A 115,343-nucleotide genomic window follows, 5' to 3' on the forward strand; every position below is an offset into this window, starting at 1 on the left:
ACGCTGTACGCGCCGCCGTGCTCAAGGTCTGTGGCGGGGGCTCAGGCGGTCGCGTTACGCGCCCGGTTGCGAGCGGCACGACGCTTCATGGCGCGGCGCTCGTCCTCGCTGAGGCCACCCCAGACACCCGAGTCCTGGCCGGACTCGAGCGCCCACTGCAGGCACTGCTCCATGACGGGGCAGCGACGGCAGACGGCCTTGGCTTCCTCGATCTGCAGCAGCGCAGGACCGGTGTTGCCGATGGGGAAGAAGAGCTCCGGGTCTTCCTCGCGGCAAACGGCGTTGTGACGCCAGTCCATGGCTGCTACCTCTCTTGGTGTTACGTGCGGAATGCTTGTGAATGTGAACGCTTTCACGAATCCCCCGACAAGGGAAGGGCCGACTCCCAGATGAACTGGTGTGGTCCTGGTTTGAGGAGGGGGTTCTGGCGCTCAGCGGAGGCCGGTGATGCGGGCCGTCCCGAGCGCCATGTAGAGATTCGCAAACCTCGGCTGCGGATACAACCCCTTCAGGAAAGTTTTTTTTGATTCCTCGGTGTCGACTCGGTCACAGCCGTACTTCCATGGGGTGGATGCCAGCCTAAACGTTCGAGTGAAAGGACTTTCCCCACTTCCACTCACACAATCACACGCAGTGCACGGCGTACGCCTGTGAACGTCACGCTAGTTCGCAGTCCCAGGTGGTCGCCGTCCATCTGGAAGGGCAGTGGGACCTTCGATTGCAAGGTGAAGTCGGTCAGGTCGTGCAGGGAAACCGCGTGCCTGCCGTGCGGACCCCGATCGGGGGTCGAATTGAGCAACTGCGTCGCATAACGAGCCACCGCGGGAGTCGACAGCTTGCTCAGTCCGAGCACGTCCAGAGCGGTGTCGAACGAGGCGCCCGGCGACGCGTACAGCGGACGATTGCCCAGGTAGGAGTAGGGAGCCGTGTTGCAGACTATGGACAGCACGAGGTCCGTGACCGGCTTCTCGCCGGGGCGCTCAAGGGTGATCATGCCGCGCCGGCGATGAGGCTCGTCGATGAACTGCCTTACCACCTGGCGCACATAGAGCGCGTGCGTCGATCGCTTACCGCGCTCCCGGTGTTGTTCGACTCGGCCGACCACTCCGGCGTCGAATCCCAGACCCGCGCAGAAAGTGAACCAGCGTGCGGGAACCGATTCGTCGTCCGTACCCGGAGTACCGGCCGCCAGTCCCAGACCGACAGTGCGTTCGCTCCGGTTACTCAGCGCGTCCAGAATGGCGCCGGTCGCCTCCACGGCGTCATTCGGCAGCCCGAGCGCACGCGCGAAGACATTCGTCGAACCGCCCGGCACGACAGCCAGCCGTGGCAGCCGGTCGGGGTCCGGACCGCCGTGCAGAAGGCCGTTGACGACCTCGTTGACCGTGCCGTCACCGCCGAGTGCGACGACCATCTCGATGTCCTCGGAGTCCGCCGCGCGCCGTCCCAGATCCCGGGCGTGCCCCCGGTACTCGGTCGTCACCGCCTCCAGCTTCATCTCGCTGGCCAGCGCGTGGATGAGTACGTCGCGTGTGCGGGCACTGGTGGTGGTTGCTGCCGGATTGACCACAAGGAGTGCGCGCATACGGAGGAGATTACCGGCCACGGACGCCTGCCCCCTCCCCGGGCGGGCCGTGCCCCCTCCGGGGGCCCGCCGGTCACCGGGGACCGGCCGCTACCCTGCTGGGGTGAGCAGCAGTGAGCGGAACACCACCGACCCGAGCCCGCGCCCAGGGCGACTGACCGCGGCGGCGGCCTGCGCGGGCCTCGAAGCCCTCGCGCTCGTCGTCGGTGGCGTGTACATGCTCGCGATGGGTCTCCTCGGGCGGCCCGACAGCCCGCAGCAGGCCGAGATGGGCGGCATCACCCTCATCGCCCTCGCCGTCATCCCGCTGCTCGCCGCCCGCGGACTGCTGCTGCGCCGCGCCTGGAGCCGCGGCCCCGCGCTCGTCACCCAGATCATGGCGCTGCCCGTCGCCTGGACGCTGCTGCGCTCCAGCGGCCCGCTGATCCCGGCCGGGATCGCGCTCGCGGTGGTGGCCGGGACGGCGCTGGTCCTGCTGGTCAACCCGACGACCACCGAAGCACTCGGCATCCGGGGCCGGGACAGCGCGTAGGCCGTGTCCGGAAAGTCCCGCCTGGCCGACGGCGCCTGGCACGGCACATCGCCGCGTTGTCGGAGTCGGCCGAGTACGGCCGGTAGCGACCGGTCCTCCGCCTTGCGATGCACCGAACCGGCCGCCGCGGGCCCCGCCCCGCGGGCGGACGGCGCCGCATTCCGGACTCCCCAGGCCGTGGCCGGGGGTGTCCTCAATCGTCGGACGGGGTCGAAATGAGCCCGTCCGGCGACTGAGGGCGAACCATCCACCGGGCGGGCGGTGAGACCGCCCCGGCCGCGGCCCGAGGGCCCGTCACTCCTCCACGAGCAGCTTCTCGCGCAGCTGCGCCAGCGTCCGTGCCAGCAGCCGCGAGACGTGCATCTGGGAGATGCCGACCTCCTGCGCGATCTGCGACTGCGTCATGTTGCCGAAGAAGCGCAGCAGCAGAATCCGCTTCTCCCGCGGCGGCAGATCCTCCAGCAGGGGCTTCAGCGACTCGCGGTACTCGACGCTCTCCAGCGCCTCGTCCTCCGAGCCGAGCGTGTCCGCCACCGCCGGGGACTCGTCGTCCGTGTCCGGGACGTCCAGCGACAGCGTGCTGTACGCGTTGGCCGACTCCAGCCCTTCGAGGACCTCTTCCTCGGAGATGCCGAGACGCTCCGCCAGCTCGTGCACCGTCGGCGAACGGCCGTGCTGCTGCGAGAGTTCGGCCGTAGCCGTCGTCAGCGACAGCCGCAACTCCTGGAGACGGCGCGGCACCCGCACCGCCCAGCCCTTGTCACGGAAGTGCCGCTTGATCTCGCCGACGACCGTGGGAGTGGCGTACGTCGAGAACTCGACACCTCGCTCCGGATCGAACCGGTCCACCGACTTGATCAGGCCGATCGTCGCGACCTGCGTCAGATCGTCCAGCGGCTCGCCGCGGTTGCGGAACCGGCGGGCCAGATGCTCCACGAGCGGCAGATGCATCCGCACCAGCTGATTGCGCAGCAGCGCCCGTTCGGGAGAGTCCTCCGGCAGCTTGCGCAGCTCGATGAACATCGCCCGCGCCCCGCTGCGGTCATGTGGGTCGTGTTGCCTGTGCTCGCTCATCGTGGCCGCCCGCTCTGCCTGCGCCTGCTCCGCCCCGGCCGTCCGGCCGTCAAGCCCGTCCACCGGATGGGGCCGGGCCTGTTGCTCCGGAATGCCCGACGGCATGAGCGCCGGATCCGCCGGAACCTCATGCCCTTCGCGCGGATCCTGTGGGACCCGCTCCTCGTCACGCACCGGACCGTCCCCGTTCCTCACGCCGGCCCGGGTCCCGCGCCGCGTTGTTTGTACAGGCTGATGGCGACCGTGCGGTCGTCGGCGACCGTCGCGTCGACCTTGCCCGCGAGCGCCGAGAGCACGGTCCACGCGAACGTGTCACGCTCCGGCGCGCGCCCGTCCGTCGTCGGCGCCGAGACGGTCACTTCGAGGGAGTCGTCGATGAGCCGGAACACACAGCTGAGGACGGAGCCCGGTACGGCCTGTTGGAGCAGGATCGCGCAGGCCTCGTCGACCGCGATGCGCAGGTCCTCGATCTCGTCGAGGGTGAAGTCCAAGCGTGCTGCCAGGCCGGCCGTAGCCGTACGGAGCACGGACAGGTAGGCACCCGCAGCGGGCAGCCGGACTTCCACGAAGTCCTGGGTCCCGGGCTCGCCTGCGATCTGGGACACCCTCACCTCCAAGGTGGCACAAGCTTCTCAAGGGCTCCGGGAAGGGAAACCCCGGAGCTCGCGTTACGTGGTCGGCACGGAGCCGGTCTGGACTGGCGACGCTATCGCGATCCATGGTCCCGTGTCGCAGGGACCCCCGGGCCGGCACCGACCGGTCGATTACTCATAGTAGGCATATGAGCACGGACAGTGGCTAGAGGTGTGCGGGAACCAATTACGAAGAACCGGCGGAGGGTTGACGTACCCAGGGCTCAGACGATCGAACCGTCGGGGAAGCACCAACGCCACGTCTCACCGGGCTCGAAGCTACGCATCACGGGGTGCCCCGTATCCCTGAAATGACGTGAGGCGTGCCGGTGCGGTGACGAGTCGCAGCACCCGACATGGCCGCAGACCAGACAGAGCCGAAGCTGTACGTGGTGGCTGCCCGAAGCCTCGCACTCCAGGCAGGTCCCGCTCAGCGGCTCGGGTTCGGGGCGTGGGAGGTCGGCAACGTGCTGGCACTCACTCATGATGGCCAGATTACGACGCTAGGGGAGGACGTGGGATGGACCCGTTGCAGCTGATCGCCCTGGTGGCGGGAAGCGCGGTGATCGCCGCAGCGGGCCGAAGGACGCCCGTTCCGGCCCCGCTGCTCCTTGTCACGGCTGGACTCGGCGCAGCGTACGTGCCGGGCGTGCCCAGCTACGTACTCGACCCGCACATCGTCCTTCCCCTGCTGCTGCCGCCCCTGCTGCACACGGCCGCCGTGGAGAGCTCCTATCTGGACCTGCGGGCCAATGTGCGGGCCGTCGGCCTGCTCTCCGTGGGATACGTCCTCTTCGCGACGCTCGTCGTCGGCTATCTCGCCTATCTGTTCATCCCCGAGATGTCGCTGACCGCCGCCCTGGTGCTCGGCGCCGTCATCGCGCCGCCGGATGCGGTCGCCGCCACCGCGATCGCCCGCAAACTGGGGCTGCCCAGCCGGATCACGACCATCCTCCAGGGTGAGTCGCTGGTGAACGACGCGACCGCGATCACCGCGTTCAAGGTGGCGCTCGCGGCGGCCGTCGGGGAAGGCGCGAGCTGGGCCGGCGGGATCGGCGAGTTCGCGCTGGCCTCCCTGGGAGGCATCGGAATGGGCCTCGTGCTGATGGTGCCGCTCCACTGGCTCCGCACGCATCTGCGGGAGGCGCTCCTCCTGAACACCCTCTCGCTGCTCATCCCGTTCGTCGCCTACGCGGCGGCCGAACAGGTGGGTGCCTCGGGGGTGCTGGCCGTCGTCGTGGTCGGGCTCTACCTCGGACACCGGTCCTGGCAGGTCGACTTCGCGACCCGGCTCCAGGAGCAGGCCGTGTGGAAGATGGTGTCCTTCCTCCTGGAGTCCGTGGTCTTCGCCCTGATCGGGCTCCAGCTCCCCTATGTACTGAAGGGGCTCGGCTCCTACGGGGGAATGGAGGTCGCCGGTTACGCCGTCGGGGTGTTCGTCACCGTCGTCGTGGTCCGCTACATCTGGGTCTTCCCGGCCACCTTCGTGCCGCGCCTGCTGTCGAAGCGGATCAGGGAGCGAGAACCGGACACGAACTGGAAGGCGCCGCTGGTCGTCGGCTGGGCCGGCATGCGCGGTGTGGTGTCGCTGGCCATCGCCTTCTCCATCCCGCTGACCACGCACGACGGCGACGCCTTCCCGACCCGCAATCTCGTCCTCTTCCTGACGTTCACCACCGTCATCGCCACCCTGGTCGTCCAGGGCCTCACGCTGCCGACGCTGATCCGGCTGCTGAAGCTGCCGGGGCGCGACAGCTACGCCGAGACGCTGGCCGAGGCGCAGGCGCAGAGCCGGGCGTCGGTGGCGGCGGAACAACGGCTCGACGAACTGCTCGCCGACGAACGCAACGCCCTGGCCGAACCGTTGGCGGACCGGCTCCGCAACGTCCTGGAGCGGCGGCGGAACTCGGTGTGGGAGCGGCTCGGCACGGTCAACGAACTGACCGGCGAATCCGCCGACCGCACCTATCAGCGGCTGTCCAGGGAGATGATCGGCGTCGAACGGGACGTTTTCGTGACGCTGCGCGACGAGCGGCGGATCGATGACGAGATGCTGCGGACGCTGCTGCGCAGGCTGGATCTGGAGGAGGCCGTGGCCTACCGCGAGGAGACCGGCTGACCGCAGTCGCCGCCGTCGCCTTCGGCCGGGTCCGGAGGGCGGCCGGTGACGACGGCGGCGACCGTGCTGCCGGGCGGGAAGGCGCCCTCCTCGGCGAGGGTGGTCAGCCCGTGGAGCATCTTCGCCACGTAGAGGCGCTCGACCGGGAGCCCGTGCCGGTCCTCGAAGTCGTCGGCGAAGTCGTCGGCGGCGGGTGTCGTACGGGCGTAGCCGCCGCCGTGGAAGCGCTCGTCCAGACTCCAGTCGCCCCGGGGGCCGCCGAAGGCGGCCAGCTGGAGGGCGCGGACCTCCCCGGCCAGGAAGCCGCCCTTCAGCACGGGGAAGCCGACGGCGCGCTGCCCCGGGGCGAGACCGGCGGCCAGGCCCGCGAGGGTGCCGCCGGTGCCGCAGGCGACACCCACCACGTCGGCCGCCCCGCGCAGCTCCCGCCCGAGGGCCGTACAGCCCCGCGCGGCAAGGGAGTTGCTGCCGCCCTCCGGGACGACGTAGACACGCTCGCGGGGCACCGCGAGCCCGTTGGCGGCCGTCTCCAGGATCTCCCTCAGTACGGAGGGCTCGGTCTTACGGCGATAGGTCGCCCGGTCGAGGAAGCGCAGCCGCATGCCGTCGGCGGCGCACGCGGCGAGTGACGGGTTCAGGGGGCGGGTGGCCAGCTCGTCGCCCCGTACGACGCCGACCGTCGCGAAGCCGAGCAGCCGGCCCGCGGCGGCGGTGGCGCGCAGATGGTTGGAGTACGCGCCTCCGAAGGTGAGCAGGGCGAGGTGACCGCCGCCGGAGGCGGCCCGCAGGTTGGGTTCGAGCTTCCGCCACTTGTTGCCCGGCAGGGCGGTGTGGATCAGGTCGTCCCGCTTGAGCAGCAGCCGTACGCCGCGGCGGGTGAAGCGCTCGTCCTCGACGGTCCGCAGGGGTGACGGCAGCCGTGGCCGCAGGGCGGCGAGGTCGAGCGCTTCCGGAGTCACCCGTCCATTGTCGCGCCGGTGAATGCCGGCCGGCCCGGCCGCTCTACTTCAGACGTTCGTCGATGCGCCGCCGCAGGCCCCCCATCGAGACGCCGCGCGGGTCGATCTTGCCCGGCTGCCACTCCAGGTGGCCGATGACCGAGGGACCGTTCCAGTTGTGGACGCGGCAGACGGCGGCGGCCGCGGCCTCCATGGCTTCCACCTGGACCGCCGGCCACGGGTCCTTGCCGTCGCCCAGGTTCTCGCACTCGAAGCCGTAGAAGTGTCTGTTGCCGTCGGTGTTGGCCTCGTTGTCCGGCGGCAGGGTCTTCTCGGCGATCACCGCGCGCAGGACGTCGTCGTCGCCGCTGCCCGCGTGGTTGGCCCGGCCGTAGCCGACGAGATGGACTCTGCCGTCCTTGGAGATGACGCCGTGGCACAGCGGCCCCGGCAGCCCCGCGTACCCGTCACGGCAGATGCGGACGGTGTTCGCGGTGCCCTTGGTGACCGTGTGGTGCATCATCACGCCGTGGACCGGGCCCCAGGGCCCCACGTGGTTGCGGTTGTGCGTACGCCAGTCGCCGACCTCGACGACCGTCAGACCCTCGTTCTTCAGCGCACGGATGAAGCTGCTCGCAGACATGGGTGTGGCCATGGCCGCCTCCTGACCGGTGGATGTGGAGCGTTGTGCATCGGTTCTCTTCGCTGGCCTCTTACCCGGACACGACGGAGTGGACCATCGATTCGCACGCCGTACGAGCCGATCCGGTCACTTTCGGCCGAGCGTGAGCCGTGGATGACAGAAGCCGTAAACGTGCCCCGACTGCGGAGATCCAGTCCCACTCATTTGTGTGATGGCGCGACAACTACACGTGATGCAAAGCTTTTCACGCAGGTCAGCCCATGATCGAGAGGGAGATTCATGTCGGTTGGTGACGAGGTCCGTACGGTGGAGCCCCCTTCCCAGCAGAGTCTGGGAACGGCCGCGGCGCGGAACCTGGCGACCACCACGAAGTCGGCGCCACAGATGCAGGAGATCACCTCGCGGTGGCTGCTGCGGATGCTGCCCTGGGTGCAGGTGCAGGGCGGTACGTACCGGGTCAACCGTCGGCTCAGCTATTCGGTCGGCGACGGGCGTGTGACGTTCGTGCAGACGGGCGACCGGGTGGAGGTCATTCCGGCGGAGCTGGGTGAGCTGCCGGCGTTCCGTGACTTCGAGGACGAGGAGGTGCTGGCCGAACTGGCGAACCGCTGCGAGCAGCAGGAGTTCGCCCCGGGCCAGACCGTGGCCGCGGCCGGTGGCCCGGCGGACCGGGTGTACCTGCTGGCGCACGGCAAGGTGGAGAAGGTCGGCGAGGGGCCCTACGGGGACGAGACGGTGCTCGAAGTCCTCGCCGACGGGGCGTACTTCGGGGATCAGGCGCTGGTGGACGAGGAGGCCACCTGGCAGTACACGGCACGCGCGGCCACGGCGTGCACCGTGCTGGTGCTGAGCCGGCAGGACGTGCTGAACCTCGCGGAGCGGGCGCAGTCGCTGCGGGGCCATCTGGACGCGCTGGCGTCCATTCCCGCGCAGCGGACCAACAAGTACGGCGAGGCGGCGATCGAGCTGTCCGCCGGCCATGTCGGCGAGGCGGTGGTGCCCCATACGTTCGTGGACTACGAGGGGGCGCCGCGGGAGTACGAGCTGAGCGTCGCGCAGACCGTACTGAAGGTCCACAGCAGGGTCGCCGACCTCTACAACCAGCCGATGAACCAGACCGAGCAGCAGTTGCGGCTCACGGTCGAGGCGCTGCGCGAGCGCCAGGAGCACGAGCTGGTGAACAACCGCGAGTTCGGCCTGCTGAACAACTGCGACTACGGCCAGCGGCTCCAGCCGCACGACGGCGCTCCGACCCCCGACGACATGGACGAGCTGCTGTCCCGCCGCCGCGGTTCGAAGATGTTCCTCGCGCACCCGCGGGCCATCGCCGCCTTCGGCCGTGAGTGCAACAAGCGGGGGCTCAATCCGGCCACGGTGGAGGTCGGGGGCCACCATGTGCCGGCCTGGCGCGGTGTGCCGATCTTCCCCTGCAACAAGATCCCGGTCTCGGACGCCCGGACGACCTCGATCATCTGTATGCGTACGGGCGAGAGCGAGCAGGGCGTCATCGGGCTCCAGCAGAGCGGCATCCCGGACGAGATCGAGCCCAGCATGTCGGTCCGGTTCATGGGCATCGACGAGCAGGCGATCATCTCGTACCTGGTCACCGCCTACTACTCGGCGGCGATTCTCGTGCCGGACGCCCTCGGCGTCCTGGAGAACGTGGAAGTGAGCCGCTGGCGGTGACGTGACCTGAGCGACGTCTCCGGGTGGGGGCCGTCCGTCCGTACGGCGGCCGGGCCCCACCCGGTACGCGCCTGTCGTCCACCGGTTCCCCAGCCCGCCGCAGAGGAAGTGACCGTGACCATGACCAGCACGGATGCCGCCACCGATGGCCATGAGGCCGTGGCGCTCCTGGAGCGCAGCCGTAGCGTCGTCCAACCCGAACTGCGCGCGGCCGTCGAGTCGTTGCCCCCGGCCGTACGCCGTGTCGCGAGATATCACTTCGGCTGGGAGCGGGCCGACGGCTCACCCGTGGCGGGCGGTGCGGGGAAGGCGATCAGGCCCGCCCTGGTACTCGCGGCAGCACAGGCACTCGGCGGAGAGCCGCACCGTGCCGTACCGGCGGCGGTCGCCGTGGAGCTGGCGCACAACTTCACCCTGCTGCACGACGACGTCATCGACGAGGACCCGACGCGAAGACACCGGCCCACGGCCTGGACGGTCTTCGGCACCACCGACGCGATCATCGCCGGCGACGCCCTCCAGGCGCTGGCGATGCGGCTGCTGGCCGAGGACCGCCATCCGGCCTCGTCCCCGGCGGCCGTGCGGCTCACCGACTGCGTCATCGAGCTGTGCGCCGGACAGCAGGCGGACTGCGCGCTGGAGCTGCGCGGGCCGAACGACGTCTCGCTGGACGAGTGTCTGACGATGGCGATGGCCAAGACCGGTGCGCTGCTGGGCACTTCGTGCGCCCTCGGCGCGCTGTACGCGGACTCCGGCGACGAGGAGGTCGCGGCGCTCGACGCCTTCGGGCGCGAGGCCGGGCTGGCCTTCCAGCTCATCGACGATCTGATCGGGATCTGGGGTGACCCCGACCGTACGGGCAAGCCGGCCGGTGCGGATCTGGTCGCCCACAAGAAGTCGCTGCCGGTTGTCGCCGCGCTGGTCTCGGGCCATCCGGCCGCCGAGGAGCTGGCGGATCTCTATCTGCGGCCGATGGACGAGGCGGCCGTGGCGCGCGCGGCTTCGGCGGTCGAGCGGGCCGGCGGACGTGACTGGGCGCAGGAGCAGGCGGCGGACCGGATGTCCCGGGCGGTCCAGCAACTGGCCGGAGCCGTCCCGGATCTGACAAGGGCGGGTGATCTTCTGGCCCTCGCCGAGTACGTCACGCGCCGCACGCGGTAGGCCGGCGCGCGGGCCGCGATCGGGGGCAGGCAAAAGACCTTGCGTAACCACTACAGGTGAAGCACTATGGATGGAGTGGTAAAGGCCGCGCACCCCGGATGTGCTCCGGGCGGCGGCCATTGGCATCTTCTGTCGCCCATCGCAAAAGAGGACAGGCTTGCGCAAGCTCAGCTATTTCGTCGCCGCGTCGATCGACGGTTTCATCGGCGACCCCAGTGGTGAGGCTGCTTTCTTCACCCGCTTCGTGGACGAGGAGTTCCTCGACTTCCTCAAGAGCGAGTATCCGGAGACCCTGCCGACGCACGGCCGCCGTCCGCTCGGTCTCGACCACCTGGAGAACAAGCAGTTCGACACCGTCATCCAGGGCCGGCGCAGCTACGACCTGGCGCTGAAGGACGGTGTCACCAGTCCGTACGCGCACATGCGCCAGCTCGTGGCGTCGCGGACCCTCGCGAGCCCCGACCCGGCCGTGGAGATCGTCTCCGGCGATCTCGACGCGAGAATAAGGGAGTTGAAGCGGGAGGACGGTCTCGGGATCTATCTCTGCGGCGGCGCGAATCTCGCCGCCCAGCTGATCGAGGAGGTGGACGAACTGGTTGTCAAGGCGTATCCGCTCATCCTCGGCTCCGGAATGCCCATGTTCGGCACGGAGTTCGCCCTCACCGAGTTCGAGCTGGAATCCCACCGCGCCTTCGGCAACGGAGTGGTCGTCAGGACGTACGGCCGCAAGCGGTGAAGACACCCGGCGGCGGGTGTGGGGAGCCGTGAAGCGGTGAAGCGGTGACCCACGCGGCGGCGGAGCGTCCCGTACCGCTACAGTCCGCGCATGACAGCGGAGTCGACGGAGTCATGGGCGGGCTGGTACCGGGACCGCCGTGGTGCGGAGCCCATCGCGATCAGCGCGGACGGGCGGCAAGTCCGCACCCATATAAGGGGAGTTGCTTACGAGGGGGCCGATTTCTCCGTGCTCGAACCCACGGAGGCGGGAGGGGTGTTGTCGTCGTGTGTGCTGGAGTGGGACATACCCATGCCCGTCAGTGCGGGCGGCACGGTTCAACAGGCCACGCTCAGTTGCCTGCTGACGCTCGGTGAGCGTCCGGCCGGCACGCCTTCGGGGCGCGCCGAGCTGAGCCTCACGCTGCGCTGCGGCGGAGCGGCCTACGAGTCGGGCATCGTCGGAGGAGGGTTCCGTGACGCCCTCGACCGGATCAAGCGACAGTTGCCCGACGACACGGAATTCGAGGGCAGGATCCTGGTGAACGCCTGACCTCCACGCCCGGCATCCTCGGAGGTCCGAACCGACCCGGCAGGCGCACGGCGCCTGCCACCGGCTGCCCGGCTCGGCGGACGGCGAACGCGGCACGGGCGTGCCGGTACTCGACCAGTGAGTACCGGCACGCCCGATTTTGGCGCCTGATCCGGTGGGGGGTTCGCGATCCGACGACCGGCTGTGGGACCGGCGGCTGATCGCGACGGATCAGCGACGGATCAAGATGCCTTGGCCAGCGCGGCCGTGAAGCCGTTCGCCCAGAGGCTGTTGACCTCGCTGCGCTCAGCCGCGTCCGGCTGCGAGTTGGTGCAGGACGGGCCGGGGCCGCCGCCCGACATCAGCTTGCTGCACGGGGCCGTGTAGTTGTCCGGCAGGCCGAGCACGTGCCCGGTCTCGTGGGCGGTCACGCGCAGGGAGTCGTACTGCTGGTTCTGCGCGTAGTCCAGGAAGATGTAGCCACGGCCGTGCCCGTCGGTGCTCGCGTACGAGCCACGCGGGTCGTTGCCCTCTTCGTAGGTGAAGTCGGCGTTGCTGCCCTGCTGGAGCTGCACGTTGGAGACCGCGCTGTTCCAGATCTGGGTGCTGCTGGCTATCTGCCCGGCGAACGACGGTGCGCCGGAGGCGTCGTAGACGACGGTGACCGCGAGCGCGCCGGGGTTGGCGGCACGCTTCTCGGCGACCGACTTCATGACGGCCTGGTAGAAGGCCTTGGTCGCGGCCGTGTCCGCCGCAGAGCCCTCGTACGCGGCGTACGAGGTGGTGGGCGCGTCGCTGGTGGGGGCAGCGGCGGCGACGGGGGCGGCGGTGAGAGCGGTCGCGAAGGCGAGCGAGATTCCGCAGATCGCGGAGACGGCCGTCTTGGGGTATCTCATGTGGGGGGCTCCTACTCGTCCGATGAACGGGTTCGGTAGGGATGAGTGTCGTGCCCCGCGGCGCCGTGGCGGATGATGCCGAAGGGCGATAGCACGGGAGTATCGCCCCGGCGGACGCTCACCCAATTTCCCGTGCATGACAGCCAATTAGCGCCCTTTGGGTCCCTGGCGTGGAGCAAACGGCAGGCCTACTCTTCGGTACATGGAGCTGGAGGTCAGGCATCTGCGCGCGCTGTGCGCCATAGCCGACGCGGGAAGTCTGCACAAAGCGGCCCGGCAGCTCGGTATGAGCCAGCCGTCCCTGACGACGCAGCTGCGACGGATCGAGAACTCGCTGGGCGCCGAGCTGTTCTCCCGTGAACGCACCGGCTGCCGGCCCACCCTGCTCGGTCACTCCGTGCTCAGCCGGGCGCGTCCGCTGATCGCGGGGATGGCCGTGCTCGTCAGCGAGGCACGGGCGGCGGCCGACCGGTCCGCCGGGCCCCGGTTGCGGATCGGCTCGACGGCGAGCCGCGCGCTCGCGGGCTGGCTGCGCAGGCTGCGCGAGCGGCTGCCGGGCACGGACATCTCGCTCCAGATGGACGTCTCGGCGAACGCGCTGCTGCGGGAGGTGGCCGGGGGCGGGCTGGACGTGGCGTTCGTGCACGAGGTCGAGGGCTGCCAGCTGCGCGTGCCGCCGGGGCTCGACCGGCGCGTACTGGTCGAACGGGAGCCGCAGTTCATCTCGCTGGCCCGGGACCATCCGGCGGCCGGCCGGCCGGTCGTCGAGCTGGCCGATCTGGCGAGCGACCGGTGGATGATCGACCCGACCGTGGACGGCGAATGGGACGGCCTGCGCCGCGTACTGAGCGATGCCGGGCTCAACCCGCCCGTTCTGCACGGGGATTACCTCACCGCCTCGTCGCTGATCGCCGTGGGCGAGGCCATAGCGCCCTGCCAGCCCACCTCGGTCCCGCGCGAGGACATGGTGGTGCGTCCGCTGCGCGACGACCCGCTGGGGGTGCGGCTGCTGCTGTTCTCGCGGCCGGGAGCGTACGAGGGCGCGGGCATCGCGAGTTCGGGTACGAGCCCGGACGCGGACCGCGCCGGTGACGGTGACGGTGACGGTCCCGGCGGCGCCGAGGTCTACGCGGACCTGGAGGCGGCCTACCGAGAGGCGGCGTTGCAGGCCGGCGTGTACCGCCAGTGGCTGACGCGCAACAAGAGCCCCCTGCTGCACGCGCCCGCTGCCTGAGGTTTCAGGACACCCCCCCGAGTGTGAGGTTAGTAATTCACGTAGGCACCTGCTAACTTTTCTTTGCATGTGCAGGAGGCCGCGATGAGCCCACCCGTGCCCACGGGCGACGAACTGGTGCGCGTACTGGCGACGTTGTCCAACCCCCACCGGCTGCGCGTCGTCGCGGCGCTCGCCGGGGGACGGAACTACGTGAGCCGGCTGGCCAGGGAGCTGGACATCAGCAGGGCGCTGCTCCAGGTCCATCTCAAGAAGCTCGAAGCCGCCGGTCTGGTGACCTCGCGGCTGGAGCTGTCGGAGGACGGGAAGGCCATGAAGTTCTACGAGGTGAACGCGTTCGCGGTCGTTCTGACGCCGCAGGACATCGTCACCGCCGTGCAGACGCTGAGCAGTCAGAGCAGTCAGAGCAGTCGGAGCAGTCGGAGCAGTCAGAAGGACGAGAGAGACGAGAAGGGGGCCACTTGATGGACGACGAGCAAGCGTGGCAGGAAGTCATCGGAGCGATAGGCCTGTTCGCGATCCTGCTGATCGTGGTGACGCTCACCCTGTGGCACTTCACCGTTGGCCGCCGGGCCAGGGAGGTCAGGGCCGACGAGAACGAGTACCGCCAGCTCGCCGCCCAGGCGGTGGAGGGTCAGCGGCGTACGGAGAAGCAGCTCGCCGACCTCGGCCGGCAGCTCACCGATCTCCAGAGCCGCACCGGATCGCTGGAACGGATCCTCAAGGACGTCGAGTAGCCCGGCAACCGGGCAGAACACAACCCCGGGCCGTCGAGCGGCAACTCGACGACCCGGGCACAGAAGGACGATCCACCTCGCCTCGCGGCGAGCTCCACGGATACGACCCTCCGGAAGAAGGAGAGCAGCTCATGCTGCGCCGAATCAAGTCAGAGCGCGCCGGACTCGTCGAGTCCGTCGCCGGCTGGTCCGCCAGAAACCGTACGGCGGCCATCGCCGCGTGGTTGCTCCTGGTCGTGATCGCCGTCATGTCCGGCTCCCTGTTCCCCGGTGAAGAGGCCAGGGCCACCGACCCCGGTGAGGCGGGCCGGGGCCAGCGGATGGTCTCCGCGCAGGACGCCGGTGACTCGATACGCGAGAACGTGATGATCCGGGCCGGCGCCGGCGCCGCCCCCGCGACCCGGCGCGCCGCCACGAAGGACCTGGTCGCGGCGCTGCGCGCGGTGCCCGACGCCGTACGGGACGTGGGGTCTCCGCTCGGCGCCCACGGCGGGCGCTGGGTGTCCGGGGACGGCATGGCCGACCTCGTGACCTTCGAGATCGCCGGTCCCGACGCCGAGTTCGGCGCCCACAGACAGGCCGCGGACGCCGCAGTGGAGAAGGTGACGCGGCAGCACCCCGGGGCGCGCGTCGACCAGGCCGGCGACTCCAGCCTCGCGTCGGCGGTCGATGACGTGATCAAGAGCGACATGAGGCGCGCCGAGACCACCTCGCTGCCCCTCACCGTCGTGATCCTGCTCGTCGTCTTCGGCTCACTGGCGGCCGCCGGGATCCCTCTGCTGCTGTCGGCGACCGCCGTCGCCGCCGCGTTCGGCCTGCTGGACACGCTCGGCCGGTGGGTGCCCTTCAACAGCGCCGCGTCCGCGATCGTGCTGCTCATCGGCATGGCCGTGGGCATCGACTACTCGCTGTTCCATCTGCGCCGGATCCGCGAGGAGCGCGCGGCGGGGCACCCCGTCCAGGAGGCGCTGCGGATCGCGTCGCGCACCTCCGGCCACGCCGTCCTGGTGTCCGGTCTGACGGTCATGGTGTGCATGACCGGCCTGCTGTTCACAGGCGTCGACGTGTTCAAGGGGCTGACGCTCGGGACCGTCCTGGTGGTCGCTCTGGCGGTGCTCGGATCGGTGACGGCGCTGCCCGCGCTGGTGGCCGCGCTGGGCGACCGCGTCGATTTGGGCAGGATCCCGTGGCTGGGACGGCGGCGTACGGCGGCGGGCCGCTCCCGCCTCTGGACGGCCGTGGCGGGCCACGTCGTACGCCGTCCACTGCTCACCGGCGGCGTCGCGGCGCTCCTCCTCGCGGTCATGGCCCTTCCGGCGTTCGGGATGCACCTCCAGGACGCCACCCAGATCCAGAGCCTGCCGCGCGGCGTCTCGGCCGCCGCGGACGCGGGCGCCCGGATGCAGCAGGTCTTCCCCGGCGTGACCACGCCCGCTCGCGTGGTGGTGTCGGCCGACGGCCCGGAGATACGGGCGGCGGCCGACCGGCTGCACGAGCAGGCCGCGCGGAGCGACGGGGCGCTGCGCGAGCCGATCACGATGGTGCCGGTCGGCGAGGTGCTGGTGATACGGGTGCCGTTGGCGGGGGCCGGTACGGACCCGCGGTCCGAACAGGCCCTGGAGTTCCTGCGGGAGAGGGCGCTGCCCGCGACCGTGGGGGCCGTGGAGGGCGTGGACCGGGTCGAGGTCGCGGTCGCGGGCCGGACCGCCATGCCGTACGACTTCACCCGGCAGGTGAACGCGCGGACGCCGCTGGTCTTCGCCTTCGTTCTCGTCCTGGCCTTCGTCCTGCTGGCCGTCGCCTTCCGCTCGCTCGCCCTGCCGCTGGTGTCGATCGCGCTGAACCTGCTGTCGATCGGCGCGGCGTACGGGGTGCTCGTCGCGGTCTTCCAGGGCGGCCGGCTGGAGTCACTGCTCGACTTCAACGCCTATGGGGGAGTGGTGAGTTGGCTGCCGCTTTTCATGTTCATCATTCTCTTCGGGCTGAGCATGGACTACCACATCTTCATCCTGAGCCGGATCCGCGAGCGGTGGACCGGTTCACCGGGGGGCCGCGACGCCTCGCACGAGGCGATCGTCGGCGGCATCGCCGCCAGCGCGGGTGTCGTGACCGGCGCGGCCGCCATCATGGTCGGCGTCTTCTCGGTCTTCACGACGCTGTCCTCGATCGAGTACAAGATGCTCGGCACGGGGATGGCGGTGGCGATCCTCATCGACGCCACCGTCGTGCGGGGCGTGCTGCTGCCCGCGTCGCTCACGTTGCTGGGGGACCGGGCCTGGACGATGCCGGGGCGGTGGGGCCGGGGCGGGTCGGGGAGCTCGGCCGGCCGTCATGAGTACGGCGCGAGCACGGAACGCGCCTGGTCGCGGGCGAATCCGACGGCGTCGGGGAAGATCCCGAGGCCGTGAGCGACGAGCGCGCCCTCGTGCAGGAGCATGAGCGTACGGGCGAGGCGGTCGGCCGCCTCGGACCCGATGGCCTCGCCCGGCGCCGTGACCTCCCGGGCGAGCGTGGTGAACAGCTCCAGCATCCACGCCTTCTGGCCGGTGATGACCGCGTACGCCGGATGCTCCGGATCGTCGATCTCCGCATGGGCGTTGACCATGCTGCACCCACGCGAGCCGTTCTCGGCCACCCAGTCCCGCGAGGCCGCGAAGACCGCGAGGACATGCTCGGCGGGTGACGGGGGAGCGGCGGCCAGCCGCTCGTCCAGGAAGGCGCGCCAGCGCTCGTCGCGGCCGGCCAGGTACTCGACGACGATCTGCTCCTTCGAGCCGAACCGGTCGTAGAGCGTCTTCTTGGTGACCCCCGCCTCGGCGGCGATGAGGTCGACGCCGACGGCGTGGATGCCGCGTTCGTAGAAGAGCCGCGACGCCGCGTCCAGGGCGCGGCGCGCGCCGGGGGTCAGGACGATCCGGTGGGGTGGTTGCGGCCTTCTCGTCCCGCGCGCCGGCGTCGGCTGCTCGGGGGTGCTGCTCGTGATCCGGCTCATGGTGAAAAGTATACCGCTCTGTATAGTGAAGGAGGTGAGTAAACAGATCGGTATACCTGTCTCCTCGCCCAAGGGCGGTGTCCTGCCATGAACCTCCTCCTCGCCGTCGCGTTCGTCCTCTGCTGGAGCTCCGGCTTCATCGGCGCGAAGCTCGGCGCCGGCAGCGCCGACGCCGTCACGGTCCTGATGTGGCGGTTCCTGCCCCTGGCGCTGGTCCTGGGGGCGGTCGCCGTCACCCGCGCCCGCGCCGCCTGGCGCGGGCTGACGGCGCGCGACGTGCTGCGCCAGTGCGTGATCGGCGCGCTGTCCCAGAGCGGCTACCTCCTCACCGTCTACTACGCGATCCAGCTCGGCGTCTCCAGCGGCACCACCGCCCTGATCGACGGGACGCAGCCGCTCGTCGCGGGCGCGCTGGCCGGACCCCTGCTGCGGAGTCACGTCTCCGGGCGCCAGTGGCTGGGCCTGTGCCTGGGGGTGACGGGCGTGCTCGTCGTGACGTCGGCGGACGCGGCGGCCGCGCAGGGCGTCGAGCCGTGGGCGTACGGGGTGCCGTTCCTCGGCATGCTGTCGCTGGTGGCCGCCACCTTCCTGGAGAGCCGCTCCCGCACGGTGGTCGCGCCCTCCGTGGCGATGACGATCCACTGCGGTACGAGCGCCGTCGTCTTCACCGCCCTCGCGGCGGCGGCGGGCGCCGCGGTGCCGCCCGCCGAGACGTCCTTCTGGGTGGCCGTCGGCTGGCTGGTGGTCCTGGCGACGTTCGGCGGATACGGCCTCTACTGGCTGGTCCTGCGCCGCTCCGGGGTGATGCGGGTGAACACCCTGATGTTCCTCATGGCGCCCGTCACGGCGGTCTGGGGAGCGATCATGTTCGGCGAACCCTTCGGCCCGAGCACGGCCGCCGGCCTCGCCGTCGCGCTGCTCGCGGTGGTGGTCGTTCGGGGCGGGGCGGCCCGTACGGCGCCCGGCGGAAACTCCGGTGACGTGCCGGCCCGTCGCGCCGACAATGGCACGTGGGTGTGACCGCGCGCCTTCTCCGCGCCGGTGCCCCGATGCCTCGCAGACCCACCAACAGGCAAAGGAGCGACCGCATGGTGCGGCGCAGAGTTGTCCCCGCCCTCTTCCCGCCGCCCGGCTACGCGCACGCGGCGGTCGTCGAGACCGACCGGCGCCTGGCGTTCCTGGCGGGCTCCGTACCGCTCGACAAGGACGGCACACTCGTCGGGCCGGGCGACTTCGCGGCCCAGACCGAACAGGTCCTGGCGAATCTCGAGACCGCGCTGCGCGCCGTCGGCAGCGATCTGGACCGGGTGGTGACCACCGACGTGTACGTGGTGTCGTCGGACCCGGCGGACCTGAGCCGGGTCTGGGACGTCGTCCACGCCTCGGGTCTCACCACCGGGCCGCACACGTCCACACTGCTCGGAGTCGGGTGCCTCGGCTACACCGGGCAACTGGTGGAGATCACGGCGGTGGCCGAGGTCGCCGAAGCCGAGGACCTCGCACTTCCGGCCGGTTGACGCCGGGACGCCGACGCCGCCGGTCCGGGGGCGCGGACGGCGGCGTCGACGCGGCTTGTGCGGTCCGCAGCGGTCCGGCGTGGTCCACAGCGGTCCGCAGCGGCTCGGGTGGCTCGGGTGGGCTCGGGTGGCTCGCTCAGCCGTCGGCGAGCATGCCGTCCCGGAGCTTGGCCAGGGTCCGGGCCAGGATTCTGGAGATCTGCATCTGCGAGACGCCGAAGCGCTCGCCGATCTGGGACTGGGTCAGTTCCTGCCCGTAGCGCAGCTCAAGGATCTGGCGCTCCCGCTCGTCCAGTGTGCTCAACAGCGGCGCCAGGCTGTGGAAGTCCTCGACCAGCTCCATGGCGGGGTCGCACGCGCCGACGAAGTCGGCGACGGACGCACCGCTCCTGCCGGGGGCGCCCGTGCCGGAATCGGCGGGCAGGTCGAGCGAGTCGGAGTTGTACCCGTTGGCGGCGATCAGCCCTTCGATGATCTCCTCCTCGCTCAGCTTCAGATGCTCGGCCAACTCCCTCACCGTCGGCTCCCGGTCGAGCCGCACGGCGAGCTGGTCCTTGGCCCGCGCGAGCTGTATCCGCAACTCCTGGAGCCGGCGCGGCACATGCACGGCCCAACTGGTGTCACGGAAGAAGCGCTTGATCTCACCGACGATGTACGGCACGGCGAACGAGGTGAACTCCACCTCGCGCGACAGCTCGAACCGGTCGATGGCCTTGATCAGACCGATCGTCCCGACCTGGACGATGTCCTCCAGCTGGTCGTCCCGGTTACGGAACCGCTGGGCGGCGAACCTGACCAGCGACAGGTTCATCTCGATCAGTGTGTTGCGCGCGTACTGGTACTCGTGCGTGCCCTCTTCGAGGACCTGCAACTGCTGGAAGAACACCTTCGACAACTCACGCGCGTCCCTGGGCGCGACCTGACCCGCGTCCTCGATCCACGGAAGCTCCCCGACCCGTGGCCCCGTCAGAGGTTCGGCGGTTCTCGTGAACTGGGTGGACATGGACATGATGTTGATTCCCTCCCGGATCGGCGAGCGGGGGGCTCGCCGACGCGACGTGTGCCCTGCCCTCCCCCGGCTATGCGCGCTCCGCACACATTTTCTCCCCGTCGTCGCCCCCGAAAAGAAGACCGCACCCGCTCCGGCATGGACGCCACTCTCGGCGTCCGCGGAACGGGTGCGGAACGGCAGGCATGATGACCGGCGAAAGTGCAGGTCAGGGGGCCCAGCCAGGGGTCAGGCCTTCTTGGTCTCCCAGAAGATCTTGTCGATCTGGGCGATGTAGTCCAGGGCCTTCTGGCCCGTCGCCGGGTCCGTCGAGCCCTTCGCGGCCGACAGCGCCTTCAGGGCGTCGTTGACCAGCTGGTGCAGCTCCGGGTACTTCTCGAAGTGCGGGGGCTTGAAGTAGTCGCTCCACAGCACCGAGACATGGTGCTTGGCGAGTTCGGCGCGCTGTTCCTTGATGACCGTGGCGCGGGCCTGGAAGTGCGCGTCGTCGTTGCCCGCCATCTTTTCCTGGACGGCCTTGACCGACTCGGCTTCGATGCGGGCCTGGGCGGGGTCGTACACGCCGCAGGGGAGGTCGCAGTGAGCGCTGACCTTCACCTTGGGTGCAAACAGGCGGGAAAGCATGGAGCTGTCCTTCCTCGTGATCGTCTTCTCAGGTGGGACATTACTCCGTGAGAGGCCGGATTTCGCGAGTGCCCCCTAGGGCTTAGGACAAAAGTCCGGGGTCGGATCGGGACCGGCGGCGGAACGTACCGTGGGACCGGGAGGTGCCGGATGACGGAGCACGGGCGCGAGCCGAGAGCGCTGTTGGGGATCGCGGAGGTGTCGGGACCGTCCATGTATCCCACCCTGAAACAAGGGGACCAACTGCTGGTGCACTACCACGCACCCGTGAGGGTCGGGGACATCGCCGTACTGAAACATCCGCTCCAGCAGGATCTGCTCATCGTGAAGCGGCTGGTCGAGCGACGCGACGGCGGATGGTGGGTGCTCGGGGACAATCCGGGCGCCGAGGGGGACAGCCGGGTGTTCGGGGCCGTCCCCGGCGAACTGCTGCTCGGCCGGGTGCGGGCCCGTTACCGGCCGCGCGCCGAGGATCAGCGGTCGGTGGCCGGCGCGTTCGCGTGGGCCTTCTCCGCGCTGCGGCCCGTGCTGTCCGACCGCTCCGTCTCCAGGCGTTTGCGGGCCCGGTAGGCGGCGACGTTGGCGCGTGTCGCGCAGCGGTCCGAACAGTAGCGGCGCGAGCGGTTGGTCGACGTGTCGAGGTAGGCGTTGCGGCAGGGCGCGGCCTGGCACAGGCCGAGCCGGTCCACCCCGTACTCCGTCAGATGGAACGCCAGGCCCATCGCGGCGATCGCCGCGAACCCGGAGGTCGCGTTCGACGAGTGCTCGGCCAGATGCATGTGCCAGCGAGGACGCCCCTCGTCGTCGAGGAAGTCGTGGCCCGAGATCTGCGGGCTGACGGGGAACTCCAGCAGCAGCGAATTGAGCAGGTCGACCGCGTGCGTGGCCTCGTCCCCGTCGGCCGCCGCGAAGATCGCGCGCAGCCGTCCCCGTACGGAACGGAAGCGGGTGACGTCCGCGTCGGTCGCGCGGCGCGACGCCTGGGTGGAGGCGCCGAAGAGGGCGCGGACCGCTTCGACCGAGGTCAGGGTGTCCGTACCGCGGGCCGGTTCCTCGGTGTTGACCAGGCGTACGGCGTAGTCCGAGTAAGAGGCCAGTTCCACTTGTAGTCCTTACGGCAGCGGTCTAGGGTCGGCGTAATAGCTGTTCTTGCCTACAGGGTATTACGGAGCGGAGGGTTTCGATGGTGGACACGGGGACGGACACGGGGACCGCTGTGAGGGGCGCGCCCACGCCGGAGCGGCTCCGCTGGCGGGCCTGGCAGGACAGCTGGGACCGCCAGCAGGAGTGGTACATGCCCGACCGCGAGGAGCGCTTCCGGGTGATGCTCGACATGGTCGAGGCCCTGGTGGGACCCGAACCGAGGGTGCTCGACCTCGCCTGCGGCACGGGCAGCATCACCGACCGGCTCTTCCACCGCTTCCCGGCGGCCACCAGCACCGGCGTCGACCTCGACCCCGCGCTGCTCGCCGTCGCGGGCGGCTACTTCGCCGACGACACGCGCCTGACCCTGGTGCGGGCCGACCTCAAGGACCCCGACTGGACGGCGAAGCTGCCGTACGAGTCGTACGACGCCGTCCTCACCGCCACCGCGCTGCACTGGCTGCACAGCGAACCGCTGGCCGTGCTGTACGGGCAGATCGCCGGCCTCGTCAGGCCCGGCGGCGTCTTCATGAACGCCGACCACATGACGGACGAGGGCACGCCCCGCATCAACGCCGCCGAACGCGCGCACCGGCACCGGGAGATGGACCGCGCCAAGGCGGAGGGCGCCGTCGACTGGGCCGACTGGTGGGACCTCGCCGCCAAGGACCCGGAGCTCGCGGGGCCGACCGCCGAGCGGTTCGCGATCTACGGCGAGCACGCGGACGGCGACACCCCCTCCGTCGCCTGGCACGCGAAGACCCTGATCGACGCGGGCTTCGGCGAGGCGCGCCCGGTCTGGTCCTCGCCGTCGGACTCGCTGATGCTCGCCCTGAAGTAGGCGGCACGGACGAGGGGTGCCACGGACCCGACGGCCCGTGGCACCCCTCGTCGCCGCGGCTACAGAACCTTCGACAGGAACGACTTCGTCCGCTCGTGCTGCGGATTCGTCAGGACCTCGCGCGGATGGCCCGACTCCACGACCATCCCGTCGTCCATGAACACCAGCGCGTCGCCGACCTCGCGCGCGAAGCCCATCTCGTGCGTCACGACGATCATCGTCATGCCGTCCTCGGCGAGACCGCGCATCACGTCCAGGACATCGCCCACCAGCTCCGGGTCGAGCGCCGACGTCGGCTCGTCGAAGAGCATCAGCTTCGGCTCCATCGCCAGCGCGCGGGCGATCGCCACCCGCTGCTGCTGTCCGCCGGAGAGCTGGGACGGATAGCCGTTGGCCTTGTCCGCGAGCCCCACCCGGTCCAGGAGCCCCATAGCCCGTTCCCTGGCGACGGCCTTCGGCTCACGGCGCACCTGCATCGGTGCCTCCATGATGTTCTCGACGGCCGTCATGTGCGGGAAGAGGTTGAAGCGCTGGAAGACCATGCCGATGTCCCGGCGCTTCAGGGCCACTTCGGAGTCCCGCAGCTCGTAGAGCTTGTCGCCCCTCTGGCGGTAGCCGACCAGCTCGCCGTCGACGTACAGCCGCCCGGCGTTGACCTGCTCCAGATGGTTGATGCACCGCAGGAAGGTCGACTTGCCGGACCCGGAGGGCCCGATCAGACAGAAGACCTCGCGCGGCGCGACCTCCAGGTCGATGCCCTTGAGTACGTGCGCGGCGCCGAACGACTTGTGTACGGCCTCGGCCTTCACCATCGCGTTCGCGCCGTTCGCACCGTCCGTCGTCTTCGCGATGGCGGTCATGCGGTGCCTCCGTTCGGGCGGCCCAGGGACAGCAGATTGGCCCTGATCTTCTGCAACGGGGTCTGCGGCAGGGTACGCAGCGAGCCACGCGCGTAGTGCCGCTCCAGGTAGTACTGACCGACGCTCAGGACGGAGGTCATGAGCAGATACCAGGCGGCGGCGAGGAACAGCATCTCGACGGGGGCGCCGGACGTCTGCCCGATGTCCTGCGCGTATCTCAGCAACTCGTAGAACTGCACGGTCGCCACCAGCGACGTCGTCTTCAGCATGTTGATGACTTCGTTGCCGGTGGGCGGCACGATCACCCGCATCGCCTGCGGGATCACGACGCGGCGCAGCGTCTTGGCGTGGCTCATGCCCAGCGCGTGCGACGCCTCCGTCTGCCCCTCGTCGACCGAGAGCAGACCGGCGCGGCAGATCTCCGCCATGTAGGCGGCCTCGTTGAGACCGAGGCCGAGCAGCGCCGTCAGGAACGGCGTCATGAAGCTGGCCCAGTAGTCCTTGTAGATCGGCCCGAGGTTGATGTACTCGAAGACCAGACCCAGGTTGAACCAGACCATGAGCTGGACGAGCACCGGCGTGCCGCGGAAGAACCAGATGTACGACCATGCGATGGACGACATCACCGGGTTCTTCGACAGCCGCATCACCGCGAGGACGATGCCGCCGACCACGCCGATGGCCATCGACAGGACGGTGAGGATCATCGTCTGGCCGACACCCTTGAGGATGCGGTCGTCGAAGAAGTAGTCCGGTACGGCGCCCCAGTTGATCTTGCCCTGGGAGAACGCGTAGATGATCGTCGCGAGCAGGGCGAGAGCGACGACCGCGCTCACGTACCGCCCGTAGTGCCGGACCGGGATGGCCCTGATGGCCTCCGGCCCGGCGGGTCCCGACGGTGGCGCGTCGGACGGGCCGTCCGACTTCGATATGTCAACAGACACGGATGCTGCCTTTCGGAGCCGGGCGCGGATCAGGTGCCGGCGTTGATCGTGGCTTCCTTGACCGCGCCGGCGTCGACGCCCCACTTCGCGATGATCTTGTCGTACTCGCCGTTCTCGATGATCGCGTCGAGCGCGGCCTGGAGCGCCTTGCTCAGCTCGTCGTTGCCCTTGGCGACCGCGATGCCGTACGGGGCGGCCTCGATCTGCTCACCGACGAGCTGGAAGTCGTTGCCGCCGCCCGAGGTCTTCACCGCGTACGCCGCGACCGGGAAGTCCGACGAACCGGCGTCGGCGCCACCGGCGCGCAGGCGGGTCTGGGCCTGCTGGTCGTTGTCGAACGGCTCGATCCCGATGGCCTTCTTGTCGCCGTCCGTGCACTTCGTCGACTCGGCCTTGGCCAGATCGTGCGAGACGGTGCTGCGCTGGACGACCATCTTCTTGCCGCACAGGTCCGACCAGCTGGCGATGCCGTTGTCGGCGCCCTTCTTGGTGTAGATCGAGACACCGGCGGTGAAGTAGTCGACGAAGTCGACACCCTCGCCGACCTTCTTGCCCGTCTCGGAGTCCACACCGTCCTGGCGGGACTTGGTGTCGGTCATGGCCGACATGGCTATGTCGTAGCGCTTGGAACGCAGACCCGTCAGCAGCGTGTCGAAGGTGCCGTTCTGGAACTCGAACTTCACACCGAGCTGCTTGCCGAGCGCGTCGGCGATGTCGGGGTCGATACCGATCGTCTTGCCCGCGTCGTCCTTGAACTCGACCGGCGGGTACGCGATGTCGGAGCCCACGCGGATGACGCCCTTGTCCGCGATCGCCTTCGGCAGCTGATCGGCCAGCGGGGCGCTCTTCGTCGTGGCGGGGGAGTCCTTCTTCCCGCTGTCGGTCTGGTCGCCGCAGGCGGTCAGCAGGAGTGACCCGGCGACCGCGATCGCGCCGACCGCGGCGATCCGGGACTTCCCGGCGGTGGTACGACTGGTGAAGCTGGCGGTCATGATGAGGATCCTCCGGCGGACGAGGGACTTACCACGCGGTTGGCACGCGCCATCGAGTGTCGCGACCGTGTGTGATTGATTAGGGCATCTTGCCATTCGGACTGGTCCGATCAGGGGCCCCGTCATGTCAAAATCGGATAACGGGTGACCCCCGTGTCCCAGCGGACCGGCACATCAAGACCGGACCATCTGCGGGAATGCCTTCTTCCGGCCGGACGATCTCCGTCCCGTCCTGCCCCTTCGGGTGGTTTCGTGTCGTGCGGCGTAAGTGTCCCGAAACTCCGCTATGAGTCATGTCACCGCTTGTAGAAGGAGACGTGGACGTCCGGCCCGTCCGGTATGAAGGACAGCTACACCCCTCATCCGGGGCTCAGGGCGCGTGTGCGGCGCGCCCGCGTGTACGCACATCCTCCTGTTCGGCGTCCCAACCGCCGATAACAGGTCTCGTACGCGGTGCCCGCCCACCCCTCCGTAACCCAGGAGTGGACACCCTCAACTGATGAAGAGACTTAAGGGGTCAAAAACATGGCAGCGGAGATCGTGAATCCTCGCAGTGAGAGCGACAGCGAAGGCGCGACCGACGAGCCCTTCGATCCGGCGTTCGCGCTCCACCGCGGCGGGAAGATGGCCATCCAGTCGACCGTGCCCGTCCGGGACAAGGACGACCTGTCACTCGCCTACACGCCCGGTGTCGCCAAGGTGTGCACGGCGATCGCCGAGAACCCGGAGCTGGTCCACGACTACACCTGGAAGTCGCAGGTCGTCGCCGTCGTGACGGACGGGACCGCGGTCCTGGGACTCGGGGACATCGGACCGGAGGCGTCACTCCCCGTGATGGAGGGCAAGGCGATCCTGTTCAAGCAGTTCGGCGGCGTCGACGCGGTGCCGCTGGCGCTGGCCACCACCGACACCGACGAGATCATCGACACCGTCGTGCGGCTCGCGCCGTCCTTCGGCGGGGTCAACCTGGAGGACATCTCGGCGCCCCGCTGCTTCGAGATCGAGCGCAGGCTCCGGGAGCGGCTCGACATCCCCGTCTTCCACGACGACCAGCACGGCACGGCCGTCGTCACGCTCGCCGCGCTGCGCAACGCGGCGAAGTTCACCGGGCGCACGCTCGGGGACCTGCGCGCCGTCATCTCCGGGGCGGGCGCGGCGGGCGTCGCCATCGCCAAGTTCCTGCTGGAGGCGGGGATCGGCGACGTCGCGGTCGCCGACCGCAAGGGCATCGTCAGCCCCGACCGCGACGACCTGACCGACGTCAAGCGCGAGCTGGCCGGACTGACGAACCGCGCGGGTCTCTCCGGCTCGCTGGAGGCGGCGCTCTCGGGCGCGGACGTCTTCATCGGCGTCTCGGGCGGTACGGTCCCGGAGCCGGCGATCGCGTCGATGGCGGCGGAGTCGTTCGTCTTCGCCATGGCCAACCCGAACCCGGAGGTCCACCCGGACATCGCGCACCAGTACGCGGCGGTGGTGGCGACGGGGCGCAGCGACTACCCGAACCAGATCAACAACGTGCTGGCGTTCCCGGGGATCTTCGCGGGCGCGCTCCAGGTGCGGGCGTCGCGGATCACGGAGGGCATGAAGATCGCGGCGGCGCTCGCGCTGGCGGACGTGGTCGGTGACGAGCTGTCGGCGGACTACGTGATCCCGTCGCCGTTCGACGAGCGGGTGGCCCCGGCGGTGACGTCGGCGGTCGCGGCGGCGGCGCGGGCGGAGGGGGTTGCGCGGCGCTAGCCGGTCTCGTCTGCGGGGTCGCCGTCCCCGGCGGGGGGCGGCCCTGCGGGCCGGGGCTTCGGTTGCCGGGTCCGCGCCGTGCGGGCCGTTTTGGCCTCAATCGCCGACCGGGCTCGGGGTGGTCGCGGTGGTGGCCGGGTGCCGCTCCGGGGTCATGCCCGGACGGCGTGATTTACGGCGCGTGCAAGGCTCGTTGGTGTATGGGGAACCGGGCTTCTCACGCGCCACAAATCAGCCTGAGTGTCCGGACACGACCCCTGCGCGTCCCCCTTCCAACCCGCGGACCGGTGGGGTGTGAACAGCGCCACGTGACAGCGCGAGGGGGGCGGGGTCGCAGGAGGGGTGTGTTCGGACACTCAGGCTGATTTGTGGCGCGTGAACAAGACGGGTCAGCGGATCCAACGAACGGGGCACGCGCCGTAAATCACGCCGTCCGGACATGCCCCTCCGGAGGCCCCGCACCCCGCCCACGACCGACAACCGCAACCAAAACCCCTGACCACCCCGCCGGATGGACCCGGCCGTGGCGACGAAACCGCAACCCCGACAACCCCCGCCATTCACCCCCGCCTGGTGAGATCCTCGCGCCAACCATCCTCAGACAGGGGGCGCTTGTGAATCTGCTTGTCAACGGTGACGCCGAGCAGGGGGCCGGAGGAACCGCCGAGCCCGTCGGGCAGGTCGTCGGCTGGGTCGTGCGCCAGGGGGCGCCCGCGATCATCGGGTACGACGTCGGCGACGGCTACCCCACACCCGCCGACCCCGGCCCCGGCGCGGCCGGCCGTCGGTTCTTCTCCGGTGGGAACAGCGGCGTGACCAGCCTGGTTCAGGAAGTGCCCGTACCCGCCGGCGGGCCGACAGGACACCGCGCCGTCGACTCCGGCCGCGTCCGGTACGTGCTGAGCGGCTGGCTCGGCGGGTACGCCGCGCAGGAGGACGGCGTCAGGCTGTCCGTCGAGTTCCGGGACCGCGCCGGGACCCCGCTCGCGCTCTCCGTCCTCGGCCCCGTCACCGCCGAGGAACGCGGCCGTGCCACCGCACTGCTGGAGCGCAGCGCCGAGGCCGCGGTGCCGCCGGGCGCCCGGTCCGCACGTGTACAGCTCTCCTTCACCCGTACCGGCGCCGGCACGTCGAACGACGGCTACGCCGACGAGATCTCACTCCGCCTGACGGCATCGGGAAGGCACTCGTGACCCTCAACAGACGTGATCTGCTCAAGGCCGCCGGCGCCGCGGGCGCGCTCAACGTGGTCTGGCCCCTGAGCTCGGGGCTCTCGCCCGCGCAGGCCCGAGAGGCGGCGGAGGCGCTCGGATCGGCGTACGACGAGGCTCCGTTCACGCTCGGCGTCGGATCCGGCGACCCGCAGCCCACCAGCGTCGTGCTCTGGACGCGGCTCGCGCCCGAGCCCTTCGCCGAGCCGGGCGAACAGCCGCTCGACGAGGTCGTCGACGTCCGATGGGTCGTCGCCGAGGACCGCGCCCTGCGCCGCGTCGTCGCGCGCGGCACCGTCCCCGCCTCCGCGACCCTCGCGCACAGCGTGCACGTGCCGGTCGGCGGTCTGCGTCCTGGCCGGACGTACTGGTACGCCTTCACCGCGCTCGGCAGGACCAGCCGCCTCGGCCGGACCCGTACCGCACCCACCGGCCGTGTGCGCTCCGCCCGCTTCGCCACCGCCAACTGCCAGAACTACCCGCAGGGCCACTACGCGGCGCTGCGCGGGATAGCCCGCGAGGACCTCGACTTCGTCATCCACCTGGGCGACTACATCTACGAGCACGGCCCCGAGGGCAGCGACATCCGTGACCACAACGGTCCGGCGATCCACACGCTGCACGACTACCGGATGCGCCACGCCCTCTACAAGGGCGACCCGTCGCTGCGCGCCGCGCACGCCGCGCACCCCTGGTTCCTGACCTGGGACGACCACGAGGTGGTCAACGACTACAGCGGTACGGGCGGCGGCGCCCCCTTCATGCGGCGCCGGGCCGCCGCGTACCAGGCGTGGTACGAACACCTGCCGCACCGCGGCGCCGGGGACTCCGTCCTGCCGGACATCGACATCCACCGGGTACGCCGCTGGGGCGACCTGCTGGAGCTGGCCGTGCTCGACCTGCGGCAGTACCGCTCCGCGCAGAACCTCCCCGACGGCACCATCCTCGGCTCCGGTCAGAAGGCCTGGCTGAAGAAGACCGTCGACCGCGCGCCCGACAGCTGGCACGTCTGGGCCAACTCGATCATGCTCAGCCAGCTCCGGGGCCGCCCCGGCGGCGGCTTCATGTTCACCGACCAGTGGGACGGCTTCCTCGGCGAGCGCAAGGAGGTGCTGGAGCATGTGCGTACCAGCGGGCTGGAAGACCTCGTGGTGCTCACCGGCGACTGGCACTCCGCGTTCGTCGACGACATCCGGCCGGACTACGACGACACCGAATCGCCCATCGTGGGAACGGAGTTCACCGCGCACTCGGTGAGCTCCAGCGCGTACGACGCGCAGTGGAACGCCACGAACGGTCCGCTGATGGGCGCGGCCAACCCGCACCTTCAGTACTTCGAGGGGAACCGGTACGGCTACGACGTGTACGAGGTCACGCCGGAACGATTCAGCACCCATATGCGGGTCATCGACGACCGCCGTGACCCGGCCTCCGCCGTCTCCACCCTGACCACGTTCCATGTGGACCGGGGCACGGCGGGCGCGTACGAGGACCCGGCGACGAGGTCTTCGCCCGCGCAGTACCGCAGGGACTGAGACCGAGTGGGGGCGGGACCCGCCTCACACACCCATGAGGTTCCCCGCGTCCCGCCTCCGCTCTAGGGTCGAGGTCATGTTCGCCGCCTACGCAGCCCGCATCGACAGTGACCAGCCCCTCAACGGCCTTGAGTTGGGCGAACGCCCGGCTCCCGAGCCGCGCCCCGGCTGGTCGACCGTGACCGTCAAGGCCGCCTCACTCAACCATCACGACCTCTGGACCCTGCGCGGGGTCGGCTTCAAGGAGGAGCAGCTGCCGATGATCCTCGGCTGCGACGCCGCCGGGATCGACGAGAGCGGCAACGAGGTCGTCATCCACTCCGTCATCGGCCAGAGCGGCCACGGCGTCGGGCCCCGCGAGCCCCGCTCGCTCCTCACCGAGAGGTACCAGGGCACCTTCGCCGAGCAGGTCTCCGTACCGACCTGGAACCTGCTGCCCAAGCCCGCCGGGCTGACCTTCGAGCAGGCCGCCTGTCTGCCGACGTCCTGGCTCACCGCGTACCGGATGCTGTTCACCAACGCCGGTGTACGGCCCGGGGATTCCGTCCTCGTCCAGGGTGCGGGCGGTGGTGTCGCCACCGCCGCGATCGTCCTCGGCAAGGCGGCCGGCCTCCGTGTGTACGCCACCAGCCGCGACGAGGCGAAGCGCAAGCGCGCGGTCGAACTGGGCGCCGCCGACGCGTTCGAGCCCGGCGCGCGGCTGCCGCACCGGGTGGACGCGGTCATCGAGACGGTCGGCGCCGCGACCTGGTCCCACTCCGTGAAGTCCCTGCGTCCCGGTGGCACGCTGGTGATCTCCGGCGCCACCAGCGGCGACCGCCCCGCGCACGCCGAACTCACCCGGATCTTCTTCCTGGAGCTGAAGGTCGTCGGCTCGACGATGGGCACGAAGGACGAGCTGGAGGATCTGCTCTCCTTCTGCACGACGACGGGCATCCGCCCGGTGATCGACGACGTCCTGCCCCTGGACCGGGCGCGCGAGGGGTTCGAACGGATGGCCGCGGGCGATCTGTTCGGCAAGATCGTGCTGACCCGCTGAGGGGGCTGTCGTGGACGCGCTGCTGCCGCCGCTGATGATCGTCGGCTGCCTCGCGGTGGTCATGGCCTTCTTCGGCCGGCTCGCCTCGCTCGTCAAGCGCCGGGGCGCGGCGGGGGCGGGTATCACCGCGGCCATGGCCGCGTACGACGAGGCGTTCCGGGTGACCGCGCACGACGCGCACTACGAGATCCAGGCGCGGGCCGAGCGGCAGATACCGCTGCCCGCGCCGGACGACCCGCAAGTGGCGGGCGGATCACTTCCGTACCGAGGCCGGCCCGCTCCACCGCGCCGGCGCCGCTCCGTACTGCGGCGCTGGGCGCGGCGGGTGCGGGGCTGACACCGCTTGTCAATTTTGGTTGACACGACAGGGGTGTCAACGTAGATTGACATCATGACCGATGCAACGGATCTCGCCGAACGGGCGGGCGACCGCGACCCACGGGTCGGGCTGAGGGCGGTCGCCGCGCTGCGGCGACTGCTCGAACAGCTCGAAGCCGTCCAGGTGCGCAGCGCGCGGAACCAGGGCTGGTCGTGGCAGGAGATCGCGGCCCAGCTCGGTGTCAGCAGGCAGGCGGTACACAAGAAGTACGGGAGGCAGTGATGTTCGAACGGTTCACGAAGGGGGCGCGCGCGGTGGTGACGGGCGCGGTCGCCCAGGCCGAACGCACGGCCTCACCCGAGATCACCGACGAGCACATGCTGCTCGCGCTGCTCGACTCGCAGGGGAGGCGATCGGCGTTCGCGTTCACCTCGCTCGGCATCCTGGACCGGCGTGACTCGGTGGAGGCGGGTCTGGCGGAGGCGCGCCGGCGGGGTGGCATGTCGCACGCCGACACGGCGGCGCTGGCCGAGATCGGGATCGACGTCGCGCAGATCGTCTCGAAGGTCGAGGGGGCGCACGGCGAGGGTGCGATGGGGGTGGGCGGGAAGCGTCCGAAGCGGGGCCGGGCGTCCCACAAGAAGTTCACGCCCGCCGCGAAGAAGACGCTGGAGCAGTCTCTGCGGGTCGCGGTGGGCCGCGGCGACAAGGAGATCACCGACGGCCACATCCTGCTGGCGCTGACGGCCCGGCCGGGCGTGGTGTCGGACGTGCTGGCGGATCACGGCGGGACGTACGGGGCGGTGGAGCGGGCGCTGTTCGGGGAGCGGGGATAGCGGTCGCGGGGTCCCTCCGGGGTGGGGCGGTTGCGGGGTGCGGGGCCCTTCCGGGGGTGGGGCGGTTGCGGTTGTCGGGTCCCGGTCGGGGTGCGGGGTCTCAGCGCCAGCCGCCCGTCACCCAGGTCACCAGGCGGGGGCGGGGCGTAGCGTCGCACGGCACGATCGAGGAGGTGTCGAAGACCTCGACGGTGGCGACCTGTCCGGCGGTCCTGGCCGTCGCACGAAGGTCGCCGACGACGTCCCCGGGCTCGTTGATCGTCTCGTCGCTCTCGATCGCTGTCAGCGGTTCGGGCGAGTAGCAGCCGACATCGACCAGCGGCTGTCCGAGGTGCCAGCCGCCCACGAAGACGGCGTACAGGACGGCGGTAGCGCCCAGACGGCGCGAGGTTATCCAGGTGGGCACGTCAGGAGTCTTCCACGGCCCGCGCGGGGAAGGGGGACGCGCAGGGGTCGTGGCCGGACACTCGGGCTGATTTGTGGCGCGTGAGAATGCGGGCTCCCAATACACCAACGAGCCTTGCACGCGCCGTAAATCACGCCGTCCGGGCATGGCCCCGGAGGGGCCCACGGCAACCGGTCCGCGCCACGGACCGGGCGCCCCGAGCGCCCGTCCCCGGCGCCGGGCGGGCGGATTTGAAGCCCGTCCGGCGATGGAGGACGGAGCCCGCCCGCAGGGGGCGGCCCCTACGGCTTCGGACCCCGAAGCAGCGCCCCGATGTGCGCCGCCGCCGTCGACAAGTGGCGGCGCGCCTCCGTCAGTTGGGTCTCCGTCACCCCGTGGTCCCGCGCCGCGTCGCGGACGTCGTCGCGGAAGCGGTCCAGCAGGCGGTCCAGGTCGCGGGCCGGGTCGCCGGTCGGCGGGGTGTCCTCGGCCCACGCGGGGTCGGCCGTGTCCGGCGCGTCCGGTTTGGCGTACGGGGGCCACGCCGTGCCCTTCGCCAGGCCGCCGAGTTGCGTCGACAGTTCGGACAGGCCCTCCCGTACCCCCGTCGGCCAGTCGCCCCGCGAGAAGTGACCCTGCACCTGGTCCTGGACCTGCTTGGCGATGCGCAGCATCTCCTCGCGCGCCGTCTCCTGCGCCTCCTTGGCCTGGCGGCGTGCCTGCTGCGCGTCCTCACGCGCCCGGCGTGACTCGTCCTTCGCCCGGCGCGCCTGCTCCTTCCACTCCTGCTTCGCGCGGCGCAGCTCCTCCTTCGCCGCACGCCAGGACTCGCCGTCCCCCGGCGTCTGCTCCCGGTCGGTGGTCCCGCCGGCCGGGGCGCCCGCCGACGCGGAGGCCGCCGCCGCGCGCATCTCGTTGCGGAGCCGGCCCGCCGCGCCCCGTACGTCGTCACGGATCTCCGCGGCGAGTTCGGAGACGGACTCGCGGATCTCCAGCTCCAGATCGGCCAGTTCACCGCTGCGGCCCGCCAATTCCTCGCGGCCCGCCTCGGTGATCGAGTAGACCTTGCGGCCCCCCTCGGTCGCGTGCGTGACCAGGCCCTCCGCCTCCAGCTTGGACAGCCGCGGGTAGACGGTTCCGGCGGACGGCGCGTACAGGCCCTGGAAGCGCTCCTCCAGCAGGCGGATCACCTCGTAGCCGTGGCGCGGCGCCTCGTCGAGCAGCTTGAGCAGGTAGAGGCGGAGGCGGCCGTGGGCGAAGACCGGGGGCATGTCAGAGCTCCTTCTTGTCGGCCGGCGTCGCGTCGTCGGCGACGACGTCCAGGGGGGCGGCGCCCGTGGGCGCGGTGCCGGCGCCCGCGGGCGCCGGGTGGCCCGCGCCGTACGGGTCCTCCGCCGGTGGCCGCCGCAGCAGGGCGATCGAGCCGGACACCGCCATCGCCTTGAGCTGCCCCGTACCCGCCCCGAGCGTGCCGGTGATCTTCTTCGCGCCCCACTGGCCGCCGACCCGCAGATCGTCGAAGGCGTTGGAGACCGATCCGCTCGCCGTGTTCGCCTCGACCTTCGCGTCCGCCGGGTGCGGCAGCCGGATCGCCACCTCGCCGGAGATCGTGTTGACCTTGATGTCGGTGGGTCTGCCCGCGGGCTCCAGGTCGATGACCATGTCACCGCTGACGGTGTCCGCCCGAACGGAGGATCCGCCGCAGTCCACGACGGTCAGGTCGCCCGAGACGGAGTTGAAGCGCAGGTCACCGGTGACGGCCTGGGCCTCCACGTTGCCGGCGACGGTCTCCGCGCTGACCCGGCCGGCCAGGCCGACGAGCGTGGTGTCGCCGTTCACGCCGCGTACCTCCGTACGCCCCTTGATCCCGGAGATCACGGCGCCCGCCCCGACGACGCCGACCTCGACGCTCGCCCCCGCCGGGACCGTGAGGGAGACGACGGCGCTGCGCCGGTGGCCCTTGCGGTCGAGCCACTTGAGGAAGTTCTGCCAGGGCAGGTCCTCGTAGGCGATGGTGAGCGTGGTGCCCGTGCGGGTCACGATCAGGGGCGGGCCCTGGATCTCGGAGATCTCCAGGCGTGCGCCGCCCTGTTCGGCCAGCACCCTCTCGTCGGTGCCGACGACGTTCACGGTGCCGTTCACGATACGTACGCTGAGCGCCGTCACCGGGTCGTCGAAAGTGAGCTTCTTCGGCTCGCTGACTTCCCACGTCGACTCTGCCATGGTGCTGACTCCCTGTGGCCGGCCACGACGCAATATATCGCGTCCCTGGATGGACACGATATATCGTGGATGGGGGAAGTCAAGACCTATCGCGATACCCGGTGGGTGCTCGTCATTCGTCGTCGTCCTCGTCGTCGAGGCGGGCCAGCCACGTGGCCAGGCGCTCCACCGGAACCTCGAAGTCCGGGTTGAGATCGACGAACGTACGCAGCTGCTCGGCCAGCCACTCGAAGGTGACCTCCTCCTCGCCGCGCCGCTTCTGCAGTTCCTCGATCCCGCGATCCGTGAAGTACATGCGAACAGCGTAACTACCTGGTACGGAGGGGAGGTATGGCGGAGCCGGGCGGTGGATCGCGGCCCGGCGCGCGGTGAGCGGCCGAGTGGGGGAGGGGTGGCGTTGGAAAACGACGTACAGGAGGTGGTCCTGCCCGGTGGACAGGTCATTCTCGCGAGAGTCAGTGTGCTGCGGCCGGACGAGTCGGCGTTCGTCGACGTCGGGGCCGCCGACCGGATCCGCTCGGGGGTCACCCGTGTCAACGAGGTGATCGCCGCCGTCGGCGCCACCGTGATGGACGCGGCGCGGGCGGCGGGGCCGAGCGAGGTCAGCGCGACGTTCGGCATCGAGCTGGCGATGAAGCCGGGCAAGGGGGTGGCCGCCGTCCTGGCCGACGGGGAGGCCAAGGCGTCCATCTCCGTCACCCTCACCTGGCAGCCCGGCCGCGAGCGGCCGGTGCCCTCCGAAGACCCGCCCGCCCCACCTGTCCCGCCCGACCCACCGGGGGCGCAGGGACCGCCGCCACAGGCCTCCCCGCCCCCCGCCTCGCCGGGACCGGAACCACTCCCCACTCCGGGATCATCCGGTTAGCCTCGTCCCACATGCCTCAACTTCGGGGGAACGGGGTGCGGATGAACGACGCTCAGGTCTGCGGATCACCCGGCGGAGGGACGCGCGCCGTTCCAACGCCTCCGTACTCCCCGTGTGTTGACGCATGAGCTCCTTCGAAGACCCCGTGAGCCGGGGAGTCGTCCGCATCGGCCCCGCCGCCGCCGGGTATGACGCAGGCAGTGCCGGATTCTGGGGCAGCGGATTCTTCGTCGCCCCCGAATGGGTCGTGACCTGCGCGCATGTCGTGGACAAGAGGGTGGGTGCGATGGAACGGGAGCCGGGAGGCGGTGTCACCGTCACCACCTGCGACGACGAGCGGCTGGAGGGCGAGATCGCCCATGTCGTCACCGGTCACGACCTCGCGCTCGTCCGGGTGCCCGGCGCGGACTTCGCCGACTGCCTCTGGCTCAGCGACCGTTCGGCGCCCACCCCGGCCGAGGTCGAGCTGTACGGCTGGGCGCAGACCTCGGGGGCGTACGGCCCCGAGGAGTTCCTCTCCACGAAGGCGATGGCCACCGGCGGGCGCCGCGGAAACGCGATGTGGCTCCAGAACGGCCTTGTTCTGCGCGGCTGTTCGGGCGGGCCCGTCGTCGACACCCGGTACGGATCGGTCATCGGCGTCGTCAGGAGCCAGGGTCAGGGCGACGCCACCGTCGGCCGCGCCGAATCCGTCACCGGGCTGCGCGCCCTGTGCGACCAGGGCGCCGAAGCCATGTGGGCGGAGGTCGTCGCCGCCCACGACCGGCACCATCTGCGGCGTTTCGAGGGCTCCGGCGACTGCTGGCCGCGCCTGCACACCCGGCTCGCGGTGCGGCAGGGCCGGCCGCACAGCTTCGACCCGCGCTCGCGCACCCAGCTGTACGGGCTGTTCGCCGAGGTCGAACCGCCTTCGGGACCCGGCCAGGTGCTGCACCTGGTCAACGGCACCAGCCGCCGCCTGCTGCGCAGCCCCCAGCGCATCGAGTCCAACGACCCGCGCAACTGGCGCGAGGGCTCCGGCCTCCTCTACGACCCGCGCGAGCGCACCGAAGCGGCCCTGGCGGGACGGGATCTCGAACAGGAAGCCGTCGTCCTGTACGCGGCGATGGTCTACGGCGCCCTGCGCGCGCCCCGCGACACCCCGGGCGCCAAGAAGCTCCGCGACTGGGTCGAGACGGCCGCCAACGCCCTGGAGACCGACGTGATCCGCGAGGAGAGCCTGGCGCTCCTCGCCGGCGGTGACCGCGAGGACGGCACCGGCGTCGCGCACACGGGCCCCGGCGACGCGGCCCACGACGACGTGCTCGTCGTCATCGAGCCCGAGGTCTACGGCACCCACCCCTGGCGCGTGCAACTGCTGGACTCCGACGGCGGCACGACCACCGTCCGGCACGACGAGGAGGGCGTCCCGCGCACCGGGCTGGAGGTCGCCGTACGCCAGGGACTGAGCGAGGCACTGGCCCGCGCCGACGCCGGGCAGTACCTCGCCGCCGTCGACTTCCTGCTGCCCCGCGCGCTCTTCGACGAGCCCGTCGACGAATGGCGCTCCCGGCTGCCGCGCGGCGACGAACCGCCCAGCGTGCACACCCTCCCGATCGGACGGCGCCGAGTCGTCGCCCTGCGCGACCAGTTGCGCCGGCGCGACGGCGTCACCCCGGAGTGGAACCGCGCCAGGCGCGCCACCGAGCACGGCCCCCTGGAAGCCGTACCGCTCTGTCTCGACGTACCGGACGCGGGACACACCGCCCCCGCGCCCGAGGGCGAGGAAGCGGCGTACGCACGGCTGTCGGTGAGCACCGCGCGCCTCGCGGGCGTTCCCCTGCCCGTGTACTGCGCCAGTACGGCCACGGGGCGCGGCTCACGCGTCCTCACCCGCGCCTTCCACGCCGGTCATGTCGCCGTGCTGTGCCGCCGCACCGGCGAGGACGGACACGACGACTGCGCCGAATTCCACCGCAGGGCCGCCCAGTTGGTGCGCGAGGCCCCCACCGGGAGCGAGCTGCGCGAGCGCGTACGGCTGCTGCGCAACATCAGCGCCGACCCCGACCGCGACGATCAGGACACAGCCTGGGCACGGCACATCGTCCTCATCTACGATCCACCCCACAGGCCGGCTCCCGATGAACCTCTGCACTTCCCGCCCCTATGACAGACACATGCCCCCAAGCCACCTGCTGCGGACGGGGTACGAACGTCCAGGCGGGGTACGGACGTCCAGGATGCCGGGCGCACGCCGGGCTGACAGCGATGAGGAGCCCACAGTGAGCGACTGGCGCATCTACCGGGGAGCGGGGCTGCCGCACGACGGTGCGCGGCAATTACCCGATCCGCCACCCTGGCGCGAATTCACCGCGCGGAGCCCCGACGGCGCCGACGGACCGCAGGACGGGCCGGCGGACACCGAAGAGGTGGACAACGCCCGCCGGCTGGGCGTCAAACGCCGCCTCGTGGAGTCGTTCCACCCACGCCCCGAAGAGGTCGAGGCCGTCAACGCCGCGCTCCAGCTGCGCCGTCCGCTCCTCGTCACCGGCACCCCCGGCACCGGCAAGTCGACCCTCGCCCACGCCGTCGCCCACGAACTGCGGCTCGGCCGGGTGCTGCGCTGGCCCATCGTCAGCCGGACCACCCTCCAGGACGGCCTCTACCACTACGACGCCATCGGCAGGCTCCAGGACGTACAGCTCGACCGGGCGGTGTCCGGCGACGCGGTGCGGCACACGCCGATCGGCTCGTACATCAGGCTCGGTCCGCTCGGTACGGCGCTGCTGCCCTCGCCCGACGGGCTTCCCCGGGTGCTGCTCATCGACGAGTTCGACAAGAGCGACATCGACCTGCCGAACGACCTCCTGAACGTCCTGGAGGAGGGCGAGTTCACCATCCGTGAGCTGGAGCGGCGCGCCGAGCGGGAGCCCGCCACCGACGTCCTCACCGACGACGGCACACCGGTGACCGTGGTGGGCGGCCGGGTGCGGTGCACCGCCTTCCCCTTCATCATCCTCACCTCCAACGGAGAACGGGACTTCCCCGCCGCCCTGTTGCGCCGCTGCATCCAGCTCGACCTCAAACCGCCCGGCGAGAAACAGCTCGCCGCGATGGTCGCCGCGCACCTGGGCGAGGAGGCCCTGGAGGAGGGCGCCGAACTGATCGAGCGCTTCCTCCAGCGCGAACCCGGCGAGGTCGTCGCCACCGACCAACTGCTGAACGCGCTCTACGTGACCCAGCGCGCCGCCAACGCCGAAGAGGTCACCCGCAACAGGCTCGCCGAGATGCTGCTCCGCCCTCTCGACCGTCCGAGGTGACGTGGTGACCACCCCCGACCCGCCCCCCGGCGACACTCCCCGCCCGCCGCCCGGCCGGTCCGACGGGCTCGCGGAGCTGGTCGGCCGGCTGCGCGCGGCGGGCCGCGAGGTGTCCGCCAGTGAGCTGGCCGACGCCGTGTGGCTGGCGCGTCTGACGGCTCCCCGGCTCCGGACGGGAGATCGTCCGGAGCACCATGAACCTCCCACCACCAGGCAGACCGCGCCCGACCCGGCCGTACAGCCGCCCGCCGAGGAGCCGGGCCCCCGGCCCGACCCCTCGTCCCGCAGCGCCGAACAGACCGCGCCCGTCTCGATCTACGCGCCGTCGACCGCGGAGGCCGTCCCCACCCGTTCGTTCCCGATACGGGCACCGGCCACCGGAGCCCTGTCCGGCCTGCTGGGCCTCCAGCGCGCGCTGCGACCGCTGCGCGGCTACCGCCCGCCCGTCCCCCCGGTCCTCGGCGCGGAGCTGGACGAGGAGGCGACCGCCGAACGCAGCGCCGTCGACGGCTTCCTGCGTCCCGTACGCCGCCCGGCGGTGCACCGGGAGGCCGAGATCCAGCTCCTGATGGACGCCTCACCGACCGCCTCCGTGTGGCAGCTGACCCTCGAAAGGCTCCGCCAGGCCTGCGAACGGCTCGGCGCGTTCCGCGACGTCCAGGTGCACTACCTGCACCAGGGACCGGACGGCTCCGCGATGGCCGGCACCGGACCCGACCCGAACCAGACCCGGCTGCGCCCCGCCGACCAGCACCGCGACGTCACCGGCCGCCGGCTCACCCTCGTCATCAGCGACTGCGTGGGACCGCTGTGGCAGTCCGGCGGCGCCCAACGCATGCTCTACCGGTGGGCCGAGAGCTCCCAGATCGCCGTCGTGCAGCCCCTGCCGCCCCGGCTGTGGGACCGCACCGCGCTGCCCGCCGACCCGGGACTGCTCGTGCACGAGCCCGGCGCCGGCCGAGGCATGCGGTTCGTCGCCGACGAGACCCACGGGCGCGCGGCGCCGCCCGCCGGGGCACGCCCGGTGCCCGTCCTGCTGCCGACCGACCGGGTCCTCGGCGGCTGGGCCAAACTGCTCGGCGGCACCGGCACCCGTACGATGCGCGGAGCGGCGGGCTGGGTGCTGCCGCGGCATCCGGCGCAGCCCGATTCGGGACCGTACGGAGGGGCGCGCACCCCGCAGGCACGGCTGCGCGACTTCCGCTCCGGCGCGTCGCCGGGCGCGCTCGAACTGGCCGTCCATCTGGCGGCCGTACCGCTCTACCTGCCCGTCATGCAGCTCGTGCAGGAAGCGCTGCTGCCCGACACCGGACCCATGCAACTGGCCGAAGTGCTCCTCGGGGGGCTGCTGGAGCGGCTGCCCGACACCGCGGACGTGCCGGGGCCGCGCTACGACTTCGCGCCCGGCGTACGCGAACTGCTGCTGGAGATGCTCGACCAGGGCGCCGCCGAGCTGGTCCTCAAATACCTGTCGGAGTACGTCACCCGGCGGTTCGGCAAGGGCATGCGCAACTTCCCGGCGCTGGCCGTCGCCCGCCTCCAGGGGCTGGAGACCGACGAGCCGGTGGTGCCGGAGGACCCCGACGGGGGGCCGCAGGCCGACGAGGAACTGTTCGCGCAGGTCCCCGCGCGCGTGGTGCGCTGGTACCGGCCCGTACGGCCGGTACCCGGCAGGCTGGACGAGGTGGAGCGGCTGCTGGGCCTGTGGCGCGACCGCCGCGACCTGCAGATGCTCGTCGACGCGCAGGCGCTCGCCGAGCAGGCGCTGGCCGCCGACGACGACGGACGCTCCCGGCATCTGCTGGGGCGGGTGCTGTTCGCCCGCGCCAACACGTCGGAGGCGCGGCGCGATCCCGGCGAGGCGCACGGGCTGCTGACCCGCGCCGAGCGGCTGCTCACCGGGCGCGAGCCGGCGACGGCCGTCGCGCGCGCGGATGTCCGGCACGAGCTGTGGCGCCAGGACCGCGACCCCGGATGGCTGCACGCGGCGGTCGCCGGGCTGGCCGAGATGTCCGACGGGGCCGACCTCGCCACCGAGACGGCACGCCGGCTGCGGATGGGCCGGGTCCTGCTCGACCTGGCCCGTACCGTCCCCGAACCGCAGGAGCCGGCCACCGCGGCCGTACGCGAACTGCGCACCGCGCTCGACCTGTTGGACCAGTTGGAGGCGCCCCCGCACCGCCGCGCGGGCGCGCTCCTCGACCTCGTGTCGGCCCTGCGACTGACACAGGAGCGCGACACCGCCGAACTCCTCGCACTGACCGGGGCGGCCGAGACGGCGGCCGAGAACAGCGCACCACTGCTGCTGCGCTCCCTGCGCGAGCGGGCGCGGATCCACCGCGAGGCCCGGGACTGGGAAGCGGCGGCGAGGGCGTACGGGCAGGCCGAGCGCAGCGCGCCGCGCGACACCGACGAACGGTGCGAACTCCTCGCCGAATGGGGCGAGATGCTGCTCACCGAGACCCGTCACATCAACCGCGCGGAGGGCATCCTGCGCGAGGCCCTCACCAACGTCACTCCCAGGATCCCGCTCCGCTGGCGCCTCCACCTGCTGCTCGGCACGGCCCTGCTGGACCGCTACCGCGGCGACAGCGCGGGCGGCGGCTTCCTGCCCGACGTCTACGAGGGCTGCCATCTGCTGGAGCTGTCGGCCCGCCGCGCCGCCGACCCGGCCACCCGAGCCCGCTCCTGGCTGCTGCTGGCGGGCGCGCGCCTGGAACTGCCGCAGCCGCAGACGCACTTCGCCTCGGCGGAGTCCGCCTACGGCAGGGCGCTGCGCGAGATCCCCGAACGGCACTCGGTCACGGCGGCCCGCGCACTGCACGGCCGCGCCGAACTGTACGAGCGGATGGCCCGCCCCTTCGCGGCCCTGACCGACTACCGGGCGGCGGACGGGCACTGGCGGGGCCTGGCGGAGCAGGGCATCGCGGTCCCGGCGGACGAGGCACGGGCGACCCGCGAGCGGGCGGCGGCGCTGGCCGGCGGCCCCGGGACGAGCAGGCGCGAGGGCCCCGCAGGCGGGTGAACGCGGGTGAACCGCGCCCATGGCGGCCGGGTGCGTGCGCGACCGGCACATGCATCGACGCGCCCGGCATGCGCTCCCCACGGTGTGTCCGCGAAGTTACGTCCCACGACCGGAACCCCAACTCCCCGCGTGGCGAACGGGTTTCCGAATCGTGGGCCTCGGGAAGGAGAAACTTCACGGCATCGCCTCCCACGGCGTGCCGTGAACCCGGCGCCGTCCGCCCCGCAGAGCGGTGCTCACGGCGTCTGGTGTGCGCGATCGCAAGGCGGGACTTTCACCACACGCCCTCGGGGGCATCGGGGAGGAGCAAGCGTGCTGGAGCAACGTGTGGCCGGATCCGCGGCGCAGGTCGGTGGGATTCCGGGCAGTCCGGTGCTCCCCGATCTCACCGGCGTCGACCTGCGCACCCTTCAGTGCCTGGACGACGCCGCGCTGACGGCAGCCGTCGAGGATGTGCTCCGCTGTCCCGGCTCGTTCACCGACATGTGGAAAGACTCGGAGTGAACCGGCGGACGCGGCGGCGGGATTCGGCCAGTCTCGCAGCGGAGCGGAGGTAATGGCTCCGGCACCGGGGGCCTTCACGGTCCCGCCCGAAACCCTCGTGCGGATCGCCACCACACGCCAGCGCTCGCGCGACCTGGACCTGCTGCACGCCGCACTGCACAGCCGCCGGCTGGTCCTCTTCAAAGCCCTCCTCGCCCGGGTCGGACGAGGCGAGTTACCGCCGGCCGCCCGTGCCGGGTTCGACCGGGACTGGAGCCTCCTGGAGCGGGCCGAGTCGCCCGCGCCGGCCGCCGCCCTACGGCTCCTCGACTACCCCGCCGTCGGCGGCTGGATCGTGGACGCCCTCAACGCACCCGGACCGGACGGCCTCGCCGCCGCCCTCCATCCCCTCGGCGGCATCGCCGTCGGGACGGCGCTGCGCACCGGAGCCCGGCTCGACACCGTGCTGCCCACGGACGGCGGGCGGCTCGTCCTGCCCGGCGTCGGCGCCCAGGACGCCCGCGCACCCCGCGTACGGATCCGCTCCGGCCCGCACGGCGCGCTGCTCACCCCCGTGGGGAACGCGGCCCGGTCCGTGCTCCTGCGGCCCGACGGCCGGGGAGCGGGGGCTGGCTGGACCTGCCTGGCCGCGCTGCCGGGCAGCGCCGGCCGGCTCGACGACCTCGGCACCGGACACACCCTCGTCCCGGACGCGGGGCCCCGTCCCGACCGCGCCGCCTGGCTCGCACGCTGGCGCGCCGCCGTCGCCCTCCTGGCCGCCGCCGACCCCTGGCGCGCCACCGAAGTCACCCGGCTCGTACGGTCCGTGGTCCCGATGGCGCCGGCCGACGACGGAGCCTCCAGTGGCACGCTCAGGGCGGCCCCCTGGGCCGTACACACCGCGCTGCCCGATACCGCACGGCGGTTCGCGGAGGTGCTCGTGCACGAACTCGCCCACAGCAAGCTCGCCGTTCTCGCCGACCTCGTCACGCTGCACCACGCCGACGGCTCGGCCGTCCACCACGTTCCCTGGCGCAAGGACCCGCGCCCACTCGACGGCGTACTCCAGGGGACCTACGCGCACCTCGCCCTCGCCGACCTCTGGTCACGTGTCGCCGAGCGCCCCGACGCGGCGCCGGCCGCCCGCCACGTGGCCCGCGCGCACCGCGAGGAGTACCGCGAACAGGTCGCCGACGCGCTCCCCGTCCTGCTGGACAGCCATCAACTGACCCGGGACGGACTGCGGTTCACCGAGTCGATGAGACAGCATCTGACCGCGCTGGGCAGAGGCCCGTACAGCCCGTACGCACTGTCCGATTCCCTGTCCGGTGACGGTGACGTTCGGTAACATTTCAGACGCGCCGTCAGGGAACGGCGCAGCTCGATGATTGAGGAGACGCGCGCATGGTCGCTCAGCGGCACCTGACGGGGGACGGCGGCCCGGATCAGGAGTCCCAGCATTTCGTGGTCGCCTTCCCGGGCCATCACCGGCCGTGGGCGACCTGGATCGCACGTCGGCTCGAAGCCCACGGTCATCGCGTCACGTCCCACCGCTGGGACCCCGATCGCGACCAGTCGCTGCAGGACGCGCTCGGCGACCTGCTGCTGGCCAGAGGCCGGGTCCTGCTGGTGCTCAGCGACTGGTTCTTCCAGCTCGGACCGCGCCGCGAGGGCGACTGGAACGACGTGCTGCGCGGCTTCGTCGCCGCCAACGCGGACCGGTTCGCCGCCGTCAACCTCACCAACCGCGCGCTGCTGCCCGCCACCGCCGTCCTCGAACCGGTCGACCTGTGGGGCATCGGCGAGCAGGAAGCCGAACGGCGCCTGCTCGTGCGCCTCTCCCTCGAACCGGCGCCCCGCACCGACGCGGTGCCCTCCCCCTCCCGCTACCCCAGCGACCCACCCGCCGTCTGGGGGGAGGTGCCGCGCCGTAACGCACGGTTCACCGGCCGCGAGGATCTGCTCAACCGCGTCCAGGAATCCCTCACGGACGTCGAGCCCGGCGCCTCCGTGTGCGCGCTGGTCGGCATGTCGGGCATCGGCAAGACCCAGCTCGCCGCCGAGTACGCCCACCGGTTCAGCCCCGACTACGACGTCGTGTGGTGGGTCAACTCCGACCAGCGGGGCACCCAGCGCGACCGGTTCGGCGAGCTGGCACCTGCCCTCGGCCTGCGCAGCGGCTCCGAGCCGGGCGAGCGGATCCGCGCGGTACGCGACGCGCTGCGCCGCGGTGATCCGCACAGCCGCTGGCTGGTGATCTTCGACGGCTGGGAGGACGTGGAGGAGGCCGCCGCCATCCTGCCGCGCGGCGGCACCGGCCATGTGCTGATCACCTCGCGCAACCACGGCTGGCGCACCGTCGGCGAGGTCGTGGAGGTGCCCGTCTTCCGCCGCGCCGAGTCGACCGGCTATCTGATGCGCAGGGCCCCGCACATCACGGCGGACGAGGCCGACGAGGTGGCCGTCGAGTTCCAGGACCTGCCGCTCCAGATGGCCCACGCGGCGGCGCTGCTGGGCGAGTTGCGGATGCCCGTACCGGAGTACCTCGAAAAGGTCCACAGCGGCGAGATCAACCCCCTGGACGAGGTGTCCGAGCTGGGCGACTACCCCAGCTCCTCGCTCACCTCCTGGTCGATGCTCTTCAACCGGGTCCGCGAGTCCGAGCCCCGCGCGCTCGAACTCCTCAAGCTCTGCGCCTGCTTCGCCCCCGGCCGGATCCCCATCGGCCTGGTCCGCGGCGTGGCCCCGGGGGACCTCCCGGAGCAGCTGCGCTGGATCGCCGACAACACCCCCGACTGGCCGCGCGCGCTGGACACGCTCGCCAACTACTCGGTCATCACCAAGGATTCACGCAGCCCCTCCGTCTCCGAGGGGCGCGAGGCCGGACCCCGCCAGGAGTCCGTCCACATGCACCGCGTCGTGCACGGCATCGTCAGCCGGCTCACCGCGGGAGACGACCGCGAGATCCACCGCACGGTGGTCCGCCAGGTCCTCGTCGGCAGCGACCCCGGAGAGCCTTCGGACAGCAGGCACTGGCCCCGGTACGCCGAGATCCTGCCGCAGCTCGAATACTCGGGCGCACTGGAGAGCACTCACGCGCGCACCGTCCAGCTCGTCCTGAACTGCCTCCGGTACTGCTACATGAGCGGTGAGTACACCGTCGGCATGGACCTGTCCCGGCGGGTTCGGGACAAGTGGGTCGACCTGTTCGCCCCCGACTCCGAGTACATGCTGGAGCTCGCCGCGCGCACCACGGTGATCCTGCGCGCCAGCGGCCGGTTCCACGAGGCGTACGACCGGGACAGCGGGGTCCTCGACCTGCTGCTGGCCCAGCCGGAACCCGACCCGGTCAGGCTGATGGCCGCCAACAGCGGTCTCAGCTCCGACCTGCGGTTCCTCGGCCGCTACCCGGAGGCGTACCGGCTCCAGCGCGATGTGGTCGATGTCGGCCGCGAACTGCTGGGCGCCGACGAGTGGACCACCCTCCGGGCCCAGCACCAGATGGGCGTGGCCCTGCGGCTCCTCGGCCAGTTCGACAAGGCGTACGAGATCGACCTGGACACCTTGCGCAAACGCGAGTCGGTGCTGCGCGCCCGGCACCCCGACACACTGCACTCGGTCAACGCCTGCGCCCGCGACCTGCGGCTCCTCGGGCGGTACCACGACGCCCTGGCCCGCCAGGAGTTGGGCGTACGGACCCAGATCCAGGTCCTGGGCGAACTGCACCCGCAGACTCTGTGGGCGCAGCACAACCTCGTCCTGTGCAGGCGCAGGGCGGGGACGAAGGGCGAGGACGTCGGTCCGGTGATGGCCGACCTGCTCGCCCGCCACGAGCGCGTGTACGGCAAGGGCCACCACAACAACCTGATGCTCGTCACCGACTACGGCAACTACCTGCGCGTGCACGGCGATCTGGGCCAGGCCAGGGAACTGCTCACCGAGGCGGAGGACACCTACCGCGCCCTGGTCGGCCAGGCCCACCCCGTACCGACCGGGATGCAGTCCAACACCGGCCTCCTCATGCAGGCCGAGGGCAACAGGGACGGCGCGCTCGTCCTCTTCGAGCAGGCGCTCACCGGTCTGCGCACCCTGCTCGGCGACGACCACCCGTGGACGCTGGGCTGCGCACTGAACGCGGCCGGCGGGCGCAACCTCACCGGCCGTCTGGAGGAGGCCGCCGAGCTGAGCAGGGAGACGCTGCGGCGGGCTCGTGCGGCGCTGGGCGACGACCATCCGCTGACGCTCTCCAGCCAGACGGCGCTCGCCGCGGATCTGCGGGGGCTCCAGCAGCGCGAGGAGGCGGACAAGGTCGAGGAGGACGCGCTCCAGAAGCTGACGCGCACCATGGGCGCGCAGCACCACCACACACTGTCGGCGCGCCAACGGATCAGGCCCTACTGGGACTTCGAGCCGTATCTGGGCTGACGCGCCCGTACACACGGACGTACGTACGAGGGCCCGGCCCCGCTCTCCGAGCGGGGCCGGGCCCTCGTACGTACGTCACGTCACCGCGCTCAGGCGTCGAAGACCTCCGCGCAGAGCTGCGCCTGCTCCGCCTGGTGCCGCTTGGCGGAGCCGACCGCAGGCGACGACGAAGCGGTCCGCGAGATACGGCGCAGACGCTCACCGTGCGGGATGTCGGCGCCGACCGCCAGGTCCAGGTGGTCGATCAGGTTGAGCGCGATGAACGGCCACGCGCCCTGGTTCGCCGGCTCCTCCTGTGCCCACAGGTACTTCTCGGCGTTCGGGTACTTCGCGATCTCCGCCTGGAGCTCCGCGCCCGGCAGCGGGTACAGCCGCTCCAGACGCACGATCACGGTGTCCTTCAGACCACGCTTCTGGCGCTCGGCGTCCAGGTCGTAGTAGACCTTGCCGGCGCAGAAGACGACCTTGCGGACCTCCGCCGGGTCGATCGTGCCCGCCTCGGCCATCGCGTCGCCGATCACCGGGCGGAAGCCGCCCGAGGTGAACTCCTCGATCTTCGACGTCGCGGCCTTCAGCCGCAGCAGCAGCTTCGGGGTGAAGACGACCAGCGGCTTGTGGTGCGGGTTGTGGACCTGCCAGCGCAGCAGGTGGAAGTAGTTCGACGGCAGGGTCGGCATCGCGACCGTCATGTTGTTCTGCGCGCACACCTGGAGGAAGCGCTCGGGACGCGCGGACGAGTGGTCCGGGCCCTGGCCCTCGTAGCCGTGCGGCAGCAGCAGCGTGACGCCCGAGGTCTGGCCCCACTTCTGCTCCGCCGACGAGATGAACTCGTCGACGACCGTCTGCGCCCCGTTGACGAAGTCGCCGAACTGCGCCTCCCACATGACCAGCGACTCCGGGCGGGCCAGCGAGTAGCCGTACTCGAAGCCCATCGCCGCGTACTCGCTCAGCAGCGAGTCGTAGACGTTGTAGCGGGCCTGCTCCTCGGACAGGTAGAGCAGCGGGGTGTAGTCCTCGCCGGTCTCCTGGTCCACCAGCACCGCGTGGCGCTGGCCGAAGGTGCCGCGGCGGGTGTCCTGGCCCGACAGACGGACCGGGGTGCCCTCCATCAGCAGCGAGCCGATGGCGAGGGTCTCGCCGGTGCCCCAGTCGATCGTGCCGTCCTCGACCGACGCCGCACGGCGCTGCATCTGCGGCATCAGCCGCGGGTGCACCGTGATGTGGTCGGGGATGTTGACCTGGGACTCGGCGATCCGCTTGACGACCTCCTGCGAGATGGCCGTCGTGACCGCGACCGGGAACTCCGCCTGGACGTCCGGCACATGGGTCGGAGCCGGGTGCGACGTGGCCTCGCGGACCTCGGCGAACACCTTCTCCAGCTGGCCCTGGAAGTCCTGGAGCGCCTGCTCCGCCTCTTCCAGCGTGATGTCGCCGCGGCCGATCAGCGACTCGGTGTACAGCTTGCGCACCGAACGCTTCTTGTCGATCAGGGTGACCATCTGCGGGTTGGTGAACTGCGGGTTGTCGCCCTCGTTGTGACCGCGCCTGCGGTAGCAGATGAGGTCGATCACGACGTCCTTGTTGAACGTCTGGCGGAACTCGAAGGCGAGCCGCGCCACCCGGACGCACGCCTCCGGGTCGTCACCGTTCACATGGATGATCGGCGCCTCGATCATGCGCGCGACGTCCGTCGCGTACATCGAGGAGCGCGAGGCCTCCGGGGCGGCGGTGAAGCCGACCTGGTTGTTGATCACCACATGCACCGTGCCGCCGGTGCGGTAGCCGCGCAGCTGCGACATGTTGAGCGTCTCGGCGACGACACCCTGGCCCGCGAAGGCCGCGTCGCCGTGCAGCGCGACGGGCAGCACGGTGAAGTCCGTGCCCGCCTTGTTGATGATGTCCTGCTTGGCGCGCGCGATGCCTTCGAGGACCGGGTCGACCGCCTCCAGGTGCGAGGGGTTCGCGGCCAGCGAGACCTTGATCTGCTCGCCGTCGAGCCCGGTGAAGGTGCCCTCGGCGCCCAGGTGGTACTTCACGTCGCCGGAGCCGTGCATCGACTTCGGGTCGAGGTTGCCCTCGAACTCGCGGAAGATCTGCGCGTACGACTTGCCGACGATGTTCGCCAGCACGTTGAGCCGGCCGCGGTGGGCCATGCCGATGACGACCTCGTCGAGCCGCGACTCGGCGGCCGAGTCGATGACCGCGTCGAGCAGCGGGATGACGGACTCGCCGCCCTCCAGCGAGAACCGCTTCTGGCCGACGTACTTGGTCTGGAGGAACGTCTCGAACGCCTCGGCCGCGTTGAGCCTGCGCAGGATCCGCAGCTGCTCCTCGCGCTCCGGCTTGGTGTTGGAGCGCTCGATGCGGTCCTGGAGCCACTTGCGCTGCTTCGGGTCCTGGATGTGCATGAACTCGACGCCGGTGGTGCGGCAGTACGAGTTGCGCAGCACGCCCAGGATGTCGCGCAGCTTCATCATCGACTGGCCGGCGAAGCCGCCGACGGCGAACTCCCGCTCCAGGTCCCACAGGGTGAGGCCGTGCTCGGTGATGTCGAGGTCGGGGTGCTTGCGCTGGCGGTACTCCAACGGGTCGGTGTCGGCCATGACATGGCCGCGCACCCGGTAGGAGTGGATCAGCTCGAAGACCCGCGCGGGCTTGGTGACGTCCTCGTCGTGCGAGGCGTCGATGTCCTTGAGCCAGCGCACCGGCTCGTAGGGGATCCGCAGCGCCTGGAAGATCTCGTCGTAGAACTCGTTCTCGCCGAGCAGCAGCTGACTGACGATCCGCAGGAACTCGCCGGAGGCGGCGCCCTGGATGACGCGGTGGTCGTACGTGGAGGTCAGCGTCATGACCTTGGAGATGCCCAGCTTGTTCAGGGTGTCCTGCGACGTGCCCTGGAACTCCGCCGGGTAGTCCATCGAACCGACGCCCATGATGACCGACTGACCGGGCATCAGACGCGGCACCGAGTGCACCGTGCCGAGGCCGCCCGGGTTGGTCAGCGAGACGGTGACGCCGCTGAAGTCGTCCATCGTGAGCTTGTTGCCGCGGGCGCGCCGGACGATGTCCTCGTACGCCTGCCAGAACTCGAAGAAGTTGAGCGTCTCGGCCTTCTTGATGCCGGCGACGACGAGCTGGCGGTCGCCGTTCGGCTTCACCAGGTCGATGGCCAGACCGAAGTTGATGTGCTCCGGCTTGACGAGGGTGGGCTTGCCGTCCTTCTGGGCGAAGGAGTGGTTCATCGACGGCATGGCCTTGATGGCCTGCACCATCGCGTACCCGATGAGGTGCGTGAAGGAGATCTTGCCGCCGCGCGCCCGCTTCAGGTGGTTGTTGATGACGATGCGGTTGTCGAAGAGCAGCTTCACCGGGACGGCGCGCACGGACGTGGCCGTGGGCAGCTCCAGCGACAGGCTCATGTTCTTCGCGACAGCGGCCGAGGGGCCGCGCAGCGTCACGAACTCGGGGCCGGTGGGCTCCTCGGCGGACGGCTCGTCCTTCGCCGCCGCCTTGGCGGCGGCCGGCTTCGCGGCGGGCGGCGCGGCCTGCGCCGGCGCGGGAGCCGCGGCGGCGGGCTTCGCAGGAGCGGCCGGGGCGGCCGCCGGGGCCTGCGACTCGGCCTTGGGGGCCTGCGCCTGCGCGGGAGCCGCCGCCACGGGCTTCGCCGGGGCGGCGGGAGCGGTCGCGGTGGTCGTGGCCGTCGACGTCACGGGTGCGGCGGGCGCGGCACCCGCCGCAGCCCCCGCGGCTGCGGTGGACGCCGTCGTGGACTCTTGGCTCTTGTCCGCCGTACCGGTCGTGCCCGGCTTGTAGTCGGCGAAGAAGTCCCACCAGGCACGGTCGACCGAATTCGGGTCCTGGAGGTACTGCTGGTAGATCTCGTCGACGAGCCATTCATTGGGCCCGAAGGCGGCGGCAGGATTCTTCTCCTGGCCCGCTTGGTCGGTCGAGACGCTTGAGTTACTGGGGGACTGAGACGACACGGCGGCAACCGCCCTCTTCCGCTTCACAAGGTGATGGACAGCGGGAATCAAGGCTACGCCTACCGGACCGAGAGGAGCAGACCGGGCGGGGGCAACGTCATGCAAGTCACACCGGAAGGCGGGTTTCGGCGTAGGAATTGGCGGGAAACGAGCCAGGTTTCCTTGAGCTGTCCTCGGAGCAGTGGACGCACCGCGACGCCGACACGGTCTTTCCCCGACTGAACGGAGTCCGGACCGGCAGCACCCGACCGCATTTCCGTCAGGACGCGTTCGTTCGGTGCCTCCGGTTCGAACCCTACGTCAACCTCGCGCCCGAGGGATTCCCGGAAGTGTTACCTGGATGAGGCAGCCGCGTACGGATTCGGCCACCCCGATACGCCCGCCGTGCAGATCCACCGCCCAGCTCGCGATCGCCAGCCCCAGCCCCGTACCGCCGTCACTGCCGGGACCGTGCGGCGACGGGGCGCTGCCGCGGTTGAAGCGCTCGAAGACCCGGTGCCGCTCCGGCTCCGGAATACCGGGGCCCTCGTCCTGGATCTCCAGATCCAGCGACTCCGGACCGTGCCCGCGCCGCGCCCGCACCGTCACCCGGCCGTGCGGCGGACTGTGCTTGACCGCGTTGTCGATGAGATTCGCCACCACCTGGTGCAGCCGCTCCGCGTCCGCGTGCGCCGTCAGCTCCGGCGGCGACACATCCAGATGCAGATGCACGTCCGTACGGGTGTGGTTGCCGGAGCCCGAGCTGAGACCGCGCTGCGAGGCCGCGAGATTGGCCTCCTTCAGCACCCCGGACAGATACGGCCACACCTCGAAGCGCCGCGCCTTCAGCGGCAGCACACCGTTGTCGAGCCGGGACAGGTCCAGCAGCGTCTCCACCAGCCGGCCCAGGCGCTCGGTCTGCTTCAGCGCCGTACGCATCGTCTCCGGATCGGCGGCGGACACCCCGTCCACCACGTTCTCCAGCACGGCACGCAGCGCGGCGATCGGTGTGCGCAGCTCGTGCGAGACGTTGGCGACCAGCTCCTTGCGGTGCCTGTCGACGGCTTCGAGGTCGTCCGCCATCCGGTTGATGGTGGAGGCCAGGTCGCCCAGCTCGTCACGGCGGTCCGCGCCACTGACGCGCCGTGTGTAGTCACCGTGCGAGATGCCCTTCGCGACGGTGTTCATCTCGTCCAGCGGGGCGGTCAGACCGTGCGCCACGAACTGCGTTATCAACAGCGTCGCGATCATGGAGAAGACCGTGATGAAGCGCAGCTCGGTCTCGGTGCGCAGCGCCACCATCAGCAGCCCCGTGGTGATGAGCACGGAGACCACGACGAGCATGCCGAGCTTGGTCTTGATGGAGAAGGGCCGCAGGCCGCCGGTGTCCGACCCGCCGAGGGACCCGTGCCCCGCCCTGATCCGGGCCGGGCCCTTGCGCGCCGGACCACCGTGGCCGGACGGGTCGTGCCGCGGCGAGCCCCCTCTGGCCGGCCGGGGGACTCCGGTGCGGGCCGATGACGGGCGCGCGGCGCGCGGCGGGCGCGGACCCCGCGGCGTACGGCCCGCGCGCCCCGTACGTCCGGGACCCTCGGCCTGCTCGCCCCCGCCGCCCGGCGTCCGGCTCATGGCGCCGGTGTCTCCAGGGCGTACCCCACGCCGTGCACCGTCCGGATGCGCTCCGCGCCGATCTTCCGGCGCAGCGCCTTGATGTGGCTGTCGACCGTACGGGTGCCCGAGGCGTCCGCCCAGTCCCACACCTCGGCCAGCAACTGCTCCCGTGAGAGCACCGCGCGCGGCGTGTTCGCCAGACAGACCAGCAGGTCGAACTCGGTGGGCGTCAGATGCACGTCCTCCGCCCGCACCCGCACCCGGCGCTGCGCGTGGTCGATCTCCAGCTCACCGAGGCGCAGGATGCCGCTGCGCGGCGTCACGGCGGCCAGCGCCGCGCGCTCCACCCGGCGCAGCAGGACATGCACCCGCGCGGCCAGCTCCCGCATCGAGAACGGCTTGGTCATGTAGTCGTCGGCGCCGACACCGAGGCCCACGAGCATGTCGGTCTCGTCGTCGCGTGCCGTCAGCATCAGCACCGGCACCGGACGCTGAGCCTGCACACGGCGGCAGACCTCCAGACCGTCGAAGCCGGGCAGCATCACGTCGAGGACCATCAGGTCGGGCTGCCACGCCTCGGCGGCGTCCACGGCCGCGGGGCCGTCGACCGCCGTCTGGACCACGAAGCCCTCGGCGCGCAGCCGGGCCGCGATGGCGTCCACGATCGTCGCGTCGTCCTCGACCACGAGCACCCGGCGCTGCGCGCCGGGAGTGGCCGCGACCCCGTTCTGGCTGGTGTGTGTCTGCTCCATCGCCCCGCCCCTGGTACGTTCCGCGATCCGTGTTCCTCGATCCACAACCCCGTGAGGATGTCGATCCCGTGTGTGGGGAGCAGCGTAGAGGCACCGGAGGGCTCCCGGCTACGCAGGGCGAACGGCGAGATGGACCACGTCAGGCACTCCTCGGGCAACTTGGATCTCTTCGGTCCTAACCCCGGTGAAACCGGCATTCCGCAGCGCCTCCTCGAAGGCGGGGGACGGCTGCGCGGACCATACGGCGAGGACTCCGCCGGGGTTGAGCCGTGCCAGGCAGTCGGCCAGCCCGCCGGGTGTGTACAGGCTCGCGTTCTCGTCGGTGACGGTCCAGCCGGGTCCGTTGTCGATGTCGAGGCAGAGGGCGTCGTAGTGGTCGGTGGGCTCGTCGGTGACTTCCGCCGCCGCACGCAGGTACTCGACAAGATCGGTGTGGAGGATCACAGTGCGCGGGTCGCCGAGCGCGGCGCCGGAGATCCGGGCGAGCGGTCCCTGGTGGTGCCAGTCGATGACGGCCTGCTCGCGTTCGACCACCACGATCCGGCCCCAGCGGTCGTCGGCGGCGGCGTGCGCGAGCGAGAAACCTACACCGAGTCCGCCGATGAGGACGGACGGCAGGCCCTCACGGCGGTCGGGTGCGAGCGCGGCCTGCGCGGCGTCGATCAGCAGCCGTTCGGAGCGGCCGTCGGAGGTGTCCATCAGGAACGTGCCGTTGGCGATGATCTCGTGGATGTCACCCTCGTCGCCCGCACCGCCGGGCCGCCGCCGCAGGACGACCTCGCCGTACGGTCCGTCGCGCCGGTCGAGGGTGACGGGGCGGTCTTCCGGGGCGCCGGGGGCGCCGGGGGTGGGGACGGGCACGGGGATGTCTCCTCAGATCTGCGGCTGAACCGGGTCCGCCGTCATCCTCGCGGGGCGCGCGGGGCGACGACAATTCGGTTCCCGGGGCGTGTGCCCGGGGGAGGGGCCGGTCAGTCGTCACTCCCGCGTACGACACCTGTGAGCGGGCCCTGGAGCCGCCAGCCCAGTGACGTGTACAGGCCCAGGCCGTCCCTGGTGGCGGAGAGGACACCCGTGGTGGCGCCCGCGTCCGCGGCGGCGGTTTCGAGCGTACGCATCACCAGCCGCCCGAGGCCGCGCCTGCGGTGGTTCTCCCAGGTCTCGACCTGGTCGACGACCGCCGTCGCGCCGTCGCCCGTCCCGGCGACCTGGCCCCGCGCGGCGGGGGAGCCGTCGGGGGCCGTCACCCGTACGCGAAGGACACCGTCGCGGGTCCGCGTCTCCACCGTGTAGCCGGCGGGCGGGGCCGGTGGGGCGGAGCGGCGCAGCGCGTGGAACATCATGTGTCCGGGGTCGTCCGGCACCGTCCAGCCCGGTGTGATCCACTCGGCGACCCGCTCCGGCGGTGCGAGCACTTTCAGCCAGGCTCCGGGCTCGGTGACGGTCTCGCAGAGCTTGCGCACGGAGGGCTCGTCCGGCTCGGGGAGGACGTGCCGGAACACATGGCCGGGCAGCCCGACGTCGATGCGGTAGCCCCACGGCTCCAGGACCGGCGCCGGTGCCGAGCGGTTGACGACCCATCCCGCGACCCATGCGGAGGTAATGGCTGAACTGTCCATGGGGTCATTACATCTCAGGTGCCGCCGGAGCGCGAGCACTTTCCGCCGGGCCGCGCGACGCCGACTTCTTACCTCGCGCACGTGTTCCCCGCGCCGATATACGAGTGGTTCGTATCGCGTGGCGTTGCTTCGTCCGGGGGCGGGCACGGCGTCCGGAATGCCGGTGGTGATCGGGGTGTTGGGGCGGTCACGACCCGCGACGGACGGAGCGCTCCAGGTGGATGTATTCATTATCGGGATCACGGGGAAAATCGGCGGTCTGCTCGCACGGGAGCTTCTCTCCGAAGGGGATTTCGTCCGTGGGCTCGTACGCCGTGACGACCAGCGGGCGGATCTCGCGGCGCGTGGCGTCGACACGGTGGTCGGGGATCTCGCCGGGATGTCCGCGCAGGCGCTGGCGGTGGCCATCGGCGACGCCGACGCCGTCGTGTTCACCGCGGGATCCAACGGGGGCGGCGCCGGGACCACCAAGGCGATCGACGGCGACGGGGTCGCGAAGGCGATCGAGGCGACCCGCCGCGCCGGAGTCGGCCGTCTCGCACTCGTCTCGGTGCTCCCGGAGTCCTGGCGGGAGCGCGACCTCGGTGACGAGGGCGAGTACTACTTCGCCGTGAAGAAGGAGGCGGACATCGTGCTGAGCCGCAGTGAGCTGGACTGGCTGATTCTCCGCCCCTCACTGCTGGTGGACGATCCCGGCACCGGCACCGTCTCACTCGGCCCCGCCGAGTTCCACGGTCAGGTGGCTCGCGCCGATGTCGCCGAAACGCTCGCCGAGCTGCTGCGCGAACCCCGGATCGGCCGGCAGATCCTCGAACTCAACACGGGGCCGACCCCGATCCGGGACGCCGTCCGGGCCAACCTCCGCCGTCCCTGAGCGCTGATCCGCGAGGCCCCCCGCGCCCCGATCATCGATCGCTCAGAGCGAACACCCTCCCCCGGTATCCGGGGAACAACAGCAGGCTCACAAGCATTGAGTCGACATAGCTCAAGTTCTGACTGCCGAAGGGGAGACCATGGCTGCCACGTCCACACCGCTCACCCTGCCCGTGCTGCCGCTCGACGACGAGGTCGTGCTGCCGGGGATGGTGGTGCCGCTGGACCTGTCCGACACCGAGGTACGTGCCGCCGTGGAGGCCGCCCAGGCGGCCGCGGGCGACGGCTCCGACGGGGGAAAGCCGAAGGTGCTGCTCGTGCCGCGCCTCGACGGGGCTTACGCTGGGACCGGCGTGCTCGGGACCGTCGAGCAGGTCGGCAGGCTCTCCGACGGCGACCCCGGCGCCCTGATCCGCGGCAGGGGCCGCGTCAGGATCGGCGCCGGCACGACCGGGCCCGGCCGGGCCCTGTGGGTGGAGGGGCTGCGTGTCGAGGAGACCGTGCCCGACCCGCTGCCCGGTTCCGTCACCGAACTGATCAAGGAGTACAAGGCTCTCGCCACCGACTGGCTGAAGAAGCGCGGCGCCTGGCAGGTCGTGGACCGTGTCCAGCAGATCGACGACGTCTCGCAGCTCGCCGACAACGCCGGATACTCGCCCTTCCTCAGCACGGCCCAGAAGGTCGAGCTGCTGGAGACGGCCGACCCGGTCGCCCGTCTCAAGACGGCGACCGACCAGCTCCGTGAGCACTTCGCCGAGCAGGACGTCGCCGAGTCCATCGCCAAGGACGTCCAGGAGGGCGTCGACAAGCAGCAGCGCGAGTTCCTGCTGCGCCGCCAGCTCGACGCCGTACGCAGGGAGCTGGCCGAGCTCAACGGCGACCCCGAGGACGAGTCCGACGACTACCGGTCCCGTGTGGAGGCCGCCGATCTGCCCGAGCACGTCCGTGAGGCCGCGCTCAAGGAGGTCGACAAGCTGGAGCGGTCGTCCGACCAGAGCCCGGAGGGCTCGTGGATCCGCACCTGGCTGGACACCGTCCTGGAACTGCCGTGGAACGAGCGGTCGAAGGACGCGTACGACATCCGGGGCGCCCAGCGCGTCCTCGACGCCGAGCACGCGGGCCTGGAGGACGTGAAGGAACGGATCACGGAGTACCTGGCCGTCCGCAAGCGCCGCGACGACCGCGGGCTCGGTGTGGTCGGAGGCCGCCGGGGCGGCGCCGTCCTCGCCCTCGTCGGTCCGCCCGGCGTCGGCAAGACCTCGCTCGGCGAGTCCGTCGCGCACGCCATGGGGCGTTCCTTCGTCCGTGTCGCGCTCGGCGGTGTCCGGGACGAGGCGGAGATCCGTGGCCACCGGCGTACGTACGTGGGCGCGCTTCCGGGCCGTATCGTCCGGGCCATCAAGGAGGCCGGTTCGATGAACCCGGTCGTCCTGCTCGACGAGATCGACAAGGTCGGCTCCGACTACCGGGGCGACCCGGCCGCCGCACTCCTCGAAGTGCTCGACCCGGCGCAGAACCACACCTTCCGCGACCACTACCTGGAGGTCGAACTCGACCTCTCCGACGTGGTCTTCCTCGCCACCGCCAACGTCCTGGAGTCCATCCCCGAGGCACTGCTCGACCGGATGGAGCTGGTGCGTCTCGACGGCTACACCGAGGACGAGAAGGTCGTCATCGCCCGCGACCACCTGCTGCCGAGGCAGCTGGAGCGGGCCGGTCTGGAGACCGGCGAGGTGACGCTGGAGGACGAGGCGCTGCGCAAGCTGGCGGGCGAGTACACCCGCGAGGCGGGCGTACGCAACCTCGAACGCTCCATCGCCAGACTGCTCCGCAAGGTCGCCGCACAGCACGAGCTGGGCGAGCGCGAACTGCCGTTCTCCGTAGGGGACGGCGATCTGCGCGGGCTGATCGGCCGGCCGCACCACGTGCCCGAGTCCGCCCAGGACCCGGCCGAGCGCCGTACCGCGGTGCCCGGTGTGGCCACGGGCCTCGCCGTCACCGGCGCCGGCGGGGACGTCCTCTTCGTGGAGGCGTCGCTGGCCGACCCGGAGACGGGTGGTTCGGGTCTGACCCTGACCGGACAGCTCGGCGACGTCATGAAGGAGTCGGCGCAGATCGCGCTGTCCTTCCTGCGCTCGCACGGCGCCGAACTGGAACTGCCGGTGGCCGACCTGAAGGACCGGGGCGTGCACATCCACTTCCCGGCGGGCGCGGTGCCCAAGGACGGCCCGAGCGCGGGCATCACGATGACGACGGCGCTCGCCTCGCTGCTGAGCGGACGCCAGGCCCGTACGGATGTCGCCATGACCGGTGAGGTCTCGCTGACCGGGCGGGTGCTGCCCATCGGCGGCCTGAAGCAGAAGCTGCTGGCCGCGCACCGGGCGGGCATCACGACGGTCGTGATCCCGAAGCGGAACGAGGCGGACCTGGACGACGTCCCCGCCGAGATCCTGGACAAGCTGGAGGTCCACCCGGTGACCGATGTACGCCAGGTCCTGGAGATCGCGCTCTCGTCGGCGACGGCGCCGGCGGCCACGGACATCCCGGTCGCCGCGTAGCGGGCGTCACCCGCTCCAGAGGACCGCGGCAGGTGGGCCCCCGGCACTCGGTGCCGGGGGCCCACCTCGTGCGTGCACGGGGCGGGCGCCGGGGCCGCTGTCGCCGGGATAAAACCTGCGAAATAATGACGGAGCTGCGGCAATGGGCCTCGGAGACGGAAAACTTCAGGAGCGGAAAGCGCGCGATGGGTGTTGTGGGTGCTGACGTGCACGGAGACGGTACGGCGAACGAACCCGAACCAGCCGGGAAAAGTGATGGGGACCACGAATTCCTGGCGCTGGAGCGCGAGTTGGCCGTCTTTCTGCGGCGCGCCAGAGCCAATTCCGGTGAGATGGCCCGCGAGGTCCACCCCGAACTGGAGCCCGCCGCCTACGGACTTCTCGTACGGCTGGAGGAGACCGGCCATCAGCGGGCCACCGATCTCGCCGTCTACTTCGGGGTCGGCAAGGCGACGATGAGCCGTCAACTGCACGCCCTGGAAGGGCTCGGACTGGTCACGCGCGAGCCCGATCCGGCCGACGGGCGTGCCTCGCTCGTCCGGCTCACCGCCGAAGGGGTCGCGCGCTTCCGCCGGGTGCGCGACGCGCGGCGCGAGCGGTACGTACGCAAGCTCGCCGACTGGGACCGGTCGGAGGTCGCCGAACTGGCACGGCTGCTGCACCAGTTGAACGCGCGCGCGGAGAGCTGAGCCCGGCCACGGAGGGCGCCGCGAGGGGCCGGCGCCACGGCTCCCGCCCCATGGGCCGGGCCCTACGGCTCCACGTACACGACCGTCGCGTCGTCGTACGGCTTGCCCCGCCGGAAGACCACCCCGTCCGGGTCCGCCGACTCCGCCGCCCGCACCCGGTCGATCAGCTCCTGCGGTCCGCTCTTCCTGACGAGCGCCAGACAGTCCGCCCAGTCGCCCTCCCGGAACACCTCGACCCAGCGCGCGGCGCCGTCGGTGAGCGCCAGGGCGGTACGCACCTGTGAGGCCGGTGTCCGCCCCGTCACGGCCTTCGCCGCCACGTCCGGGTCGACGGCCGCGGTGAAGAAGCCGCCCTCCGCGTTGCGCAGGGCGTCCGTCGCGGCGGCCTGCCGGCGGACCGAGCGCGGGACGCGGTCCAGGCGGTGGTCCACGACGGCCCGCACCTCACCGTCCGGCGACTCCAGAAGGAGGGTGGAGTCCGACAGGACGAGGTGCTCGACCGTGTCGGTGTCCCAGCGCACCATGACGACGGTTGCCTGGGGTGTCCGGGGGTGAGAAAGGTCACACGTGTCACGGTGGGTGTCGGCCGTGCGCCGGATCGACTCCGCGAGGGCGTCGGCGAGGGACATCTCCCGCCGGGAAGCGGACAGTTCGGTCAGCGCCCCGCCCAGCCGGGCGGTGAACCAGGGGACTCCGTGCACACAGCCGTCACCGTCCGGCGGAGGCGTCACACCGTCCAGCGCGATCAGCGTCCCGCCGCTGCCCGCCGAGGGCGTGGCCACGGCGGTCCAGTCCTCGTTCGGGCGGGGATGGCTGCCGGGGGCGGTGGCGATGTCGATGCGCATGGCCCCCAGTCTGCCGGACGGGCGGTACGCCCCCGCCGGACGCCTCGGCCGTGTCCGCGGGTGTCCGGCCGTGCCCCGCCGGACCCGTGGCGCCCCGGTACGGAGGCGGCGGACGGCGTACCGCGCCGCCCCGTGACGCGCGCCCGCACGGTGCGCGGGGCGCCCACTCCGCGCGGCGCCGGAGCCCCCGTCCCCACGAGCGGAATGATCAGATCCGCGTCGATGCGACCGGGCATCTTGCCAAAGCTCACGCGTAACTTCCAACCGCTCCACCCGCGCCAACCGCGACGCGCGCCCGCGCGAGTTGTTCGCCAACTCCTCCTTGATGTTCACTCGTTCAGGTGGCGGAGCAGCCGAAACGTGCCCCCTCCGAGAAACGCTGGAATGGTCGGAAGCCGTGCCAGGGGTGGAGGGGTTGTCCGGTGTGACCGGACGTCACCTCTGCTTCATGGGCGGACGAGTCAAGAATGCGAGCACCGGTGCAGAAGAAGCGGCCTCGGGGCAAGGGCGGCACGCGCGGCGGGTCCCAGGGCTCGGCAGAGCCCCGTAAGGCGGGGACGGCCGGTTCCGCCGACGCACCCGAGGTTCCGGCCGGCCGGCCCGTACGGGTACGCAGCCGGCTCGTCGCCGCGGTCGCCGTCGTCGGTGTCACCGTCGTGGCGGCGGGTCTGCCCGCGGTCCTGGCCACATCGGCCGAACTGACCGACGCCCAGCGGCTGGTCACCCTCGCCGAGCTGAACCGGCAGACGGCCGTCCTCGCCCACTCCCTCGCCGACGAGCGCGACGAGGTCGTCGTCCATATCGCCGGGGGCCGCGAGGACGCCGGGAGTGACAAGGGCGACGGCGACGAGGACGAGGTGGACGGCGACGGGGCCGACGGCGCCCCCGGCGGCGACCCGGCCACCCGCGTCGACCGGCAGATCGACGAGATCGACGAGTCCGCCTCTCCCGGGCTGCGCAGGGACCTCTCCACCGTCCCGTCCATCCGCCGCACCGCCCTCACCGGCAAGGGCACCGCCCTGGAGGCGTACCAGGCGTACACGGACGTCATCGCCAAACTGCACGCCATCAGCGACGAGGTCGCCGAGAAGACGCCCCCCGAGGCCGCCGACGGCACCCGGGCCCCCGCCGCGCTCGGCCGCGCCGTCGAGCAGGCGTCGGCCACCCGCGGCCTGCTGCTGGCCGCGCTCGCCGTCCCGGCACCGAAGAACACCGAGCCGCGGTTCGACCCCGTCACCGGCCTCCCCGTCCAGCCCGCCGACGGCGGCGACTCCGCCGAGAGCGACCGCACGCGCGACGCGCTCAGCGCCGCCGCCCAGCAGGCCCGCGTCCATGAACTCGCCTCCCTCGCCGACTTCGACCAGTCGGCGGGCACCAAGGCACGCGACTCCCTCGCCACGACCGTCACCGGCCCCGAGGTGACGGCGGCGGAGAAGTACCTGACCCGCCTCACCGACAGCCCCGAGCTCTCCGACAGCGACCGCGACGCCAACCAGGAGAAGGTCGAGTCGTCGCTCTCCAGCCGTATCGAGCAGATGCGCGGCGTGGAGTCGGGCATCGGTTCCGCCCAGCTCAAGCGGCTGGAGCAGCTCCGCGACGACTCGGTCACCTCGCTGGAGCTGGGCATCGCGCTCCTCGGCGGCCTGCTGATCGTCTCGGTCGGCGTGTCCACCGCCATCGCCCGTACCCTCACCAGGCCGCTCGCCGTCGTCCGTATCGGAGCGGCCCGTCTGGCCGCCGGGCCCGCGACTGAGGAACCGGTCCGCTTCACCGGCCGCAACGACGAGTTCGGCCAGGTCGTGCGGTCGCTCAACAGCCTGCACGCCCAATTCCTCGAGGTCTCCGCCCGCGCCGAGAAGCTCGACAGCGAGCGCACCGGACTGATCGGCGCCCGGCAGGCCATGGCCGACCAGCGCACCGAACTCCAGGAGCGCGCGGCCGGCGTCACCGCGCAGCTCGAAGGGCTGCGGAGCACCGTCCACCACACGTTCGTCGATCTCTCGCTGCGCACGCTCGGTCTCGTCGAGCGTCAGCTCGGCGTCATCGAGACCCTGGAGGAGCGCGAGCAGGACCCGGACCGGCTCGGCGTCCTCTTCCAGATCGACCACATGGCCACGGTCATGCGCCGGCACAACGAGAACCTGCTGATGTTCGCCGGGCACGAGTACGGCGGAAGTTACGCGGGCCCCGTGCCGCTCGTCGACGTCCTGCGCGCGGCGGTCAGCGAGATCGAGAAGTACGAGCGGGTCACCATCCAGTCGCTGCCGCCGCACGCCCAGCTGGCCGGCTTCGCCGCCGACGACATCAGCCATCTCGTCGCCGAACTCCTGGAGAACGCCACGTCGTTCTCGCCGCCCGACGCCCAGGTCGAACTCTCGGGCTGGATGCTGGAGAGCGGTGACGCGATGCTCTCCGTACAGGACCGGGGCATCGGCATGTCGGCGGCGCGGATCGCCGAACTCAACCAACGGATCGCCGATCCGCACGCGTACGAGCCGCCGAAGCCGGCGTCGAAGACGAAGACGAAGACGAAAGCGAAGTCGAAGCAGCCGCTGACGGACGAGCCCGGGAAGCAGGCCGCCACCACCGACGGCGAAGGGGACGGGCTCGGCCTGCGCGTCGCCGCGCTGCTCGCTACGCGCCACGGCGTGGAGATCACGCTGCGCGAGCACCAGCAGGGCGGGATCGCGGCGGTCGTCGTACTGCCGCAGGCCCTGCTCCCCACGGCCCGGCCGGTCACGGCCCCGCTCCGGGTGGCATCGGCGGGCGCGGCGCCGGTGCTGACCCTGCCGGGGTCGGTGGCGGAGGCCAACTCCAACACGCTGCCCGGCCGTTCGGACCGTGAGCCGCTGGTGGCGGCGCCAGAGGAGTCCGCCGGGGACCCGTACGCCATCGGACCCGACACGCACGAGCGGGTCGCCGATGCCGCGGACGATGCCGCGGACGATGCCGCGGACGAGGCCGCGGACGAGGCCACGGATGAGGCCGCAGACGGCGCCACCGACGCGGCCGAGGCCCCGGCTGTCTCAGTTCGTGAGACGGAAGAGGCGGATCGGACGGATGTGTCAGCCGGGACGGACGAGGCGCAGCCGCCCGCCGAGACGTCAACGGAGCCGGTCACCGACGCCGTCACGCCCGCCGTCACCGACGAGGGACTGCCCAAGCGCACCCCGAAAGCGGTCAAGTCCGCCTCCACGACGGCCGATCGGACGGGTAGCGTCGACGCGGACGCGCTGCGCCGCAGGCTCGGTGGCTTTCACCGGGGCGCCAAGGCCGGCAAGCGCGACGCCGACGCCGAGCTCTTGGAGCAGACCGAAGTGCAGCAGAAGCAGAGCGATTCAGTACCGCGGCAGACGGAAGCGGCGGAGGGGACCGACGCGCGTACGAATGAGACGGGGGAAACTGTCGAGGAGGCACGCAGTTGACGGCGACCGGCACATTCGGACTGAGTAGCGAAGCCCGCAATCTACACTGGCTGTTGACGAATCTCGTCGGGGAGGTGCGGGGAGCACGCTCCGTGGCGGTCGTCTCGTCCGACGGACTCCTGCTGCTCTCCTCGGACCCCGCACTGCACGACGCGGCGGACGGCACGGACGGGAGCGAGAGCCCGCGCGGCTCCAGCGCCGACCTCGCCACCATCATCTCCGGGATCAGCAGTCTCACCCTCGGCGCCGCCGAACTGATGGACACCGGCGGCGTCAAGCACACGATGGTCGCCATGGCCGAGGGCACCGTCTTCGTCATGTCGATCAGCGACGGTTCGCTGCTCGGCCTGCACGCCGGCGCCGACTGCGACATGCACGTCGTCGCGTACCACATGGCGATGTTCGTCGGCCGCGCCGGACACGTACTCACCCCCGAACTCCGCAGCGAGCTGCGCAAGTCGATGGAGAGCGCCCAATGACATCGGTGTCGGCTTCGATGCCGGGGCCGGGGCCCTCACCCGGGCCCGCCCGTGGGGCCGGTGCCCGTGGGCTTCCGTCGCGCGGCACGGACCGCCGCGTCGCGCGCGTGCGACCGTACTCCCTGACGGGGGGCAGGACGCGCTTCGGGCATGTGCTGCTGGTCGAGACGTTCGTCGCCGCGCTCGAAGCTCCCGAGGAGCGCAAGGAGTTGACGAACGGCGGCGGGCTCGCGGCGCGCGTCATGCCGGAGATGCGCGCCATCGTCGAACTGTGCAGACGGATGCGGACGGTCGCCGAGATCTCGGCGCTGCTCAAGATACCGCTGGGGGTCGTCCGGGTCCTGCTCAGTGATCTGGCCGACCAGGGACGGATCCGGGTGTACGGGACCGGTCACGGCAGCGACCACCCGGACCGGGCGCTGCTGGAGAGGGTGCTGGGTGGACTCCGCCGTCTCTGACCCGCCGGACGTGCGGGACGCCGGGGAAGAAGCGCCGCGGGACTGGCAGTTGGACCGCACCAGAGCCCCCATAGCGACCAAGATCGTGGTCGCGGGCGCCTTCGGTGTCGGCAAGTCGACCTTCGTCGGATCGGTCTCCGAGGTCAGGCCGCTGCGCACCGAGGCCGTGATGACCAGCGCCAGTGAGGGGACCGACGATCTCTCGGCCACCCCCGAGAAGACCACCACGACCGTCGCGATGGACTTCGGCCGCCTCACGCTCGACGACGACCTGGTGCTGTACGTCTTCGGCACCCCCGGCCAGCCGCGTTTCTGGTTCATGTGGGACGACCTGGTGCGCGGCGCGATCGGCGCCGTCGTCCTGGCCGACACCCGCCGGCTCGCCGAGTGCTTCCCGGCGCTCGACTACTTCGAGAGCCGCGGCCTGCCGTACGTGGTGGCCGTCAACCACTTCGAGGGAACGGAGTCGTTCGAGGTCCGGGACGTACGGGAGGCGCTGTCGGTACCGGAGGGCGTGCCCGTAATGATCATGGACGCACGTAAACGGATCACGGTCGTCGAATCGCTGCTGGCCCTGGTGGGCCACGCCCTCGAAGCGGTGGACGGATAGCCGGGCAGCGGGCAGCGACAACCAATGGGAAGCGGACAAACGGAGAACCCGCCATGCGGAAGATACTCGTCGTCGGAGCCGGTCAGTCCGGCCTTCAGCTCGCTCTCGGCCTTCAGTCGCACGGCTACGAGATCACGCTGATGTCCAACCGTACGGCGGACGAGATCCGGTGCGGCCGGGTCATGTCGACCCAGTGCATGTTCCACACCGCCCTCCAGCACGAGCGGGACCTCCGGCTCGGCTTCTGGGAGTCCCAGGCACCGCGCGTGGAGGGTCTCGGCGTCTCGGTCGCCGCGCCCGACTCCTCCCGCCCGGTCGACTGGGTGGGCATGCTGGACGGGATCGCCCAGTCCGTCGACCAGCGGGTGAAGATGGCCGGCTGGATGGAGACGTTCGCCCAGCGCGGCGGTCAACTCGTCATCCACGGCGCGGCCGTGTCCGACCTCGACTACTTCTCGCGCGCCTACGACCTCGTCCTCGTCTCGGCCGGCAAGGGCGAACTGGTCGCGATGTTCGCCAGGGACGCCTCCCGCTCCCCGTACGCCGCGCCGCAGCGGGCGCTCTCCGTCGCGTACGTCCACGGTCTGGGCCCGCGCCCCGAACACCCGGACTTCGACGCCGTCCGCTGCAATCTCGTGCCCGGTGTCGGCGAGCTGTTCGTGATGCCGACGCTGACCTTCACCGGCCGCGCGGACATCCTGTTCTGGGAGGGAGTGCCGGGCGGGCCGCTCGACGTGTTCGAAGGCATCAGGGACCCCGCGGACCATCTCTCGCTGACGCTGGAGCTGATGGAGCGGTACACCCCCTGGGAGTACTCCCGCGCCACCAAGGTCGAACTGACCGACGCGAACGCCACGTTGGCCGGCCGCTACACACCCACCGTCCGGCACCCGATCGGACGGCTGCCGGGCGGCGGACTCGTCCTCGGGGTCGCCGACGTCGTCATCGCGAACGATCCCGTCACCGGCCAGGGCTCCAACTCGGCCTCCAAGTGCGCCGCCTCGTACCTGGACTCGATCCTGGCGCACGGCGACCGGGAGTTCGACGAGGCGTGGATGCAGGCGACGTTCGACCGGCACTGGGAGAGCGCGCGGCACGCCACGAAGTGGACGAACACGATGCTGGCCCCGCCGGCGCGGCACGTGCTGGACATGTTCGGCGCGGCGTGCCGGCTCCAGCCGGTCGCGGACCGGTTCGCCAACGGCTTCGACGACCCCTCGGACTTCGAGAACTTCCTCTACGACGCCGGGAAGACCGAGGCGTATCTCGCGGCGGTCGGCGAGGCCGCGGCCGGCTGAGGCCCTCCGCCGAGGGGCGTGTCCGCGAAGTCCCGCCCGGCCGGCGACGCCTGGCACGGCACCGCACCCGCCGCCCGCGGGGCCCCGCCCCGCGGGCGGACGACGCTACATTCCGGACACGCCCAAGGAAGTGCCGCTCGCGGGAGCGGATTGCGAGTCGTTGCCGGTGTCGTCTCCCTCGGTGGCGCCCGGCGGCAGCTCCGGCGCTACGTACGACGCCGCGTCGAGTTGACCGGCGTCCGGATCGGGCCGTACGGCGCCGAGCAGCGGGTTCGACGCGAGGGGGGAGACCTTCACCCGGGACCCGGGACGCGGGGCGTGCACCACCTTCCCCTCGCCGAGGTACATCGCCACATGGGTGGCCTTCGGGAAGTACACCACCAGATCACCCGGGCGCAGCTCACTCAGCTCCACCCTCGGCAGCTCGGCCCACTGCTGCTGGCTCGTACGGGGCACGGCGACCCCGGCGCGCGTCCAGGCCCGCGAGGTCAGCCCCGAGCAGTCGTACGCCTCCGGCCCCTCGGCGCCCCACTCGTACGGCTTGCCGATCTGTTCGACGGCGTACGCCAGTGCCCTCTCGCCCCCGGCCGACGGCGCCCGCGTGCTCCTGCCGGGGCTCGCGTCCCCACCGGCCGCCTGACCGAGTGCGCCGGAGGTGATCAGCTTCTCCTGCGCCTCGTCCGTGTCGGCGGCCTCGCGTTCGGCGATCGCGGCGATCTGCTCGGTGGTGAGCGACGCGAGCATCCTCTGGACATCCGTCAGCTTCGCCTTGACCGTGTCGCGCTGCTTCCTCTGTTTCGCGGCGAGCGCCTGCTGCTCGTCGAGCGCCTTCCGGGACCGCGCGGCGAGGGTGTCGGCGCGCCTCTCGCCGTTCGTCAGCCGCGCGACGGTCGACAGCCCTTCGCGCTGCGCACGGTCCATCAGATGCTTCTGGTCGAGGGCGCGTTGGGGGTCGTCGGTGAGCAGGAGCTGGACGTAGGAGGAGAGTTCCGAGGTCCCCTGGTACTGCCGGCGGGCCAGCTGTCCCGCCAGGGCGCGGCTGCGGACCAGCGCCTTGCGGGCGTCGGTGAGACCCGCGCCGACCCTCTTCGCCTCGGCCCGTCGGGCGGCGAGCTTCACCTCGGTGGCGTTGTAGGCCTCGGTGGCCTCCTCCGCCTGCTGGTACAGCGTGCGCATCTCGGTCAGCAGTTCGGAGACGCCGCGCGGCGCGCCGTCATCGAGGGGCGCGCTCCCGGGTGCGTACTCGGCGGTGCTTTCGGGGACCGGGGCGGGGGTGGGTTCGGCGCCCGCCGGCGCCGCGCAGGGGACCGCCGCGAGGACGGCGAGTGCCGCCGTGCAGACGGACCGCAGAAGTCGGCCTGACACACCATCACCTCCGTTTGCGGGACGGCCCGTCCGGCCCCAAGGCGATGATGCGGTGTCAGATGTCCCGTCCTCGTGTGCTTAGCGCACAATTGGGCGATACGGCGGCACGCCGTCACCCCGGGCGGGCCGATGTCACGGCCCCCGGCGTGGCGGCTTGTGCGGTCCGGGCTCCCCGGGTCAGTCGACCGGCAGCGCGTAGAAGGTGCCTCCGCGCCGGATCACCGCGGTCTTCCCGGCCATCAGCGGCTGGTACGCGGGCGGCGCCACGGCCGCGCCGTCCGCGGCGGGGGAGGGAGCGGGCCCGCCGGCGTTCTGGAACTTCCAGAGCCGCCTGCCGTCCTTCGCCCCGAACGCGGTCACCTGGAGCCCGTCGGCGGACAGCACCGTCCGGCCGCTCTCGCTCAGCGTGATCCGGGGGACACCGGTCCAGGCCGGGCCCTCGGTCGTGCCCTTCCAGCGCTCCACACCCGACTCGGGGTCGATCGCGTACACCTCCTGGTAGCGGTTGGCGATGTACAGCGTGGAGCCGAGGACCGTACCGGTGCCGAAGGCGAAGGAGTTCTGCCCCGTTACCCGTGGCGCGCCCGACCTGCGCCACAACTGCTTGGCGTCGGCGGTGTCGTACGCGTACAACTGATCGGCCGCCGCCGCGAACAGCCGGCCCTCCGCGTCACCCGCCGAACCACCCGAGGGCGGCACCGCGCCGAACGACTTAGACCAGACCCGCTCACCGTCGACGCGTCCGAAGCAGTGGTAGACCGACCTGCCCTTGCCCGCCTTGACCTGCGCGGGCGTCAGCGACTTGGCGTCCTGGCGCACCACGATGTCCGCCTCCCGTACGGCGATCAGCTGGTACACGGGGGTCAACGGGGCGCGCCCGTTGGAGATCACGGAGCGCCACAGCTCCTTGCGGGTCGCCAGATCGAAGGCGAAGAGATGGGTGCGGACCGTGGCCGCCTTCCCCGTACCGGCCTTGTGCGATCCGGTGAACCAGACCTGGCCGTCACCGCTCCCGGTGATGCCCGCGACGCCGAGTCCCGGCGCGTCGGCGATGCCGTTCGTGTAGCCGACCCGGTGCCTCACCTCGCCGGAGGCGGCCGAGATCCAGAGCAGGCCGGTCGTCCCGGCGACGAAGACGAGACCGCCGGAGGCGGGCAGCGCCTGGTGGAGCGCCGCGACGTCGGCGTTGCGCCAGAGCCGCTTGCCGGTGCGCACGTCCACGCCGGTCGAGCCCGACCCGGCCGTCAGGACGAGAGTGCGGCCGATGACGGCGGCATTCAGGACCTCGTCGGCCGCCACCTTCTGCTCGTACGCCCACAGCGCCTCGGGCGGCAGTCCCGTGAGGCCCTTTCGGGTGTCCTTGCCGGGCTTGTCGTCGGTGTCGCCGGACGGCTCGTCGTCGGCGAGCGCGAGCACGCCTCCGCCGCCGATCACCAGCCCGGCGGTGCCCGCGACCAGACCCGTGATGAGCGCGCGCCGCCCGAGGGGCTGTCCGAGCGGCCCGTTCCGCAGTGCGGCCAGCGGGCCCGAACCGGAACCCGTGGCGGCGGCCGGGACAGGGGCCGGTACCGGCACCGGCGGCAGGGCAGGGGGTCCCGGCGGGCCGGGCGGGAGCGGCTGGGACTGCTGCGGCACCGGGGCGGCGGCGGGGGGCAGTGGCAGCGCGGTCGGCTCGGGCCGGGCGCGGGGCACCGACAGGGCGGCGGTCGGCCGGTCGACGACACCGCTCTCGCTGCCGGAGGCGGTCCGGGGGCGGCCGATACGGGTGGTGCGGGAGTCGGGCTCGGGCGCGGCGACGGGCGCCCCGGGAACGGCGTCCGCCGGCCCCTCCGGTGCGCGCTCCTCCGGCACCCTGTCCGCCGGGCTCTCCAGCGGAGCGTGCAGGGCGTCGACCAGGGCGGCCTGTTCGGCGATCGAGGCCGACAGCGCGTCGGGCAGCCAGCCGCCCGGCACGGCGGTCGCCGCCGCTGCCGCGCCCTGGAGCGCCAGCTCCGCTGCCACCGCCCCGGCCGTCGGCCGCTCGCCCGGCTCCTTCGCCAGACAGCGCGCGACGATCGGCCGCAACTCCTCGGCCACACCGTCGAGTTCGGCCGTCCCGTGCGCGATGCGCTCGGTCGCCGCGTCGGGCGGGCCCTCGGCGAGGGGCGTCGTGCCGGTGGCCGCGTACGCGAGGAGCAGACCCAGCACGAAGATGTCGGACGGCGGCCCGGGCACCTCGCCGTCCAACTGCTCCGGGGTCAGATACCCCAGCCGTACGGAAAGCCGCCCGCCCTCGGCCGCCTCCGCCGAAGCCGCGGCGCCCAGCGCCCCGAAGGCGGTCAGGCGCGGCCCGTCGGCGGCGAGGGTCACGGTGTCGGGCGTGAGCCCGTGCAGCACGGCTCCCGTCGCGTGGACCCGCGAGAGCGTCTCGGCGAGCGCGGCGCCCAGTATCCGTACGGCACGCGCGGGCAGCGGACCGGCGACGGCGACGGCCTCGCCGAGGGTGAGCGCGGGGACGTAGTCGCTCGCGGTCCACAGCAGCTCCGTCCCGGCCGCGTCCGTACGGGAGTCGAGCAGCGGCTGCACCCACCCGCCGGCCAGCCGCTCCGCGGTGCGCGCCTCGGCCTGGAAGCGCCGCTGGAAGGCGGGCAGTGCGGCGAGGGGCGGCCGGGCGACGGAGACGACGGCGGTGGCGCCGTTCGCGCCGTACGCCAGATAGCGCACGGCGCTCGCCGACTCCCGGTACCGCGCCAGCACGGTGTACGGGCCGACAAGGCGCGGGTCGTCGTGCCGCAGCGGTTCCATCACGCGAAAAGCCCCCTGGTCGCTCTGCCGGGAGGTCGTCTCCGGCCTGGTCGATCCTAGATGGTGCCCGACAAATCGCGCCTGCCGCACCATATGTGACCGTGTGTGGCCAACGAGTTCGCGATCCTGCCCCGAACCGCCGAACGCTCAGCCCTGCCCCGGCTTGGACCAGGGCCACTTGAGCGTGCGCCGCTCGCGCCCCTCGGGAACGTACTCGTACTTCCAGCCGCGCTGGATCCCGAGCCGCTTGGTGTACCCGGCGGGCGCGCGCCGGTACGCGAACACGGTGGGCGGCCCGCCGCCCGCGTCCGGCACGGGCACCTCGTACCACTTCGGCGGCTGCCCGGTCGGCCCGGTCAGCACGGGCAGTACGCGACCGTCGAGCGGCCCACCGACAAAGACGGTCTCTTCGCTTCTCACGCCGCCAGTGTCGCGCAGCGCCCTGCCGGGGCGGACGCCGGTCACCCCTGCGGCGTACCGCCGCGTACCCGCCGCCCGTCCCCGTCCCACCTCCGCGACCAGCGGCTTAGCGCCCGGCACTGAGCTGTTCGACGGAACGGGGCGCCCGGCCTCGGCGCGCCGCTTGACGGTGTGTCTGCCTTTTATGAAGGCCACGGCCCGGTTCCCCGAGCGGGTGGCAGATGCCCGCACCGTGCCACGGAAGCGGAGATCCCCACCATGCGCCCTGTTCGCATCCTCACCACCGCTGCCCTGTCCACCCTGGCCCTGGGCATGGGCGCGGCGACCGTCCATGCCGACACCCAGCCGACCCTCACGGTCAGCCCGAACCCGGCGACCGCGGGCTCGTCGGTCTCGCTCACGCTCAACGGCGGCTGCGACGCCAGCACGGTGACGGCCTCGTCCGGGGCCTTCACGGGCTCGGTCGTGCTGTCCGCGGGCTCGAACGGTACCTACCGGGGCACGGGCACCGTCCGCCGCGACGCCCGCGCGGGCAGCCACGCGATCAGCATCGCCTGCCCGAACGGCGGCCCCTCCTCGTTCACCTTCACCGTCCGCGCGGCGTCGAGCCCGAGCCCGAGCCCGAATCCGTCCATGGGTGCCCGCGGCGGCCTGGGCGGCAGCGTCACCGACATGGACAGCACGAAGGTCTGGGCGGGCGCGGCACTGGTGACGGTGGCGGCGGCGGGCACCACGCTGGTCCTGCGCCGCCGGGCGAAGCACTGACCGAGGCGGGCGGGACGCTGCGCCGGATGGGGCCGGGGGGGCTCCCGGCCCCACCCGTTCTCACGCCAGCAGCCCCGACGCCTTCCAGAGCCGCCTGCCCGTGCCGCGCATGACCCCGATGTCGTCCAGGAAGTCCGTGAGGCGTTTCGCGCCCGACTGCATCACCTCTCGGCGGTGGGGGCTCGTGCGGACCTGGGCCACGGCCTCGCGGCGGTCCAGGCCGACGTTGTCGTAGACCTGGGGGTTCACGAAGCAGACCGAGAAGACACGGGCCGCCTGGCCGGCCGTGAGGCGGGTCAGTTCCTGCTCCCAGCGGGGGGACGTGACCATCTGACGGCGCAGTTCCTCGCGGGCGTAGCGGACGTGACGGGCCTCCTCCACCACATGGATGCGGGTCACGCCGCGCACCAGGGTCTGGACGCGCTCGTCCGGGAACGTCAGGCGCTGCATCCAGTCCAGGATCTCCTCGCCCAGGAGTGTCGCGGCGAACGAACCCGGGGTCGTGGAGAGGGTCTTCAGCACGCGTGCGACGTTGTGGTAGACGCGGGGGACGGGGTACGCGGGGGCGCCGCCCTTCTGGATCATCCGCGCGAACATCATCGAGTGCCGGCACTCGTCCGCTATCTCGGTGAGGGCGTAGCGCACGTGGTTGCTGGTCACCGACTTGTCGTAGATGTGCCTGACCAGCAGCTGCATCAGGATGATCTCGAACCAGATGCCCAGCGAGGCGAGTGAGGCGGCCTCGTGGCGGGCCAGGTCCATCCGCTGCTCCTCGGACATCTTCCGCCACAGCGGGGTGTCGTAGAGCGAGACCAGCTCCGGCGGCCAGAACCACTTGCCGTCCTCCGCCGGGGCGTCCCAGTCGAGGTCCGTGTCCGGGTCGAAGGAGTGCTTGGCCGAGGCTTCGAGGAGACGCAGCGCGACCTGTTCGCGGTCCCGCAGCGGGCCCAGCGCGTCGCGCAGGAGCTGGATGTCGCGTGCGCCGTCGTCGTCGCGGGGTGCGGCGTGGAGCACGCCGGACCCGCCCCCGCCGTCGTCGCGCGTGGGCGTGGCTGTCACATCGCGTTCGTGCGCTGCTGTCATGGCTGAGAGCACCTCATGACTGGGGTTACCGGGGGTACGGTCTCGACCCTCTTATGAGACTTCCTGTCAGTAGCTCTCGTCAATCCCCTCCGCACCACTTGTCGACTCGCTGTCCGACAGCGCGTGTTGGCCGCTCCCGCGCTACTCGCCGGGCCCGAAGGTCTTCCGCAGCGTGAACGCGTGCGCCGTCGGGCCGTGTTCGCGCAGGCTCAGCAGCCGCAGCTCGGCGTCCCGCGCCGTCGGGCGGACGCCCGCCTCCACCCACCACAGCGCCGTCATCGCCTCCTCCACGCGCTCGAACCACTCGAAGCGCCGGGCCAGCAACTCGCGGTGTCTCCCCTGGTACATGAAGTCGGTCAGCGCGTCGACGTCGCGCCACACCGTCAGATTCATGATCAGCCACTCGTCGCCGAAGACCGGGACGTCGGTGGCGTTGCCCGTGTCGCTCTGGAGTCTCCACACGAAACCGTCGGACGCGTCGGCGACCGCGTTCACGGGATCGAGCGCGTCCACGAAGCCCTTCAACTCGACCGTGTCCAGGGGGTGTTTGAGGCGCGCGATATTCACCTGGGCAAGTTCGCGGGCGGGTTCGTGAGCAGGTTCGCGGGCGGGTTCGCCGGCCGGGGCGGCGGAAGATGTCGTCATGCGCGAACGATAGGCAGGGCCTCCTCGGCCACACGCGCGATTTCGAGGAGTGGGACGTCCGCCCCGTGCTCCGCTACCAGTTGGAGCCCCACCGGGCAGCCGTCGGGCGTGAAACCGGCGGGCAGACTCGCCGCCGGATGACCGCTCACGTTGAACGCCCAGGTCAGTGCCGTCGAGTAGACGTCGGGGCCCGGCCCCTCGTGGCCGTGCGGGCGGTTCGGTGTCACCGGGCTGAGCAGCAGCGGCGTACGCGCGAAGTACGCGTCGAGCCGCCGGTCGTTCTCCTCCCGCACATCCGCGCCGGAGCCCCCTCCCGCGCCCGCCGCGCGGGGCGGCTCGCCACCGCGTACCGCCAGCCACGTCTCGCGCGGGTCGAGCAGCGACAGGGGCGGATCGGGGGCCCCGTCGAGCCGTACGACCCCGGCCGCCACCAGCCGGCCCACCGCCGCCCGTACCACCGCGTCCACAGCGGGATCCGTCCGCGCGAAACCGAGGTCCGGCGAGTACACGGCACGCACCGGTGTCCGCGCGCGCGGCGCCTCCTCGTACCCGTCCAGCACGTACCGCAGATACAGCCGCGCGTCCCGCACACGCCGCGTCAGCACCCCCGCCGTCACCAGCCCGGTGCGGTCAGGCGACGGCAGCAGCCCTCTCGTCGTCTTCAGGCCGAACACCCCGCACCACGCCGCCGGGATCCGCACCGACCCCGCCCCGTCGCTCCCCGTCGCCAGCGGCACCATGCCCGCGGCGACCGCCACCGCCGAACCCGCCGACGAACCACCGGGCGTGCGGTCGGCGCGGTAGGGATTGACCGTACGGCCGTGGGCGCCCCGGCCCCACGTCTGCCAGTACGTCCCCGGCCCCGGCACCGCCGTCGAGCCGACCGGCACCGCCCCGGCCGCGACCAGCCGCCGCGCCGCGTACGAGCGAATTCCCGCCGGGCCCTTCACCGCGAACGGCAGCCCCGCCAGAGGCAGTCGGCGATCCACCGACCTCGCCCGCGCCGACGCCCGCGCGTGCCACACCTCGATGAACGCGCACAGCTGCGGATCGAGCCGCCCGATCCGCTCCAGCGCCTCTCCCACCGACCACCAGCCGTCGCCCACCAAGGCTCCCAGGTCCTGTCTTCACACTGGCGTCTGGCTCACGACGCCTGGCACGCACGCCCGCCGCGCTGTCGGACTCGCCCGAGTACGCCCAGTACGGATGCGATCCTCCGCCTTGCGATCGCACGCACCAGACGCCGTGAGCCCCGCCCTGCGGGCGGACGACGCCATTTTGAAGACAGGACCTAGTCTCGCAGCGCCGCCTCCATCACCGCCCGTGCGATCGGGGCGGCGTCACCACCGCCGCTGATCTCACCGCGCACCGCCTCCGCGTCCTCCACCACCACGGCCACCGCCACCGCCGGCCTGCCCGTGTCCGCGGCCTGCGCCCAGGCGATGAACCAGGCATACGGCGTACCGGAGTTGCCCACACCGTGCTGCGCGGTCCCCGTCTTCCCGCCGACCGTCGCGCCGTCGATCCCGGCGCTCCGCCCCGTACCGGTGTCCACGACCTCCACCATCAACTGCCGCAGCCGGTAGGCCGTCGACGGGCTCATCGCCCGATGGTAGGAGTGCACGCCAGCGCGGGAGACGACGTCGCCGTCGGCCGCGAGCGTCCGGTCCACCAGATACGGGCGCCTGAGATCCCCGCCGTTCGCGACGGCCGCCGCCACCATCGCCATCTGGAGCGGGGTCGCCGTCGTGTCGAACTGTCCGATCGAGGAGAGCGCGAGCTGGTCGTCGCTCATCTCCCTGTCGAAGTTGGACACGGCGACACCCGACGGGATCCGCAACCGCCGGTCGTTGAAGCCGAATCGGCCCGCCGCCGCCACCATCCGGTCGAGCCCGACCGCCACCCCCAGCCCGGCCATCACCGAATTGCAGGACCACTTGATGGCGTACGCGAGCGACTCCCTGTCGCAGCCGCGCGTGTCGTTCGGGAGCGTGGTGCGCGTGCCCGGCAGGACGTACGGCTCCGGGACACCCGTCGGCTCGTCGACGTCCTCGACCACCCCGGCGTCCAGCGCGGCGGCTGCCGTGACGATCTTGAAGGCCGAACCGGGCGGATACGTCTGCCGGATGGCCCGGTTGAGCATCGGCTGGTCGTCCGCGCCGTTGAGCCGCCGCCACGCGCCGGTCACCGCCCGGCCCGTGCCCGACAGCGTCCCGGGGTCGTACGAGGGGCTGCTGACCAGCGCGAGGATCCTGCCCGACGCCGGCTCGATCGCGGCCACCGCGCCGCGCCTGCCGTCCAGACCCGAGTAGGCGGCCCGCTGCAAGGCCGGCTCGACGGTCGTGACGACCTTCCCGCCGGGCGGGTGGGCGCGGGTGATGTCGTTCCAGAACGGCAGCGGGGCGAGCATCGGGTCGGTGCCGGCCAGGATGCCGTCCTGGGCGTTCTCCAGCAGGGTGGTGCCGTACGTCTGCGAGGAGAAGCCGGTCACCGGGGCGTACAACGGCCCCTCGGTGTAGGTGCGTTCGTAGCGCAGCTGCTGGCCGGTGTCCTTGGATCCGGTGACGGCCCGGCCGTCGACGACGATCTCGCCGCGTGGCTGCTCGTAACGGTCCATGGCCTTACGGCGGTTGGCGGGGTTGCTGTCGAGGGAGCCGGCCTGGATGACCTGGATCCGGGCCGAGTTGACGAGCAGGGCGACGAGCAGCAGCAGACAGAACACGGCGGCGAGACGGATATGGCCGGTCATCGCTCACCCCCGGCCGCCGGTTCGGCCGAAGGCCCGTCCGCCGGTCCGGCCGACCCCGCATGCCCGGCCGGTTCCGTGCGTCCCGGCGATCCCGTCGCGATCACCGCCGACGCGATCACGCCCGTCTCCACCGTCTCCGGATGCGGGCTGCGCGCCGAGTCGCTGAGCCGGATGAGCAGCGCCACGATGACCCAGTTGGTGACGACCGACGAACCACCCTGCGCCAGGAACGGCATCGCCATGCCCGTGAGCGGGATCAGCCCCGTCACCCCGCCCGCGATCACGAACACCTGGAGCGCCACGATCGACGCCAGACCGACCGCGAGCAGCCGTCCGAACGGGTCGCGCAGAGCGAGCCCGGTGCGGTAGCCGCGGGCGACGAGCAGCGCGTACAGCAGGATGATCGCGGTCAGCCCGATCAGCCCCAGCTCCTCGCCCGCCGTCGCGAGGATGAAGTCGGACTTGGCGGCGAAGCCGATGAGGACGGACCGGCCGAGCCCCAGCCCCGTACCGAACATGCCGCCCGCGGCGAACGCGAAGAGCGACTGGGCGAGTTGGTCGGGCCCGTGGCCGGCGTCGATGGAGGCGAACGGGTCGAGCCAGTCCTCCACGCGGCTGTGGACGTGCGGTTCGAGCCAGCCGACGGCGAACGCGCCGACCCCGGCCAGCAGCAGCCCCACCGCGATCCACCCGGTGCGCCCCGTCGCCACGTACAGCAGGATCACGAAGAGCCCGAAGAAGAGCAGCGAGGTGCCGAGGTCGCGCTCCAGGACCAGTACGAGCACGCTGAGCAGCCAGATCGCGACGATCGGGCCCAGCACCCGCCCGGTGGGCAGCTGGAGCTTCCAGATCCGGCGGCCGGTGCAGGCGAGGGCGCCGTGGTTGGCCGCGAGATAGGCGGCGAAGAAGACGGCGAGCAGGATCTTCGCGAACTCGCCCGGCTGGAAGGAGAGTTCGTCGATCCGGATCCAGATCCTGGCGCCGTTGACCGCGGGGAAGAAGATCGGCACGGTCATCAGCAGCAGCGCGGCGACCACCGACAGATACGCGTACCGCTGGAGCACCCGGTGGTCACGCAGCAGCGCGACGACGACGATGAACAGCGCGACACCGAGGGTCGACCAGACGAGCTGCGCGGGCGCGTCCCGCTCGCCGGGGGTGGCGAGGTCCAGCCGGTGGAGGAGCACGAGCCCGACGCCGTTGAGCAGGACCGCGATCGGGAGCAGCAGCGGATCCGCGTACGGGGCGCGGAGACGGACCGCGAGATGCGCCAGGAGAGGGAGCAGGCCCAGCCCCGCGCTGTGACGCAGCGCGTCGGGCGGGACGGCGTCGTCGTGGGCGAGGCCGACGGCCACGTAGCCGAAGAGGGAGATGAGGACGGCGCACACCAGGAGCGAGAGCTCGACCCCGCGCCGCTTGCGGAGCCGTAGTTCGGGCGGGGGAGAGTCCGCCTTCGTTGCGGTCATGGAGCGCAACGTAGCAACCCGACATGCCTTATGTCCGGTTATGTAAAGACATGAGGCATGTCGGGCTCCCGGTGGGTCAGCACCAGCGCGGTGCCTTGCCGATGTTCTCGATGTACGCGGCGGAGCCCCAGGCCCAGTTGCCGTCCGTCAGGAGGTACCAGCGGTCGTTCCCGTTCACTTCCTCGCCCCGCATCTTGCAGAGGATGTGCACGATCGAGCCGTACGCGGCGCTGCCGATGACCCGGCCGCCGCGGGTCGGCCGGTCGCGCAGCAGGAGTCCGGTCCTGGCGGTGACGCGGCCCTTGTACTTGCCCGAGCCCATCGTGGAGACCTCGGCCTCGGGGCCGGCGTCGCCGAGGCGGCCGGCGTCGGCGTGGCCGCTGAATCCGACCGGCGGCGGGGTCGGTACCGCCGCCAGTGCGGGGGTGGCGGTCAGCGCCGCGGCGGCGACGGCGAGGGCCGCGACGTACGGGCCGAAGGAACCCCGGAGACGCGGGGTGGAGGAGCGCAGAAAACGCTGGGACATGCGTGACTCCTGATGTTCGGGAAGGGGGCGAGGGGTGATGGGGGGCTGCTTGACCCTCGCCCGATTTACCCTAGTTTCGTCACATTCTGTCCGCAACCGTAACTCTGCGTGCCCCGCGCCGGCCGCCCTCAGCGCTGGTGGGGGTTACCGCCCTGGCCCGGCTGCTGTCCCTGGCCGCCCTGGCTGAACGGGTTCCCGCCACCGGGCTGACCGCCCTGGCCGCCCTGTGCGAACGGGTTGGCGCCGTGCTGCTGGCCGACGCCCTGCTGGGCCTGCGACGCGCTCTGCGCGAGCAGCTGCTCGGCCTGCTCGTTCGGCACCTGGTGCTCCACGCCGCAGAACGTGCACTGCGTGTAGTGCTTCGTCGAGTACGGGAACAGCGGCACGAAGAACAGCGTGAACTTGGAGACGCGCTTGCGGAGCGTGTGCGCGGACGGATTGCCGCACTGGCCGCACACGAGCGTCAGTATCGCCAGTTGGTAGATGTAGCCCTTGGTCCCGAAGATGATCATGCGGTGTTCCTTCTCTTCTCATGACGCTTCATGGCGCTCATGACCGGCGCACCTCCATGGTGCACGCCCGCCACGGCGGCGGTCACGGCAGGCGGCCCGCCCGGTTCAGATTGATGAGCGGGCCGAGGAGGTCCCCGTACCGCGCCAATCGCCCCGCGATGTCACCGATGCGGAAGACCAGGTCCTCCGGCGCCGCGCAATTGCGGACCTCTTCCCAGGACACCGGGGCGGAGACGGTCGGTTCCGTCCTGGCGCGCAGCGTGTACGGGGCGGCCGTCGTCTTCGCCGCCGAATTCTGGCTGTGGTCGACGAAGACCTTGCCGGGGCGGAGCGCGCGGGCCATTCGGTGGACCACCAGGTGCGGCAGCTCCGCCTCGGCCTCGACGGCGAGCGACTTGGCGTACGCGGAGACCTCACGCGACGGGGTCGGCTCCAGCGGTACGAGCAGATGCAGGCCCTTGGAGCCCGAGGTCTTGGCGTAGGCGTTGAGCCCGTCCGCCGCCAGCCGTTCCCGCAGCCAGAGCGCCGCCGCGCAGCACTCCACCATGCCGGCCGGCTCGCCGGGGTCCAGGTCGAAGACGATGCGGTCGGCGCGGGCCGGACTGTCGGCCTGCCACTGCGGGGTGTGGAACTCCACGACCAGGTTCGCCGCCCACATCAGCGTCGCGAGGTCCTCCACCAGCACCTGCTCGGCGGTCTGCTCCGCCGAACGGGGCACCGTCGCCCTGCGCACCCAGGACGGTGTGCCCGGCGGCGGATTCTTGGTGAAGAAGCGCTGGCCGGCGGGGCCGTCCGGGTAGCGGAGGAAGGAGACGGGGCGATTGGCCAGATGGGTGAGCAGGGCGCCGGCCGAGGTCGCGCAGTAGTGCAGGACCTCGCCCTTGGTGGTGCCGGTGGCCGGGTAGAGGACCTTCTCCAGATTGCTGAGGGCGATCCGCCGCCCCTCCACCTCGGCGATGGGCGTCATACGATGAGAATCCCACGAATTCGGATGTAAGGGATTTACCGTGCGATCCATATGGAACGGCGCAATCTCCTTCGGTCTGGTGAGCATCCCGATCAAGCTGGTGAACGCCACCGAGAGCCGCTCGATCTCCTTTCGGCAGATCCATTTGGCGGACGGCGGCCGGATTCGTTACCGGAAGGTCTGCGAGCTGGACGAGGAGGAGGTCACCTCGGCCGAGATCGGCAAGGCGTACGAGGACGCGGACGGGTCGATGATCCCGATCACCGACGACGACCTCGCCCAGCTCCCGCTGCCGACGGCCAAGACGATCGAGATCGTGGGGTTCGTGCCCGAGACGTCGATCGACCCGCTCCAGGTGGGCTCGGCGTACTACATCGCGGCGAACGGCGTCCCGGCCGCCAAGCCGTACACACTGCTGCGCGAGGCCCTGAAACGCAGCGAGAAGGTGGCGATCGCGAAATTCGCGCTGCGCGGGCGCGAGCGGCTGGGCATGGTGCGGGTCCTCGGCGATGTCATCGCGCTGCACGGGCTGCTGTGGCCGGACGAGATCCGGCAGCCGGAGGGGGTGGCGCCGGAGACGGAGGTCAGCATCCGGGACGCCGAACTCGACCTGGCCGACGCCCTGATGGACACCCTCGGCGAGGTCGAACTTCAATCCCTCCACGACGACTACCGGGAGGCCGTCGAGGAGCTGATCGCCGCCAAGGCGGGCGGCGGGGAGCTGACGGCTCCGGAGGGGGCGGGGGAGCGGCGCGGGGGCAAGGTGCTGGACCTGATGGCGGCGCTGGAGAGCAGTGTGCGGGCGGCGAAGGAGTCGCGTGGCGAGGGGGGCGGGGAAGGGGACGGGAATCATGCGGAGGTGACGCGTCTGCCGACGGGCAAGAAGTCGGCGGGCGCGAAGAAGAGCGCGTCGAAGACCGCTTCGAAGACGGCGTCCGGGACCGGGGCCAAGAAGACGCCTGCCAAGAAGACAGCGGCCAAGAAGACGGCGACGGGCAAGACCGCCGCGAAGAAGACGGCCGCCAAGAAGACCACGGCGAAGAAGGCCCCGGCGAAGAAGCGCTCCGCCTGAGCGCGGGCGGTCGGCTTCGTCCTCGACGGCCGGACGGGCCCGAAGACGCGGCCCTTCCGGCCGTCGAGGACAGGCGCGCCCTACCCGCCGCGCGCGTCCCGGAGGGCGAAGTCGCCGGGCAGTGGTGTGTCCAGCGCGTTGAGCGCGGCGACCAGCTTCTTCTCCTCGTAGGTGAAGTGGGACTCCACCAGCGCGACGAGACCGTCCAGTTCACCCCGCACCCGACGCGCCTCGGCGGCGTCCGGGGCCGGGCTGATGCCGTCGAGCAGGTCCTGGAGCCGGCCGAGGATGGCGGTCACCATGTGGTGGTCGTGCGCGAACTGCTCCAGTACGGGCGCCAACTCGGGAAAGCGCCTCGCCAGTTCGGGAAAGACCCCGTCGTCCTCCGCCGTGTGATGCCGGGTCAGGGCGGAGCAGAACGCGAGGCAGTGCGCCTGTAGTTCGCGCGGGCGCTCACCGTCTCCCGCGAAGTGGTCGTCGACGTCGTCCTGAAGCCGGGCGAGCTCCTCACGGAGCCAGATGTGCACATCGATCAGCTGATTGCCGAACGCCGCGAGGCGGTCGCCCGGCGCGTCGTCCGGTATGGCGGAGGTCCCCATGCCCGCATCGTATGCGCGTTATGGATTCTGTTGGATTCTGTGCGACAGACCCTGGCGGTTCCGGGGAATTACGGTGGACGATCCGGGGCGCGGGCGCCCCTTCAGGCTCAGCCCTGTCCTCACCAACTCGCGCCCCGTGTTTGCCCGTTGAGCCCGGCTCCGAGTGAGAGGGACAAGCGATGACGAACAGCAGACCAGGATCGGCGAAGCGATGGCGCGCCGTCTGCGCGACCGCGCTCGCGGGGGTGCTCTGTCTCGGGACCCCCGCGGCGGCCCAGGACGACGCGGCCGGTCCCCGGCCCGCCGGCTCCGACTGGACCGTCTCCCGCGGCGGCCCCACCGCCGCCGTACGGCTCGACCCCGCCGACGGCACCGTCACCCTCGCCGTACGGGACGGCGGGCGCACCCTCGTCGAACCCTCGCCCGTCGGCATCGTCACCGAGGACGCCGACCTGACCCGCGGGCTGCGCCTGGTGGACCGGAAGGACCGCCGGATCAGCGAGCGGTACACGACCGTCGTCGGCAAGGAACGCCGCCGGGCAGTCGACATGGCCGAGTCGCGCTTCACCCTCCGGGGCGTGGACGGGGCACGGGTCGACCTGGTCGTGCGCGCGGCCGACGGCGGGGTCGCCTACCGCTACGTGCTGCCCGCCGGCGCCGGGGCGTGCTCCGCGAGGCGTCCGGCTTCGTACTGCCGGCCGACGCGCCGGCCCGGCTGAGCGACTACTCGGTCAACTACGAGCAGCCGTACGACGGTACGACCGCCGCCGGGGCGTCGAGCGGGCAGTACGCGTACCCCGCGCTCTTCCAGGTGGGCGACGACCACGTGCTGCTCACCGAGGCGGACGTCGACGGCCGCTATCCCGCGAGCCGGCTCACACACACGACGGGCGGCGGTCGCTACGACGTGGCGCTGGCCGACCCTTCCGTGCCCCTGCCTGTCGGCGGGCCGCTCGCGACCCCCTGGCGGACCGTGATCGCGGGCGACCTGGCGACCGTGACCGGGTCCACACTCGTGGACGACCTGGCCCCGCCCTCCCGCGTCGCGGACACCTCCTGGATCCGCCCCGGCACCGTCGCCTGGTCCTGGCTCGCCGGGTTCGGCGTGGCGCAGCGCAGCCTCGAGACCCAGCAGCGGTTCGTGGACTACGCGGCCGCGCACGGCTGGGAGTACTCCCTGGTGGACGACGGCTGGAACACCACCGACTGGATGCCGCGACTGATGGAGTACGCCGAACGGCGGGGCGTGGGCGTCCTGTTGTGGATGCACTGGACCGATCTGGACACACCCGCCGAGCGCACGCACCAGCTCGACAGGGTCAAGGAGTGGGGCGCCGCCGGGCTGAAGATCGACTTCATGGACTCCGACTCGCGAGAGCGCATGGAGTGGTACGACGAGATCCTCCGGGAGACCGCCGACCGTGAGCTGATGGTCAACTTCCACGGTTCGACGCTGCCGCACGGCATCCAGCGCACCTGGCCGCACGTCATGACGATGGAGGGCGTGCACGGCGCCGAGCAGGGCGACGTCCAGGCCGACGACATGGCGACCCTGCCCTACACCCGTAACGTGGTCGGCTCCATGGACTTCACACCCATGGGATTCCAGTTCGGGCAGCGCAACAACACCGAGGCCGCCGAGCTGGCGCTCTCCGTCGTGTACGAGTCCGGGTTCCAGAACTACGCGGGCAGCGTGGAGGCGTACCGGGCCCGGCCCGAGATCTCCCGGTTCCTCGACCAGGTCCCGACCGTCTGGGACGAGAGCCGGCTCGTGGCCGGCGCGCCCGGCGAGGGGGCGACGTTCGCGCGCAGACACGGCGACCGGTGGTTCCTCGGCTCCGTCACGGCGGGCGACGGGGGTACGGAGCGGGTCCCGCTGACGTTCCTGGGATCCGGTTCGTGGCGGGTCGACGTCGTACGGGACGGCGACGACGGCGTCGTACGCCAGAGCCAGGTGATGGACCGTCAGGACGTACTCACGGTGCCCGTGTTGGCGGACGGCGGCTTCGCCGCGCAGATCTGCCGCGCGGTGCCGCGCCGCGACAGCTGCGACCGGCCGGTGGACACGGTGCCCGTCGGCACCCTGTCCGTGACCCCGGCGAAGACCGACGCCCTGCCGGGCGCGACGGTCGACATCGACGCGAGCTTCGTCCTGGACGATGCGGGCCCCGCCGAGGACGTGACGCTCGGCGCCCGTACCCCCGAGGGCTGGGCGGTCGACGGAGCGGGCGCGACGGCGGACGAACTGGCCGAAGGGGCCGAACTGACCGCGTCCTGGCGGGTCACGGTCCCCGCCGACCCCGTGTACGGGGCGACGGAGATCCCGGTCACGGTCACCTACCGGGACCCGGACGCCCGTCGGGGCGCGCCGCCGCTGACCGTCGAGCGCACGGTGCGCGTCTTCGTGGCACGCGAAGGCACCGTGTACGTCAGCTCGTTGCCGTTCGTCTCCGAAACCAACGGCTGGGGCCCGGTCGAGCGCGACCTCTCCAACGGTGAGAACGGCGCGGGCGACGGCGGGCCGCTGCGGCTCGGCGACACGACGTACGACAAGGGACTCGGAGTGCACGCGCGCTCCGAGGTGACCGTCGACCTGAACGGCGCGTACGACCGCTTCACGGCATGGGCCGGCATCGACGAGGAGAAGCCGGACAAGGGCTCGGTGGACTTCGAGGTGATCGGCGACGGCGAGGTCCTGGCCCGCAGCGGCGTCCTCGGACCGACGGACGCGGCCCACGCGTTCGACGTCGACGTCAGCGGGGTGCGGCAGCTGACGCTGCGCGTCACGGACGGCGGCGACGGTATCGACTCGGACCACGGCGACTGGGCGGACGCCCAACTGGCGCGATAGCGCGCGCAGTTGACGCGGCCCGGCGGGATCTCGATCCCGCAGGGCCGCACGGCGTCCACCCTTTGACCGGTCCCGAGCCTCTCGCGAACGGCAGATGGGGGCGTCCCGCGCGGCCGGTGGGAGCGGGAACGGCCCAGGCATCTTCGCTTGTGCGCGTCAGTGTGGGAGTGGCGGCGGGTCCACCGGGCCCGCGCAGCCGGGGCATTCGCCCGGCTCGGGGCGCGGTAGGCGCGGTCGCAGGCTTCGCGGTTCTGCAATGGGTCGGGACGGGTGAGCGGCGCCGTGGGGGAGCGGAGGAGGAAGCTGTTCGGTGAGCCGGTGGGGGCTCCGCTCCGGCCGCGGCGACGCCGTGGCGTACACCTGCTCCGGCGTCGATGAACCGGCCGGCGCTGCGCAGGGCGGAGGGTATCGCCCATCGAGAGCGCCCCTTCGCAGGAGTGCGGGCAGGGCGCGCCCTCAGCTGAAGCGGGCGTCGCCCCATACCGCGCGGCATGTGCCGTTCACCTTTCCGGTGGGGCTGTCGACGCCGTTCACCGTGATTGTCAGACGGCCGGCGCCGCCGATCTTCTCGACCACTTCGCGCGTCTGACCAACCGGGAGAGTAAATCCGCTGTCCACGGGATTTCCGTCGAAGGAAACCTGGAAGAACACCGTGCACCCGCTCTCCGTCCTCTCGTCGAGCCCGACCGTGGCACGGAATTCCTTCTTGCCCGCGGGGACGTTGTACGTCACCGTCTTGGCGCCCCCGTTGAACGAGTTGAGCGAGAAGATGACGCTGTTCCCGTACGTCGTCCGCTGCACCGTCGCGGCGCCCGTGTGCTTGTAGTTCCCCAGACCTCCCACGGGGTCGAGATCCGACAGGTACGAGGTGACGGGTCCGGGCGGCGACTGCGGGTCGGCGGACGATCCTGCCGCGCCGCCGCTGCCGCCCGGCCCCTCGTCGCCGTTCTCACCCGGCGGGGACGGTTCGTCCGCGCCGGGTGAGGGAGACGCGGACGAGGTCTCCTCGGAGGGAGGCGGGGCGGGCGTGGTCCCGTCCGCGGAGGGGAGCGTCGCGACGGAGGACGGGGAACCCGCCACCTTGTCGCTGCCGTCGTTCCCTTCAGGCCCGTACTTGAGAAACAGTGCCACGAGCGCGCCGATGACGGCCGCGGCGACGGCGCCGACCACGGCACCGTCCTTGAGATACGAGTGCCGTCCACCTGAACCGCCGGGACTGTTCGAAGTCACCATGCCCCCTGTCCGAGATCCTGCTTTGACGTAGCGTCAGCTCGAATGAGCAGATAGTACAGATGATGGTGGGATTGTTCCCTCGAATCGTCATTAATGGATTCATCTTCGCGAGGGAGGACCGACGCGCGTTCGTGGGGGCCGTACCTGGCCTGCCTTCGGAACGCGGCGTTGTGAAGCCGTCGCGCCCGTTTCGTGCGCGATCGACGTCGATAAGATCCGTCGTGGCCCCATGTGTTGGGGAGATCGGAACATCGACCGAGTGGGAGTGCCAGGCATGCGTGGAGGCAGCGTCGCCGTCGTCGGCGGCAGCATAGCGGGGTGTGCCACGGCTCTGGCCGTGTCCCGCGGCGGAGCCGGGAAAGTCACCGTCTTCGAGCGGGCCGACGCCCAACTCCGGGACAGGGGAGTCGGGATCGCCCTCCACAACGACCGGTACGACGAGCTCCAGAGCGCCGGATACGTCGCCGCCGAGATGCCGTGGGCGCCGCTGACCCGGCGGGTGTGGAGCGTGCGGGACGGCGAGACGGAGCACGGACGGGCCGTCGGTGAGCAGCCGTTCCCGTTCCGCGCCTACAACTGGGGTTCCCTGTGGGGCGAGTTGCGGCGCCGGGTGCCCGAAGAGGTCGACTACCGGTCCGGCGCGCTCGTCAGCGCGGTGGAGCCCGACTCGGACGGCGTGACCCTCCAACTCGCCGACGGACAGCGGGAACGCTACGACGCCGTGATCGGGGCGGACGGCTACCGCTCCGTCGTGCGCGACGCCATGTTCCCCGGGCTCAGCGCGACGTACGCCGGGTACATCGGCTGGCGCGGCACCTCGGCGGACGTCGCGGACCTGCCCTCCGACGGCAACGACGCGCACAACGTGGTCTTCCCCGGCGGCCACTGCATGATCTACCGGATCCCCGACGGCGTCGGCGGACACCGGCTCAACTGGGTGCTCTACACCGCCCCGCCGGAGTCCGAGGACCTCCACCCGGACCTGAGGACACCGACCTCGCTGCCGCCCGGCCGGCTCAACTCGGCGCTCACCGCGCACCTCCGGGCCCTCGTCGCGGACAACTTCCCGCCGTACTGGGCGGCCCGGGTGCTCCGTACGCCCGCCGAGACCACGTTCATCCAGCCCATCTACGACCTTCAGGTGCCGCAGTACACCTCCGAGCGGATGCTGCTGGTCGGCGACGCCGCCAGCGTGGCCCGGCCGCACATCGGCGGCGGCAGCGTGAAGGCGCTCCAGGACGCGACCGCCCTGGAGGCGGCGGCGGTGGCCGGGGGGAGCTGGAAGGAGATCGCGGAGGCGTACGACACCAACCGCGGCGCCGTCGGCGCCTCGCTGGTCGCGCTGGCCCGCAGGATGGGCAGCGCGCAGGTGGAGAACACGCCGGAGTGGGGGGCGATGGGGCAGCCGGAGTTCGACGCGTGGTGGCAGGCGCAGAACAGTGGGTCCGACCGGAACAGCGGGTTCGGTGGGCACCGGCTGAAGTGACGTGAGCGGCTCACCGGGGCCGCCCGGTGGGCCGGTTCGTCCTCAATCGCCGGACGGGCTGGAGTGGCCCGCCGTGTTGGCTTGGTTGGCCGGCCGGGCGGGGCGGTTGGGTTCCGGCCGGTGGTGGGTGTCCTCAATCGCCGGGCGGGCTGGGGTGGCCCGACGGGCGGGCTTGCCCGCGGTCCGGCCGGCGATGGAGGACAACGGAGTCAGTGCGGCGTGGGGCGGGTCGGGGTCAGTTCCAGGGACTCGTGGAGTCGTGACGGGTCCGCGCGGGCGTCCTCGCCCGACATCCGCAGGGTCGGGCGGCCCGAGGTGAGGACCGTGATCGCGCGGGCGCACTCCGCCGCCTGCGTGGGGCTCGGTGAGACCAGCAGCACCGCGATCCCCTCCTCCGCCAGGGTGCCGACCAGCTCGTAGACCTGCTTGACCAGACCGGGCGCCAGCCCCTCCGTCGGCTCGTCCATCAGCAGCACGCTCGGCGAGCCGAGCAGCGCACGCGCCAGGGCGAGCATCTGCTGCTCGCCGCCGGACAGGTCCGTGCCCCGGTTGCCCCGGCGCTCACCCAGCCGGGGCAACAGCTCCAGCACCCGCGCCGGGGTCCACGCGCTGGGCCGCGTCGCGTCGCCGCGGCGCGGCGGGCGGTAGGAGAGCCGCAGGTGCTCCGCGACGGTGAGCCCGGCGAAGACCCGGCGGCCCTGCGGTACGAGGCCGATCCCGGCGCGCGCCACCCGGTGCGCGGGCTGCCCGGTCATGTCCCGGCCGTTGAGCCGTACCGAGCCGGCGGACGGGCGGATGAACCCCGCCACGCTGTGGACGAGGGTGGTCTTGCCCGCCCCGTTGTGGCCCACGATCGCGTGGACGGAGCCGGCGGGGACGGTCAGATCGATGTCGTGCAGGACGGTGCCGCCGTGGTAGCCCGCCGTCAGGCCGGTGAGTTCCAGCATCGGTGGTCGGTCACCCTCTCGCTTCTGCGGTGTCGCGTACGGCGCTGTCCTTGCCGCCGCCGGTGCCGTCGCCGCCGGTGCCACCGGTGCCACCGGTGCCACCGGTGGCGTGATAGGCGTCGCGGACCTCCGGATGGGCGAGCGCCTCGGCGGTGGGGCCGGTGATCAGGACCCGTCCGGCCGCCAACACGGTCACCGTCTCGGCGAGTTCGGCGACGACCTCGACGTGGTGCTCCACCAGGATGACGGCCACGCTGTCCGGGAGGCCGCCCAGGATCGTGAGCAGACGGCCGATGTCGCCGTCGGTCAGCCCGGCGGCCGGTTCGTCGAGCAGCAGCAGGCGTGGGTCGCCCGCGAGGGCCGCCGCGAGGTCGAGCATGCGGCGCTGGCCGTGGGAGAGGTCGGCAGCGGGCCTGCGGGCCGAGTCGGCGAGGCCGACGGCCTCCAGGTGGCGCTCCGCGGACTCGGCGTGCTGCCGGTAGCGGGAGGGCCGCCGCCACGCGCCCCGGCGCAGCGGGTGGTGCCGCCAGCCGGCCAGCACGATGTTGTCCAGCACGGTCAACTCGCCTATGACGGAAGGCTGTTGAAAGCTGCGGGCGATGCCGAGACGGCTGCGTTTGGCGGTGGCCGTACGGGTGATGTCGGCGCCGCTCAGGGCGATGGTGCCCTGGTCGGGGCGGTCGGTACCGGCGATGAGGTTGAGCAGGGTGGTCTTGCCGGCGCCGTTGGGCCCGATGACGGCGTGCCGTGCTCCGGCGGGGAGCCGGAGGCTGACGTCGTCGACGGCGGTGAGGCTCCCGTACCGCCGGAGGAGGTTCTTCAGGTCCAGTACCGGCGCCGTGGCCGGCGTGTTGGCTGTCATGGGGCGACCTTCCCTGCCGGAGCGCTGTCGTGGCCGGACGGGTGACGGTCGGTCCTGGCCGCTCCCCGTCCGCCGGAACCGGGCCCGGCGCGCAGTCCTGCCAGACCGCGCGGGAGCAGGTAGACGGCGGCGACGAACAGGACGCCGAGCAGCAGATGGCCGTGGCCGGGCCATGAACTGGCCACCCAGTCGCGGGTGCTGACGATCAGTCCGGCGCCGATCAGGGCGCCGACCACGGAGGTGTTGCCGCCGATGACGGCCGCCAGCAGCGCGAACGCCGCGATCTCGAAACCGACGTCGGCGGGGGAGAGGTACTGCTGCACGGTGACCATGACCGAGCCGCCGACCCCGGCGAGCGCGCCGGCGCCGATGTGCGCCATCAGCAGGTAGCGCCCGACGGGGTGACCGGAGGCGCGCATGCGGGCCTCGGCGTTACGGGTGCCGGTCAGCAGCTTTCCGGCGGGGGAACGCAGCACGAGCAGGGTGACGCAGACGGCGACGACCCCGACGGCGAGCGCGTAGTTGTAGACCTCGCTCTCGTCGACCATCCCCTCGCCGCCCCAGAGCGCCTGCGTGGCCGGGAAGCCGACGAGGCCGTCGGCGCCGCCGGTCACGGACTTGAGCTGGTTGATCGCCGCGCTCGCCAGCTCGCCGATGGCGAGGGTGATCATCAGGACCGTGGTCCCACGGGCTCTGATCACCGCAGGCCCCGTCACCAGGGAGAACAGCGCGGCGGCGATCGCCGCGACGACGATCTGGACCGGGCCGACCGTCCAGCCGGCGTCGGCGAGATTCGCGGTGGCGTACGCGCCGACGGCGAACGGCGCCGTCTGGCCCAGGGTCGGCAGCCCGGCATAGCCGGTCAGGATCGTGACGCTGACCGCGAGCAGCCCGAGGGCGAGCGCGGAGCCGGCCAGCGAGATGGTGTAGGCGTCGAGCAGTGTCGGCAGGGCGATGAGTACGCCGAGCAGGACGAGGAGCGGAGCGGCCCGGCGCACCCGCGAGGCGAGGTCGCCGTCGCCGCCGCCCCGGAGCAGCCACGGCAACATGCCACGGCCCCCGGACCGGCCCACTTCGGCCTGACCGGCGCCGGTCCCGGACGCGAGCGCCCCGGACCGGACACCACCGGACGGGGCCGCGTTCGCGGCACCCGCTCCCCGCCCCTTGAACGACGCGGAGAGCCGTCGCCGCAGCCACTCGACCGGGTCCGCGCCACCGTCCCCGCCGCCGTGCGCCCCCGACGTCGCCGGTTCGGTGACCTGCGAGCGCAGGATCAGTACGGCGGCCATGGCCGCGAACAGCAGGTACGGCGCCCAGTCCGGCGCCACCGAGACACCGAGCGTCTGCACCTGGCCGACGGCGATCGCCGCGAACAGCGTGGTCCACAGCGACCGCAGCCCGCCCAGCACGACGACCACGAGCGAGAGCATCAGCACGGTGTCGGCCGTGCCGGCGCCCGGCCCGATGATGGGCGCGCCGAGCACCCCGGCGGCCCCCGCCAGCGCCCCGGCGGCCACCAGGACACCGGTGTGCACGGCGCGGGGGCTGTGCCCGGTGGTGGCCAGCATCTGCGGGTCGTCGGCGGAGGCCCGTACGGCGGCGCCCACCCGGGTCCGGGTGAGCACCCACGTACCGAAGGCCGCCAGCAGCACGGCCATGAGGATGAAGCAGAGCCGGTACGCGGGGTACCGGTGGCCCAGCAGCGTCACCGAGGAGTCGAGCGCCTCGGGGACGCGTACCGGTAGCTCGTCGGCTCCGAAGAACTCGATGAGCAGATTGCCGCCGATCAGGGCGAGCCCGAACGTCAGCAGTGCTTGTGCGAGATGCCCACGACGGGCCAGGGGGATGGTCGCTGCGGACAGACCGGCCCCGGCGGCGGCAGCCGCCGCGGTTCCGGCCGCCAGTCCGACGGCGAGTCCGCCCCAGGTCCCGTCACTCAACTCGGCACCGGTATAGGCGCCGATCGCGTACAGCGTGCCGTGTGACAGGTTCAGCACGCCCGCGGTGCCGAAGGCGAGACTCAGGCCGGCGGCGACGACGAACAGCAGCAGCCCGTAGGCCACGCCGTCCACCGCCGGCACGAAGTGGGCATCAAGGAGATTCATCTCAGCTGCCGAGGGTCGCCAGGTCCTGGACCATGACGTTGGCCAGCTGGTCACCGTCCTTGCGTACCTGGCGCAGGTACCACTGCTGCACCGGCGAGTGCGCCTTGTCGCCGAACTCCCAGTTGCCGCGAGGGCTGTTGATCTGGCCGAGACCGCCGATGGCGTCGTTGATGGCCTCCGGCGTCACGTCGCCCTTCTTGGCGGCGTCGCTGATCGCCTGGTCCAGCACGGCGGCCGCGTCGTACGAGGCCATGGCGAAGGTCGTCGGCTGGGTCTCGTGCTTGGCGGTCCAGTCGGCGGCGAACTTGCGGTTGGCCTCGTTGTCGAGGTCGGCCGCGTAGTTCAGGACCGAGTAGACGTCCTTCGCCGCGTCACCCTGAGCCTGGAGCACACTGCCCTCGGTGACGAAGGCCGTGTACAGCGGCAGGTCGGCGACGTCCGACTGCGCGTACTGCTTGGCGAAGTCGATGGCGGCCTTGCCGGCGTAGAAGCAGTACACCGCCTTCGCGTCCGTCTTGGCGATGTCGGCGAAGTACGGCAGGAAGTTCGTGGTCTTCGGGAACGGCGTCCACTTGGTCTTGCCGTCCGGGTTGGCCAGCTCGCCGCCGACCTTCTTGAACTCGTCCGTGAAGCCGCGCAGTTCGTCGTAGCCACCCTGGTAGTCCGGGCCGATCGCGTAGACCGGGCCGTCCACCTTCTCCTTGATGTACGGGGCGATGGCCTTGCCCGGCTCGTCGGAGAGGAAGCTCGTCGTCCAGATGTACTTCGTGTCCTTGACGAGGGGGCGGGCGTTCGAGCCGAGCAGCGGGATCTTGGCCTGGTCGATCAGCGGCAGCACCGCGTTGACCGAACCGCCGCCGACCAGGCCGGTCAGCGCGTCGACCTTGTCCTTCTTGATCAGCTTGGTGGCCGCGGGGACGGCGGTCGGCGGACCGTCGCCCTCGTCCGCCACGATCAGCTCGACCTCACGGCCGCCCAGCTTGTTGTCATGCGTCGCCAGGTACAGCTCGAAGCCCTTGCGCAGCTCCGTGCCGACGGGCTCGTAGGTGCCTGACAGCGAAGCCACCAGGCCGATCTTCACAGTGTCGTCGCCGGCGCCGCTGTCGCCGCTGCACCCGGTGACGGCAGCCAGGCCGAGTGCGAGGGCGGCTGCGCCGACCGGCCGGACTCTGCTGCGGCCACGTATGGATATGTCGAAGAACATGAGGGCTCTCATCGCGATGGAGGAAAAAACGGACGGGAACGAGCGGAACACCACGTACGGCAAACGAACCGGACGGTGGGGCCTGCACGACCCGGACGTCAGCGGGAGGGCTGGGCGTCCGTGTCGCGGATCTGGGGGCTCAGGGAGTCGCCGACCTGGTTGATCAGTTCGGACATCATGTAGCTGACCTCGCCGATGTCCGCGTCCCTGGTGGTCGTGACCAGCAGGGACGCGCCGCTGGAGACGGCCATCGAGAACATGTAACCGCCCTCCATGGCGGTCAGGCTGTGCTCGACAGGGTCGGTGTTCGTCAACTGGGCAGCGGCGGAGAGCAGGTTGACGACACCCGACGCGATGGCAGCCAGTCGGTCGGCGTCGTCACGCTCCACCCCGGTGTAGGCCAGTGCGAGTCCGTCCACGGACACGGCTATCGCCTGGGTGACCTCCGGGATGCGCCCGGCGAATCCGCTGAGGATCCAGCTGAGGTCGTTGGGTGAGGTGGTCATTTTTTGCTCCGTTGGGTGTCGTCGTCGGTGGCGGAGCGCCCGCGGTGGCTCGTGCTCCTGTTGATCCCCTGGGCGTAGGCCGCCAGGACGTCAGAGACTTGCCGGGAGTCCCGACGGCGGGGCGACGGCTTGGGGGCGGAGCCGGATCGCTGCTCCGCACCGTCGCGTTTGCCCAGGGTGGGCCACTGCTTGGGTGTGTTGCGCTGCCGCAGTGGCAGTCCCGAGGAGCTGACTCCGGCGATACGGGAGACCGGCTCCGCGTGAACGGGGTGCTGGGAAGGCGCGTTGGAGCGCTCGCGGTCGTCGGCGGGGGACCCCTTCGCCCCGTCCGAACCGCGTGAGCCGTCGGAACCGCGTGAGCCGTCGGAACCGCGTGAGCCGTCACGGGAGGACCCGGCGGAGCCGCTGTCCCCTCCCGGGTTGTAGTCGCCCGCCGCGGCGGCGTCGCCGTTCCTGCCGATGCCGATGCCGATGCCGCTCCGGCCGGCCGGAGCCCCCGCGCCCGCTCCCGCTCCCGCCGACTGGCGGCGGAGCGGTCCGGGACCGGTGATCGGGCGCGGCGTCTCGTAGCGCACGCCGGGGCGCTCACCGAGCGCGCCCTGCGCGGGCGGCGCGGTCTCCTGCGGAGCCGCCGCCAGCACGTTCGCGGGCAGGGTGACCTCGGCGATCGTGCCCGGTCCGGAGGAGTCGCGCAGTTCGACAACGATGCCGTGCCGGGCGGCGAGCCGCGCGACCACGTGCAGACCCATGGACCGTACGTCGCCGATGCCGGCCTTCGGCTCCAGCAGACCCTTGTTGAGGCTGGCGCGCCGTTCGGCGGTGATGCCCACGCCCTCGTCGACGATCTGTACGACGGCCCGGTCCCACAGACGCCAGACCGCGACCCCGACCTGCTTGTCCGGGGGCGAGAAGCGCGTCGCGTTGTCGAGGAGTTCGGCCAGGATGTGCGCCACGTCGTGGACCACACGCGCGGCGATGCCGATGCCCGACTCGATGACACCGAGGGAGACCCGGTCGAAGCGCTCGATCTGCTGCGCGGCGGCCACGATCACCGTCGAGCAGGAGATGTCGGCGGACCGTACCCGGCCGTGCCCGTAGCCACCCAGCACCAGCAGGTTGTTGGTGTTGCGCTCCATTCGGATGGCCAGGTGGTCGAGCGCGAAGAGGGTCTTCATGCGCTCGGGGTCGGCCTCGTCGCGCTGCACCGCGTCCAGCTCGGACACCATGACGGTGGTCAACTGCGCTCCCCTGCGGGCGACACCGACCAGCGTCTCGGCGAACTGCTCGTGGATGTGGGCCTGTTGGGCCGCGAGGCGGACGGCTTCGTGGTGAACGGCGTTGAACGCCTCACCGACCTCGCCGATCTCGTCCAGACCCGTGGTCTTGACCGGGTTGCCCGACCGCTCGGCGACCTGCTCGGGTGTGGCGCCGCTGAGCGCGCCGGGCTGGGACAGCTCCGTCATGACCCGCGGCAGACCCGTGTGCGCCACCTCGTGAGCGGCGTTGCGCAGGTCCCGCAGCCGGCGGATCATCACGCGGCCGAGCCTGATGGCGACGACGACCGCGCTGATGAGCGTGAGCAGCACCAGCGCCACCTCGGCGCCGGCCAGCCAGGCGAGCGAGGTGCGCGTCTCGGTGACCGTCTTGAGCACGGACTCGTCGATACGGCTCTCGACCGACCGCAGGATCGCCTGCCGGTCGGCCGTCGCCTGCTGCCACTTCTTGGGAGAGACGGTGAGTTCCTGGTCCGGCGCGGTGCGCGCCACCTGGTCCTCCAGCCGGCGTGCCTCAAGGGCCTTGGGACCGGAGAGCGTGCGCTCCAGCCAGGTCCGCCACTGCACCGGACCCAGGTCGAACAGGGCGCCCGTCGCTTCGGTGTAGCCGATCCTGGTGGCCTCGAAGGTCCGCTTGGACGCCTCGGTGAAGCCGCCCGTGGCCTGCGCCTTCATGACCGCGACCTGCTGCTGGCCCATGTGCTCGGAGGCCCGCGACAGCGCGGCGGCGGCGCGGATCCGGTCGGCGACCTCGGCGTCGACACCGTCGGCCTGGGCGATGCCGTCGCGGTAGTCGATCAGGTCGGCGATCACGATCCGGTAGCCGAACGTCAGCGCCGTGACGGTGCTCCCTCCGGAACGCACCTGGGCGCGCAGGGAGGGCATTTCACCGATGAAGCGGTCGATCCGGTCCAGAGCGGCCTGCGCGGTGCCCGGAACGGACGACAAGCTGCCGATCTTTGAACGGAATTGGGCGACACTCTTGTCCGTCGCGTTGGAGGTTTCGCGGAACGAGTCCGGATCGCCCTGGGTGGAGACCAAGGCGGTGGCCGCTGCCCGCTCGCGCTGCAAGTGATGGGTCAACTCGCTTACGGAGGAGGCGACATCGACCATGGCGGTGAGGCGGTTGGCCTGCAGTGCCTGGTTGGTCGCGGGAGCGAGGGCCAGCACCGCGAAGGTGACGGCCACTACGAGCGGCACGGTGACCAGCAGGACGAGGCGACGATTGATTTTCACTGCGCGGCTCCATCGCCGGAACCGGTGCTGAGTATCGGTGACACGCAGATACCTATTAACGGGTTGGGGGGTGTCGGTGGGGATCGCGAGTAGATCGTGTGCAACGTTACGGAAGGGACTGGCGAGGCCCCCGTGGCGCGGCTTGATCCTATGCCGTAGCACCTCGTTACGGATGCGTGCATCCTCGAAAAATGCAGGTGCCTAACAGGCCACGAACGGTCCAACTCGGCCACAATCAACGCCCGAAGCACCTCTCGGAGCCGTAAGCGGAATCGCCGAATCGTTTCAACTCCAGCGCAATTGGCCAGCCCACAGGCGTTTCTGGCCCCTCATGGCGCCAACTACCGGAATGTACATGGGTAGTTCGGCGTGGCGACTTGACTGGAGGTGCGGTCCTCGGAATGTCGTTGCCGAAGGGTTAGATCATCGGTCCTGAACAGGCGTGCCACGGGCGGCATTTCGGTCACAACCGCACACCTGACGAGTTCCTCCACACGGCATTCACTCAAGTGACAAACCGTCAACCGGTCCTTCCCCGAACGGAGGTGCCGGGACGGTGGGAAGGACACACCGACCGCCCGGCGCCGAACCGTGGCCGCACATGACAACAGGCCCCCCGATCAGACGCGTGGTCTGAAAGGAAGGCCTGTTCGGCACCTTGAATACGGTGCCCCCGGCAGGATTCGAACCTGCGCACCCGGCTCCGGAGGCCGATGCTCTATCCCCTGAGCTACGGGGGCGTGTCGCCGTGGACCTTGGCGACGGGTAAAACCCTACCAGCCCCCGTGGGGTCGTCGTGAACAGGTATTTGCCGTGAGGCGTCGCGCCGCCCCGCGCCGGCCGGTGCCCCACGCGGGGTGAGAAGTGGGGAAAACCCGGACGCGGCCCGGGAGGCCGACCTACTCTCGTGTGGTGTCTGGCGCGTCAGGCCGGGTGCTCGTTGTCGACGACAACAGGGTCATCCGGCAGTTGATCAGGGTCAACCTTGAGCTGGAGGGCTTCGAGGTCGTGACCGCGGCCGATGGTGCCGAGTGTCTGGACGTCGTCCACCGGGTCAGGCCCGATGTGATCACCCTCGACATCGTCATGCCGCGCCTCGACGGCATCCGCACCGCCGCCCGTCTGCGGGCCGATCCGCTGACCTCGCACCTGCCCGTCGCGATCATCAGCGCCTGTACGCGGTACGAGGTGGAGACCGGCATCGTCGCGGGCGTGGACGCCTTCCTCGCCAAGCCGTTCGAGCCCGCCGACCTCGTCAGGGTCGTACGCCGGCTGATGCGCCGGGAGAGCCCGTCGCTGGACGACAGGTACGAGGCGGGGCGCGCCGGCAGCACGCCCGGAAGCGCGCGCGGCTGACGGCCCCGCGGGCCGGCCGGATCCGTGCAGGTGCCCGCATCGCGAAACCGGTTCGCGAAGACGCCCCCCTCCTCCCATACGCTGGTCCCGTGACCCCCGCCGACCTCTCCCGGACCGTGCTGCGCGCCCTGCGCCGCGCGGTCGACGAGGGTGTCCTGGCCGGGCCCGTACCGGACAGCGTCCAGGTCGGGCGTCCCGGGCCCGGCGGCAGCGGCGACTACGCGACCTCCGTCGCGCTGCGGCTCGCGGGCCCCGCCCGGCGCAGTCCCCTCGACATCGCCGAGATCCTCCGTGCCGAGATCCTGCGTGCCGAGATCCTGCGTTCCACCCCGGCCCTCTCCCGCGTCGACGTCACGGGACCCGGCTTCCTCAATTTCACGCTCGCCCCCGGCAGCCGCGCCGAAGTCGTCCGCGCCGTCCTCGGCGCCGGGATCGGGTACGGGCACGGGGACGCCCTCGCCGGCACCGCCGTGATCCTCGCCCCCGCCGGTGAACTCCGCGCGGCCGTCCGCACCGAGACCGTCATGCGGCTGCTGCGCGCGCAGGGCGCCGACGCCCGCACCGGCCCCGACGCCACCGAGCGGCTGACGGTGCGGCCGGTCTGCGCCACTCTCGCGGGTGACCTGTTCGCCCGCCTCGGGACCGACGCCGCCCGCTGGGGTCTGCTGCGGCCCGCGGCCCACGACGCGGCCGCGACCGGCGACGACCTTCTCGTCCAGCACGAGAGCAACCCCCTGTTCACGGTGCGCTACGCCCACGCCCGTACCCGCGCGCTCCTGCGCAACGCCGCCGCCCTCGGCATCCCGAGGGGCGACGGCGACACCTTCGAACCCGGCGCCCGCGCGCTTCTCGACAGCATCGGCGACCACCCCGGCGTACTCGCCGCCGCCGCCCGCCACCGCGCCCCCGACCGGGTCGCCCGGCACCTCGAACACACCGCGGAGGCGTTCCTGCACTTCCAGGAGACCTGCCGCCCGCTGCCCGCCGGCGACGAGAAACCCTCGGCCGCCCACCGGTCCCGGCTCGCACTCACCGAAGCCGCCGGGACGGTGCTGGCCGGTGGCCTCACCCTCCTCGGTATCGACGCGCCCGAACACCTCTGATGCGGTCCGCCGAGTCGGACGCATCCGACGTAACCAAGAGAGCAAGAAGACGATGAGCCGTTCCGCCCACCCCGCCGGGCCCCGCTACGCCGACGTGCACACCGAGGGCCACTACTCCCCGCCGCCCGCCGACCTCAACACGCTGGACGAGAAGATCTGGTCGCGCACGGTCAGCCGCGACGAGGACGGTGTCGCCACCGTCGCGGGACTGCCGGTCACCCGGCTCGCCGAGGAGTTCGGCACCCCCGCCTACTTCCTCGACGAGGCCGACTTCCGCGCCCGCTGCCGAGCCTGGGCCGACGCCTTCGGCAAGGACGCCGACGTCTTCTACGCGGGCAAGGCGTTCCTGTCCCGCGCCGTCGTCCACTGGCTCAAGGAGGAGGGGCTCAACCTCGACGTCTGCTCCGGCGGCGAGCTGGCCACCGCGCTGGACGCGGGCATGCCCCCCGAGCGCATCGCGCTGCACGGCAACAACAAGTCGGTGCACGAGATCGAGCGCGCCGTCTCCGCGGGCGTCGGACGCATCGTCCTCGACTCCTTCCAGGAGATGGTGCGCGTCGCGCACATCGCGCAGAGCCTCGGCCGGGTGCAGCCCGTGCAGATCCGGGTCACCGTCGGCGTCGAGGCGCACACCCACGAGTTCATCGCCACCGCCCACGAGGACCAGAAGTTCGGTATCGCGCTGGCCGACGGACAGGCCGCCGAGGCCGTCCGCCGCGCGCTGCGGCTCGACGGCATCGAACTCGTCGGCATCCACTCGCACATCGGCTCGCAGATCTTCGACATGGCGGGCTTCGAGGTCTCCGCGCGCCGCGTCGTCGAACTGCTGGCCGCGGTCCGCGACGAGCACGGCGTCGAACTCCCGGAGATCGACCTCGGCGGCGGCCTCGGCATCGCGTACACCCCCGAGGACGACCCGCGCGAGCCGCACGAGATCGCCAAGTCCCTGACCGCGATTGTCACCCGTGAGTGCGAATCCGCGGGCCTGCGCACCCCCCGGATCTCCGTCGAGCCCGGCCGCGCCATCGTCGGCCCGACCGCCTTCACGCTCTACGAGGTCGGCACCATCAAGCCCCTGGAAGGGCTGCGGACGTACGTGAGCGTCGACGGCGGCATGTCGGACAACATCCGTACGGCTCTGTACGACGCCGAGTACAGCGTCGCGCTCGTCTCCCGCCGCTCCGACGCCGAGCCGATGCTCTCGCGCGTCGTCGGCAAGCACTGCGAGAGCGGTGACATCGTCGTACGCGACGCGTTCCTGCCCGCCGACCTGGCGCCCGGAGACCTGATCGCGGTCCCCGCCACCGGCGCGTACTGCCGCTCCATGGCGAGCAACTACAACCACGCGCCGCGCCCGCCCGTCGTCGCCGTCAAGGACGGCGGGGCGCGGGTGATCGTCCGGCGCGAGACGGAGGAAGATCTCCTGCGTCTGGACGTCGGTTAGCTGAGACAGACGTCTCGTATGACGGACGGAGGGTAGAAACTTCCGTCCGGTGCGTGAGACTGGTCCACATCGCTGAGAGAGGGAATCGAGGTCGCATGATGCGTACGCGTCCGCTGAAGGTGGCGCTGCTGGGCTGTGGAGTCGTCGGCTCAGAGGTGGCGCGCATCATGGCGACGCACGCCGACGATCTGGCCGCGCGGATCGGCGCGCCCCTGGAACTCGCCGGGGTCGCCGTCCGCCGTCCCTCCAAGGTGCGCGAGGGCATCGACCCCGCCCTGATCACCACGGACGCGACGGCGCTGGTCAAACGGGGCGACATCGACGTCGTCGTCGAGGTCATCGGCGGTATCGAGCCCGCCCGCACGCTGATCACCACCGCCTTCGAGCACGGCGCGTCCGTCGTCTCGGCCAACAAGGCGCTGCTCGCCGAGGACGGTGCGACGCTCTTCGCGGCGGCCGAGAGGCACGGCAAGGACCTCTACTACGAGGCCGCCGTCGCGGGCGCCATCCCGCTGCTGAGGCCGCTGCGGGAGTCCCTCGCGGGGGACAAGGTCAACCGCGTGCTCGGCATCGTCAACGGCACCACGAACTTCATCCTCGACCGGATGGACTCCTCGGGCGCCGGCTACTCGGAGGCGCTGGACGAGGCGACGGCGCTCGGTTACGCGGAGGCCGACCCGACCGCCGACGTCGAGGGCTTCGACGCCGCCGCCAAGGCCGCGATCCTCGCCGGGATCGCCTTCCACACCCGCGTACGCCTCGACGACGTCCACCGCGAGGGACTGACCGAGGTCACCGCCGCCGACATCGCCTCCGCGCGGCGCATGGGCTGCACCGTCAAGCTCCTCGCCATCTGCGAGCGCGCCGCCGACGGGAAGTCGGTCACCGCGCGCGTCCATCCGGCGATGATCCCGCTCAGCCACCCGCTCGCCTCCGTGCGCGAGGCGTACAACGCGGTCTTCGTCGAGGCGGAGGCGGCCGGACAGCTGATGTTCTACGGCCCCGGGGCCGGCGGCCCGCCCACCGCGTCCGCCGTGCTCGGCGACCTCGTCGCGGTGTGCCGCAACCGGATCGGCGAGTCTACGGGGCCCGGCGAGTCCGCGTACACACGGCTGCCGGTCAGCTCCATGGCCGAGGTCGTGACGCGGTACCACATCAGCCTCGACGTGGCCGACAAACCGGGTGTACTGGCCCAGGTCGCCACGGTCTTCGCCGAGCACGACGTGTCGATCGACACCGTGCGCCAGCAGGGCCGGCTCGACAGTGCAGGACTCGGCGGCGAGGCATCCCTCGTCGTCGTCACCCACCGCGCGCCCGACGCCGCCCTCTCCGGGACCGTCGAAGCGCTGCGCAAGCTCGACACCGTGCGCGGTGTCGCCAGCATTATGCGTGTTGAAGGGGAGTAAGGGACCCATGACGAGCATCGGCACCCACCAGTGGCGCGGCATCATCGAGGAGTACCGGGACCGGCTGCCGGTCGCGCAGACGACGGCGGTGGTCACACTCCGCGAGGGCGGTACGCCGCTCGTCCCCGCCCAGGTCCTCTCCGAGGCCACGGGCTGCGAGGTGCACCTCAAGGTCGAGGGCGCCAACCCGACCGGGTCCTTCAAGGACCGCGGCATGACGATGGCGATCACACACGCCAAGGAGGCGGGCGCGCAGGCCGTCATCTGCGCCTCCACCGGCAACACCTCTGCGTCGGCCGCCGCGTACGCGGTACGGGCCGGCATGGTCTGCGCCGTCCTCGTCCCCCAGGGCAAGATCGCGCTGGGCAAGATGGGCCAGGCGCTGGTGCACGGCGCGAAGATCCTCCAGGTCGAGGGGAACTTCGACGACTGTCTGACGCTGGCGCGCGGACTGTCCGACAACTACCCGGTGGCACTGGTCAATTCGGTGAACCCGTCCCGTATCGAGGGCCAGAAGACCGCGGCCTTCGAGATCGTGGACGCGCTCGGTGACGCCCCCGACATCCACGTACTGCCCGTCGGCAACGCCGGCAACATCACGGCGTACTGGAAGGGGTACACGGAGTACACCGCGGACGGCCCCGCGACCCGCACGCCCCGCATGTGGGGCTTCCAGGCGTCCGGTTCGGCGCCGATCGTGCGCGGCGAGGTCGTCAAGGACCCGCACACCGTGGCCACCGCGATCCGTATCGGCAACCCGGCGTCCTGGCAGCAGGCGCTCGCCGCCAGGGACGAGTCGGGCGGCTTCGTCGACGAGGTGACGGACCGACAGATCCTGCGCGCCTACCGGCTGTTGGCCGCCCAGGAGGGTGTCTTCGTCGAGCCGGCGTCGGCCGCGTCCGTCGCCGGTCTGCTCAAGGCGGCCGAGGAGGGCAAGGTCGACCGGGGCCAGCGCATCGTCTGCACCGTCACCGGGAACGGCCTCAAGGACCCCGACTGGGCGGTCGCGGGCGCGCCCCAGCCGGTCACCGTCCCCGTCGACGCCGTGACCGCGGCGGAGCGCCTCGGACTCGTCTAGACGGCACACGGCCCGCCCGGGGCCGTGCCGGGCGGGCCGGGCACCGGTTCGCCCGCGCACAAAGCACACCAAGACCCTGCATAGGCGCACAGGAAGGCACGCGACACGCATCGTGCGCCTCCTGTGCGCCCTATGTCGCCACAGAACCTTCCTTCGATAGGCTGTACCCAACCCGCCCCGCCGCATATGCCGCGGTGTTGTTGCCTTCGTGGCCGTCGGGTGTTTCCGTATCTCGTCGAGACTTCGCCGCCACACAAGGAGAGTCGTCCAAGCGATGGCCGGTCCCGCTTTCCGCGCCGCCGCCGTACGGGTGCGCGTCCCCGCCACCAGCGCCAACCTCGGGCCGGGATTCGACGCCCTCGGCCTGTCGCTCGGGCTCTACGACGACGTGGTGGTGCGCGTGGCCGATTCCGGCCTGCACGTCGACATCGCGGGCGAGGGCGCGCAGACGCTGCCCCGCGACGAGAACCACCTGCTCGTACGGTCCCTGCGCACCGCGTTCGACCTGCTCGGGGGCCAGCCGCGGGGCCTTGAGGTCGTCTGCGCCAACCGCATCCCGCACGGCCGCGGCCTCGGCTCGTCGTCCGCCGCCATCTGCGCCGGGATCGTCGCCGCGCGCGCCGTGACGATAGGCGGCGACGCCAGGCTCGACGACACCGCGCTGCTGGAGCTGGCCACCGAGATCGAGGGCCACCCGGACAATGTGGCGGCCTGTCTGCTCGGCGGTTTCACGCTCGCCTGGACCGACGGGGGAGCGGCGCGGGCCATCCGGATGGAGGTCGCCGAATCCGTGGTCCCCGTCGTGTTCGTGCCCGGCACGGCGGTCCTCACCGAGACCGCGCGCGGGCTGCTCCCGCGCTCCGTCCCCCATGTGGACGCGAGTTTCAACGCGGGCCGCTCGGCACTGCTCGTCGAGGCTCTGACCAGGCGTCCCGAGCTGCTTCTCGCGGCCACCGAGGACCGGCTGCACCAGGAATACCGCGCTCCGGCGATGCCGCAGAGCGTGGAGCTCGTGGGCCGGCTGCGGGCCGACGGCGTCCCCGCGGTCGTCTCCGGCGCGGGCCCCACGGTCCTGGCGCTGACCGAGGACAGTGCGGCCGACAAGGTCGTACAGCTGGCCGGCGAGGGCTGGGCGGCGCACAGGCTCGGCCTCGACGGAACGGGCGCGAGCGTTCTGCCGCTCGGTTCTCAGTGACGGTGGATTGCCGGTGAGTGAGAGGGGGAATGTTTGTTGGAGCCGGTAGTGTTAACCTCAAGTCTGCACCCGACGTCTTTTTGGCTCGGTGCTTCGCGTCCCCATTCGGGACCACCATTCTTCCGGGAGCCTCCCCGACTGCCTGAGCAGCCTGCCTGAGCAGTTTTGAGCACGCCCCGGAACCGGCACGACACCCCTCGCTGTGTCCAGGAGTGGGCCGAGCAGGGGGACCTCGGGCCGGACCCATTGCACGTACGCAAGTTCTCCGCCGTACCCGGCGGGACCATCGCCCCGACCTCGGCCCGTGATCGACACGATCACGACCCGCGGTCGGACAGCACAACCGGTCGCCGAGCCAGAAGGCCGACGTCCGCTCCAGGGAAGGACCCTTCGTGAGCGACACCACCGATCTGATGGGCGTGAGCGCCGACAACAGCGTCGACACCACCGCGCCCGCCGAAGGTGCTGCCACTGGCACCACCTCACGGCGCCGCCGCTCCGGCACCGGCCTCGACGGCATGGTCCTGGCCGAGCTTCAGCAGGTCGCGTCCGGCCTCGGCATCAGGGGCACCGCGCGGATGCGCAAGAGCCAGTTGATCGAGGTCATCAAGGAGGCGCAGGGCGGCGGTTCGCCCGCGCCCAAGAGCGACGGGACGGCCGGCGGCGACGCCGAGACGAAGCCCAAGCGGCGCGCCACCTCCAAGGCCCGTACGGGCGACGCGGCTCCCGTCACGGAAGCCCCCGCCGCCGACAAGACCCCGGACCGTGCCCCGGCCAAGGCCGAGAAGGCCGACAAGGCCGACGGGCAGATCGAGATCCCGGGCCAGCCGGCGAGCGACGACCAGCCTTCGGGCGAGCGTCGTCGGCGCAGGGCCACCGCGCAGGCGGGCAGCCCGGACAGCAAGACCGAGACCCGCGGCGAGTCGGGCACCGACACCGTCGTGGACGAGCGTCCCGACGCCAAGGCCGAGGCCGCCGTCTCCCCGTCCGCCCAGGGCGACACCGACGGACGCCGCGGCGACCGCCAGGAGCGCGGCCAGCGGGGCGAGCGCGGCGACCGCGACCGCGGTGACCGCCAGAGCCGCCAGCGCGACCGCCGGGGCAAGGGCGACGACCAGCAGGGCGGTGGCGGTCAGCAGGGCGGCGGCCAGCGTCAGCAGCGCCAGGGCGGCGGCCAGAACCAGGGCAACGGGCCGCAGGACGACTTCGACGACGAGGCGGGCGGCCGTCGCGGCCGTCGCGGCCGGTACCGCGACCGTCGTGGCCGTCGTGGCCGCGAGGAGTTCGGTGGCGGCGGCGAGCCGCAGGTCGCCGACGACGACGTGCTGATCCCCGTCGCGGGCATCCTCGACATCCTCGACAACTACGCGTTCATCCGGACCTCCGGCTACCTGCCGGGCCCGAACGACGTGTACGTGTCGCTCGCCCAGGTCCGCAAGAACGGCCTGCGCAAGGGTGACCACGTCACCGGCGCGGTGCGCCAGCCCAAGGACGGCGAGCGCCGCGAGAAGTTCAACGCGCTCGTGCGCCTGGACTCGGCGAACGGCATGGCGGCCGAATCGGGCCGCGGGCGGCCGGAGTTCCAGAAGCTGACCCCGCTCTACCCGCAGGACCGGCTCCGTCTGGAGACCGACCCGGGTGTGCTGACGACGCGGATCATCGACCTCGTCGCACCGATCGGCAAGGGCCAGCGTGGTCTGATCGTGGCCCCGCCGAAGACCGGCAAGACCATGATCCTCCAGGCGATCGCCAACGCGATCACGGTCAACAGCCCCGAGTGCCACCTGATGGTCGTCCTCGTCGACGAGCGTCCCGAAGAGGTCACCGACATGCAGCGGTCGGTGAAGGGCGAGGTCATCTCCTCGACCTTCGACCGCCCCGCCGAGGACCACACCACCGTCGCCGAGCTGGCCATCGAGCGCGCCAAGCGCCTCGTGGAGCTGGGTCACGACGTGGTCGTCCTGCTGGACTCCATCACCCGCCTGGGCCGCGCGTACAACCTCGCCGCCCCGGCCTCCGGACGCATCCTGTCCGGTGGTGTCGACTCGACCGCGCTCTACCCGCCGAAGCGCTTCTTCGGTGCGGCGCGCAACATCGAGGACGGCGGTTCGCTGACCATCCTGGCCACCGCGCTCGTCGAGACCGGCTCGCGCATGGACGAGGTGATCTTCGAGGAGTTCAAGGGCACCGGCAACATGGAGCTCAAGCTCGACCGGAAGCTATCGGACAAGCGCATCTTCCCGGCGGTGGACGTGGACGCGTCCTCCACCCGTAAGGAAGAGATCCTGCTCGGCAGCGACGAGCTGGCCGTCGTCTGGAAGCTGCGCCGGGTGCTGCACGCGCTCGACCAGCAGCAGGCGATCGAGCTGCTGCTGGACAAGATGAAGAAGACGAAGTCGAACGCGGAGTTCCTGCTCCAGATCCAGAAGAATACTCCGTCGCCCGGAAACGGCAACGACTGACGTCCGATTGCAGAACTTCCGTATGGATCCGCCCCGTTGCTCCGGTGACGGGGCGGATTTCTGCATGTAATATCCGATGAGCCGTTCCATCCCCCCCACACGGCGCCAAACCAATTCCCTTGATTAGCGGGAGATTTGCGTGCGTGTGTCGCGTCATGGCCGACCCGTCTCGAAAATGCGAAGACTGATAGCCGCCGGTACGGCGGCACTTGCCGTTCTCGCCGGTGGACTCGTAACCACAGCTCAGGCCGCCGACGGCGGTGGCGGCAGTGAGAAGTTCCTGCCGCCCAAGGGCGCCGAGGTCGTCAGTTCCAAGGAAGTGTCTCCGCGAATCATCGGCGGAACGAACACTTCCATCAGCAGCGCCCCCTGGATGGTGCAGCTGCTTTTCGAGTTCGACAACGACGGTTACTTCTACTTCACCTGTGGCGGAACGCTCGTCGCTCCCAACAAGGTTCTCACCGCGGCGCACTGCGTCACCGACGAGAACGGCAAAGCGCTCGACATGGTCGGCCGCGGCATGATTCTGGCCGGCACAGCCAAGCTCGCCGGTGGTCCGAACGACGAGGGCACCGCGGTCAAGATCAGCCGCTCGTACTTCGCCGGCTCGTACAACGCGGAGAAGATCGACAACGACGTCGCTCTGCTGACGCTCGCCAAGCCGCTGACCAACACGCCGGCCCAGCCCGCGTCGTACGGCGACACCGCCCGCTACGCGCCGGGCACCACCGCCACCACCTACGGCTGGGGCATGACCGGCTCCGACCCGGACGTCGACACGCTGGCCGCGACCCTCCAGCGGGTGACCCAGCCGCTGAACTCGGACGCCGACTGCACCGAGAACCTCGACACCGTGCTCAACACCCCGGGCGCCTACAAGCCCGGCCACATGATCTGCGCTGGCGTGGGCGGCACGGGCGACAACAGCACGGGCAAGGCGACCTGTCCCGGTGATTCCGGCAGCCCGATGATGGTGAGCGGCCGGATCATCGGCATCACCTCATGGGGAGTCGCCACCCAGTCCGAGCTGTGCAACTACCAGGGCACGTACGACGTTTACACCAAGGTCTCCACGTACATGCCCGCGATCCAGCCGCGCATCGACGACACCAGCTTCAGCCGTGACCACCGGGCGGACCCGTTCGCCCGTACGACCGGCAGCACCGGCTACACCTTCACCTCCTCCGGGGAGAAGCTGACGCGCAAGGCGTTCGCCGGTTCGTACGGCGCCTACAACTACATCGTGCAGACCGATCTCAACAGGGACGGCTACGAGGACCTCGTCGCACGGCAGGCCAGCACGGGCGACGTCTACTGGCTGCACCGCTCCGTGAGCAGCGCGACGTACGTGAAGACCAAGCTGTTCTCCAACTGGAAGACGGTCCGCGCGATCGTCGCCCCCGGTGATGTGAACGGTGACGGCAAGGGCGACATCGTCTCGGTCACGTCGGCCGGCACGGTGATGGTGTACCCGGGCTTCGGCAACGGCAAGTTCAACACCGCGGTCAACTCCGGCACCGGCTACCAGGTGTACAACCAGGTCCGCGGCCACGGCGACTTCACCAACGACGGCAAGACCGACCTGCTGGTCCGGCGGGGCGGCACCAACGCCCTCTACCTGGTGAAGGGCACGGGCAAGTCCACCGCCCCCTTCGAGGCTCCGGTCCTCGTCCGCGCCGACTGGTCCGCGTACAACCTGATCGTCACCCCCGGCGATGTGAACGGCGACGGCAAGGCCGACGTCCTCGTCCGGACCCCGGGCGGCAGCCTGTCCCTGCTCAAGGGCACCGGCAAGGCCACGTCCGAGATCTTCGCCGCAGGAGTGAGCCTGGGCACGGGCTGGCAGAGCTACTACACAATCGCGTGAAACCGCAGGTGGGAACCGGCTGACCGGTCACTCGCCGGCAGATCTCCGTGGCCCCCGCCCCCCCGGCGGGGGCCACAGCTCGTTGTGCAACCCTGCGTGCTGCCCCGCACGTCTTGTCCCACGGACGACGAAGTGTGCCTGAAGGCCATGGCAAGGGGTAGCCGCACACGCTACGAGAGCCGACGACAACCGGCGGGAGCCGGCGAGAGCCGAGGAGCACATGACCGATCAGAGCAAGGGCGGCCGAATACGCGCGACCGGCACGCGCCGCAAGAAGCCGAGCACGCGCCGTCGCGCCACCACCGCGGTCGCGTGGTCGGCCGCCGCCCTGGTCCTCGTCGGCGGATCCGGTCTGGGATACGTGTACTTCAAGCTCAACGGCAACATCCAGGGCGTCGACATCAACGCCAGGCTCGGCACCGACCGCCCCGTGGACGTCGACAACGGATCGATGGACATCCTCGTCCTCGGCTCCGACTCACGCTCCGGCGACAACGCCGAATACGGCGCCGACCAGGGCGGAGCCCGTTCGGACACCGCGATGATCATGCACGTCGACGAGGGCCACAGGAGCGCCGGTGTCGTCTCCGTACCGCGGGACACCATCGTCGAACGCCCCGACTGCGAGGACGGCGACGGCGACACCGCCGAGGGCGAGCGGCGGGCCATGTTCAACACCGCGTACGAGGTCGGCGGCCCGGCCTGCGCGGTGAAGACCGTCGAGAAGATGTCCGGCATCCGCATGGACCACTACATCGAGGTCGACTTCACCGGGTTCAAGCAGCTCATCGACGACCTCGGCGGCGTGAAGATCACCACCACCGAGGCCATCGACGACTCCAAGAGCCATCTGAGTCTCGAACCCGGCGCCCACACCCTCGACGGCGAGCAGGCGCTCGGCCTCGTCCGGACGCGCAAGAGCGTCGGCGACGGCAGCGACCTGGGCCGTATCCAGCTCCAGCAGGCCTTCATCAAGGCGCTGATCACCCAGGTCAAGGAAATCGGCCTGCTCAGCAGCCCCAAGAAGCTGTACGACATCGGCGACACCGCGACACGGGCGATCACGCCCGACTCCGAGCTGGACACGGTCAAGGAGCTCGCCGGATTCGCCGGCGGCCTGAAGAACCTCGGAGCCGAGGACGTCGACATGATCACGCTGCCCGTCCAGTACGACCCGGCGGACCTCAACCGCGTCATACCCCTGGAGAGGGCCTCCGAGCAGGTCTGGAGGGCGCTGCGGGCCGACAGGCCGATCCCGGCGTCGGCGACGAAGGAGTCCGCGGGCGACAAGGGCGACGCGTCAGACGTGGTCAAGGGCGGCGCGGAATAGATCCGGACCCACCCCGGTTTTGGAGATACGGCCGGTCCTGGCAGACTGGCTCGTCGGCCCCGGTTCACGTACGAGCATCCGCGCGTGCGACCCGGCGCCTTCCTCGCCTGGCGAGGATGTTCCCTAGGAGACACCTTGAAGCGCGACATCCACCCCACGTACGTCGAGACCCAGGTCAGCTGTACCTGCGGTGCGTCGTTCACCACTCGCAGCACGATCGAATCGGGCTCCGTCCGTGCCGAAATCTGCTCCGAGTGCCACCCGTTCTACACGGGCAAGCAGAAGATCCTCGACACCGGTGGCCGCGTGGCCCGCTTCGAGGCCCGCTTCGGCAAGGCTGCCGCCGGCTCCGCCAACAAGTAGCGAGCCAATTGCGCCGGTTCTCGGTGCCCCTGCCCTGGGGCGCCGAGACCGGCGCTTTGCCGTCCCGCAGCAACTTCGCGCAGCATTTTTCGTACGCAACCCAGGAGCCCCCGAATGTTCGAGGCGGTCGAGGAACTGGTCGGCGAGCACGCCGACCTGGAGAAGAAGCTCGCCGACCCGTCGGTCCACGCGGACCAGGCGCATGCCCGCAAGCTCAACAAGCGGTACGCCGAACTGACCCCGATCATCGGGACGTACCGCTCCTGGAAGCAGACCGGGGACGACATCGAGACGGCCCGTGAGTTCGCCGCCGACCCCACCGACACCTCGGCCGGCGACTTCGCCGCCGAGGCCAAGGTGCTGGAGAAGCAGCGCGACGAACTCACCGAGAAGCTGCGGCTGCTGCTCGTCCCGCGCGACCCCAGCGACGACAAGGACGTCATCCTGGAGATCAAGGCGGGTGCGGGCGGCGACGAGTCCGCGCTGTTCGCCGGTGACCTCCTGCGGATGTATCTGCGCTACGCCGAGCGCGTGGGCTGGAAGACCGAGATCATCGACGCCACCGAGTCCGAACTGGGCGGCTACAAGGACGTCCAGGTCGCTGTGAAGACCAAGGGCGGCAACGGGGCCACCGAGCCGGGACAGGGCGTCTGGGCACGGCTCAAGTACGAGGGCGGGGTGCACCGCGTGCAGCGGGTGCCCTCCACCGAGTCTCAGGGCCGGATCCACACGTCGGCGGCCGGTGTGCTCGTGACGCCCGAGGCGGAGGAGGTCGATGTGGAGATCCACGCCAACGACCTGCGCATCGACGTCTACCGCTCGTCGGGTCCCGGCGGCCAGTCCGTCAACACGACGGACTCCGCCGTCCGGATCACGCATCTGCCCACCGGGGTCGTCGCTTCCTGCCAGAACGAGAAGAGCCAGCTTCAGAACAAGGAGCAGGCCATGCGTATCCTGCGCTCGCGGCTCCTGGCCGCGGCACAGGAGGAGGCGGAGAAGAACGCGGCGGACGTCAGGCGCAGTCAGGTGCGTACCGTCGACCGGTCCGAGAAGATCCGTACGTACAACTTCCCGGAAAACCGCATCTCGGACCACCGGGTCGGCTTCAAGGCGTACAACTTGGACCAGGTGCTCGACGGTGAGCTCGCGGCAGTGATCCAGGCATGCGTCGACGCCGACTCGGCGGCGAAGCTCGCGGCCGCCTGAGCCGGCCCCGCGACCCCGCGTACCCCGCCTCACCGCCTACCGATCACGACCCGTCCCCTTCTACGTCTCAGGAGGAACCAGCGTGCAGACACCTTCTGGGGGGCCGAGCGACCCTCAGCGGCTCCGCCGTGGGCCCGCCCCCCGCAGTCTGCTGCTCGCCGAGGTGGCCCAGGCCACCCAGCGGCTGGCCGACGCGGGCGTGCCGTCACCGCGGTTCGACGCGGAGGAGCTCGCCGCGTTCGTGCACGGTGTGAAGCGCGGAGAGCTGCACAGCGTCGTGGACGAGGAGTTCGACGCCCGCTACTGGGAGACCGTCGCCCGCCGCGAGGCCCGCGAACCGCTCCAGCACATCACCGGGCGGGTGTTCTTCCGCTATCTGGAACTCCAGGTCGGGCCAGGGGTGTTCGTGCCCCGGCCGGAGACCGAGTCCGTCGTCGGCTGGGCCATAGACGCGGTCCGCGCGATGGACGTCGTCGAGCCGCTGATCGTCGATCTCTGCTCGGGATCCGGCGCGATCGCGCTCGCGATGGCACAGGAGGTGCCGCGCTCGCGCGTGCACGCCGTGGAGCTGTCCGAGGACGCCCTGACCTGGACGCGGAAGAACGCCGAGGGGTCCAGGGTCACCGTGCACCGCGGAGACGCTCTGACGGCCCTCCCGGACTTCGACGGACAGGTCGACCTGGTCATCTCCAACCCGCCGTACATCCCGCTCACCGAGTGGGAGTACGTGGCGCCCGAGGCCCGCGACCACGACCCCGAGATGGCGCTCTTCTCGGGCGAGGACGGCCTCGACACGATCCGCGGCATCGAACGCACCGCGCACCGGCTGCTGCGGCCCGGCGGCCTCGTCGTCGTCGAGCACGCGGACACCCAGGGCGGACAGGTCCCGTGGATCTTCAGCGAGGAGTCCGGCTGGGCGGACGCGGCCGACCACCCGGACCTGAACAAGCGCCCGCGCTTCGCGACGGCGCGCAAGGCCATGCCGTGATGGCCGGCACAGCGACGACGACGGCGATCCCGGGCGCCGTGACCTCGTCCTCAAGGCGCACTGCGAGTGAGCCGAAGGGGCGCGCGCCTGCCGAAAGGGAGAGCGCGCAGAGGCCCCGAGGAACGAGGGGGCGAGCACGGTCGACCGTCGACAGGTGCTTGAGCGCCCCGGAGGCGAACCGAGCACCCAAAAATCAGAGAGAGGGCCGTTAGATGGCACGGCGATACGACTGCAACGACGCGACCGACCGCACGACCGGTCTGCGTGAAGCCGCGTCCGCCGTCCGCCGCGGCGAGCTCGTCGTCCTGCCCACCGACACCGTCTACGGGCTCGGCGCCGACGCCTTCAGCTCGGAGGCCGTCGCCGATCTCCTCGACGCCAAGGGCCGGGGCCGCAACATGCCCACGCCCGTGCTCATCGGCTCCCCGAACACCCTGCACGGCCTCGTCACGGACTTCTCCGAGCAGGCCTGGGAGCTGGTCGACGCCTTCTGGCCGGGCGCGCTCACGCTCGTCGCCAAGCACCAGCCCTCGCTCCAGTGGGACCTCGGCGACACCCGTGGCACCGTCGCGATCCGGATGCCGCTGCACCCCGTCGCGATCGAGCTGCTGACCGAGGTCGGCCCGATGGCCGTCTCCAGCGCCAACCTGACCGGACACCCGGCGCCGGAGGACTGCGACTCGGCGCAGGAGATGCTGGCGGACGCGGTCTCGGTCTATCTCGACGGCGGGAAGACGCCCGGCATCGTGCCGTCCTCGATCGTGGACGTGACGGGCAAGGTCCCGCTCCTGCTGCGCGCGGGCGCCGTCGACGCCGACGAGCTGCGCAAGGTCGTACCCGACCTCGAGGTGGCCAATTGACCGCCCCTGAGGGGCGTGGCATAGCGGGACTCCCCGACACCTTCCGCATCCTCCACGTCAGTACCGGCAACGTGTGCCGCTCGCCCATCACCGAGCGGCTGAACCGGCATGCCCTGAGCGACCGCCTCGGCGAGCGGCTCACGGGCGGGCTCATCGTGGAGAGCGCGGGCACCTGGGGACACGAGGGGGCCTCGATGGAGGCCAACGCGGAGGCCGTCCTGGCGGATTTCGGCGCGGACCCGTCCGGGTTCGTCGGACGGGAGCTGCTGGACGAGCACGTGATCCGCGCGGACCTGGTGCTCACGGCGACGCGTGACCACCGGGCGCAGGTCATCTCCATGGGGCACTCGGCGGGGCTGCGGACCTTCACGCTGAAGGAGTTCACACGTCTCGTACGGGCCATAGACCCGGCCACTCTGCCCGATCCCCTCGACGAGGGCGTGGTCGAGCGTGCCCGTGCGCTGGTGCGTGCCGCCGCGGCGCTGCGGGGATGGCTCCTGGCCCCGAACGCGGAGGCGGACGAGGTCTACGACCCGTACGGGGCTCCCATCACCTTCTTCCGCTCCATCGGCGACGAGATCCACCAGGCGCTGGACCCGGTGGTGACGGCGCTCACGGGCGTGCCGACCCGGCACTGACACCCGCCCGCTCGCACACCGTTGAGCTGCGGCGACGTACGGTGAGATACGCGGCGGGGCATAGGGTGGGGCGAGTTTGTGCAACTATCGCGCCGCCGTGTAGGTCCTTACCTCATGTGGCTACGCGCATTCCATCAGCCGTCCTCTCGCGAGTTAGTGTGTGTGGCTCAGACGGTCGGCGATTCCTGTGGGGCAGCCTGTGCGTGATTACCTGCTGACGCTCTGCGTGACGGCCGCGGTGACATACCTGTTGACCGGTCCGGTGCGGAAGTTCGCCATCGCGATCGGCGCGATGCCCGCGATCCGCGCCCGCGACGTCCACCGCGAACCGACCCCGCGTCTCGGCGGTATCGCCATGTTCTTCGGCCTGTGCGCCGGACTGCTCGTGGCCAGCAACCTCCAGAATCTCGGCGGGGTCTTCGAGCAGTCGAACGAGCCGCGCGCGCTGCTGTCCGGCGCCGCGCTGATCTGGCTGATCGGCGTCCTGGACGACAAGTTCGAGATCGACGCCCTGATCAAGCTCGGCGGCCAGATGATCGCCGCCGGTGTGATGGTGATGCAGGGTCTGACGATCCTGTGGATCCCGGTGCCCGGTGTCGGCACCGTCGCGCTGACCTCCTGGCAGGGCACGCTCCTGACCGTCGCGCTCGTCGTCATCACCATCAACGCGGTCAACTTCGTCGACGGACTCGACGGCCTGGCCTCCGGCATGGTGTGCATCGCCGCCGCGGCGTTCTTCCTGTACGCGTACCGGATCTGGTACGGGTACGGCATCGAGGCCGCCGCCCCCGCCACGCTCTTCGCCGCGATCCTGATGGGCATGTGTGTGGGCTTCCTGCCGCACAACATGCATCCGGCGCGGATCTTCATGGGCGACTCGGGTTCGATGCTGATCGGTCTGGTGCTCGCGACGGGCGCCATCTCCATCACGGGCCAGGTGGACCCGGACGCCCTGAAGATCTACGCCGACGGTTCGACCCGTGAGGCGACCCACGCCGCGCTGCCGGTCTTCATCCCGCTGCTGCTGCCGCTGACGATCATCGCGATCCCGGTCGCCGACCTCGTCCTGGCGATCGTGCGCCGCACGTGGAACGGCCAGTCGCCGTTCGCGGCGGACCGCGGACATCTCCACCACCGGCTGCTGGAGATCGGGCACTCGCACAGCAGGGCCGTCCTGATCATGTACTTCTGGTCGGCGCTGATCGCCTTCGGTGTGGTGCTGTACTCGGTCCACTCCTCGTCCACGATGTCCACGATGTGGATCGTGCTCGCGGTCGTCGCGCTGAGCGCTCTCGGGCTGCTGCTCCTGCTGCTGCCCCGCTTCACACCGCACGCCCCGCGCTGGGCCGAGGCCGTCGTGCCGCCCCGCTACCGGCGCCGCCGGCGCGGCACCCCGGGGGAGTCGGCGGAGGGCGCCCACGAGGCGTCGGAGCCGCAGGAGAGCCCGTCGGGCGCCGCGTCCCAGGTGCCTCACGAGTCCCTCGCGACCAACGGCGTACCGGCCGACGAGCGGACTCCCGTACCGGCGGGTGTCAACGGGGCTACCGCGATCGGACCGCGGTCTCACCTCACCGATCGGCGCAGGGCCGATTCGGCGCACTGAGAATTGCCTCAGCAGGTCCCTTTACCAGACAAGACGGGTCAGTGTCCGGCTCACACGTGCGGATTCGTCCTCATGTGTGACGGTCGGCACACGTTCATGGTAAAGACCTCATCAAATAGTTTGTGATACCGTTCACGAGACCCGGCGCCAGAGCCGAAGGACCGTAGTGCGACGGTCCGTTGGCCCGGGAATCCAACTCTCGGACCGGGCCTACGCTCGTCCATGACGACACCATCTGCCCCACCCAGCCAGCGGAGTTGCCGCCATGCCGTCCAACGACGTCCGGATCCTCCTCAACACCGCCGTACCCACCGTGGCCGCCGGTGTCATCGCCGTGGCCATCAGTGGTGTGCTCAGCGGTGGCAAGGGTGCTCTGGGAGCCGCTGTCGGTGTGGTGGTGGTCATGCTCTTCATGGGTGTCGGTCTCACCGTCCTCCAGCGCACCGCGAAGTCGCTGCCGCATCTCTTCCAGGCGATGGGGCTGATGCTCTACACCGCCCAGTTGCTGCTGCTGCTCGCCTTCCTGGCGGTCTTCAAGGACACCGATCTGTTCAACCCGAAGGCCTTCGCCTTCACTCTCCTCGCGGCGACCCTCGTCTGGATCGCCGCGCAGGCCCGCGCGTACATGAAGGCCAAGATCCTCTACGTCGAACCCGAATCCTCGACGGCTGGAAAGCCCGAGAAGACGGGGTCGTCGGCGTGAAGGGTAGGGCCGGGATAAGTACCCGTTCGAGATCCTGCTATCGTCCGGTTCCAACTGCGGCATTGCGGGCGCGGGCATCCGAGCTGACGCCTGTTCCATCGCGAGGCTCCATGCCTGAGAGCCGCCCCCACATCTGTCAGACCAGTCCAGTGCCGAACCGTGGCTTCATGCCGCGCCGACACAACGAGGTTGCCGTACCTATGCGCCACGCTGAAGGAGCCCGCGGTGAGTGCTGATCCCCAGACCCTCGCCTTCGATGCGAGCTGCCACATCTTTTCCGGCTGCGGGTTCCCGGCTCCGGGCCTCCATACGTTCATGTACAAGCCGATCTTCGAGGTGGCCGGCTTCGAATTCAACAAGCCGATGCTGCTTGCCCTGTTGAGCACGATCGTGGTTGTCGGATTCTTCTGGGCGGCGTTCAACAAGCCGAAGCTGGTGCCGGGCAAGGTCCAGATGATCGGCGAGGCCGGTTACGACTTCGTCCGCCGCGGGATCGTCTACGAGATCATCGGCAAGAAGGACGGTGAGAAGTACGTCCCCTTGATGGTGTCGCTCTTCTTCTTCGTCTGGCTGATGAACCTCTGGTCGATCATTCCGCTCGCCCAGTTCCCGGTCCCCTCGCTGATCGCGTTCCCGGCCGGACTCGCGATCATCGTCTACATCGTGTGGGTCAGCCTGACCTTCAAGACCCACGGATTCGTCGGCGGCTGGAAGAACATCACGGGCTACGACAAGTCGCTCGGCTGGGTCCTACCGCTCGTCGTGGTGATCGAGTTCTTCTCGAACCTGCTGATCAGGCCCTTCACCCACGCGGTCCGACTGTTCGCGAACATGTTCGCCGGTCACCTGCTCATCGTCATGTTCACGCTGGCCACGTGGTACCTGATGAACGGACTGGGCTTCGTCTACGCCGGTGCCTCGTTCGCGATGGTGCTCATCATGACGATCTTCGAGCTCTTCATCCAGGCCGTCCAGGCGTACGTCTTCGTGCTCCTGGCCTCCAGCTACATCCAGGGCGCGCTCGCCAAGAGCCACTGAGCCGGGCCCCGCAACCAGAACCAACAGACGTCCGGGGTGGCCAACCCCCACCCGGTCCGTGAAAGAGAAGGAAGTATCGG

General features: G+C 71.1%; 102 protein-coding genes and 1 tRNA gene. 58 read left to right on the forward strand and 45 right to left on the reverse strand.

What is annotated here, in order from left to right; genetic code table 11:
- Positions 1-41: 41 nt before the first annotated feature.
- Positions 42-299, reverse strand: a complete 258-nt coding sequence (locus SSPS47_RS23080; protein WP_004937597.1) for a WhiB family transcriptional regulator — start codon at positions 297-299, stop codon at positions 42-44.
- 317 nt (positions 300-616) lie between these two features.
- On the reverse strand, positions 617-1,585 hold the full coding sequence (locus SSPS47_RS23085; RefSeq protein ID WP_164252707.1) for a diacylglycerol kinase family protein: 969 nt from the start codon (positions 1,583-1,585) through the stop codon (positions 617-619).
- 103 nt (positions 1,586-1,688) lie between these two features.
- Between SSPS47_RS23085 and SSPS47_RS23090 the strand changes: the two genes are divergently transcribed.
- Complete coding sequence (locus tag SSPS47_RS23090) at positions 1,689-2,117, forward strand: hypothetical protein (protein WP_203557902.1); 429 nt, start codon at positions 1,689-1,691, stop codon at positions 2,115-2,117.
- Positions 2,118-2,411: 294 nt separating this feature from the next.
- On the opposite strand, the gene SSPS47_RS23095 is transcribed toward SSPS47_RS23090, so the two are convergent.
- The 3 genes from SSPS47_RS23095 to SSPS47_RS23105 form a co-directional block, all read right to left on the reverse strand.
- Positions 2,412-3,296, reverse strand: a complete 885-nt coding sequence (locus SSPS47_RS23095; RefSeq protein WP_187280057.1) for an RNA polymerase sigma factor SigF — start codon at positions 3,294-3,296, stop codon at positions 2,412-2,414.
- Between the two features lie 86 nt (positions 3,297-3,382).
- The gene (locus tag SSPS47_RS23100) at positions 3,383-3,796 is read right to left on the reverse strand and encodes an anti-sigma regulatory factor (RefSeq protein ID WP_023538758.1); all 414 of its coding nucleotides are present in this window, start codon (positions 3,794-3,796) and stop codon (positions 3,383-3,385) included.
- 251 nt (positions 3,797-4,047) lie between these two features.
- Positions 4,048-4,308: a UBP-type zinc finger domain-containing protein gene (locus SSPS47_RS23105; protein WP_147873919.1), complete on the reverse strand. Its 261-nt coding sequence runs from the start codon at positions 4,306-4,308 to the stop codon at positions 4,048-4,050.
- A gap of 35 nt (positions 4,309-4,343) precedes the next feature.
- On the opposite strand from SSPS47_RS23105, the gene SSPS47_RS23110 reads away from it, so the two are divergent.
- Positions 4,344-5,942, forward strand: a complete 1,599-nt coding sequence (locus SSPS47_RS23110; protein WP_164252708.1) for a Na+/H+ antiporter — start codon at positions 4,344-4,346, stop codon at positions 5,940-5,942.
- On the opposite strand, the gene SSPS47_RS23115 is transcribed toward SSPS47_RS23110, so the two are convergent.
- Positions 5,921-6,901: a pyridoxal-phosphate dependent enzyme gene (locus SSPS47_RS23115; protein ID WP_164252709.1), complete on the reverse strand. Its 981-nt coding sequence runs from the start codon at positions 6,899-6,901 to the stop codon at positions 5,921-5,923. The genes SSPS47_RS23110 and SSPS47_RS23115 overlap by 22 nt on opposite strands.
- Before the next feature lie 43 nt (positions 6,902-6,944).
- Entirely contained in the window at positions 6,945-7,523 is a 579-nt protein-coding gene (locus SSPS47_RS23120; protein WP_164254889.1) for an N-acetylmuramoyl-L-alanine amidase, read from the reverse strand.
- Between the two features lie 279 nt (positions 7,524-7,802).
- On the opposite strand from SSPS47_RS23120, the gene SSPS47_RS23125 reads away from it, so the two are divergent.
- From SSPS47_RS23125 to SSPS47_RS23140, 4 genes are all read left to right on the forward strand, one after another.
- On the forward strand, positions 7,803-9,209 hold the full coding sequence (locus SSPS47_RS23125; protein WP_147873916.1) for a family 2B encapsulin nanocompartment shell protein: 1,407 nt from the start codon (positions 7,803-7,805) through the stop codon (positions 9,207-9,209).
- 120 nt (positions 9,210-9,329) lie between these two features.
- Positions 9,330-10,370: a family 2 encapsulin nanocompartment cargo protein polyprenyl transferase gene (locus tag SSPS47_RS23130; RefSeq protein ID WP_203557904.1), complete on the forward strand. Its 1,041-nt coding sequence runs from the start codon at positions 9,330-9,332 to the stop codon at positions 10,368-10,370.
- Between the two features lie 157 nt (positions 10,371-10,527).
- The gene (locus tag SSPS47_RS23135) at positions 10,528-11,106 is read left to right on the forward strand and encodes a dihydrofolate reductase family protein (RefSeq protein ID WP_164252711.1); all 579 of its coding nucleotides are present in this window, start codon (positions 10,528-10,530) and stop codon (positions 11,104-11,106) included.
- 90 nt (positions 11,107-11,196) lie between these two features.
- The gene (locus SSPS47_RS23140; RefSeq protein WP_164252712.1) at positions 11,197-11,637 is read left to right on the forward strand and encodes a DUF6304 family protein; all 441 of its coding nucleotides are present in this window, start codon (positions 11,197-11,199) and stop codon (positions 11,635-11,637) included.
- Positions 11,638-11,858: 221 nt separating this feature from the next.
- On the opposite strand, the gene snpA is transcribed toward SSPS47_RS23140, so the two are convergent.
- The gene (gene snpA / locus SSPS47_RS23145; RefSeq protein ID WP_147873912.1) at positions 11,859-12,512 is read right to left on the reverse strand and encodes a snapalysin; all 654 of its coding nucleotides are present in this window, start codon (positions 12,510-12,512) and stop codon (positions 11,859-11,861) included.
- Positions 12,513-12,714: 202 nt separating this feature from the next.
- Here snpA and SSPS47_RS23150 point away from each other — a divergent pair, with 202 nt between their 5' ends.
- The 4 genes from SSPS47_RS23150 (at position 12,715) to SSPS47_RS23165 (ending at position 16,891) form a co-directional block, all read left to right on the forward strand.
- Positions 12,715-13,746, forward strand: coding sequence for a LysR family transcriptional regulator (locus SSPS47_RS23150; RefSeq protein ID WP_164252713.1), 1,032 nt, complete (start codon positions 12,715-12,717; stop codon positions 13,744-13,746).
- Between the two features lie 84 nt (positions 13,747-13,830).
- A complete protein-coding gene (locus tag SSPS47_RS23155; RefSeq protein WP_164252714.1) occupies positions 13,831-14,211 on the forward strand; it encodes a helix-turn-helix domain-containing protein in 381 nt (126 codons plus the stop codon).
- Positions 14,211-14,483 (forward strand): hypothetical protein, encoded by a 273-nt coding sequence (locus tag SSPS47_RS23160; RefSeq protein ID WP_147873909.1) that lies wholly within the window; start codon positions 14,211-14,213, stop codon positions 14,481-14,483. The genes SSPS47_RS23155 and SSPS47_RS23160 overlap by 1 nt, the downstream gene beginning before the upstream one ends.
- A 131-nt stretch (positions 14,484-14,614) precedes the next feature.
- Positions 14,615-16,891, forward strand: coding sequence for an MMPL family transporter (locus SSPS47_RS23165; RefSeq protein ID WP_164252715.1), 2,277 nt, complete (start codon positions 14,615-14,617; stop codon positions 16,889-16,891).
- Here SSPS47_RS23165 and SSPS47_RS23170 read toward each other — a convergent pair.
- Positions 16,813-17,391: a TetR/AcrR family transcriptional regulator gene (locus SSPS47_RS23170; RefSeq protein ID WP_239065323.1), complete on the reverse strand. Its 579-nt coding sequence runs from the start codon at positions 17,389-17,391 to the stop codon at positions 16,813-16,815. The two genes, SSPS47_RS23165 and SSPS47_RS23170, sit on opposite strands and share 79 nt — an antisense overlap.
- Positions 17,392-17,562: 171 nt before the next feature.
- Here SSPS47_RS23170 and SSPS47_RS23175 point away from each other — a divergent pair, with 171 nt between their 5' ends.
- Positions 17,563-18,495 carry a DMT family transporter gene (locus SSPS47_RS23175; RefSeq protein WP_164252717.1) on the forward strand — a complete coding sequence of 311 codons (933 nt, stop codon included), beginning with the start codon at positions 17,563-17,565 and terminating at the stop codon, positions 18,493-18,495.
- 68 nt (positions 18,496-18,563) lie between these two features.
- Positions 18,564-18,992, forward strand: coding sequence for a RidA family protein (locus SSPS47_RS23180; RefSeq protein ID WP_164252718.1), 429 nt, complete (start codon positions 18,564-18,566; stop codon positions 18,990-18,992).
- A 136-nt stretch (positions 18,993-19,128) separates the two neighbouring features.
- Here SSPS47_RS23180 and SSPS47_RS23185 read toward each other — a convergent pair whose 3' ends face one another.
- Together SSPS47_RS23185 and sodN are read right to left on the reverse strand one after the other, a co-directional pair.
- Positions 19,129-20,001, reverse strand: a complete 873-nt coding sequence (locus SSPS47_RS23185) for an RNA polymerase sigma factor SigF (protein ID WP_164252719.1) — start codon at positions 19,999-20,001, stop codon at positions 19,129-19,131.
- A 228-nt stretch (positions 20,002-20,229) separates the two neighbouring features.
- Entirely contained in the window at positions 20,230-20,625 is a 396-nt protein-coding gene (gene sodN, locus SSPS47_RS23190; protein WP_078075133.1) for a superoxide dismutase, Ni, read from the reverse strand.
- A 150-nt stretch (positions 20,626-20,775) separates the two neighbouring features.
- On the opposite strand from sodN, the gene sodX reads away from it, so the two are divergent.
- Positions 20,776-21,195, forward strand: a complete 420-nt coding sequence (sodX, locus tag SSPS47_RS23195; RefSeq protein ID WP_147873903.1) for a nickel-type superoxide dismutase maturation protease — start codon at positions 20,776-20,778, stop codon at positions 21,193-21,195.
- Here sodX and SSPS47_RS23200 read toward each other — a convergent pair.
- Positions 21,099-21,728 carry a CGNR zinc finger domain-containing protein gene (locus SSPS47_RS23200; protein WP_164252720.1) on the reverse strand — a complete coding sequence of 210 codons (630 nt, stop codon included), beginning with the start codon at positions 21,726-21,728 and terminating at the stop codon, positions 21,099-21,101. The genes sodX and SSPS47_RS23200 overlap by 97 nt on opposite strands.
- Positions 21,729-21,919: 191 nt before the next feature.
- On the opposite strand from SSPS47_RS23200, the gene SSPS47_RS23205 reads away from it, so the two are divergent.
- The gene (locus SSPS47_RS23205) at positions 21,920-22,609 is read left to right on the forward strand and encodes a class I SAM-dependent methyltransferase (RefSeq protein WP_239065324.1); all 690 of its coding nucleotides are present in this window, start codon (positions 21,920-21,922) and stop codon (positions 22,607-22,609) included.
- Positions 22,610-22,668: 59 nt separating this feature from the next.
- Here SSPS47_RS23205 and SSPS47_RS23210 read toward each other — a convergent pair whose 3' ends face one another.
- Genes SSPS47_RS23210 through SSPS47_RS23220 form a run of 3 tightly spaced genes read right to left on the reverse strand, consistent with a single transcriptional unit; the run spans position 22,669 to position 25,405 of the window.
- The gene (locus SSPS47_RS23210; protein ID WP_275405168.1) at positions 22,669-23,469 is read right to left on the reverse strand and encodes an amino acid ABC transporter ATP-binding protein; all 801 of its coding nucleotides are present in this window, start codon (positions 23,467-23,469) and stop codon (positions 22,669-22,671) included.
- Positions 23,466-24,413, reverse strand: a complete 948-nt coding sequence (locus tag SSPS47_RS23215) for an amino acid ABC transporter permease (RefSeq protein ID WP_164252722.1) — start codon at positions 24,411-24,413, stop codon at positions 23,466-23,468. The genes SSPS47_RS23210 and SSPS47_RS23215 overlap by 4 nt, the downstream gene beginning before the upstream one ends.
- Before the next feature lie 29 nt (positions 24,414-24,442).
- Positions 24,443-25,405 (reverse strand): ABC transporter substrate-binding protein, encoded by a 963-nt coding sequence (locus tag SSPS47_RS23220; protein WP_164252723.1) that lies wholly within the window; start codon positions 25,403-25,405, stop codon positions 24,443-24,445.
- Between the two features lie 525 nt (positions 25,406-25,930).
- Here SSPS47_RS23220 and SSPS47_RS23225 point away from each other — a divergent pair.
- The 7 genes from SSPS47_RS23225 (at position 25,931) to SSPS47_RS23255 (ending at position 32,082) form a co-directional block, all read left to right on the forward strand.
- Complete coding sequence (locus tag SSPS47_RS23225) at positions 25,931-27,142, forward strand: NADP-dependent malic enzyme (protein ID WP_164252724.1); 1,212 nt, start codon at positions 25,931-25,933, stop codon at positions 27,140-27,142.
- A 614-nt stretch (positions 27,143-27,756) separates the two neighbouring features.
- The gene (locus SSPS47_RS23230; protein WP_164252725.1) at positions 27,757-28,335 is read left to right on the forward strand and encodes a phosphoesterase; all 579 of its coding nucleotides are present in this window, start codon (positions 27,757-27,759) and stop codon (positions 28,333-28,335) included.
- Positions 28,332-29,888, forward strand: a complete 1,557-nt coding sequence (locus tag SSPS47_RS23235) for an alkaline phosphatase D family protein (RefSeq protein WP_164252726.1) — start codon at positions 28,332-28,334, stop codon at positions 29,886-29,888. Before SSPS47_RS23230 ends, SSPS47_RS23235 begins: the two co-directional genes overlap by 4 nt.
- Before the next feature lie 76 nt (positions 29,889-29,964).
- Positions 29,965-30,927 carry a zinc-binding dehydrogenase gene (locus SSPS47_RS23240; protein WP_147873895.1) on the forward strand — a complete coding sequence of 321 codons (963 nt, stop codon included), beginning with the start codon at positions 29,965-29,967 and terminating at the stop codon, positions 30,925-30,927.
- 10 nt (positions 30,928-30,937) lie between these two features.
- Positions 30,938-31,264: a hypothetical protein gene (locus SSPS47_RS23245; RefSeq protein WP_203557905.1), complete on the forward strand. Its 327-nt coding sequence runs from the start codon at positions 30,938-30,940 to the stop codon at positions 31,262-31,264.
- Between the two features lie 54 nt (positions 31,265-31,318).
- A complete protein-coding gene (locus SSPS47_RS23250) occupies positions 31,319-31,528 on the forward strand; it encodes an HTH domain-containing protein (RefSeq protein WP_069630502.1) in 210 nt (69 codons plus the stop codon).
- On the forward strand, positions 31,528-32,082 hold the full coding sequence (locus tag SSPS47_RS23255) for a Clp protease N-terminal domain-containing protein (protein ID WP_164252727.1): 555 nt from the start codon (positions 31,528-31,530) through the stop codon (positions 32,080-32,082). Before SSPS47_RS23250 ends, SSPS47_RS23255 begins: the two co-directional genes overlap by 1 nt.
- A 100-nt stretch (positions 32,083-32,182) precedes the next feature.
- On the opposite strand, the gene SSPS47_RS23260 is transcribed toward SSPS47_RS23255, so the two are convergent.
- The 4 genes from SSPS47_RS23260 to SSPS47_RS23275 all read right to left on the reverse strand — a co-directional run bounded on the left by SSPS47_RS23260 (position 32,183) and on the right by SSPS47_RS23275 (position 34,985).
- Complete coding sequence (locus tag SSPS47_RS23260; RefSeq protein WP_164252728.1) at positions 32,183-32,488, reverse strand: hypothetical protein; 306 nt, start codon at positions 32,486-32,488, stop codon at positions 32,183-32,185.
- A gap of 281 nt (positions 32,489-32,769) precedes the next feature.
- On the reverse strand, positions 32,770-33,738 hold the full coding sequence (locus SSPS47_RS23265) for a helix-turn-helix transcriptional regulator (protein ID WP_164252729.1): 969 nt from the start codon (positions 33,736-33,738) through the stop codon (positions 32,770-32,772).
- Between the two features lies 1 nt (position 33,739).
- Positions 33,740-34,690 carry a DUF4097 family beta strand repeat-containing protein gene (locus SSPS47_RS23270; protein WP_164252730.1) on the reverse strand — a complete coding sequence of 317 codons (951 nt, stop codon included), beginning with the start codon at positions 34,688-34,690 and terminating at the stop codon, positions 33,740-33,742.
- Between the two features lie 112 nt (positions 34,691-34,802).
- Positions 34,803-34,985 (reverse strand): DUF6104 family protein, encoded by a 183-nt coding sequence (locus SSPS47_RS23275; protein WP_164252731.1) that lies wholly within the window; start codon positions 34,983-34,985, stop codon positions 34,803-34,805.
- 102 nt (positions 34,986-35,087) lie between these two features.
- On the opposite strand from SSPS47_RS23275, the gene SSPS47_RS23280 reads away from it, so the two are divergent.
- The 7 genes from SSPS47_RS23280 (at position 35,088) to fxsT (ending at position 46,787) form a co-directional block, all read left to right on the forward strand.
- Positions 35,088-35,555 carry a CU044_2847 family protein gene (locus tag SSPS47_RS23280; RefSeq protein WP_203557906.1) on the forward strand — a complete coding sequence of 156 codons (468 nt, stop codon included), beginning with the start codon at positions 35,088-35,090 and terminating at the stop codon, positions 35,553-35,555.
- A gap of 124 nt (positions 35,556-35,679) precedes the next feature.
- The gene (locus SSPS47_RS23285; protein WP_164252732.1) at positions 35,680-37,704 is read left to right on the forward strand and encodes a trypsin-like peptidase domain-containing protein; all 2,025 of its coding nucleotides are present in this window, start codon (positions 35,680-35,682) and stop codon (positions 37,702-37,704) included.
- A gap of 112 nt (positions 37,705-37,816) precedes the next feature.
- Complete coding sequence (locus SSPS47_RS23290; RefSeq protein ID WP_164252733.1) at positions 37,817-38,854, forward strand: MoxR family ATPase; 1,038 nt, start codon at positions 37,817-37,819, stop codon at positions 38,852-38,854.
- Positions 38,855-38,858: 4 nt separating this feature from the next.
- Entirely contained in the window at positions 38,859-41,879 is a 3,021-nt protein-coding gene (locus tag SSPS47_RS23295) for an SAV_2336 N-terminal domain-related protein (RefSeq protein WP_203557907.1), read from the forward strand.
- Positions 41,880-42,191: 312 nt separating this feature from the next.
- Entirely contained in the window at positions 42,192-42,383 is a 192-nt protein-coding gene (locus tag SSPS47_RS23300) for a hypothetical protein (RefSeq protein WP_164252734.1), read from the forward strand.
- A gap of 52 nt (positions 42,384-42,435) precedes the next feature.
- Complete coding sequence (locus SSPS47_RS23305) at positions 42,436-43,710, forward strand: HEXXH motif-containing putative peptide modification protein (protein WP_164252735.1); 1,275 nt, start codon at positions 42,436-42,438, stop codon at positions 43,708-43,710.
- Between the two features lie 56 nt (positions 43,711-43,766).
- Entirely contained in the window at positions 43,767-46,787 is a 3,021-nt protein-coding gene (gene fxsT, locus SSPS47_RS23310; protein ID WP_164252736.1) for an FxSxx-COOH system tetratricopeptide repeat protein, read from the forward strand.
- Positions 46,788-46,876: 89 nt separating this feature from the next.
- On the opposite strand, the gene SSPS47_RS23315 is transcribed toward fxsT, so the two are convergent.
- The 5 genes from SSPS47_RS23315 to SSPS47_RS23335 all read right to left on the reverse strand — a co-directional run bounded on the left by SSPS47_RS23315 (position 46,877) and on the right by SSPS47_RS23335 (position 54,731).
- Positions 46,877-50,770, reverse strand: a complete 3,894-nt coding sequence (locus tag SSPS47_RS23315; protein ID WP_164252737.1) for a multifunctional oxoglutarate decarboxylase/oxoglutarate dehydrogenase thiamine pyrophosphate-binding subunit/dihydrolipoyllysine-residue succinyltransferase subunit — start codon at positions 50,768-50,770, stop codon at positions 46,877-46,879.
- Between the two features lie 300 nt (positions 50,771-51,070).
- Positions 51,071-52,093 carry an ATP-binding protein gene (locus SSPS47_RS23320; RefSeq protein ID WP_078079478.1) on the reverse strand — a complete coding sequence of 341 codons (1,023 nt, stop codon included), beginning with the start codon at positions 52,091-52,093 and terminating at the stop codon, positions 51,071-51,073.
- 281 nt (positions 52,094-52,374) lie between these two features.
- Complete coding sequence (locus SSPS47_RS23325) at positions 52,375-53,112, reverse strand: response regulator transcription factor (RefSeq protein WP_078075112.1); 738 nt, start codon at positions 53,110-53,112, stop codon at positions 52,375-52,377.
- A gap of 108 nt (positions 53,113-53,220) precedes the next feature.
- On the reverse strand, positions 53,221-53,973 hold the full coding sequence (locus tag SSPS47_RS23330) for a spermidine synthase (protein ID WP_164252738.1): 753 nt from the start codon (positions 53,971-53,973) through the stop codon (positions 53,221-53,223).
- A gap of 110 nt (positions 53,974-54,083) precedes the next feature.
- Positions 54,084-54,731, reverse strand: a complete 648-nt coding sequence (locus SSPS47_RS23335; protein WP_164252739.1) for a GNAT family N-acetyltransferase — start codon at positions 54,729-54,731, stop codon at positions 54,084-54,086.
- A gap of 217 nt (positions 54,732-54,948) precedes the next feature.
- On the opposite strand from SSPS47_RS23335, the gene SSPS47_RS23340 reads away from it, so the two are divergent.
- The 3 genes from SSPS47_RS23340 to SSPS47_RS23350 all read left to right on the forward strand — a co-directional run bounded on the left by SSPS47_RS23340 (position 54,949) and on the right by SSPS47_RS23350 (position 58,851).
- The gene (locus SSPS47_RS23340; RefSeq protein WP_164252740.1) at positions 54,949-55,605 is read left to right on the forward strand and encodes an NAD(P)H-binding protein; all 657 of its coding nucleotides are present in this window, start codon (positions 54,949-54,951) and stop codon (positions 55,603-55,605) included.
- Between the two features lie 139 nt (positions 55,606-55,744).
- On the forward strand, positions 55,745-58,162 hold the full coding sequence (gene lon / locus SSPS47_RS23345; RefSeq protein WP_147873880.1) for an endopeptidase La: 2,418 nt from the start codon (positions 55,745-55,747) through the stop codon (positions 58,160-58,162).
- 206 nt (positions 58,163-58,368) lie between these two features.
- Complete coding sequence (locus SSPS47_RS23350) at positions 58,369-58,851, forward strand: MarR family transcriptional regulator (protein ID WP_147873879.1); 483 nt, start codon at positions 58,369-58,371, stop codon at positions 58,849-58,851.
- A 62-nt stretch (positions 58,852-58,913) separates the two neighbouring features.
- On the opposite strand, the gene SSPS47_RS23355 is transcribed toward SSPS47_RS23350, so the two are convergent.
- Positions 58,914-59,696, reverse strand: coding sequence for a protein phosphatase 2C domain-containing protein (locus SSPS47_RS23355; RefSeq protein WP_164252741.1), 783 nt, complete (start codon positions 59,694-59,696; stop codon positions 58,914-58,916).
- A 467-nt stretch (positions 59,697-60,163) separates the two neighbouring features.
- Here SSPS47_RS23355 and SSPS47_RS23360 point away from each other — a divergent pair, with 467 nt between their 5' ends.
- Genes SSPS47_RS23360 through SSPS47_RS23380 form a run of 5 tightly spaced genes read left to right on the forward strand, consistent with a single transcriptional unit; the run spans position 60,164 to position 65,966 of the window.
- Positions 60,164-63,121 (forward strand): nitrate- and nitrite sensing domain-containing protein, encoded by a 2,958-nt coding sequence (locus SSPS47_RS23360; protein WP_164252742.1) that lies wholly within the window; start codon positions 60,164-60,166, stop codon positions 63,119-63,121.
- Positions 63,118-63,600, forward strand: coding sequence for a roadblock/LC7 domain-containing protein (locus tag SSPS47_RS23365; protein ID WP_164252743.1), 483 nt, complete (start codon positions 63,118-63,120; stop codon positions 63,598-63,600). Before SSPS47_RS23360 ends, SSPS47_RS23365 begins: the two co-directional genes overlap by 4 nt.
- Positions 63,601-63,617: 17 nt before the next feature.
- Positions 63,618-64,058, forward strand: a complete 441-nt coding sequence (locus tag SSPS47_RS23370) for a DUF742 domain-containing protein (RefSeq protein WP_164254900.1) — start codon at positions 63,618-63,620, stop codon at positions 64,056-64,058.
- Complete coding sequence (locus SSPS47_RS23375) at positions 64,039-64,668, forward strand: ATP/GTP-binding protein (protein ID WP_164252744.1); 630 nt, start codon at positions 64,039-64,041, stop codon at positions 64,666-64,668. The genes SSPS47_RS23370 and SSPS47_RS23375 overlap by 20 nt, the downstream gene beginning before the upstream one ends.
- 53 nt (positions 64,669-64,721) lie before the next feature.
- A complete protein-coding gene (locus tag SSPS47_RS23380) occupies positions 64,722-65,966 on the forward strand; it encodes a styrene monooxygenase/indole monooxygenase family protein (RefSeq protein ID WP_164252745.1) in 1,245 nt (414 codons plus the stop codon).
- Between the two features lie 105 nt (positions 65,967-66,071).
- Here the strand turns inward: SSPS47_RS23380 and SSPS47_RS23385 are convergent, their stop codons facing one another.
- From SSPS47_RS23385 to SSPS47_RS23395, 3 genes are all read right to left on the reverse strand, one after another.
- On the reverse strand, positions 66,072-67,331 hold the full coding sequence (locus SSPS47_RS23385) for a C40 family peptidase (protein WP_164252746.1): 1,260 nt from the start codon (positions 67,329-67,331) through the stop codon (positions 66,072-66,074).
- A 177-nt stretch (positions 67,332-67,508) separates the two neighbouring features.
- A complete protein-coding gene (locus SSPS47_RS23390) occupies positions 67,509-70,115 on the reverse strand; it encodes a PQQ-binding-like beta-propeller repeat protein (RefSeq protein ID WP_164254902.1) in 2,607 nt (868 codons plus the stop codon).
- 147 nt (positions 70,116-70,262) lie between these two features.
- The gene (locus SSPS47_RS23395) at positions 70,263-70,535 is read right to left on the reverse strand and encodes a hypothetical protein (RefSeq protein ID WP_164252747.1); all 273 of its coding nucleotides are present in this window, start codon (positions 70,533-70,535) and stop codon (positions 70,263-70,265) included.
- A gap of 258 nt (positions 70,536-70,793) precedes the next feature.
- On the opposite strand from SSPS47_RS23395, the gene SSPS47_RS23400 reads away from it, so the two are divergent.
- Positions 70,794-71,300: a hypothetical protein gene (locus tag SSPS47_RS23400; RefSeq protein ID WP_164252748.1), complete on the forward strand. Its 507-nt coding sequence runs from the start codon at positions 70,794-70,796 to the stop codon at positions 71,298-71,300.
- Between the two features lie 60 nt (positions 71,301-71,360).
- On the opposite strand, the gene SSPS47_RS23405 is transcribed toward SSPS47_RS23400, so the two are convergent.
- The 8 genes from SSPS47_RS23405 to ligD form a co-directional block, all read right to left on the reverse strand.
- Positions 71,361-72,383: a diiron oxygenase gene (locus tag SSPS47_RS23405; RefSeq protein WP_164252749.1), complete on the reverse strand. Its 1,023-nt coding sequence runs from the start codon at positions 72,381-72,383 to the stop codon at positions 71,361-71,363.
- Positions 72,384-72,524: 141 nt separating this feature from the next.
- Positions 72,525-73,028 carry a DUF3291 domain-containing protein gene (locus tag SSPS47_RS23410; protein ID WP_164252750.1) on the reverse strand — a complete coding sequence of 168 codons (504 nt, stop codon included), beginning with the start codon at positions 73,026-73,028 and terminating at the stop codon, positions 72,525-72,527.
- Complete coding sequence (locus tag SSPS47_RS23415; RefSeq protein WP_239065022.1) at positions 73,025-74,134, reverse strand: amidase; 1,110 nt, start codon at positions 74,132-74,134, stop codon at positions 73,025-73,027. Before SSPS47_RS23415 ends, SSPS47_RS23410 begins: the two co-directional genes overlap by 4 nt.
- Before the next feature lie 185 nt (positions 74,135-74,319).
- Positions 74,320-75,777 carry a penicillin-binding transpeptidase domain-containing protein gene (locus SSPS47_RS23420; protein WP_164252751.1) on the reverse strand — a complete coding sequence of 486 codons (1,458 nt, stop codon included), beginning with the start codon at positions 75,775-75,777 and terminating at the stop codon, positions 74,320-74,322.
- A complete protein-coding gene (locus SSPS47_RS23425; RefSeq protein WP_164252752.1) occupies positions 75,774-77,243 on the reverse strand; it encodes an FtsW/RodA/SpoVE family cell cycle protein in 1,470 nt (489 codons plus the stop codon). The genes SSPS47_RS23420 and SSPS47_RS23425 overlap by 4 nt, the downstream gene beginning before the upstream one ends.
- A 76-nt stretch (positions 77,244-77,319) precedes the next feature.
- Entirely contained in the window at positions 77,320-77,769 is a 450-nt protein-coding gene (locus tag SSPS47_RS23430) for an SH3 domain-containing protein (protein WP_164252753.1), read from the reverse strand.
- 128 nt (positions 77,770-77,897) lie between these two features.
- Complete coding sequence (locus tag SSPS47_RS23435; protein WP_164252754.1) at positions 77,898-78,281, reverse strand: zinc-ribbon domain-containing protein; 384 nt, start codon at positions 78,279-78,281, stop codon at positions 77,898-77,900.
- 82 nt (positions 78,282-78,363) lie between these two features.
- Positions 78,364-79,248: a non-homologous end-joining DNA ligase gene (ligD, locus tag SSPS47_RS23440; protein ID WP_164252755.1), complete on the reverse strand. Its 885-nt coding sequence runs from the start codon at positions 79,246-79,248 to the stop codon at positions 78,364-78,366.
- 40 nt (positions 79,249-79,288) lie between these two features.
- On the opposite strand from ligD, the gene SSPS47_RS23445 reads away from it, so the two are divergent.
- The gene (locus SSPS47_RS23445) at positions 79,289-80,320 is read left to right on the forward strand and encodes a Ku protein (protein ID WP_164252756.1); all 1,032 of its coding nucleotides are present in this window, start codon (positions 79,289-79,291) and stop codon (positions 80,318-80,320) included.
- Positions 80,321-80,400: 80 nt separating this feature from the next.
- On the opposite strand, the gene SSPS47_RS23450 is transcribed toward SSPS47_RS23445, so the two are convergent.
- On the reverse strand, positions 80,401-80,919 hold the full coding sequence (locus SSPS47_RS23450) for a hemerythrin domain-containing protein (RefSeq protein WP_164252757.1): 519 nt from the start codon (positions 80,917-80,919) through the stop codon (positions 80,401-80,403).
- Between the two features lie 179 nt (positions 80,920-81,098).
- Between SSPS47_RS23450 and SSPS47_RS36025 the strand changes: the two genes are divergently transcribed.
- Both SSPS47_RS36025 and SSPS47_RS36030 read left to right on the forward strand, forming a co-directional pair.
- The gene (locus SSPS47_RS36025) at positions 81,099-81,638 is read left to right on the forward strand and encodes a glycoside hydrolase family 97 N-terminal domain-containing protein (RefSeq protein ID WP_275405169.1); all 540 of its coding nucleotides are present in this window, start codon (positions 81,099-81,101) and stop codon (positions 81,636-81,638) included.
- Positions 81,584-83,770 carry a glycoside hydrolase family 97 catalytic domain-containing protein gene (locus SSPS47_RS36030; RefSeq protein ID WP_275405170.1) on the forward strand — a complete coding sequence of 729 codons (2,187 nt, stop codon included), beginning with the start codon at positions 81,584-81,586 and terminating at the stop codon, positions 83,768-83,770. The genes SSPS47_RS36025 and SSPS47_RS36030 overlap by 55 nt, the downstream gene beginning before the upstream one ends.
- 456 nt (positions 83,771-84,226) lie before the next feature.
- On the opposite strand, the gene SSPS47_RS23460 is transcribed toward SSPS47_RS36030, so the two are convergent.
- On the reverse strand, positions 84,227-85,003 hold the full coding sequence (locus tag SSPS47_RS23460) for an NPCBM/NEW2 domain-containing protein (protein WP_164252758.1): 777 nt from the start codon (positions 85,001-85,003) through the stop codon (positions 84,227-84,229).
- A 274-nt stretch (positions 85,004-85,277) separates the two neighbouring features.
- On the opposite strand from SSPS47_RS23460, the gene SSPS47_RS23465 reads away from it, so the two are divergent.
- Complete coding sequence (locus tag SSPS47_RS23465) at positions 85,278-86,489, forward strand: FAD-dependent monooxygenase (RefSeq protein WP_164252759.1); 1,212 nt, start codon at positions 85,278-85,280, stop codon at positions 86,487-86,489.
- A 209-nt stretch (positions 86,490-86,698) separates the two neighbouring features.
- On the opposite strand, the gene SSPS47_RS23470 is transcribed toward SSPS47_RS23465, so the two are convergent.
- From SSPS47_RS23470 to SSPS47_RS23500, 7 genes are all read right to left on the reverse strand, one after another.
- Complete coding sequence (locus SSPS47_RS23470; RefSeq protein WP_164252760.1) at positions 86,699-87,436, reverse strand: ABC transporter ATP-binding protein; 738 nt, start codon at positions 87,434-87,436, stop codon at positions 86,699-86,701.
- 10 nt (positions 87,437-87,446) lie between these two features.
- Positions 87,447-88,298, reverse strand: coding sequence for an ABC transporter ATP-binding protein (locus SSPS47_RS23475; RefSeq protein ID WP_164252761.1), 852 nt, complete (start codon positions 88,296-88,298; stop codon positions 87,447-87,449).
- Positions 88,295-90,403, reverse strand: a complete 2,109-nt coding sequence (locus SSPS47_RS23480) for an ABC transporter permease (RefSeq protein WP_164252762.1) — start codon at positions 90,401-90,403, stop codon at positions 88,295-88,297. Before SSPS47_RS23480 ends, SSPS47_RS23475 begins: the two co-directional genes overlap by 4 nt.
- Position 90,404: 1 nt before the next feature.
- Entirely contained in the window at positions 90,405-91,607 is a 1,203-nt protein-coding gene (locus SSPS47_RS23485) for an ABC transporter substrate-binding protein (RefSeq protein ID WP_164252763.1), read from the reverse strand.
- A gap of 98 nt (positions 91,608-91,705) precedes the next feature.
- Positions 91,706-92,113 carry a roadblock/LC7 domain-containing protein gene (locus SSPS47_RS23490; protein ID WP_164252764.1) on the reverse strand — a complete coding sequence of 136 codons (408 nt, stop codon included), beginning with the start codon at positions 92,111-92,113 and terminating at the stop codon, positions 91,706-91,708.
- Positions 92,110-94,623 carry a sensor histidine kinase gene (locus tag SSPS47_RS23495; RefSeq protein ID WP_164252765.1) on the reverse strand — a complete coding sequence of 838 codons (2,514 nt, stop codon included), beginning with the start codon at positions 94,621-94,623 and terminating at the stop codon, positions 92,110-92,112. Before SSPS47_RS23495 ends, SSPS47_RS23490 begins: the two co-directional genes overlap by 4 nt.
- 668 nt (positions 94,624-95,291) lie before the next feature.
- Positions 95,292-95,363: transfer RNA gene (locus SSPS47_RS23500), tRNA-Arg, on the reverse strand.
- A 124-nt stretch (positions 95,364-95,487) separates the two neighbouring features.
- Here SSPS47_RS23500 and SSPS47_RS23505 point away from each other — a divergent pair.
- The 17 genes from SSPS47_RS23505 to atpB all read left to right on the forward strand — a co-directional run bounded on the left by SSPS47_RS23505 (position 95,488) and on the right by atpB (position 115,263).
- A complete protein-coding gene (locus SSPS47_RS23505; protein ID WP_164252766.1) occupies positions 95,488-95,979 on the forward strand; it encodes a response regulator in 492 nt (163 codons plus the stop codon).
- An 89-nt stretch (positions 95,980-96,068) separates the two neighbouring features.
- Positions 96,069-97,082 carry an ArgS-related anticodon-binding protein NrtL gene (gene nrtL / locus SSPS47_RS23510; protein ID WP_164252767.1) on the forward strand — a complete coding sequence of 338 codons (1,014 nt, stop codon included), beginning with the start codon at positions 96,069-96,071 and terminating at the stop codon, positions 97,080-97,082.
- Positions 97,083-97,134: 52 nt separating this feature from the next.
- Positions 97,135-98,526, forward strand: a complete 1,392-nt coding sequence (gene lysA, locus SSPS47_RS23515; protein ID WP_164252768.1) for a diaminopimelate decarboxylase — start codon at positions 97,135-97,137, stop codon at positions 98,524-98,526.
- Between the two features lie 95 nt (positions 98,527-98,621).
- Positions 98,622-99,932: a homoserine dehydrogenase gene (locus tag SSPS47_RS23520; protein WP_203557909.1), complete on the forward strand. Its 1,311-nt coding sequence runs from the start codon at positions 98,622-98,624 to the stop codon at positions 99,930-99,932.
- Between the two features lie 7 nt (positions 99,933-99,939).
- On the forward strand, positions 99,940-101,010 hold the full coding sequence (gene thrC, locus SSPS47_RS23525; RefSeq protein ID WP_164252769.1) for a threonine synthase: 1,071 nt from the start codon (positions 99,940-99,942) through the stop codon (positions 101,008-101,010).
- A 274-nt stretch (positions 101,011-101,284) separates the two neighbouring features.
- On the forward strand, positions 101,285-102,205 hold the full coding sequence (gene thrB, locus SSPS47_RS23530; RefSeq protein ID WP_164252770.1) for a homoserine kinase: 921 nt from the start codon (positions 101,285-101,287) through the stop codon (positions 102,203-102,205).
- 392 nt (positions 102,206-102,597) lie between these two features.
- Positions 102,598-104,667, forward strand: coding sequence for a transcription termination factor Rho (rho, locus tag SSPS47_RS23535; RefSeq protein ID WP_164252771.1), 2,070 nt, complete (start codon positions 102,598-102,600; stop codon positions 104,665-104,667).
- 175 nt (positions 104,668-104,842) lie between these two features.
- Positions 104,843-106,534: a trypsin-like serine protease gene (locus SSPS47_RS23540; RefSeq protein WP_164252772.1), complete on the forward strand. Its 1,692-nt coding sequence runs from the start codon at positions 104,843-104,845 to the stop codon at positions 106,532-106,534.
- A gap of 220 nt (positions 106,535-106,754) precedes the next feature.
- Complete coding sequence (locus tag SSPS47_RS23545; RefSeq protein WP_164252773.1) at positions 106,755-107,864, forward strand: LCP family protein; 1,110 nt, start codon at positions 106,755-106,757, stop codon at positions 107,862-107,864.
- A 135-nt stretch (positions 107,865-107,999) separates the two neighbouring features.
- Positions 108,000-108,227 (forward strand): 50S ribosomal protein L31, encoded by a 228-nt coding sequence (gene rpmE / locus SSPS47_RS23550; protein ID WP_023538649.1) that lies wholly within the window; start codon positions 108,000-108,002, stop codon positions 108,225-108,227.
- Between the two features lie 114 nt (positions 108,228-108,341).
- Complete coding sequence (gene prfA / locus SSPS47_RS23555) at positions 108,342-109,433, forward strand: peptide chain release factor 1 (protein WP_164252774.1); 1,092 nt, start codon at positions 108,342-108,344, stop codon at positions 109,431-109,433.
- A 148-nt stretch (positions 109,434-109,581) separates the two neighbouring features.
- On the forward strand, positions 109,582-110,421 hold the full coding sequence (prmC, locus tag SSPS47_RS23560; RefSeq protein ID WP_187280070.1) for a peptide chain release factor N(5)-glutamine methyltransferase: 840 nt from the start codon (positions 109,582-109,584) through the stop codon (positions 110,419-110,421).
- A 212-nt stretch (positions 110,422-110,633) separates the two neighbouring features.
- Positions 110,634-111,281, forward strand: coding sequence for an L-threonylcarbamoyladenylate synthase (locus SSPS47_RS23565; RefSeq protein WP_147873844.1), 648 nt, complete (start codon positions 110,634-110,636; stop codon positions 111,279-111,281).
- Complete coding sequence (locus tag SSPS47_RS23570; RefSeq protein ID WP_023538645.1) at positions 111,278-111,919, forward strand: low molecular weight phosphatase family protein; 642 nt, start codon at positions 111,278-111,280, stop codon at positions 111,917-111,919. The genes SSPS47_RS23565 and SSPS47_RS23570 overlap by 4 nt, the downstream gene beginning before the upstream one ends.
- A 199-nt stretch (positions 111,920-112,118) precedes the next feature.
- On the forward strand, positions 112,119-113,522 hold the full coding sequence (locus tag SSPS47_RS23575) for an MraY family glycosyltransferase (protein ID WP_164252775.1): 1,404 nt from the start codon (positions 112,119-112,121) through the stop codon (positions 113,520-113,522).
- Between the two features lie 265 nt (positions 113,523-113,787).
- Positions 113,788-114,225, forward strand: coding sequence for a hypothetical protein (locus SSPS47_RS23580; protein WP_164252776.1), 438 nt, complete (start codon positions 113,788-113,790; stop codon positions 114,223-114,225).
- A gap of 225 nt (positions 114,226-114,450) precedes the next feature.
- Positions 114,451-115,263: a F0F1 ATP synthase subunit A gene (gene atpB / locus SSPS47_RS23585; protein ID WP_164252777.1), complete on the forward strand. Its 813-nt coding sequence runs from the start codon at positions 114,451-114,453 to the stop codon at positions 115,261-115,263.
- Positions 115,264-115,343: the final 80 nt, after the last annotated feature.

It is taken from the genome of Streptomyces sp. S4.7 (assembly GCF_010384365.1).
GTDB lineage: Bacteria > Actinomycetota > Actinomycetes > Streptomycetales > Streptomycetaceae > Streptomyces.

Coding starts and splice junctions, on each gene's coding strand:
- SSPS47_RS23080 (WP_004937597.1), bottom strand. CDS start 299: ATGGACTGGCGTCACAACGCCGTTTGCCGCGAGGAAGACCCGGAGCTC.
- SSPS47_RS23085 (WP_164252707.1), bottom strand. CDS start 1,585: ATGCGCGCACTCCTTGTGGTCAATCCGGCAGCAACCACCACCAGTGCC.
- SSPS47_RS23095 (WP_187280057.1), bottom strand. CDS start 3,296: ATGCCGTCGGGCATTCCGGAGCAACAGGCCCGGCCCCATCCGGTGGAC.
- SSPS47_RS23105 (WP_147873919.1), bottom strand. CDS start 4,308: ATGAGTGAGTGCCAGCACGTTGCCGACCTCCCACGCCCCGAACCCGAG.
- SSPS47_RS23110 (WP_164252708.1), top strand. CDS start 4,344: ATGGACCCGTTGCAGCTGATCGCCCTGGTGGCGGGAAGCGCGGTGATC.
- SSPS47_RS23120 (WP_164254889.1), bottom strand. CDS start 7,523: ATGTCTGCGAGCAGCTTCATCCGTGCGCTGAAGAACGAGGGTCTGACG.
- SSPS47_RS23125 (WP_147873916.1), top strand. CDS start 7,803: ATGTCGGTTGGTGACGAGGTCCGTACGGTGGAGCCCCCTTCCCAGCAG.
- SSPS47_RS23130 (WP_203557904.1), top strand. CDS start 9,330: ATGACCAGCACGGATGCCGCCACCGATGGCCATGAGGCCGTGGCGCTC.
- SSPS47_RS23140 (WP_164252712.1), top strand. CDS start 11,197: ATGACAGCGGAGTCGACGGAGTCATGGGCGGGCTGGTACCGGGACCGC.
- snpA (WP_147873912.1), bottom strand. CDS start 12,512: ATGAGATACCCCAAGACGGCCGTCTCCGCGATCTGCGGAATCTCGCTC.
- SSPS47_RS23150 (WP_164252713.1), top strand. CDS start 12,715: ATGGAGCTGGAGGTCAGGCATCTGCGCGCGCTGTGCGCCATAGCCGAC.
- SSPS47_RS23155 (WP_164252714.1), top strand. CDS start 13,831: ATGAGCCCACCCGTGCCCACGGGCGACGAACTGGTGCGCGTACTGGCG.
- SSPS47_RS23160 (WP_147873909.1), top strand. CDS start 14,211: ATGGACGACGAGCAAGCGTGGCAGGAAGTCATCGGAGCGATAGGCCTG.
- SSPS47_RS23165 (WP_164252715.1), top strand. CDS start 14,615: ATGCTGCGCCGAATCAAGTCAGAGCGCGCCGGACTCGTCGAGTCCGTC.
- SSPS47_RS23175 (WP_164252717.1), top strand. CDS start 17,563: ATGAACCTCCTCCTCGCCGTCGCGTTCGTCCTCTGCTGGAGCTCCGGC.
- SSPS47_RS23180 (WP_164252718.1), top strand. CDS start 18,564: ATGGTGCGGCGCAGAGTTGTCCCCGCCCTCTTCCCGCCGCCCGGCTAC.
- SSPS47_RS23185 (WP_164252719.1), bottom strand. CDS start 20,001: ATGTCCATGTCCACCCAGTTCACGAGAACCGCCGAACCTCTGACGGGG.
- sodN (WP_078075133.1), bottom strand. CDS start 20,625: ATGCTTTCCCGCCTGTTTGCACCCAAGGTGAAGGTCAGCGCTCACTGC.
- sodX (WP_147873903.1), top strand. CDS start 20,776: ATGACGGAGCACGGGCGCGAGCCGAGAGCGCTGTTGGGGATCGCGGAG.
- SSPS47_RS23205 (WP_239065324.1), top strand. CDS start 21,920: ATGCCCGACCGCGAGGAGCGCTTCCGGGTGATGCTCGACATGGTCGAG.
- SSPS47_RS23210 (WP_275405168.1), bottom strand. CDS start 23,469: ATGACCGCCATCGCGAAGACGACGGACGGTGCGAACGGCGCGAACGCG.
- SSPS47_RS23220 (WP_164252723.1), bottom strand. CDS start 25,405: ATGACCGCCAGCTTCACCAGTCGTACCACCGCCGGGAAGTCCCGGATC.
- SSPS47_RS23225 (WP_164252724.1), top strand. CDS start 25,931: ATGGCAGCGGAGATCGTGAATCCTCGCAGTGAGAGCGACAGCGAAGGC.
- SSPS47_RS23240 (WP_147873895.1), top strand. CDS start 29,965: ATGTTCGCCGCCTACGCAGCCCGCATCGACAGTGACCAGCCCCTCAAC.
- SSPS47_RS23250 (WP_069630502.1), top strand. CDS start 31,319: ATGACCGATGCAACGGATCTCGCCGAACGGGCGGGCGACCGCGACCCA.
- SSPS47_RS23255 (WP_164252727.1), top strand. CDS start 31,528: ATGTTCGAACGGTTCACGAAGGGGGCGCGCGCGGTGGTGACGGGCGCG.
- SSPS47_RS23265 (WP_164252729.1), bottom strand. CDS start 33,738: ATGCCCCCGGTCTTCGCCCACGGCCGCCTCCGCCTCTACCTGCTCAAG.
- SSPS47_RS23270 (WP_164252730.1), bottom strand. CDS start 34,690: ATGGCAGAGTCGACGTGGGAAGTCAGCGAGCCGAAGAAGCTCACTTTC.
- SSPS47_RS23275 (WP_164252731.1), bottom strand. CDS start 34,985: ATGTACTTCACGGATCGCGGGATCGAGGAACTGCAGAAGCGGCGCGGC.
- SSPS47_RS23285 (WP_164252732.1), top strand. CDS start 35,680: ATGAGCTCCTTCGAAGACCCCGTGAGCCGGGGAGTCGTCCGCATCGGC.
- SSPS47_RS23305 (WP_164252735.1), top strand. CDS start 42,436: ATGGCTCCGGCACCGGGGGCCTTCACGGTCCCGCCCGAAACCCTCGTG.
- fxsT (WP_164252736.1), top strand. CDS start 43,767: ATGGTCGCTCAGCGGCACCTGACGGGGGACGGCGGCCCGGATCAGGAG.
- SSPS47_RS23320 (WP_078079478.1), bottom strand. CDS start 52,093: ATGCTCGTCGTGGTCTCCGTGCTCATCACCACGGGGCTGCTGATGGTG.
- SSPS47_RS23325 (WP_078075112.1), bottom strand. CDS start 53,112: ATGGAGCAGACACACACCAGCCAGAACGGGGTCGCGGCCACTCCCGGC.
- SSPS47_RS23335 (WP_164252739.1), bottom strand. CDS start 54,731: ATGGACAGTTCAGCCATTACCTCCGCATGGGTCGCGGGATGGGTCGTC.
- lon (WP_147873880.1), top strand. CDS start 55,745: ATGGCTGCCACGTCCACACCGCTCACCCTGCCCGTGCTGCCGCTCGAC.
- SSPS47_RS23355 (WP_164252741.1), bottom strand. CDS start 59,696: ATGCGCATCGACATCGCCACCGCCCCCGGCAGCCATCCCCGCCCGAAC.
- SSPS47_RS23360 (WP_164252742.1), top strand. CDS start 60,164: ATGCGAGCACCGGTGCAGAAGAAGCGGCCTCGGGGCAAGGGCGGCACG.
- SSPS47_RS23370 (WP_164254900.1), top strand. CDS start 63,618: ATGCCGGGGCCGGGGCCCTCACCCGGGCCCGCCCGTGGGGCCGGTGCC.
- SSPS47_RS23380 (WP_164252745.1), top strand. CDS start 64,722: ATGCGGAAGATACTCGTCGTCGGAGCCGGTCAGTCCGGCCTTCAGCTC.
- SSPS47_RS23390 (WP_164254902.1), bottom strand. CDS start 70,115: ATGGAACCGCTGCGGCACGACGACCCGCGCCTTGTCGGCCCGTACACC.
- SSPS47_RS23400 (WP_164252748.1), top strand. CDS start 70,794: ATGCGCCCTGTTCGCATCCTCACCACCGCTGCCCTGTCCACCCTGGCC.
- SSPS47_RS23405 (WP_164252749.1), bottom strand. CDS start 72,383: ATGACAGCAGCGCACGAACGCGATGTGACAGCCACGCCCACGCGCGAC.
- SSPS47_RS23410 (WP_164252750.1), bottom strand. CDS start 73,028: ATGACGACATCTTCCGCCGCCCCGGCCGGCGAACCCGCCCGCGAACCT.
- SSPS47_RS23420 (WP_164252751.1), bottom strand. CDS start 75,777: ATGACCGGCCATATCCGTCTCGCCGCCGTGTTCTGTCTGCTGCTGCTC.
- SSPS47_RS23425 (WP_164252752.1), bottom strand. CDS start 77,243: ATGACCGCAACGAAGGCGGACTCTCCCCCGCCCGAACTACGGCTCCGC.
- SSPS47_RS23430 (WP_164252753.1), bottom strand. CDS start 77,769: ATGTCCCAGCGTTTTCTGCGCTCCTCCACCCCGCGTCTCCGGGGTTCC.
- SSPS47_RS23435 (WP_164252754.1), bottom strand. CDS start 78,281: ATGATCATCTTCGGGACCAAGGGCTACATCTACCAACTGGCGATACTG.
- ligD (WP_164252755.1), bottom strand. CDS start 79,248: ATGACGCCCATCGCCGAGGTGGAGGGGCGGCGGATCGCCCTCAGCAAT.
- SSPS47_RS23450 (WP_164252757.1), bottom strand. CDS start 80,919: ATGGGGACCTCCGCCATACCGGACGACGCGCCGGGCGACCGCCTCGCG.
- SSPS47_RS36025 (WP_275405169.1), top strand. CDS start 81,099: ATGACGAACAGCAGACCAGGATCGGCGAAGCGATGGCGCGCCGTCTGC.
- SSPS47_RS23460 (WP_164252758.1), bottom strand. CDS start 85,003: ATGGTGACTTCGAACAGTCCCGGCGGTTCAGGTGGACGGCACTCGTAT.
- SSPS47_RS23465 (WP_164252759.1), top strand. CDS start 85,278: ATGCGTGGAGGCAGCGTCGCCGTCGTCGGCGGCAGCATAGCGGGGTGT.
- SSPS47_RS23470 (WP_164252760.1), bottom strand. CDS start 87,436: ATGCTGGAACTCACCGGCCTGACGGCGGGCTACCACGGCGGCACCGTC.
- SSPS47_RS23475 (WP_164252761.1), bottom strand. CDS start 88,298: ATGACAGCCAACACGCCGGCCACGGCGCCGGTACTGGACCTGAAGAAC.
- SSPS47_RS23480 (WP_164252762.1), bottom strand. CDS start 90,403: ATGAATCTCCTTGATGCCCACTTCGTGCCGGCGGTGGACGGCGTGGCC.
- SSPS47_RS23485 (WP_164252763.1), bottom strand. CDS start 91,607: ATGTTCTTCGACATATCCATACGTGGCCGCAGCAGAGTCCGGCCGGTC.
- SSPS47_RS23490 (WP_164252764.1), bottom strand. CDS start 92,113: ATGACCACCTCACCCAACGACCTCAGCTGGATCCTCAGCGGATTCGCC.
- lysA (WP_164252768.1), top strand. CDS start 97,135: ATGAGCCGTTCCGCCCACCCCGCCGGGCCCCGCTACGCCGACGTGCAC.
- SSPS47_RS23520 (WP_203557909.1), top strand. CDS start 98,622: ATGATGCGTACGCGTCCGCTGAAGGTGGCGCTGCTGGGCTGTGGAGTC.
- thrC (WP_164252769.1), top strand. CDS start 99,940: ATGACGAGCATCGGCACCCACCAGTGGCGCGGCATCATCGAGGAGTAC.
- thrB (WP_164252770.1), top strand. CDS start 101,285: ATGGCCGGTCCCGCTTTCCGCGCCGCCGCCGTACGGGTGCGCGTCCCC.
- SSPS47_RS23540 (WP_164252772.1), top strand. CDS start 104,843: ATGCGAAGACTGATAGCCGCCGGTACGGCGGCACTTGCCGTTCTCGCC.
- SSPS47_RS23545 (WP_164252773.1), top strand. CDS start 106,755: ATGACCGATCAGAGCAAGGGCGGCCGAATACGCGCGACCGGCACGCGC.
- prfA (WP_164252774.1), top strand. CDS start 108,342: ATGTTCGAGGCGGTCGAGGAACTGGTCGGCGAGCACGCCGACCTGGAG.
- SSPS47_RS23565 (WP_147873844.1), top strand. CDS start 110,634: ATGGCACGGCGATACGACTGCAACGACGCGACCGACCGCACGACCGGT.
- SSPS47_RS23580 (WP_164252776.1), top strand. CDS start 113,788: ATGCCGTCCAACGACGTCCGGATCCTCCTCAACACCGCCGTACCCACC.